The 115343-nt window shown below is 35.7% G+C and carries 109 protein-coding genes and 3 pseudogenes (2 of these 112 running past the window's edge); 54 read left to right on the top strand and 58 right to left on the bottom strand.

Features of this window, described 5'->3' with window-relative positions:
- The 6 genes from BZK16_RS01450 to hemL all read right to left on the bottom strand — a co-directional run.
- Positions 1-511, bottom strand: partial view of a methionine ABC transporter ATP-binding protein gene (locus BZK16_RS01450; protein WP_077927122.1) — the 5' portion only. 506 nt of this gene lie to the left of the window's left edge; the window shows 511 of its 1017 coding nt (coding positions 1-511); the start codon lies at positions 509-511; its stop codon lies beyond the left edge, outside the window.
- A gap of 139 nt (positions 512-650) precedes the next feature.
- Entirely contained in the window at positions 651-818 is a 168-nt protein-coding gene (gene rpmG / locus BZK16_RS01445; RefSeq protein WP_008315715.1) for a 50S ribosomal protein L33, read from the bottom strand.
- An 11-nt stretch (positions 819-829) separates the two neighbouring features.
- Positions 830-1066 carry a 50S ribosomal protein L28 gene (rpmB, locus tag BZK16_RS01440; protein ID WP_077927121.1) on the bottom strand — a complete coding sequence of 79 codons (237 nt, stop codon included), beginning with the start codon at positions 1064-1066 and terminating at the stop codon, positions 830-832.
- Positions 1067-1176: 110 nt separating this feature from the next.
- The gene (locus BZK16_RS01435; RefSeq protein ID WP_077927120.1) at positions 1177-2214 is read right to left on the bottom strand and encodes a type IV pilus twitching motility protein PilT; all 1038 of its coding nucleotides are present in this window, start codon (positions 2212-2214) and stop codon (positions 1177-1179) included.
- Positions 2215-2276: 62 nt separating this feature from the next.
- Positions 2277-2948 carry a ribulose-phosphate 3-epimerase gene (rpe, locus tag BZK16_RS01430; protein WP_077927119.1) on the bottom strand — a complete coding sequence of 224 codons (672 nt, stop codon included), beginning with the start codon at positions 2946-2948 and terminating at the stop codon, positions 2277-2279.
- A gap of 4 nt (positions 2949-2952) precedes the next feature.
- Positions 2953-4236 carry a glutamate-1-semialdehyde 2,1-aminomutase gene (gene hemL, locus BZK16_RS01425; protein WP_077927118.1) on the bottom strand — a complete coding sequence of 428 codons (1284 nt, stop codon included), beginning with the start codon at positions 4234-4236 and terminating at the stop codon, positions 2953-2955.
- 130 nt (positions 4237-4366) lie between these two features.
- On the opposite strand from hemL, the gene rsfS reads away from it, so the two are divergent.
- Positions 4367-4681: a ribosome silencing factor gene (gene rsfS / locus BZK16_RS01420; RefSeq protein WP_077927117.1), complete on the top strand. Its 315-nt coding sequence runs from the start codon at positions 4367-4369 to the stop codon at positions 4679-4681.
- 1 nt (position 4682) lies between these two features.
- On the top strand, positions 4683-5153 hold the full coding sequence (gene rlmH / locus BZK16_RS01415) for a 23S rRNA (pseudouridine(1915)-N(3))-methyltransferase RlmH (RefSeq protein WP_077927116.1): 471 nt from the start codon (positions 4683-4685) through the stop codon (positions 5151-5153).
- Here the strand turns inward: rlmH and BZK16_RS01410 are convergent.
- The 7 genes from BZK16_RS01410 to gpt all read right to left on the bottom strand — a co-directional run bounded on the left by BZK16_RS01410 (position 5138) and on the right by gpt (position 11198).
- Entirely contained in the window at positions 5138-5749 is a 612-nt protein-coding gene (locus BZK16_RS01410; protein WP_077927115.1) for a protein-methionine-sulfoxide reductase heme-binding subunit MsrQ, read from the bottom strand. The two genes, rlmH and BZK16_RS01410, sit on opposite strands and share 16 nt — an antisense overlap.
- A 2-nt stretch (positions 5750-5751) precedes the next feature.
- A complete protein-coding gene (gene msrP, locus BZK16_RS01405) occupies positions 5752-6753 on the bottom strand; it encodes a protein-methionine-sulfoxide reductase catalytic subunit MsrP (protein WP_077927114.1) in 1002 nt (333 codons plus the stop codon).
- 251 nt (positions 6754-7004) lie between these two features.
- Complete coding sequence (fabB, locus tag BZK16_RS01400; protein WP_077927113.1) at positions 7005-8225, bottom strand: beta-ketoacyl-ACP synthase I; 1221 nt, start codon at positions 8223-8225, stop codon at positions 7005-7007.
- 17 nt (positions 8226-8242) lie between these two features.
- Positions 8243-8758 carry a 3-hydroxyacyl-[acyl-carrier-protein] dehydratase FabA gene (gene fabA / locus BZK16_RS01395; RefSeq protein WP_077927112.1) on the bottom strand — a complete coding sequence of 172 codons (516 nt, stop codon included), beginning with the start codon at positions 8756-8758 and terminating at the stop codon, positions 8243-8245.
- Between the two features lie 46 nt (positions 8759-8804).
- Positions 8805-9824: a glycosyltransferase family 9 protein gene (locus tag BZK16_RS01390; protein WP_077927111.1), complete on the bottom strand. Its 1020-nt coding sequence runs from the start codon at positions 9822-9824 to the stop codon at positions 8805-8807.
- Entirely contained in the window at positions 9817-10719 is a 903-nt protein-coding gene (gene lpxL / locus BZK16_RS01385) for an LpxL/LpxP family Kdo(2)-lipid IV(A) lauroyl/palmitoleoyl acyltransferase (RefSeq protein ID WP_077927110.1), read from the bottom strand. Before lpxL ends, BZK16_RS01390 begins: the two co-directional genes overlap by 8 nt.
- Positions 10720-10721: 2 nt before the next feature.
- Positions 10722-11198, bottom strand: coding sequence for a xanthine phosphoribosyltransferase (gene gpt, locus BZK16_RS01380; RefSeq protein ID WP_077927109.1), 477 nt, complete (start codon positions 11196-11198; stop codon positions 10722-10724).
- A gap of 122 nt (positions 11199-11320) precedes the next feature.
- On the opposite strand from gpt, the gene rimO reads away from it, so the two are divergent.
- Genes rimO through nagZ form a run of 6 tightly spaced genes read left to right on the top strand, consistent with a single transcriptional unit; the run spans position 11321 to position 17705 of the window.
- Complete coding sequence (gene rimO / locus BZK16_RS01375) at positions 11321-12637, top strand: 30S ribosomal protein S12 methylthiotransferase RimO (RefSeq protein ID WP_077927108.1); 1317 nt, start codon at positions 11321-11323, stop codon at positions 12635-12637.
- Positions 12638-12697: 60 nt separating this feature from the next.
- The gene (locus tag BZK16_RS01370) at positions 12698-14788 is read left to right on the top strand and encodes an EAL domain-containing protein (RefSeq protein WP_077927107.1); all 2091 of its coding nucleotides are present in this window, start codon (positions 12698-12700) and stop codon (positions 14786-14788) included.
- A 6-nt stretch (positions 14789-14794) separates the two neighbouring features.
- Entirely contained in the window at positions 14795-15310 is a 516-nt protein-coding gene (locus BZK16_RS01365) for an LPS-assembly lipoprotein LptE (protein WP_077927106.1), read from the top strand.
- On the top strand, positions 15307-15744 hold the full coding sequence (gene dtd / locus BZK16_RS01360) for a D-aminoacyl-tRNA deacylase (protein WP_077927105.1): 438 nt from the start codon (positions 15307-15309) through the stop codon (positions 15742-15744). Before BZK16_RS01365 ends, dtd begins: the two co-directional genes overlap by 4 nt.
- Positions 15745-16755 carry a Holliday junction branch migration DNA helicase RuvB gene (ruvB, locus tag BZK16_RS01355; RefSeq protein WP_077927104.1) on the top strand — a complete coding sequence of 337 codons (1011 nt, stop codon included), beginning with the start codon at positions 15745-15747 and terminating at the stop codon, positions 16753-16755. It abuts the gene before it with no gap.
- Entirely contained in the window at positions 16752-17705 is a 954-nt protein-coding gene (gene nagZ / locus BZK16_RS01350) for a beta-N-acetylhexosaminidase (protein WP_077927103.1), read from the top strand. Before ruvB ends, nagZ begins: the two co-directional genes overlap by 4 nt.
- Here nagZ and BZK16_RS01345 read toward each other — a convergent pair.
- Positions 17692-18417: a hypothetical protein gene (locus BZK16_RS01345; RefSeq protein ID WP_077927102.1), complete on the bottom strand. Its 726-nt coding sequence runs from the start codon at positions 18415-18417 to the stop codon at positions 17692-17694. The genes nagZ and BZK16_RS01345 overlap by 14 nt on opposite strands.
- A 233-nt stretch (positions 18418-18650) precedes the next feature.
- On the opposite strand from BZK16_RS01345, the gene nfo reads away from it, so the two are divergent.
- The 3 genes from nfo to BZK16_RS01330 are packed head-to-tail and all read left to right on the top strand — an operon-like array spanning position 18651 to position 20946.
- Positions 18651-19499, top strand: coding sequence for a deoxyribonuclease IV (gene nfo / locus BZK16_RS01340; RefSeq protein ID WP_077927101.1), 849 nt, complete (start codon positions 18651-18653; stop codon positions 19497-19499).
- A gap of 1 nt (position 19500) precedes the next feature.
- Positions 19501-20247, top strand: a complete 747-nt coding sequence (locus BZK16_RS01335) for a class I SAM-dependent methyltransferase (RefSeq protein ID WP_077927100.1) — start codon at positions 19501-19503, stop codon at positions 20245-20247.
- Between the two features lie 21 nt (positions 20248-20268).
- Complete coding sequence (locus BZK16_RS01330; RefSeq protein ID WP_077927099.1) at positions 20269-20946, top strand: HAD family hydrolase; 678 nt, start codon at positions 20269-20271, stop codon at positions 20944-20946.
- Between the two features lie 4 nt (positions 20947-20950).
- Here BZK16_RS01330 and BZK16_RS01325 read toward each other — a convergent pair whose 3' ends face one another.
- From BZK16_RS01325 to BZK16_RS01275, 11 genes are all read right to left on the bottom strand, one after another.
- The gene (locus tag BZK16_RS01325) at positions 20951-21481 is read right to left on the bottom strand and encodes a YqgE/AlgH family protein (protein WP_233145145.1); all 531 of its coding nucleotides are present in this window, start codon (positions 21479-21481) and stop codon (positions 20951-20953) included.
- Entirely contained in the window at positions 21471-22439 is a 969-nt protein-coding gene (gene gshB, locus BZK16_RS01320) for a glutathione synthase (protein ID WP_077927098.1), read from the bottom strand. The genes BZK16_RS01325 and gshB overlap by 11 nt, the downstream gene beginning before the upstream one ends.
- 77 nt (positions 22440-22516) lie before the next feature.
- Positions 22517-23257 carry a 16S rRNA (uracil(1498)-N(3))-methyltransferase gene (locus BZK16_RS01315; protein WP_077927097.1) on the bottom strand — a complete coding sequence of 247 codons (741 nt, stop codon included), beginning with the start codon at positions 23255-23257 and terminating at the stop codon, positions 22517-22519.
- 3 nt (positions 23258-23260) lie between these two features.
- Positions 23261-24169, bottom strand: coding sequence for a lysophospholipid acyltransferase family protein (locus BZK16_RS01310; RefSeq protein ID WP_077927096.1), 909 nt, complete (start codon positions 24167-24169; stop codon positions 23261-23263).
- A 133-nt stretch (positions 24170-24302) separates the two neighbouring features.
- On the bottom strand, positions 24303-24599 hold the full coding sequence (locus BZK16_RS01305; RefSeq protein WP_077927095.1) for an LpxL/LpxP family acyltransferase: 297 nt from the start codon (positions 24597-24599) through the stop codon (positions 24303-24305).
- A 6-nt stretch (positions 24600-24605) separates the two neighbouring features.
- Complete coding sequence (locus BZK16_RS01300; protein WP_077927094.1) at positions 24606-25358, bottom strand: MlaA family lipoprotein; 753 nt, start codon at positions 25356-25358, stop codon at positions 24606-24608.
- A gap of 36 nt (positions 25359-25394) precedes the next feature.
- Positions 25395-26171 carry an ABC transporter permease gene (locus BZK16_RS01295; protein ID WP_077927093.1) on the bottom strand — a complete coding sequence of 259 codons (777 nt, stop codon included), beginning with the start codon at positions 26169-26171 and terminating at the stop codon, positions 25395-25397.
- 2 nt (positions 26172-26173) lie between these two features.
- Positions 26174-27109: an ABC transporter ATP-binding protein gene (locus BZK16_RS01290; protein ID WP_077927092.1), complete on the bottom strand. Its 936-nt coding sequence runs from the start codon at positions 27107-27109 to the stop codon at positions 26174-26176.
- Complete coding sequence (rluB, locus tag BZK16_RS01285) at positions 27096-28151, bottom strand: 23S rRNA pseudouridine(2605) synthase RluB (protein ID WP_077927091.1); 1056 nt, start codon at positions 28149-28151, stop codon at positions 27096-27098. Before rluB ends, BZK16_RS01290 begins: the two co-directional genes overlap by 14 nt.
- Before the next feature lie 71 nt (positions 28152-28222).
- Positions 28223-29593 carry a sensor histidine kinase gene (locus tag BZK16_RS01280; protein ID WP_233145144.1) on the bottom strand — a complete coding sequence of 457 codons (1371 nt, stop codon included), beginning with the start codon at positions 29591-29593 and terminating at the stop codon, positions 28223-28225.
- Positions 29594-29610: 17 nt separating this feature from the next.
- Positions 29611-30291, bottom strand: a complete 681-nt coding sequence (locus BZK16_RS01275; RefSeq protein ID WP_077927089.1) for a response regulator transcription factor — start codon at positions 30289-30291, stop codon at positions 29611-29613.
- A 138-nt stretch (positions 30292-30429) separates the two neighbouring features.
- On the opposite strand from BZK16_RS01275, the gene rpoN reads away from it, so the two are divergent.
- The gene (rpoN, locus tag BZK16_RS01270; protein WP_077927088.1) at positions 30430-31917 is read left to right on the top strand and encodes an RNA polymerase factor sigma-54; all 1488 of its coding nucleotides are present in this window, start codon (positions 30430-30432) and stop codon (positions 31915-31917) included.
- A 6-nt stretch (positions 31918-31923) separates the two neighbouring features.
- Here the strand turns inward: rpoN and BZK16_RS01265 are convergent, their stop codons facing one another.
- The 4 genes from BZK16_RS01265 to BZK16_RS01250 all read right to left on the bottom strand — a co-directional run bounded on the left by BZK16_RS01265 (position 31924) and on the right by BZK16_RS01250 (position 35559).
- The gene (locus BZK16_RS01265) at positions 31924-32682 is read right to left on the bottom strand and encodes an undecaprenyl-diphosphate phosphatase (protein WP_077927087.1); all 759 of its coding nucleotides are present in this window, start codon (positions 32680-32682) and stop codon (positions 31924-31926) included.
- Positions 32654-32857: an undecaprenyl-diphosphate phosphatase gene (locus BZK16_RS01260; RefSeq protein WP_077927086.1), complete on the bottom strand. Its 204-nt coding sequence runs from the start codon at positions 32855-32857 to the stop codon at positions 32654-32656. The genes BZK16_RS01265 and BZK16_RS01260 overlap by 29 nt, the downstream gene beginning before the upstream one ends.
- 121 nt (positions 32858-32978) lie before the next feature.
- Entirely contained in the window at positions 32979-33593 is a 615-nt protein-coding gene (gene plsY / locus BZK16_RS01255; protein ID WP_077927085.1) for a glycerol-3-phosphate 1-O-acyltransferase PlsY, read from the bottom strand.
- Between the two features lie 25 nt (positions 33594-33618).
- Complete coding sequence (locus tag BZK16_RS01250) at positions 33619-35559, bottom strand: ATP-dependent DNA helicase (protein ID WP_077927084.1); 1941 nt, start codon at positions 35557-35559, stop codon at positions 33619-33621.
- Positions 35560-35689: 130 nt separating this feature from the next.
- Here BZK16_RS01250 and mazG point away from each other — a divergent pair, with 130 nt between their 5' ends.
- The gene (gene mazG, locus BZK16_RS01245; protein ID WP_233145142.1) at positions 35690-36451 is read left to right on the top strand and encodes a nucleoside triphosphate pyrophosphohydrolase; all 762 of its coding nucleotides are present in this window, start codon (positions 35690-35692) and stop codon (positions 36449-36451) included.
- A gap of 2 nt (positions 36452-36453) precedes the next feature.
- A complete protein-coding gene (gene xseA, locus BZK16_RS01240; protein WP_233145141.1) occupies positions 36454-37809 on the top strand; it encodes an exodeoxyribonuclease VII large subunit in 1356 nt (451 codons plus the stop codon).
- Positions 37810-37884: 75 nt separating this feature from the next.
- Here xseA and BZK16_RS01235 read toward each other — a convergent pair whose 3' ends face one another.
- Both BZK16_RS01235 and BZK16_RS01230 read right to left on the bottom strand, forming a co-directional pair.
- Complete coding sequence (locus BZK16_RS01235; protein WP_077927083.1) at positions 37885-38265, bottom strand: YgiW/YdeI family stress tolerance OB fold protein; 381 nt, start codon at positions 38263-38265, stop codon at positions 37885-37887.
- Between the two features lie 129 nt (positions 38266-38394).
- Positions 38395-38775 (bottom strand): YgiW/YdeI family stress tolerance OB fold protein, encoded by a 381-nt coding sequence (locus tag BZK16_RS01230; protein ID WP_077927082.1) that lies wholly within the window; start codon positions 38773-38775, stop codon positions 38395-38397.
- Between the two features lie 143 nt (positions 38776-38918).
- Between BZK16_RS01230 and BZK16_RS01225 the strand changes: the two are divergent.
- Positions 38919-39305, top strand: a pseudogene (locus tag BZK16_RS01225) (pyrimidine dimer DNA glycosylase/endonuclease V).
- Between the two features lie 50 nt (positions 39306-39355).
- Here BZK16_RS01225 and BZK16_RS01220 read toward each other — a convergent pair.
- The 4 genes from BZK16_RS01220 to uvrD form a co-directional block, all read right to left on the bottom strand.
- A complete protein-coding gene (locus tag BZK16_RS01220; RefSeq protein WP_077927081.1) occupies positions 39356-40273 on the bottom strand; it encodes a DUF808 domain-containing protein in 918 nt (305 codons plus the stop codon).
- Between the two features lie 98 nt (positions 40274-40371).
- Positions 40372-41562, bottom strand: a complete 1191-nt coding sequence (locus BZK16_RS01215; protein WP_077927080.1) for an MFS transporter — start codon at positions 41560-41562, stop codon at positions 40372-40374.
- Positions 41563-41670: 108 nt separating this feature from the next.
- Positions 41671-42105: a DUF1090 family protein gene (locus BZK16_RS01210; protein ID WP_077927079.1), complete on the bottom strand. Its 435-nt coding sequence runs from the start codon at positions 42103-42105 to the stop codon at positions 41671-41673.
- A 185-nt stretch (positions 42106-42290) separates the two neighbouring features.
- On the bottom strand, positions 42291-44474 hold the full coding sequence (gene uvrD, locus BZK16_RS01205; protein WP_077927078.1) for a DNA helicase II: 2184 nt from the start codon (positions 44472-44474) through the stop codon (positions 42291-42293).
- Positions 44475-44715: 241 nt separating this feature from the next.
- On the opposite strand from uvrD, the gene ndk reads away from it, so the two are divergent.
- The 14 genes from ndk (at position 44716) to BZK16_RS01135 (ending at position 62372) form a co-directional block, all read left to right on the top strand.
- Complete coding sequence (gene ndk / locus BZK16_RS01200) at positions 44716-45156, top strand: nucleoside-diphosphate kinase (protein ID WP_077927077.1); 441 nt, start codon at positions 44716-44718, stop codon at positions 45154-45156.
- Positions 45157-45181: 25 nt separating this feature from the next.
- Positions 45182-46285 (top strand): 23S rRNA (adenine(2503)-C(2))-methyltransferase RlmN, encoded by a 1104-nt coding sequence (gene rlmN, locus BZK16_RS01195; protein ID WP_077927076.1) that lies wholly within the window; start codon positions 45182-45184, stop codon positions 46283-46285.
- Between the two features lie 48 nt (positions 46286-46333).
- Entirely contained in the window at positions 46334-47065 is a 732-nt protein-coding gene (locus BZK16_RS01190; RefSeq protein ID WP_077927075.1) for a tetratricopeptide repeat protein, read from the top strand.
- Positions 47066-47086: 21 nt separating this feature from the next.
- Positions 47087-48085: a RodZ domain-containing protein gene (locus BZK16_RS01185; protein WP_077927074.1), complete on the top strand. Its 999-nt coding sequence runs from the start codon at positions 47087-47089 to the stop codon at positions 48083-48085.
- 3 nt (positions 48086-48088) lie between these two features.
- Entirely contained in the window at positions 48089-49363 is a 1275-nt protein-coding gene (hisS, locus tag BZK16_RS01180; protein WP_077927073.1) for a histidine--tRNA ligase, read from the top strand.
- An 11-nt stretch (positions 49364-49374) separates the two neighbouring features.
- Positions 49375-49995, top strand: a complete 621-nt coding sequence (locus tag BZK16_RS01175; protein WP_077927072.1) for a YfgM family protein — start codon at positions 49375-49377, stop codon at positions 49993-49995.
- A gap of 37 nt (positions 49996-50032) precedes the next feature.
- On the top strand, positions 50033-51178 hold the full coding sequence (bamB, locus tag BZK16_RS01170; protein WP_077927071.1) for an outer membrane protein assembly factor BamB: 1146 nt from the start codon (positions 50033-50035) through the stop codon (positions 51176-51178).
- A 3-nt stretch (positions 51179-51181) separates the two neighbouring features.
- Complete coding sequence (der, locus tag BZK16_RS01165; protein ID WP_077927070.1) at positions 51182-52651, top strand: ribosome biogenesis GTPase Der; 1470 nt, start codon at positions 51182-51184, stop codon at positions 52649-52651.
- Positions 52652-52718: 67 nt separating this feature from the next.
- Positions 52719-54509 (top strand): glutamine--fructose-6-phosphate transaminase (isomerizing), encoded by a 1791-nt coding sequence (gene glmS / locus BZK16_RS01160; RefSeq protein ID WP_077927069.1) that lies wholly within the window; start codon positions 52719-52721, stop codon positions 54507-54509.
- Positions 54510-54686: 177 nt separating this feature from the next.
- Entirely contained in the window at positions 54687-55487 is an 801-nt protein-coding gene (locus tag BZK16_RS01155) for a TnsA endonuclease N-terminal domain-containing protein (protein WP_077927068.1), read from the top strand.
- Positions 55474-57621, top strand: coding sequence for a Mu transposase C-terminal domain-containing protein (locus tag BZK16_RS01150; RefSeq protein WP_077927067.1), 2148 nt, complete (start codon positions 55474-55476; stop codon positions 57619-57621). The genes BZK16_RS01155 and BZK16_RS01150 overlap by 14 nt, the downstream gene beginning before the upstream one ends.
- 5 nt (positions 57622-57626) lie before the next feature.
- Complete coding sequence (locus tag BZK16_RS01145) at positions 57627-59312, top strand: AAA family ATPase (protein WP_077927066.1); 1686 nt, start codon at positions 57627-57629, stop codon at positions 59310-59312.
- A gap of 4 nt (positions 59313-59316) precedes the next feature.
- Complete coding sequence (locus tag BZK16_RS01140) at positions 59317-60840, top strand: TnsD family Tn7-like transposition protein (protein ID WP_077927065.1); 1524 nt, start codon at positions 59317-59319, stop codon at positions 60838-60840.
- A complete protein-coding gene (locus tag BZK16_RS01135; RefSeq protein ID WP_077927064.1) occupies positions 60840-62372 on the top strand; it encodes a Tn7-like element transposition protein TnsE in 1533 nt (510 codons plus the stop codon). The genes BZK16_RS01140 and BZK16_RS01135 overlap by 1 nt, the downstream gene beginning before the upstream one ends.
- 27 nt (positions 62373-62399) lie before the next feature.
- Here the strand turns inward: BZK16_RS01135 and BZK16_RS01130 are convergent, their stop codons facing one another.
- The 9 genes from BZK16_RS01130 to BZK16_RS01090 all read right to left on the bottom strand — a co-directional run bounded on the left by BZK16_RS01130 (position 62400) and on the right by BZK16_RS01090 (position 72907).
- Positions 62400-63725, bottom strand: coding sequence for an MATE family efflux transporter (locus BZK16_RS01130; protein ID WP_077927063.1), 1326 nt, complete (start codon positions 63723-63725; stop codon positions 62400-62402).
- 14 nt (positions 63726-63739) lie between these two features.
- A complete protein-coding gene (locus BZK16_RS01125) occupies positions 63740-64180 on the bottom strand; it encodes a pseudoazurin (RefSeq protein WP_408645555.1) in 441 nt (146 codons plus the stop codon).
- A gap of 11 nt (positions 64181-64191) precedes the next feature.
- Positions 64192-64956: an ABC transporter ATP-binding protein gene (locus BZK16_RS01120; protein ID WP_077927061.1), complete on the bottom strand. Its 765-nt coding sequence runs from the start codon at positions 64954-64956 to the stop codon at positions 64192-64194.
- Positions 64957-64958: 2 nt separating this feature from the next.
- Positions 64959-65975, bottom strand: coding sequence for a FecCD family ABC transporter permease (locus BZK16_RS01115; protein WP_077927060.1), 1017 nt, complete (start codon positions 65973-65975; stop codon positions 64959-64961).
- A 5-nt stretch (positions 65976-65980) separates the two neighbouring features.
- On the bottom strand, positions 65981-66997 hold the full coding sequence (locus BZK16_RS01110) for an ABC transporter substrate-binding protein (RefSeq protein WP_077927059.1): 1017 nt from the start codon (positions 66995-66997) through the stop codon (positions 65981-65983).
- 157 nt (positions 66998-67154) lie between these two features.
- Positions 67155-67751 (bottom strand): condensin complex protein MksE, encoded by a 597-nt coding sequence (locus BZK16_RS01105; RefSeq protein WP_077927058.1) that lies wholly within the window; start codon positions 67749-67751, stop codon positions 67155-67157.
- 2 nt (positions 67752-67753) lie between these two features.
- The gene (locus BZK16_RS01100; protein WP_077927057.1) at positions 67754-69151 is read right to left on the bottom strand and encodes a hypothetical protein; all 1398 of its coding nucleotides are present in this window, start codon (positions 69149-69151) and stop codon (positions 67754-67756) included.
- An 8-nt stretch (positions 69152-69159) separates the two neighbouring features.
- Positions 69160-72117: an ATP-binding protein gene (locus BZK16_RS01095; protein WP_077927056.1), complete on the bottom strand. Its 2958-nt coding sequence runs from the start codon at positions 72115-72117 to the stop codon at positions 69160-69162.
- A complete protein-coding gene (locus BZK16_RS01090) occupies positions 72110-72907 on the bottom strand; it encodes a hypothetical protein (RefSeq protein ID WP_077927055.1) in 798 nt (265 codons plus the stop codon). Before BZK16_RS01090 ends, BZK16_RS01095 begins: the two co-directional genes overlap by 8 nt.
- A gap of 163 nt (positions 72908-73070) precedes the next feature.
- Between BZK16_RS01090 and BZK16_RS01085 the strand changes: the two genes are divergently transcribed.
- From BZK16_RS01085 to BZK16_RS01050, 7 genes and pseudogenes are all read left to right on the top strand, one after another.
- On the top strand, positions 73071-73970 hold the full coding sequence (locus BZK16_RS01085) for a WYL domain-containing protein (RefSeq protein ID WP_077927054.1): 900 nt from the start codon (positions 73071-73073) through the stop codon (positions 73968-73970).
- 412 nt (positions 73971-74382) lie between these two features.
- Entirely contained in the window at positions 74383-74847 is a 465-nt protein-coding gene (locus BZK16_RS01080) for a DUF4231 domain-containing protein (protein ID WP_077927053.1), read from the top strand.
- Entirely contained in the window at positions 74840-78322 is a 3483-nt protein-coding gene (locus BZK16_RS01075) for a hypothetical protein (RefSeq protein WP_143691117.1), read from the top strand. Before BZK16_RS01080 ends, BZK16_RS01075 begins: the two co-directional genes overlap by 8 nt.
- The gene (locus tag BZK16_RS01070; RefSeq protein ID WP_077927051.1) at positions 78319-78792 is read left to right on the top strand and encodes a response regulator; all 474 of its coding nucleotides are present in this window, start codon (positions 78319-78321) and stop codon (positions 78790-78792) included. The genes BZK16_RS01075 and BZK16_RS01070 overlap by 4 nt, the downstream gene beginning before the upstream one ends.
- Positions 78779-79978, top strand: a complete 1200-nt coding sequence (locus BZK16_RS01065) for a phosphorylase family protein (RefSeq protein WP_077927050.1) — start codon at positions 78779-78781, stop codon at positions 79976-79978. The genes BZK16_RS01070 and BZK16_RS01065 overlap by 14 nt, the downstream gene beginning before the upstream one ends.
- A 251-nt stretch (positions 79979-80229) precedes the next feature.
- Positions 80230-82130, top strand: a pseudogene (locus BZK16_RS14825) (AAA family ATPase).
- A gap of 63 nt (positions 82131-82193) precedes the next feature.
- Positions 82194-83330 (top strand): annotated as a pseudogene (locus BZK16_RS01050) (DEAD/DEAH box helicase); the annotation flags it as partial.
- Between the two features lie 51 nt (positions 83331-83381).
- Here BZK16_RS01050 and rluF read toward each other — a convergent pair.
- The 9 genes from rluF to accD all read right to left on the bottom strand — a co-directional run bounded on the left by rluF (position 83382) and on the right by accD (position 92158).
- Complete coding sequence (rluF, locus tag BZK16_RS01045; protein ID WP_077927046.1) at positions 83382-84110, bottom strand: 23S rRNA pseudouridine(2604) synthase RluF; 729 nt, start codon at positions 84108-84110, stop codon at positions 83382-83384.
- A gap of 177 nt (positions 84111-84287) precedes the next feature.
- Entirely contained in the window at positions 84288-85601 is a 1314-nt protein-coding gene (locus BZK16_RS01040; protein WP_077927045.1) for a M16 family metallopeptidase, read from the bottom strand.
- 2 nt (positions 85602-85603) lie between these two features.
- On the bottom strand, positions 85604-86998 hold the full coding sequence (locus BZK16_RS01035) for a M16 family metallopeptidase (RefSeq protein WP_077927044.1): 1395 nt from the start codon (positions 86996-86998) through the stop codon (positions 85604-85606).
- A 60-nt stretch (positions 86999-87058) separates the two neighbouring features.
- The gene (locus BZK16_RS01030; protein ID WP_077927043.1) at positions 87059-87784 is read right to left on the bottom strand and encodes an SDR family NAD(P)-dependent oxidoreductase; all 726 of its coding nucleotides are present in this window, start codon (positions 87782-87784) and stop codon (positions 87059-87061) included.
- Entirely contained in the window at positions 87784-88500 is a 717-nt protein-coding gene (ubiG, locus tag BZK16_RS01025) for a bifunctional 2-polyprenyl-6-hydroxyphenol methylase/3-demethylubiquinol 3-O-methyltransferase UbiG (protein ID WP_077927042.1), read from the bottom strand. The genes BZK16_RS01030 and ubiG overlap by 1 nt, the downstream gene beginning before the upstream one ends.
- 22 nt (positions 88501-88522) lie before the next feature.
- Positions 88523-89176 (bottom strand): CvpA family protein, encoded by a 654-nt coding sequence (locus BZK16_RS01020; RefSeq protein ID WP_077927041.1) that lies wholly within the window; start codon positions 89174-89176, stop codon positions 88523-88525.
- 16 nt (positions 89177-89192) lie between these two features.
- Positions 89193-89975: an SPOR domain-containing protein gene (locus BZK16_RS01015; protein ID WP_077927040.1), complete on the bottom strand. Its 783-nt coding sequence runs from the start codon at positions 89973-89975 to the stop codon at positions 89193-89195.
- Positions 89976-89979: 4 nt separating this feature from the next.
- Positions 89980-91254 carry a bifunctional tetrahydrofolate synthase/dihydrofolate synthase gene (gene folC, locus BZK16_RS01010; protein ID WP_077927039.1) on the bottom strand — a complete coding sequence of 425 codons (1275 nt, stop codon included), beginning with the start codon at positions 91252-91254 and terminating at the stop codon, positions 89980-89982.
- A gap of 1 nt (position 91255) precedes the next feature.
- Entirely contained in the window at positions 91256-92158 is a 903-nt protein-coding gene (gene accD / locus BZK16_RS01005) for an acetyl-CoA carboxylase, carboxyltransferase subunit beta (RefSeq protein WP_077927038.1), read from the bottom strand.
- A gap of 156 nt (positions 92159-92314) precedes the next feature.
- Between accD and sufU the strand changes: the two genes are divergently transcribed.
- The 3 genes from sufU (at position 92315) to BZK16_RS00990 (ending at position 95653) form a co-directional block, all read left to right on the top strand.
- Complete coding sequence (gene sufU, locus BZK16_RS01000) at positions 92315-92770, top strand: Fe-S cluster assembly sulfur transfer protein SufU (RefSeq protein ID WP_198932420.1); 456 nt, start codon at positions 92315-92317, stop codon at positions 92768-92770.
- Between the two features lie 15 nt (positions 92771-92785).
- Complete coding sequence (locus BZK16_RS00995) at positions 92786-93175, top strand: iron-sulfur cluster assembly protein (RefSeq protein ID WP_077927037.1); 390 nt, start codon at positions 92786-92788, stop codon at positions 93173-93175.
- A 168-nt stretch (positions 93176-93343) separates the two neighbouring features.
- Positions 93344-95653, top strand: coding sequence for a TonB-dependent hemoglobin/transferrin/lactoferrin family receptor (locus BZK16_RS00990; RefSeq protein ID WP_077927036.1), 2310 nt, complete (start codon positions 93344-93346; stop codon positions 95651-95653).
- 143 nt (positions 95654-95796) lie between these two features.
- On the opposite strand, the gene accC is transcribed toward BZK16_RS00990, so the two are convergent.
- The 4 genes from accC to BZK16_RS00970 all read right to left on the bottom strand — a co-directional run bounded on the left by accC (position 95797) and on the right by BZK16_RS00970 (position 98597).
- On the bottom strand, positions 95797-97143 hold the full coding sequence (gene accC / locus BZK16_RS00985) for an acetyl-CoA carboxylase biotin carboxylase subunit (protein WP_077927035.1): 1347 nt from the start codon (positions 97141-97143) through the stop codon (positions 95797-95799).
- 15 nt (positions 97144-97158) lie between these two features.
- On the bottom strand, positions 97159-97629 hold the full coding sequence (gene accB / locus BZK16_RS00980) for an acetyl-CoA carboxylase biotin carboxyl carrier protein (protein ID WP_077927034.1): 471 nt from the start codon (positions 97627-97629) through the stop codon (positions 97159-97161).
- Positions 97630-97661: 32 nt separating this feature from the next.
- Positions 97662-98120, bottom strand: a complete 459-nt coding sequence (aroQ, locus tag BZK16_RS00975; protein ID WP_077927033.1) for a type II 3-dehydroquinate dehydratase — start codon at positions 98118-98120, stop codon at positions 97662-97664.
- A 129-nt stretch (positions 98121-98249) separates the two neighbouring features.
- The gene (locus tag BZK16_RS00970; protein WP_077927032.1) at positions 98250-98597 is read right to left on the bottom strand and encodes a type II 3-dehydroquinate dehydratase; all 348 of its coding nucleotides are present in this window, start codon (positions 98595-98597) and stop codon (positions 98250-98252) included.
- Between the two features lie 431 nt (positions 98598-99028).
- Here BZK16_RS00970 and BZK16_RS00965 point away from each other — a divergent pair, with 431 nt between their 5' ends.
- The 6 genes from BZK16_RS00965 to rluA all read left to right on the top strand — a co-directional run bounded on the left by BZK16_RS00965 (position 99029) and on the right by rluA (position 105710).
- Entirely contained in the window at positions 99029-100012 is a 984-nt protein-coding gene (locus tag BZK16_RS00965; RefSeq protein WP_077927031.1) for a transglycosylase SLT domain-containing protein, read from the top strand.
- Positions 100013-100091: 79 nt separating this feature from the next.
- On the top strand, positions 100092-101333 hold the full coding sequence (locus BZK16_RS00960) for an aromatic amino acid transport family protein (RefSeq protein WP_077927030.1): 1242 nt from the start codon (positions 100092-100094) through the stop codon (positions 101331-101333).
- Positions 101334-101370: 37 nt separating this feature from the next.
- Entirely contained in the window at positions 101371-102261 is an 891-nt protein-coding gene (locus tag BZK16_RS00955; protein ID WP_077927029.1) for a hypothetical protein, read from the top strand.
- Positions 102262-102437: 176 nt separating this feature from the next.
- Positions 102438-104105: a Na+/H+ antiporter gene (locus BZK16_RS00950; RefSeq protein ID WP_077927028.1), complete on the top strand. Its 1668-nt coding sequence runs from the start codon at positions 102438-102440 to the stop codon at positions 104103-104105.
- Positions 104106-104129: 24 nt separating this feature from the next.
- Entirely contained in the window at positions 104130-105044 is a 915-nt protein-coding gene (rarD, locus tag BZK16_RS00945) for an EamA family transporter RarD (RefSeq protein ID WP_269845018.1), read from the top strand.
- Positions 105045-105050: 6 nt separating this feature from the next.
- Complete coding sequence (gene rluA, locus BZK16_RS00940; RefSeq protein ID WP_077927027.1) at positions 105051-105710, top strand: bifunctional tRNA pseudouridine(32) synthase/23S rRNA pseudouridine(746) synthase RluA; 660 nt, start codon at positions 105051-105053, stop codon at positions 105708-105710.
- A 64-nt stretch (positions 105711-105774) separates the two neighbouring features.
- On the opposite strand, the gene BZK16_RS00935 is transcribed toward rluA, so the two are convergent.
- Complete coding sequence (locus BZK16_RS00935) at positions 105775-106998, bottom strand: toxin-antitoxin system YwqK family antitoxin (protein WP_077927026.1); 1224 nt, start codon at positions 106996-106998, stop codon at positions 105775-105777.
- Between the two features lie 235 nt (positions 106999-107233).
- On the opposite strand from BZK16_RS00935, the gene fabG reads away from it, so the two are divergent.
- The 9 genes from fabG to BZK16_RS00885 all read left to right on the top strand — a co-directional run.
- Positions 107234-107989, top strand: a complete 756-nt coding sequence (gene fabG, locus BZK16_RS00930; protein WP_077927025.1) for a 3-oxoacyl-ACP reductase FabG — start codon at positions 107234-107236, stop codon at positions 107987-107989.
- Between the two features lie 242 nt (positions 107990-108231).
- A complete protein-coding gene (locus tag BZK16_RS00925) occupies positions 108232-109815 on the top strand; it encodes an AbgT family transporter (protein WP_077927024.1) in 1584 nt (527 codons plus the stop codon).
- Between the two features lie 15 nt (positions 109816-109830).
- Positions 109831-111069: a peptidase T gene (pepT, locus tag BZK16_RS00920; protein ID WP_077927023.1), complete on the top strand. Its 1239-nt coding sequence runs from the start codon at positions 109831-109833 to the stop codon at positions 111067-111069.
- A 68-nt stretch (positions 111070-111137) separates the two neighbouring features.
- Complete coding sequence (locus BZK16_RS00915; RefSeq protein WP_077927022.1) at positions 111138-111518, top strand: hypothetical protein; 381 nt, start codon at positions 111138-111140, stop codon at positions 111516-111518.
- Positions 111519-111587: 69 nt separating this feature from the next.
- On the top strand, positions 111588-112133 hold the full coding sequence (locus BZK16_RS00910; protein WP_077927021.1) for a cysteine hydrolase family protein: 546 nt from the start codon (positions 111588-111590) through the stop codon (positions 112131-112133).
- 209 nt (positions 112134-112342) lie between these two features.
- Positions 112343-112687 (top strand): hypothetical protein, encoded by a 345-nt coding sequence (locus BZK16_RS00905; protein WP_158076779.1) that lies wholly within the window; start codon positions 112343-112345, stop codon positions 112685-112687.
- A gap of 55 nt (positions 112688-112742) precedes the next feature.
- Positions 112743-113960 (top strand): P-loop NTPase family protein, encoded by a 1218-nt coding sequence (locus tag BZK16_RS00900; protein ID WP_233145140.1) that lies wholly within the window; start codon positions 112743-112745, stop codon positions 113958-113960.
- Between the two features lie 922 nt (positions 113961-114882).
- The gene (locus BZK16_RS00890) at positions 114883-115206 is read left to right on the top strand and encodes a hypothetical protein (RefSeq protein WP_077927018.1); all 324 of its coding nucleotides are present in this window, start codon (positions 114883-114885) and stop codon (positions 115204-115206) included.
- Between the two features lie 12 nt (positions 115207-115218).
- Positions 115219-115343, top strand: partial view of a hypothetical protein gene (locus BZK16_RS00885; RefSeq protein WP_077927017.1) — the 5' end (the start) only. The gene runs 328 nt beyond the window's last position; 125 of the gene's 453 nt are visible here — the first part of the coding sequence; it begins with the start codon at positions 115219-115221; its stop codon lies beyond the right edge, outside the window.

Here is a 115343-nt window from a genome sequence, read left to right as displayed (position 1 = left end):
ATGCTGAAGTTGCTTCATCGCACAATAGGACTTTTGGTCGATTGGCTAATGCTCGCGCGATGCCAACGCGTTGTTTTTGCCCACCTGATAATTGTGCAGGATATTTATTGGCATGTTCCGTTAAACCTACTAATTCCAATAATTCATCAACGCGCTTTTTAACATCAGCTTTGGATAATTTCTCCAAGCGTAATGGAAAGGCGATATTGTTAAAAATGGTCTGACTATCAAACAAATTGAAATGTTGGAAAATCATGCCGATTTTTCTGCGTTCATGCATTAATTCATTTTTGCTGAGTTTTGTTAAATTAATATTATCTAGAATGACTTCACCTGATGTTGGTTTTTCTAGAAGATTTAAACAGCGAATTAATGTGCTTTTCCCTGCACCAGAATGGCCAATGATGCCAAAAATTTCACCTGCTTCTATAGTGAGTGAAATATTATTGAGCGCAGTAACAGGGCCTTTGGATGAAGGGTAAGATTTTGATATATTTTCTAATTTGATCACGATAGATAGCGATTAAGTGAATAAAAGATAGTGCACAATCTAGCACAATAGTACTTGAAATTGAAGTTTATGCTTTTGATTCATAGCAGAAACTAAAAAAGCAACCTTTCGGTTGCTTTTAGAAGAAACTTAAACTGTATTATTTAATACGAGCTTCTTTATATAAAACGTGTTTACGAACAACGGGATCATATTTCATGAACTCTAATTTTTCTGGAGTTGTTCTTTTGTTTTTTGTAGTAGTGTAGAAATGACCTGTTTCAGCCGTTGACACTAACTTGATTTTTTCTCTGATACCTTTTGCCATGATAAAGCTCCTTAGATTTTCTCACCACGTGCACGAATATCTTTAAGAACAGCATCGATACCTTTCTTATCGATAGTTCTTAAACCAGCAGACGTTACGCGTAATGTTACAAAGCGCTGTTCGCTTTCTACCCAAATACGATGTGAGTGAAGATTTGGTAAAAAACGACGGCGAGTTTTATTGTTTGCGTGAGAAACATTGTTCCCAACAGCAGGTGCTTTACCAGTGACTTGACAAACTTTACTCATAATTAAAATAACCTATTTCAATAAAATAAATTCTTTGAGGAACGCAAAAACCGTTCCTTAAAAACAGACACGTCATTATACTTATTTGAAAAAAATATGCAATATAATGACTAACTAAAATCAGATGGAACTTTTGCTTTACTTGCAGCAACTTCTTTATCAATCATGCCAGCCTTAACAAGCTGTTGCAAATGCTGATCAAGGGTTTGCATGCCGAATGATTGTCCTGTTTGGATTGCAGAATACATTTGTGGAATCTTATCTTCACGGATAAGATTTCGAATAGCATTTGTACCCATCATGATTTCCCATGCTGCAACACGACCACCACCTTTTTTCTTTAGAAGCGTTTGAGAAACAACAGCTTGTAAAGATTCAGATAACATTGAACGAACCAATGGTTTTTCGCCTTCTGGGAAAACGTCGATGATACGGTCAATGGTTTTAGATGCGGATGTAGTATGGAGTGTGCCGAAGACCAAGTGACCAGTTTCCGCCGCAGTTAATGCTAAGCGAATAGTTTCTAAGTCACGAAGCTCACCCACCAAGATAACATCAGGATCTTCACGAAGTGCAGAACGAAGTGCATTGTTAAATGACAATGTATCTCTATGAACTTCACGTTGGTTGATCAACGATTTTCTTGGCATGTGAACGAATTCGATTGGATCTTCAACCGTTAGAATATGGTAAGGGTGATGCTTATTTAAGTAGTCAATCATTGCAGCTAACGTTGTTGACTTACCCGAACCAGTTGGCCCTGTTACCAAAACTAAACCACGAGGAACGGAAACCATCTGTCTGAAGATTGCTGGCATACCTAATTCATCCATAGATTTGATGTTATTAGGAATTGTTCTGAAAACTGCGCCAACGCCTCGATTCTGATGGAATGCGTTTACCCTGAAACGAGAAAGACCAGGAACATCTACAGAAAAGTCAGCTTCTAATTCAGCATCGAAAGTTCTACGTTGCGTATCGTTCATGATTCCATAAATTAAATCATAAACCGCATCATTATCCATTGCAGGTGCATTGATGCGCGTTACATCGCCATCAATACGCAAGAGTGGAGGCAATCCTGCTGATAAGTGTAAGTCCGATGCACCAGACTTTACAACAAAGGTTAATAGATCTGTGATGTTCATATCCGTTCTCGTTTAGTTTTTTGTAATAAAATAATCTTAACATTTTAAACGACAAAAGCGTATCAGTCTAATTTCGCATTTGATTTAAGTCTATTAATGATCTCTTTGTAATTATTTTGAGTGAAAATAGCACTGCCAGCAACAAATATATCTGCACCAGCTTTAGAAATTTCAGCAATATTATCTGCATTGACACCACCATCAATTTCTAAGCGAATTTCTCTGCCACTATCATCAATCATTTTTCTTAATTTTGCTAGTTTATCTAGCGCAGATGGAATGAATTTTTGTCCACCAAAGCCTGGGTTTACGCTCATCACTAGGATCATATCTAAATAATCCCAAACATGTTCCAAGATATGTACTGGTGTTGCAGGGTTTAAAGCTAAGCCTGCTTTGCAACCATGAGATTTAATTAATTGTAATGAACGATCCACATGCAATGATGCTTCTGGGTGGAATGTGATGTAGCTTGCACCTGCTTTGGCAAAAGACTCAATCATGCGATCCACTGGTGAAACCATTAAATGCACATCGATTGGTGCAGTTACGCCATAATCACGTAATGCTTTGCAGATCATTGGGCCAAATGTTAAGTTTTCAACATAATGATTATCCATTACATCAAAGTGAATAATATCAGCGCCAGCATCCAATACATTATTAACTTCTTCACCCAAACGAGCGAAATCAGCGGATAAAATAGATGGTGCGATCCATGGAGTTTGTTTCATGTGATTAACCTTTAATCTTTGTTAATGTTTCATCGATGGCTTGAATTGTAGTATCTAAATCATCATATGTGTGCGCGCTTGATAAGAAACCTGCTTCAAAAGCACTTGGTGCTAAGTAAATACCACGATCTAATAAGCCATGGTAGAATTTTTTGAAGAATTCTACATCGCTTGTCATCACATCTTTATATGTATGAACAGCACGATCTGTGAAGAATAAGCCAAACATGCCGCAAACATGATTAATATGTAATGGTTGATTGTGTTTTGCAAAAACCTTTTGAATACCTTCCATTAGGTAATCTGTTTTAGCTTTTAAATCTTCGTAGAATCCATCTTCAGAAATTAATTCTAATGTTGCGATACCAGCCGCCATTGCAACAGGATTGCCTGATAATGTACCAGCTTGATAAACTGCACCATTGGGTGACATATGAGCCATGATTTCTGCTTTACCGCCAAATGCGCCAACTGGCATGCCGCCACCGATGACTTTACCAAATGTTGATAAATCAGGTGTGATGTCATACAAGCCTTGCGCTGAATGTTTATGTACACGGAATCCTGTCATTACTTCATCCATGATGAATACAGAATCTGCAGCTGTACAGCAATCGCGGATTGTTTGTAAGAATTCTTTAGATGGTGGAATACAGTTCATGTTGCCCGCGATTGGTTCAACGATTACACAAGCAATTTCATCACCATATTTTGCAAAAGCTTCTTTTAACTCTTCAGGATTATTGTATTCCAATACGATTGTATGCTGTGTTAAATCAGCAGGAACGCCTGGTGAAGAAGGTTCTGCAAATGTTAATAAGCCTGATCCTGCTTTTACTAATAATGAATCTGAATGGCCATGATAGCAGCCTTCAAACTTAATAATTTTGTTACGATTTGTATAGCCACGTGCCAAACGGATTGCACTCATAGTTGCTTCTGTACCTGAGCTTACCATGCGCACGCTATCCATGGATGGAATGATTTCCAATACTTTTTTAGCCAAAACAGTTTCTGAAACAGTTGGTGCACCGAAAGATAAACCATTTTTAGCTGTTTTAATGACAGCTTCGATTACTTTAGGGTGAGCGTGACCAACAATCATTGGGCCCCATGAACCAACGTAATCGATATATTTTTTACCATTTTCGTCGTAAATGTAAGCACCTTCACCTTTTTTGAAAAAAACAGGTGCGCCACCGACTTGTTTAAAAGCTCTCACTGGAGAGTTAACACCGCCTGGAATGTATTTTTGTGCTTCTTCATAAAGTGCTTCAAAACTGACCATTTCTCAACCTTCAAAACTAAATGATAAAAGTATTATTCTATCAAACTTAATTAAGTTTTAATTGTTAAATTAAAATGAAGTACAATATAGGGCACTATTGTATTAATTTTAAATGAACTGGATGAAATTTATGTCAGAAGCGATGAAGAATATTGTTGAAACTACCTTGGATGATATGAAAGGTGTGGATATTAAAGTATTCGATGTAAGCAAAATTGTTAAGTATGCAGATTGGGTTGTAATCGTGACAGGTACATCATCAACGCATTTGAAAGCAATGGCAGGCAAATTAGAAGTGGCAATGAAAGGTCAAGGTCACTTAGCGATCGGCACGGAAGGTGTAGATAGCGGTAACTGGGTATTGCAAGATTATGGTGATGTTGTTGTTCACATCATGACTAAAGATGCGCGTGAATTCTATCAATTAGAGAAATTGTTCATCTAGTATGATTGTTCACTTAATCGCCATTGGCAATAATATGCCAAATTGGGTTAAAGACGGCTTTGACGAATATCAAAGCCGTTTGCGTAATGAAGTTCAGTTAAAAATGGTTGAAATTCCCGCACAAGCCCGAAAGAAAAATGCAGATATCAGTAAGATCTTGAAAGAAGAAGGGCAGAAGATGCTCGCTGCTGTGCCAAAAGGCGCGCGCATTGTTGGATTGGATGTGATTGGTAAAGCTGTCACAACGCCTGAGTTAAGCCAAATGATGGCTGACTGGTTGCAAGGTGGAACCGATATCGCTTTATTAATTGGTGGTCCAGAAGGCTTTTCTGATGAAGTGAAGCAAAGCTTTCAGCAAAGCATTTCACTATCAAAATTAACATTACCGCATCCGATGGTAAGAATTTTGGTGGCTGAGCAATTATTCCGTGGTTGGAGTATTTTACATAACCATCCTTACCATCGAGAGTAATGCTGTTTTCGTTTTTGATAAGCGCGAAAAAGATGATTAGCCCACAAAGCTATAAAAACGATTAAGTAATAGATTGCGATAGGATCTTTGACTTTTAATGCAATGTAGTAATGAAATGAAGAGAATATTGCAATGGGATAGACTAAATTGTGCAACCTTTTCCAGTTTTTTTTCAGTTGTTTAATTGAGTATTGATTTGAAGTGATCGCCAGAGCGAGTAATCCGATCAATGCGATACTGCCTAATATCAAATATAATCTACTAGTGATTTCATTAAAAAATAGTGCTATATCACCTGCGAGTTCAAATAATAAATAGCTGAAAACATGAGCGATTGCCCAAAAAAATGTGGTTAATCCTATGGTTCTTTTTAATCGATTGAGAATATTCCAGTGTGATATTTTTACCATAGGAGATATTAAAAGGGTCGCCATTAAGAAATTAATAGTTGTGGTTCCTGTGAAATGTTGGATATCTTTGGCAGGATCTGCACCAAGCTGATTCGTTAATGTTAAATATACTAGCCATAAGAATGGAATGATGCCTGTGCTGATAACTAGTATTTTTAATGGAATGATAGGATTAATTATTTTCATGACTAGTAATATTTATGAAGATTCATGTTTTTATAAAGTTCAGCAACTTCAGGATAGCCGTTAAATAGCAATGTATCTTGTCGTTTTGCACCAAATAATCCCTCTGAACCTATGATTCTTTCAGATGCTTGAGACCAGCGAGGATGCGATACATTTGGATTCACATTAGCATAAAAACCATATTCATTCGGAGCACTAATGTTCCAAGTGGTTGGTGGTTCGTTTTCTGTTAAGCGAATATTTACAATCGATTTTATACTCTTAAATCCATATTTCCATGGAACGACTAAGCGAATAGGCGCACCATTTTGTGGAAGTAGTTTATTGCCATATAGACCAACAGCTACAAAAGTTAGTGGGTGCATTGCTTCATCAATTCTTAATCCTTCAATATAAGGAAATGAGAAATTTCCTGAGAATTTTTTCCCTTGATTAGGAAATTGCTCAGGATCATACAAAGTTTGGAAGGCAACATACTTGGCATTGTTGGTTGGATCAACCATTTTTAATAATGCAGAGAGGGGGAAGCCTATCCAAGGAATGACCATAGACCATGCTTCAACACAGCGGAAACGATATATTCGTTCTTCTAGATCAAATTTATTAAAAATATCGTCTAAATCTAGTGTCATGGCTTGATTGATTTCACCATCTATTTCTACTTTCCATGGATCAGATTTAAAGTTTTGACTTAATCTAGCAGGATCTGCTTTGTCCCATCCAAATTCATAAAAATTATTATATCCTGTGACTTTATTTTCAGGTGTTAATTCTAAATTGGGGCTATATATTGTCGAGTTGAAAAACTTAAGAGAGGTGGGTGCATGTAAATTTGATGGCATTTTAGGTTGTTGTTCAAACCAGCTTTGTGCGCGGCTAATGGCGATGCCAGATGCAACGCTTGAAGCTGTAAATAAACCAAGTCCTTTGAGTATTCTTCGGCGATTGATAAAAATTTTTTCATCAGTTACATTATTTTCTTTAATATTTGAGCGAAATTTCATAATAAGCCTTGTATTTATTTAATTCGCCATGACATTGGCAGTCATATTATTTTATTGAAGTGAAAAGAAAAGAATAGTTTATTAATTAAATAATAAGAATAAGAGTTGTTTATGATGGCTATTATGTCGTATATTCTTTTAATCATACAGCTTTTATTGAATTAATCTATAGTAGTTAGCTTATAAGAAAAGCCTAATCATTAATGATTAGGCTTTATTTGTAATACTGTAATCAGGTAATGAAATGAGTGTTAGTTTTTATAACGGCTCAATACAACAGTTGCATTGGTGCCACCGAAGCCAAAGCTATTGCTCATGATATTGTTGATTTCGATATCTTCAATTTTTTCACGAACGATAGGGAAGCCTTCTAATTTAGGATCAACATTGTCGATGTGTTGGCTAGCTTGAATAAAGTTATTTTCCATCATTAATAATGAATAGATCACTTCGTTTACGCCAGCTGCACCTAATGCATGACCAGTTTGTGATTTTGTAGACGTGATGTAAGGGAATTTATCGCCAAATACACGTTGTACAGCCATAATTTCAGGAATATCACCTGCTGGTGTTGATGTGCCATGTGCATTGATGTAATCAATTGGGCCTTCAACTGTTGATAATGCTTGACGCATACAGCGCTCAGCACCTTCGCCACTTGGGGCAACCATGTCATAACCATCAGATGTCGCGCCGTAGCCGGTGATTTCAGCATAGATTTTAGCCCCACGTTTTAAAGCGTGTTCTAATTCTTCGACAACAACAATACCGCCGCCACCAGAGATAACAAAGCCATCACGGTCCGCATCATAAGGACGAGAAGCAACTGAAGGATTGTCATTATATTTAGTAGACAATGCGCCCATTGCATCAAACATTGCACTCATGAATGGATGCAATTCTTCACCACCACCTGCAAAAATGACATCTTGTTTACCCAATTGGATTTGTTCTGCTGCGTTACCAATACAATGTGCAGATGTAGAGCATGCTGAGCTAATAGAATAGTTAACACCTTTGATTTTGAAAGGTGTTGCTAAACATGCTGATACTGTGGAACCCATTGTACGAGTTACCATGTAAGGACCCATTTTTTTTGTCGCGCCAGTATTACGCATGCTGTCAATTGCTTCAATTTGGTTACGAGTGGAAGCGCCACCAGAACCAACGATCAAACCTGTACGTTCGTTAGAAACCATTTCAGGTGGAAGTTTAGAGTCTTCAATCGCTTGTTCCATAGCTAAGTAAGCGTAAGCCGCAGCATCAGCCATAAAGCGGAAAGCTTTACGATCAATATGTTCAGCAGGGTTGATGCGAATAGCACCATGAACATGGGATCTGAAACCTAAATCAGCCATTTCTTGTGAAAATTCAATCCCTGATTTGCCTGATTTGAGAGAATCTAATACTTCTTCTTTGTTGTTTCCGATACTAGAAATAATCCCAAGACCTGTGATAACAACACGTCTCATAATGTTTCTCCTAAACGTTAAAAATTATCTGTTGAGGTAAAAAGACCAACTTTAAGGTCTGAACCAGTGTAGATGATTTTATCATCCACAGATAAAGTTGCATCTGCAATACCCATTGTTAATTTGCGCAAAATAACACGTTTCATGTGAATATGGTAGGTTACTTTTTTAGCGGTTGGCAATACTTGACCTGAAAATTTTACTTCGCCTGAGCCTAGAGCGCGGCCGCGACCAATACCACCTTTCCAGCCTAAATAGAAGCCAACGAGTTGCCACATTGCATCTAAGCCTAAGCAACCTGGCATGACGCTGTCGCCAATAAAGTGACATGGGAAAAACCATAAATCTGGATTGATATCCAATTCTGCAACGATCAAGCCTTTGTTGTAGTTACCGCCATCATCTGTGATTTGCGTGATGCGATCAAACATCAGCATAGGAGGTACTGGTAATTGAGCATTACCTTCGCCAAATAGTTCGCCTCTGCCACACATTAGCAGTTCTTCTTTGGTATAGCTTGATTGTTTTGTCACATCAATTCCTTTGAAAATATTAATATTCAATTATAAAATCCGACGATTATACTGTTTTATCCGGCGGATTGAAAATATTTTGATAGGTAGTTAATACATCATTTGCAGTGATTTGGTCAATTTTATTGTCATTTCCAAAATTTTGTGCCTGCAATGCGATGACTTTTGAGCCGTATGGTCGTGATTGCATAGGATCGGTTGGACCAAATAGAGTGATTAATGGTGCATTGCTGCTTGCGGCCATATGTGAAGTTCCTGTGTCGTTACCAACAATTAATGATGCACCTTTGAGCCATTCAGGTATTTCTAATAATGATGTTTTGGAGCAAAGATTAATAAATCTTGAATCGCTTTGTGTGATTTTTTCACAAATATTAGCTTCGCTTTGTGCGCCAATGATTAGGATATGCTGAATGTTATTTTTGAATAAAATTTGCCCTAATTGAATGAATGACTCTGTTGGCCAGCGTTTTTGTGGATGTTGCGGGCTGCAACCAGGTACAAAAACTGCAAAATTTTTATTTTGAATGATGTCAGTTTTTTGATCTTGAACACTTTGAATGATTTCATCAGAGGCAATAATTTTAGGATGTTTCGATTGTTGTTGGATGCCAATAGATTTCAAAGCAGCATAATAACGATCAACCACATGATTGTTTGTGATTTCTTGTTCGGCAATATTATTGTCGTAGCACCAGTGTTTGCTTCTGCCAATAATGGTTGCTTTGGTAAATTTAAAAATTTTCGCAATGGATAGCATTAATCGAGATCGATCACTGTTTTGAAAATCAATGATAAGGTCGTAGTTTTCTCGCTTTAAAAGATTGAGCCATTGTTTAGTTGCTTTAAAACCTTGTTTACGGATTTTAAAGCTAATGAGTTGATGGAAGCGATGATCATGAATAAATAATTGATCCCAAGGCGGTAAAGTATTGAGGTCAATTTTTGCATCAGGAAAATATTGTTTAATATCATCAAATGTTGTGCTAGCTAAAACACAATCACCCATTGCACTCCATTGAATGATTAAAATACGCTGATAATTTTTAATCAATGTTTTACTCATATAAATCTTTCTCACCTTCAGGACGAGTTTTGAATCGACGATGTGCCCATAGATATTGATCAGGCGCTTCTGATATCCAAGATTCAAATAACGTATTTAAACGTTCACAGTCTTTAGTAGTTGAATCAGATGGGAAATTTTCTAGTGCAGGTAATATTTTGATTCTATATTGATTGCCTTTGCGGATGCAATAATAGGGTAATATTTTTGCTCTTCCAAGCTTGGCCATTTCGAATGTTGCAGTAATTGTTAATGCTTTCACACCAAAAAAATTCACAAATACATGATTGCTGCCACCATAATTTTGATCTGGTGCATACCAAAGTAACTTACCCTGACGGAGTAGTTTGATGGTTTTGCGAATTTCATTACGGTTTACTGGTTCATTTTGAGACTGCTTTGCCCGCATTTTGAATTGTTCTTCTTCAAAATAACGATTTTTATGCATACGATACATTGCTACAAAAGGTGTTTGCAATGTCATGGCTCTTGCACCTAACTCTAAATTACAAAAATGAATTGTCAGTAAAAGGGCTCCTTGGCCTGATTCTTTAACTGCTGCAAGATGCTCTAAGCCTTCATAGGTAAAAATTTCTTCTATTTGTTGTTTGGGTTTGAACCATGCTGCTAATGTTTCAAATATGCCCATGCCTAATGAATCAAAATTATCTTTAACGAGTTGAGTTTTTTCCTCTTGAGATAAGTTTGGGAAGCATAATTGAATGTTGCGCTCAATGATATGACGGCGCTTTTTAGCAACATGATATGAAATGCGGCCTATACCTTTTCCTAAGAATAGTAGAAAAGGCATAGGTAGTCGTGCAATGTATTTGCCAACCCAAAAACCTAAGGCAATTGCATTGTCTTTAATCCAGTTGGGTTTATGATATTGCATGATTATTGTTTGTTTTGATCACAAATTGGTGGAATAAAATGTACAGCTGTGTCCCAAGGTTGTTCAATCCAAGTATCTTGTGGTACATCAAGGACACTGAAATCCACTAATGGTTTGCCTTGTGGCTTTGCAAAAATCGTTACAAAGTAAGCTTTTGGATACAATTTACGGATGAGTTTAGCAGTATTGCCTGAGTCCACCAAATCATCAATGATCACAAAGCCTTCGCCTTCATTGGGTAGATTGCACTCTTTGATTAATTGCATGTCTGTTTGATTTTGATAATCATGATAGCTCGCAATACATAATGTATCTACATAGCGAATATTTAATTCGCGCGCCACGATAGCAGCAGGCACTAATCCACCGCGACTAACGGCAATAAGACCTTTCCACTCTTGACGTTCGATTAAATGTTGAGATAAAGCTTTCCCGTGAACTTGGAGCATATCCCAAGTAACTAAATATTTTTTCGACATTTTGGTTTCCAGTAGATAGGGTTCTGATATAAAATGGTGGGTTATTATAGTTTTTTTTCTTTGATTACACCAGTCAAAACATTATCGGATTTGACTGGTTATCTTTTTTTGAAGGTTGAATTGTGACTACTCCTAAGATTGGCTTCGTATCCCTTGGTTGTCCTAAAGCATTGGTGGACTCTGAATATATTTTGACGCAATTGCGCACAGAAGGTTATGAAATTGTACCGAAATATGATGATGCAGATCTTGTAGTTGTCAACACATGTGGCTTTATTGATTCTGCTGTTCAAGAGAGTTTGGATGCGATTGGCGAAGCTTTAGATGAAAATGGTAAAGTGATTGTGACAGGTTGTTTGGGCGCAAAAGCTGATACGATTTTGGAAAAATATCCAAATGTATTGAGTGTGACTGGTCCTCATGCTTTCCAAGAAGTGATGGCATCTGTGCATCATCATTTACCAAAAACACATGATCCATTCATGGATTTAGTGCCACAAGCTGGCATTAAATTAACGCCAAAGCATTATGCGTATTTGAAAATTGCAGAAGGCTGTAATCACAGTTGCACATTCTGCATCATTCCAACAATGCGTGGTAAGCATCAATCTTATCCAGTTGAAAATGTATTAAGCCAAGCTAAAAAATTAGCACAATCTGGTGTAAAAGAATTGTTGGTTGTTGCGCAAGATACAAGTGCTTATGGTGTTGATGTTAAATATAAATTGGGCATTGCAGATGGTAAGCCAGTTAAAACACATATTCAAAACTTATGTGAAGAATTAGCAAAATTAGATGTTTGGGTGCGTTTGCACTATATTTATCCATATCCTCATGTGGATAACTTAATTCCATTGATGGCAGAAGGTAAAATCTTGCCTTACATCGATGTACCAATGCAACATGCTTCACCGCGCATTTTGAAAGAAATGAAACGCCCTGCAAACAGTGAAAATATGTTGAATCGTATTAAAAAATGGCGTGAGATTTGTCCCGAAATTACAATTCGTTCAACATTCATCGTAGGTTTTCCTGGTGAAACTGAAGACGAGTTCCAAATGTTATTAGACTTCATTGAGGAAGCTCGTTTGGATCGTGTAGGTGCATTTATCTATTCTCCAGTTGAAGGTGCACCAGCGAATGATATTGCAGAATTTATTCCTGTGGAAATTCAAGAAGAGCGTTTAGCACGTTTTATGGAGCTTCAAGCAAAGATTTCGGAAGAGAAATTACATGCTAAAGTAGGTAAAGTATTGGATGTATTGATCGATGAATTTGATGCTGAAGAAGGTGTGGCAATTGGCCGCACAATGGCAGATGCACCAGAAATTGATGGTTTGGTATATATTGAAGATGCAAACAGCTCTATTGTGGGACAGATTGTTAAAGTTCAGATTGAAGAAGCTGATGTATATGATTTGTATGGCCGATTAATCTAGTGTGATTTTCATTGATATAGGCTAGAATGTTGTAGTTAGAACTAAGGGAAGCAAATAATAATGGGCAATGAGATCTACAAAATACTCTATGTTGAAAATAATGCTGAAAAAGTAACGCAGCTTCGACAGTTAATTCGGGCGAATACTGTTGATGGTAAAATCACATTTGATGTTACAACGACAGATTCCGTGGATGGTATTAATGTTGCTGTGAATAAAGATCATTGTGATCTTGTCATTTTGCAAGATTCTCCAAAAGTTCCTGTGTTAAAAGAAGTGAATGATGCAATAGGCATCAAAGCAACGCCAGTTCTAGTCTTAGTCAATGAAGAGCAGTTTTTAGAAAAGCGCCAAATTATGATTCAAGAAGGTGCAATCGATGTTGGAATATTGCAGCAAGGCGATGTTCTATTTAAACAGATGGTTCGCGCGATTTTTGAGTTGAAAACTCAATTGGGTTATCGAGATACATTAGAGAAAAATGCACGTTTAACTGAAATTACAGAACAATTTGCCTCAACATCAGAGGATCTGATTGCATATTTTGGTGCTGAAGATGGAATTTTCTTGTATGCCAATGATGCATTCTTGCAATATTTTGGTTTTAAACAATTCATCGATTTAGCAGCAACAACTGTGCTTGAATATGTGACAGGTGATGAATCTGCACAGTTCAAAAAAATGATGAAAATCGTTGGTAAAACAGGTAAAGAGCAGTCTGAAAAATTATCATTAAAGCATCCAAATGGCGACTTAGTTGCTGAGGAAGTTGTATTGAAACAAGGCATGTTTGAAGAAAAATCATGCATTGAATTATTTGTGTCACGAGGCTCTTCGGAAAATGCTGTTGTTGCTGCATCTAATACTGAAGTACAGCCATTGTCTGAACAAGCAAAATTTTATGATAGGTTGTCATTCATTAATAACTTATCCAACTTTGTGGGTAGTTCTTCATGGTTAGTGAGTTTAGTTTTACAGGATTACTTTGATTTCCGTAAAAAATTTGGCGTAGAAGCTTTAGAGTCATATTTCTTAAATCTATCAAAACATTTGGGCGCACAAATTGATAATTTGCATTACGCGCGTTATTCCGATGAAAGCATTGTTTTGCTATTAACAAACAGTGATATGACGAAAGTTGATCGCTTGGGAATGGCAATTGTTTCAAGCTCAGAAGGTTTTATATATAAAGATAATGATATCGTAATTCAGGGTAAATTCACTTTTGCTTATACAAATCTTGGTGATTCTGTTGCAACCATTTCTGATGCTTGTAATCGCTTAGATGAATTGGCTGGATTATTTGATACTCGTGTTGTATTTACCGATGATGAAGCAGAAGCTAATGAACATGCAGAAGCAACTGCTGATGCTATCGAACATGGTGGCGAAACTGTTGATGAAGAGTTCATGCCATTATTCTTGAGCTTGAAAAAACAGCAGATTAAACAATCATATATTCCTGTTGTAGATTTCTCGATGAAAGGTCAAGAAAACTACATTGCTTCTTTTAATCTATACGATGACGCAGGTGAATTATCTGTTTGGAATAAAAGTTTTACATATACATCCAACATCAATTTGATGAGCCAATTAGATCAATTCATGATGTCGAGCGCTATTGCTAACTTAAAAGCTGTAGGTGCTGATAATAAACGATTGATTTTGCCATTATCCATGTACTATTTAGATAAAGTAGATGAATTGGTCGAATGGATTAAAAAACATGGGCACGATATTTTCTCAGCGAAACAAATTGTGATTGGTTTGGCAGAAGAAGTAGTGAACGATCACTTTGAAGCTGCTAAAAAATTCTATCAAGCGCTAGGTAATGCAGGTTATGCAGGTATGGTGCATGATATTGTTGATATTACATCAACACAAGTGACTGAGTTGGATATTGCATTGATTGCATTATCTGAGAACTGTATTGGGCGAATGAGTCGTAATATTTCCAGTGAAGAGATGATGAAGTTCCCAAAACTATTGGAAACAATGGCACAAAAAAGTGCGAGCGTGTTAGCAATGGGTGTTAACTCGCCAACAAGTATGACATTAGTGTGGGAATATAATATTCCTTACGCTTGTGGCAATATGATTGGTTCTGCAAGATTGGCACTTGATTTCGATTTCTCACAAATGATGATGTAATGCACTATGATTCGTAAATTTATATTAGTTTTTTCATTAATGGTGATTGCAGGTTGCGGCTTTAAGTTGCGTGGCACAATTCCATGGCCAACTGATTATCAAAATGTATATATGGAAGGTTATAATCCTTCTCAGCGTGATTCATTCTATGCTTCTGTTAAGCGATTCTTTCCTGAGCATGTGAAAGTTGTGAATAATCAGAAAGATGCAGATGTCATTATTCAGGTTTTATCTGAAAGCCAAACTGCACGTACAGTTTCAGGTTTAGCAGCTAATCGTGATACAGAAGAAGTTGTCACATTGAATGTTACGGTTCAAGTGTTAGATGATCAAGGCAATGAAATTATGCCTGCAACAACTTTAACACGCGAACGAGATTTTACTTATGATGAATCTAACTTGTTAGGAAAATCTACAGATCTACAAAATGTATCGCGCATATTGCGCCAAGAAACAGCATCTATGTTTATGCGCCGTTTAGAAGCAGCTATGAAAAATATTGATGAGATCAAAGCACAATGATTGCTTTGATACAACGTGTAAACTGGGCAGAAGTTAAAGTTGATGGGCAATCTGTCGGAAAAATTGATCAAGGTATCTTAGCTTTGGTGGCAGTTGAAAAAGGTGATACTGAAGCATCTGCTAATAAAATGATGGAAAAAATTGCTCAATACCGTATTTTTTCAGATGATAATGGCAAAATGAATTTGTCACTATTGGATACTCAAGGTGAGCTTTTGTTGGTATCGCAATTTACGCTCTTAGCCAATACAGATAAAGGTCGCCGTCCATCATTCAGTGATAGCCCAGATCCATCTATGAGTGAAGCATTATTTGAATATAGTGTTGGCTATGCCAAAACTTTAGTGAATAACGTAGAGCAAGGTAAATTTGCAGCAGATATGAAAGTTTCTTTAGAAAATGATGGTCCTGTGACATTTTGGTTGAAAGTATAGATGATTGAATCTGACAGAATTTTAATTAGTGGTGAGAAACAACGCGAAGAAGTAGTTGTTGATCGTGCCATTCGTCCTAAATATTTAAATGATTACACAGGGCAAGAAGCGTTGCGTAATCAACTGGATATTTTTATCCAAGCTGCAAAAAATCGTAGCGAAGCTTTGGATCATGTTTTGTTATTTGGCCCGCCAGGATTAGGCAAAACAACTTTAGCACATATCATTGCCAATGAATTGGATGTGGGTTTAAAACAAACCTCAGGCCCAGTTTTAGAAAGAGCAGGGGATTTGGCTGCTTTATTAACAAATCTCGAACCCAATGATGTGTTGTTCATTGATGAAATCCATCGTTTAAGCCCAATGATTGAAGAGGTTTTGTATCCTGCATTAGAAGATTATCAGTTGGATATTATGATTGGCGAAGGTCCTGCCGCGCGTTCTATTAAGATTGATTTGCCACCATTTACATTGGTGGGTGCGACAACTCGTGCTGGGTTATTGACATCTCCTTTGCGTGATCGCTTTGGTATTATGTCGCGTTTGCAGTTCTACTCTAATACTGAATTAACATCGATCGTATTACGTTCTGCCAATTTATTGAATGTTGAATTAACGCAAGAAGGCGCTGAAGAAATTGGTAAGCGTTCTCGTGGCACACCACGAATTGCGAATCGTTTATTAAGACGAGTTCGAGATGTTGCAGAAGTTCGCTCTAATGGCATTATTGATGTTGCTATTGCACAAGAAGCACTGAATATGTTGGAAATTGATGCATATGGGTTGGATGAACACGATCGCCGATTACTTCAATTGATTGTAGAAAAATTCTCAGGTGGACCTGTAGGATTAGATACAATTGCATCAGCATTGGGTGAAGATCGTGGTACACTGGAAGATGTGATAGAGCCTTATTTAATTCAAGAAGGTTTTTTAATGCGCACACCGAAAGGTCGTGTTGCAACATCTAAATGTTGGCAGTACTTTGGCATAGCACAAGAGGAATCATGAATCGAATCGGCGGTTTGATCATCGGGTTACAAGGTTATGAATTAACACAAATAGAACAGCAATGGTTGCAACATCCATTGGTTGCGGGTGTAATTCTATTCACGCGCAATTATAAAGATAAAGATCAGCTCATTGCTTTAACGCAAGGTATTCGTCAGATTAATTCTGACTTGCTCATTTCTGTGGATCATGAAGGCGGACGCGTTCAGCGTTTTCGTGAAGGCTTTACAAAATTGCCTGCCATGAATACATTGGAAGAAACTTATCATAATGATCCAAAAGCTGCATTAAGAACATCATATTCATATGGCAAAACCATTGCAACAGAGCTTGCTTCAGTGGGTGTTGATTTTACGTATGCGCCTGTGTGTGATATTAATTATGGCCATAACGATGTGATTGGTGATCGTGCATTTCATAGTGATCCTGTGACAACAAGCTTATTGGTTCAAGCTTTCTATTTAGGTTTAAGATCTCGTAATAGCATTGGTGTTGCTAAACATTTTCCAGGTCATGGCTATGTGGAAATTGATACGCATTTGGGTGTGGCTGTAGATGATCGCCCATTATTGGAAATTATCCAAAATGATCTTCTGCCTTTCAAAACCTTGATCGAAGAAGGGATTGAAGCAATCATGCCAGCACATATTATTTATAAGAACTTTGATGCTGAGCATACAGCAGTTTCATCGCCTAAATGGATGAATTATTTGCGTGATGATTTAGGTTTTGACGGTTTAATCATCAGTGATGATTTGGATATGAAAGGTGCTGAGCATCTAGGTTCAGTAGTAGATAAAGCACAAAAATGCTTCAATGCAGGTGTAGATATTTTGCTGTGTTGTAATGACTTTGCTGCCATTGAAACATTGTTGAATGCATTACAAGATGAAACCATTGCAGAAGATACTCAACAACGATTAGATTTTGTTCATACTAAGCTTGCTTAGCTTTTTGTAATTGGTCAATCGGGCATCGATTACCAATTTCATAAGCCAATGTGCCATCAGCATGACGATAAGCATAAGCGTAATGATCATCATAATAATGCCAAACATAAATCTGGCTAGGTTGTGATGATGTATCTAATCGCAATAATTTAATGAGTTTAGCATTGAGCGTATATTGCCCTAAATACGTTAAATCATGGGCTTTTAATCCATCTTCGTCCACTAATAAGTCACCATATTCATAGCGAACATATTTAGGTAGCATTCGTTCTTCTGAATCTGTTAAGCCTGTTGTGCCAAACCAATCGGCAACTTCTTCAGTATGCTCTTCGGCATAGTCATTGCGAATAAAGATATCATCAGTGATTGTACTGTCTTTCAGTGCATAGAAAAATTCAGATTTACAATGACCTGAATAAATAAGGCTAGGATTTGGATTAGGCAAAGGAATCAATACATTTTGCATGCTATCAATGAAATTAGGTGAATTAGCATCAGATAGCCATAAAAATTGAGTCACAGTAATATGAACCGCAGAATCAATGTCATACAATTGTTGAGTAACTTCAATGGTTGTGTGTTCAGAAATTTCATCAACCACCAATTGCTCGCGTTCGGGCAATGCACGCAAGTCTTGATAAGATTTCTCTTTTAATTTTTGAACAATTGATTCAAAAACTTGATTATCACTTTGATGTATTTGTAGTAACACAATTACCTCCCCATTTATGCCAATGGTATTAGTTTACGCATAACATAGAAAAATACTTTGACCTACGATCATCTTTTTGTTTTTACAGGTAATATAAACTTTGAGAATTATCATATTTTTGAATAAATGTGATAAAAGATATCAAAATATGGTGGGAGATTATTCTCTGAAAGGGATGCTTCTTTTTAGTATGATACAGGCTAATTATTATTAGGAGGCATTAGGGAAATTATATGACTTATTTTGTCGGTGCGCATGTCAGCGCTGCGGGCGGTGTGGATCAAGCGCCTCTTCGTGCGAAAGAGATTGGTGCAAATGCTTTTGCATTGTTCACAAAAAATCAGCGTCAATGGAAGGCTAAGCCATTAGAAGCTAAAGTGATTACTGATTTTAAAAGAAAATGTGCAGCATTAGGTTTTACAGACCAACAAATTTTACCGCATGATAGTTATTTGATTAACTTAGGTCATCCTGAAGCTGAAGGCTTGGAAAAATCCCGTGAAGCATTTTTAGATGAGATGCAACGTTGTGAGCAATTAGGAATTAAGCTTTTAAACTTTCATCCAGGCAGCCATTTAAATAAAATTTCTACATCTGAGTGTTTAGCTAAGATTGCTGAATCCATTAATATCACTTTGGATCAAACTAAAGAAGTTGTAGCTGTGATTGAAAATACAGCAGGGCAAGGCTCAAACTTAGGTTTTGAATTTGAGCAATTGGCTGAAATTATTGATCAAGTGGAAGATAAAAGCCGCGTAGGTGTTTGTATTGATACATGCCATACATTTGTGGCTGGTTATGATTTACGCACACAAGAAGATTGTGAGCGTACATTCAAACAGTTTGAAGAAACTGTGGGTTATCAATATCTTCGTGCAATGCATTTGAACGATGCTAAAACAGATTTTGGTAGCAAAGTGGATCGTCATGATAGTTTAGGGCAAGGCAAAATAGGCATAGAGCCTTTCAAATTCATCATGCAGAATCCTCAGTTTGAGAATATTCCGTTGATTTTAGAAACCACAAATCCTGAGATTTGGGATCAAGAGATTGGTTTGTTGCGTAGCTTTATTCAGGAATAATATGAATTCATCTCCACTCATTATTAAAAGCGATATTCAGCCTGATTTTTTCAATGAATATGAAATTCAATCTGAACCATATCAATTGCCATCTTTTGTGTGGGATGGCGAAGAGCTTTATTGGCAAGATGAAGCAAAGCAGAAATTGCATGTAGACTTTGCATCACCAAAGCAATTGTGGCGTTTTTCCAAATTGAATAAAGCTCAAGAGCCGATTTTACGTGCTTTTAAATGGAAAAATAATGAGCCGCAATCTGTGTGGGATTTAACCGCAGGATTAGGACGAGATGGTGGAATGTTGGCGTATTCAGGTTTCAATGTGACTTTCTTTGAACGCAATCCAACATTGCAGGTTTTATTATCTGAGTCGATTCATTCATTACACAATGAAATGCCAGATATGGCTAATCGTATTCAATTGAATCGAATGAATTCTATCGAATATCTCAAGCAAGCGATTGAAGATATAAGTATCGAGCTGCCCAATAATTGCTATATGGATCCGATGTATCCACATCGTAAAAAATCTGCTTTGGTGAAATTGGATCTTCGCATGGTGCGTGATTTAGTGGGGGATGATCCTGATAGTTCTGAGCTATTATCAACAGCATTAACTTTGTTAAAAAGCGGTCGTGGCATGCAACGCATTGTGGTTAAACGTCCTGCAAAATCAGAATATTTGGGTGATTTTAAGCCAAGCTATAGTGTTGAAGCGCCAAATACTCGACTGGATGTTTATATCCCGTAATTTGTTAAATTAGGAGTTAAAATGAGAGAAATTCGCGGGGCGATATTTGATGTGGATGGTCTGTTATTCAATACAGAGCAGTTATATTGCGATATCTGTATGGAATTAGCACCGAAATACGGCATTGAAAATTATGATAGAGAATATTATAAAAAATATGTTGGTACATCGAATAAAGCACTGTATGAAATTTATCAAAATGATTTTCCATTCTTAAGCATGGAAGATGTAGATCACTTTATTAAAGCAGTTCAAACAATTGCTGAATCTCATCTAGAAGTGGGTGATGTGGAAATCAAAGCAGGTGCTAAAGAGATTTTAGAATTTTTGAGTGGTAATGATATTCCATGTGTGATTGCCTCTAATAATCAAACGAAATTCATCGAATCCATGTTGAATCATCATGATATTCATTTGCACTTTCAGAAAATCTATTCGTTTGATGATGTTGTGAACCCAAAACCACATCCTGAAATTGTGAACAAAGCGTCTGAATTTTTAGGAATGGATAAGCAAACATTGGTGATGTTTGAAGATTCTTGTCACGGTGCAACTGCTGCGATTTCTGCAAATGTGCCTGTGATTATTGTGCCGGATATGTTGCCTGTATCAGAAGAGATTCGAGCACACTTATTGCAAGAGTGTGAATCTCTTCATCATGCGAAGGATTTTTTAAGCGCTACCCATCTGTTCAGATAAATTATTAATATTTACCCCCAGAGCTTGCAAATAGCTCATTCCATAGCAATGTCTTATCATCTCTTGAGGATAAAAATTGCTTGTCGAATGGAATGGGCATCCAAATATTGTTTCTCAACTCTTGATTGAATTGTGGTGTATCCCAAACTGAATAACTCTCCACAAGAGAATGGGAAATTTCAGGATACGAATCACTAATATTGGTTAAGACATCAATGGACTCTGTGAATTCAATATTGGGTAAAACTTCAGCATTTTTTGTCCATTGTTGAATCTGTTCATGAAGAACGGGCAATACTTTTGAAGCTTTAGGTTTTTCAGAAATAAAATCTAATTGATCAACATCTTTTAACACAACATCTAAAGCCAAAGGTTTTTCTGGTTCATGTTGTGATAGAAGAAGCTCTTGATCAATGATGATGCCCAAAACAAACTGCTCTGTGTGTTCAGCAATGAAAATCACAGAGCGATGGAATACATCATCATGAATATGTGGCATGCTAATTAAAAATTGGCCACGATAGTTAACTGCCATTGCGCTTATCTTTCCATTCTTCAATCAATACAGCGATGAGGTCTTGCCCGACAGGAATGCCAGTTGAATTTTCAATTTGGCGAATGCCAGTAGGGCTCGTGACATTAATTTCTGTTAAATAGTCACCGATTACATCTAAACCCACAAAATATAAACCACGTTTTTTCAATTCTGGTGCAACTTTGGCACAGATTTCAAAATCATGCTCAGATAACGGTTCTACAATTGCCGTACCGCCAACTGCTAAATTGGCACGAGTTTCGCCTTCAGCTGGGATGCGCGTCATAGAATAGGGAACAGGTTCACCGTTGATGAGCAAAATGCGCTTATCACCTTTTTTGATTTCAGGAATATAGCGCTGAATCATCACAGGTGTTTTTTGATGTTCAGTTAATGTTTCCATGATCACGTTAAGATTTGGATCTGTTTCTTGGATTCTAAAAATCGCACTGCCACCCATGCCATCTAAAGGTTTGATGATGGTATCGTGATGTTTTGCGACAAAATCTTTTAAATACTTATATTGGCTAGTGATCAATGTTGGTGGGCACAGTTCAGGGAACCAAGCTGTATAAAGTTTTTCATTACAATCGCGCAATGATCTTGGGCTATTACATACTAAAGCCCCTTGTTTTTCAGCCAATTCTAAAAGATATGTCACATAAATATAGTGCATATCAAATGGCGGATCTTTGCGCTGTAGGAGAATATCATTTTCTGAGAAAGTAATGACTTCAGCTTCTTTCAGTTGATACCATTCTTCTTGTGATAAATCGATGCGAACAGCTTGTACTGTAGCTTTCGCTAAAGTTTCATCCACAAAAATAGCAGAAGGCTCAACATAGTAGCATTTATCCGCAAGATCTTGAGCAGCCATCATCATTGATAATGTGCTGTCTTTATGGATATTTAAGCTATGAAGCGGATCCATGATGAAGAATATGCGAGGAAGTTTCATGACAGTTTCCTAAAATTGATAGTGTTAAAAGTAATGATGACACTAACAATGGTGACTGTACAGATGAAAAACAAGGGCTATGCCCAATCTCCTAAGCGAGAATGTAAACTGCTTAATACAGATAATGCCGCTGTTTCTGTGCGTAAGATTCTGTTTCCTAATGAAACAGGATGGCAATTAGGATGGTTAGATAAGAGTGATAATTCTGAATCACTGAATCCACCTTCAGGGCCAATAATGATGCCAAAATCAGTCTGTTCTAAGGATTCGCTATTGAGCCATTGTCCTAATGACTTTTCTGCTGTTGGTGATAAAATTAAATAAGGGCGATCATCTAAAATTTCTTGAATATTTTTTAAGGAGGCAAAGTCTGTCAATTTTGGCACAATATTTAAGCCACATTGCTCACACGCACTTTCTAAAATACCTTGCCAATGGGATAATTTTTTATCTTGTTTATTGCCCGCGCTCAGTTTAAAACTACTGTGTTCACTTGTGAATGGTGTTAACTTGGCAATACCCAGCTCAGTAGCTTTTTGAAACACAAAATCCATCTTATCAAATTTAGCAAAGCTTTGAATTAAATGAATATTTAAACGAGAAGAGCGATTGGCTTCATTAAACTTAATAAGTTTAATCAATAAAGAGCGCTTATTAATGGCTGTAATCTCTGCTTGATATTCTCCGCCTTCACCATTGAATAAGATTAATTCATCACCTTCTTTTTTACGCATCACACGTACAATGTGATTGAATTGAGGGTCTGTTAATTCAACTGTGGCATTAATAGCCAGCGGCAAAGCAATATAAATACGCATAGATTAATGATATCGGTTAGGCTCGCCTTTTGGCGCGGTTTTAAAACGTTTATATGTCCATAGATATTGTTCAGGGGATTTTCTGATTTCTATTTCTATGGCTTGATTTAATGCTGTAATGGAGTCTAAAGTATCATCACTTTGTAATTGATTATCAATTTTAATGAGTTCAATTGTGAAAGTTCCTGATGTAAGATCACGTTTAGAAGCTACGATGTACGCAGGAATTTTAAAGCGATTAGCTAGTTTAGAAACGAGCGTCATTGTACTTGCATCTAATCCGAAGAAAGGTGCAAACATACCATCTTTGGCGCCTGGATCTTGATCAGGCAAAATGCCAACGCTTCGACCATTTTTCATCGCTTTCATCATGTCGCGAATACCTTGAGCTGTGGTTGAAACTAAAGTTGCACCATTTTTACCACGGCCTTCAATGATTAAAGGATCAATGTATAAGCGGCTAGGGCGGTACAAGGTTGCTAAAGGATATAAAGATGATGCATATAAACCGCTTAATTCCCATGAGCCAAAATGTGGAGTGATGAAAATCATTTGTTCAAAGTTCTTTTGATCTTCTGCAAACTCTGGTGGCAATGTAATTTTTGTCACAGATTTTAAGATTCTTTCATAAGAATTGAGCCACATGAAGCTTAATTCAAACATGGTTGCTGTATTGTGGCGTAAAGTTTGATGTAGCAATTGTTTTTGTTCATCTGCTGATAATTCAGGAAATGCTAATGCAATGTTTTGTCGAGCAATCTCTTTCGTTTGGTTAGGGAATGTAATCAACAATGATGCAATAGCATTAGAGAATCGATACAGAGTCTTTAAAGAAAAACAGGCAAAGAACTTTAATAAAACAGTGATGGCTTTTGCACGAATTCGGCGACGTAACGGTATCGATTTATCCATAATTAACTATTGAGCATTTTGTCGAGCAATATCAGAAATTGAAAATTCATCATCATCTTCATCATTGTAAGATTGATCTGGCACATCAATGCCTGATTTTCTCAATTGATTATTGCGGTGTTGTAAAACAGATTCACNTTCTTTCATAAGAATTGAGCCACATGAAGCTTAATTCAAACATGGTTGCTGTATTGTGGCGTAAAGTTTGATGTAGCAATTGTTTTTGTTCATCTGCTGATAATTCAGGAAATGCTAATGCAATGTTTTGTCGAGCAATCTCTTTCGTTTGGTTAGGGAATGTAATCAACAATGATGCAATAGCATTAGAGAATCGATACAGAGTCTTTAAAGAAAAACAGGCAAAGAACTTTAATAAAACAGTGATGGCTTTTGCACGAATTCGGCGACGTAACGGTATCGATTTATCCATAATTAACTATTGAGCATTTTGTCGAGCAATATCAGAAATTGAAAATTCATCATCATCTTCATCATTGTAAGATTGATCTGGCACATCAATGCCTGATTTTCTCAATTGATTATTGCGGTGTTGTAAAACAGATTCACGTTGGAACACATAGTTATCTAAAGAAATTTTCTTAGAGAGTTTATCTGCTTCTAATAGATTAGAGCGCGCATTCACATTATCCACAACAGCTACGATCACTTCACCTTTAACGTCCATTACATAAACGCGAGGATCAGTAATGAATACATCTACGCCCAATCCCACTTGATCACGGAATGTACGTGGTGGCAAGAAAGGTAATAGGAAGTAGCTAGACTCTTCCCAACCGTAGTAAGCCAAAGTCATACCAAAATCGGAAGCTTTATATTCAGGTAATTTGAATGTGCTTGTTAAATCAACTAAACCGCCTAAACCAAATGTACTATTGAATACAAAACGATGTGTGGATTCTAAGAATGCAGTGATTCGACCTTGTAACAAGTTATTCACCATGTTGCGAGGCTCAGTTAGGTTGTCAATAGCATTACCAATACCATCACGTACAAGATTAGGCGTGACAGCACGATAGCCAGTTGCAACAGGCTTTAATAAGACCTCATCCAATGTTGTGTTAAACGCATACACTTTGCGGTTATATTTTTCATAAGGATCGGCGGGGTTGTTGCCTGCACAACCTGCTAATAAAAGAACGCCAAGAATAAGTGAAGAAAGCTTGATCATGGTGGAAACTCTAAAAGTAGTAATTATAAGAATGAACTAGTATTTTAGCCCAATTCCTTTGTTCATTAAATATGTTGCAACGAAACACAATGTTGCAAATAAAAGGCATAAAATTGTTAACGTCCAACCAATGCTGATATCAGAAATACCTAACATGCTGTAACGGAAACCATTCACCATATAAAGGATAGGATTAAAATAGGATAACTTCTCCCAGAAACCAGGTAAAAGGCTAACTGAATAGAAAATTCCTCCTAAATATGTCAAAGGCGTCAAAACAAATGTCGGAATAATGGAGATATCATCAAAAGATTTAGCAAAAATTGCATTGATGAAGCCAGCTAAAGCGAATACAGCAGCAGTTAACAAAAATATTACAATGGTTAATGGGAAGTTATGGATAGAAATTGGCGTAAAAAATAACGTCACAATTGTTACGATAACACCGACAACTAAGCCACGTGCAATTCCACCTGCAACATAGCCTGCAATGATGAGTAGGTTGGAGATTGGAGAAACTTGTAATTCTTCCACATAGTGTTGGAATTTAGCACCAAAGAATGATGAAACAACATTCGAATAACTATTATTGATTACAGTGAGCATGATTAAGCCAGGCGCGATGTATTCAGAATAACTAAAACCACCCATTTCACCAATGCGCGAGCCAATGATCTGACCAAAAATAATAAAGTATAATGCAGTCGTAATCGCTGGTGGCAACAATGTTTGTGGCCAAATTCGAATAAATCGTAAAATTTCTTTGACTAAAATCGTCTGGAAGGCGATCCAATTTACATTTTGACGACTCACGATTATGCTTCCTTATTGCTAGTTAACTTAATGAATAACTCTTCTAAGCGGTTAGCTTTGTTGCGAAGTGTATCCACATTAATGCGATGATCTCTCAGGATATCAAATACTGTTGTGACAGAATGAGGCTTTTCAATTTCCACTTCCAACGTCATAGGATTAATCACTGTAAAGGTTAATCCCTCGGTGCTATCAGGTACAGTATTCAATGGCTCATTTAAACTGAGTACAAAAGATTCTGACTGTAATTGTCTTAATAAGCTATCCATAGAGCAGTGCTGAACGATTTCACCATGATTGATGATGGCAATATTTTTACAAAGGAGCTCAGCTTCTTCCAAATAATGGGTTGTTAAAATAATTGTTGTGCCTGTTGCATTGATTCTTTGTAATAAATCCCAAGTTTGGCGTCTGATTTCGATATCAACACCAGCTGTTGGCTCATCTAGAATCAATAGTTTTGGTTCGTGCATTAAAGCACGTGCAATCAATAAACGGCGCTTCATCCCACCTGACAAATTACGCGCGGTTACTTTAGCTTTATCTGTTAGGTGTAGTAAATCTAAATATTTTGCAGCGCGCTCTTTGGCAATTTTACGTGGTACACCAAAGTAACCTGCTTGGTTGATTAAAATCTCTTCACACAATTCAAACTGATTGAAGTTGAAATCTTGTGGCACTAAGCCAACCAATGATTTTGCATTACGCATATCGGATTTATGGTCATGCCCAAAAATTTCAACATGACCATGTGTTGCATCTAATAAACCAGTAATGATGCTAATGGTTGTGGATTTACCCGCACCATTAGGACCAAGCAGAGCAAAAAAGTCGCCTTGCTCAACGGTTAAGTTGATGCCTTTGAGTGCTTCTTTACCATTATGATACGTTTTTGCGAGATCAGTAATGGCAAGTGCAGGAATTTTAGTCTCTGTCATATCTACGATTATTTGGTTTAGATGATCTTGTTGGGCGCTCAGCTGAAGTTCTGCCAGCAGGCCTACTTGCTGCGCGTGCAGTACGGTCAGTTCGCTCTGTACGAGTATTACGATCCGTACGTTCAGATGATCTAGATGGTGCTTTTCTTGATTCAGATGAACCAAACTCTGCTCTCATTTTTCTAGATGTATCTGTTGAAGATGCACGTGGCTTTTCTGATACAGAGCTATTTGCAAAACGTTTACTAGGCTTTGCTTTATACTGAGACTTTCTGTTTTCTGGTGGTGCATAGAAGTTTTCAATGCGAAATTGCATGCCAGCATCTTCTAAAATTGCTTTAGTTGCATCAATATCTAAATCAATTGAGTGACCTTGGCGCAGTGCTTTTGGCATTGTGTAACTGCCATAACGTACACGCATTAAGCGCGATACTGTTAAACCTTGTGATTCCCACAAGCGGCGAACTTCGCGGTTTTTTCCACCTTTTAGAATAACGTGATACCAAATGTTTGCGCCTTCTCCACCGGAATAAAGGATTTCATCAAATTTAGAAATACCATCTTCAAATTCAACACCTGTTTTCATGGCTGTCACCATTTCTTCTGTCAACGTGCCTAAAACGCGCACAGCATATTCGCGCTCTACTTCGCTAGAAGGGTGCATCATTTTATTGGCAAATTCACCATCGTTAGTGAGTAGCAATAAACCTTGTGTATTAATATCTAAACGGCCAATTGAAATCCAACGACCATTTTTGATGGGCGGTAAGCTATCAAAAATTGTTTTTCTACCTTCAGGATCGTGGCGTGTTGTCACTTCACCGATAGGTTTGTGATATGCAATAATCCTACGCACTAAAGGAGAATCATCCACTTGAACTGGTTTGCCATCGACTAGAATTTTTTCTGAGCCATCAACCGTTGTACCTAAGATGGCAACTTTCCCATTAACTGAAACTCTGCCTTCGCGAATCCAATCTTCCATTGCGCGACGAGAGCCTAAGCCCAAATTAGCCAATACTTTTTGTAAACGTTCGCTCATACATTAACCTAATCAAACTTGATATAAAGGGATACTATTCTACTCGAAAATGAGCGTGAAGCCTATCCTATTTATGAATTGTCTGAGATTAATGGTAATTTGATGAGAACGATTAAACCTTCATCTTCAGCATTTTTGAAGATCAGAGAACCGTTGTGGTAGGTAATAATGGCATGCGTGATGGTTAATCCTAAACCATAACCGCCATCTCTTTTATTTCGAGCACTATCCACACGATAAAAAGGTTTCGTTAAGAAAGGAATATTTTCTTCAGGCACACCACAACCATGATCTCGTACAGAGATAACTGCTTCTTTGGTTGCTTCATCACGGCTCAACGTGACTTGGATTTTGGTAAAAGGTTTGGTATGGAATAGGGCATTGCGTACGATATTTTCAACTGCACGTTCTAATTTTAAGTATTCACCTAAAACCACTAAATCTTGATCAACATCCACTTGGATTTCAACGCCTTTATTCTGCTTAGAAAATTCAAATGCAGCATCATCCAAAATTGATTCTAGCAAGGATGTTAAATAGATTGGATCAGCATTTTTACATAATGATTGTTGATTTTGTAATGGACGTAGATAGTTTAGAATCTCATCAATGAGTTCATTCAAACGAAGCCCTTCATTCTCGATGCGATCCAATAATTCTTTATAATCAAACTTATGAAATTGTCGTTCTTTCAATAAGTTGATGGCTAATTTTTGGCGTGCTAATGGTGAACGTAGTTCGTGGGCAATATCAGAAATCATCTCTTGTTGGCTTTTTTGAAGCTTAGTGAGATTTTGCACCATGATATTGAAAGTTTGCGTTAGCTCTTTAATTTCTGGTGTAGAATTTTGTGTTGCTTCAGGTGGAATGAGCTGCAAATTGCCTTTACCAACCTGTTGGGCACTTTTAATGAGGGCTTCAATGGGCACAAGGAAGCGTCTAGCCCAAAAGAATGTGAAAAATAGGATTAAGCCAAAAATCGGAATGCTGCGGAGGATAAAACCTTCCGTTGAAAGACTAAAATATAATACTGAATGACTTGGATTTTTAATTTCAATTAAATATAGATTTTTATTTTTATCAGTAAAATATATTAATTGATTTTGTTTAATATTACTCATTTCAAAAAGTTCTGAATGAGCCTTTAAAACATTCTGATTAGAAGTGATCGCACCTAAATAATAGATTGATAAATATTCAGAGTATTTTTCTGCTAATTCTTCAATGATAGAGATAGGGTTGCTGATATCTGCACCATTACCTGCAATGACGATGTTGGAAAGCACAGGAATCACTTCTTCGTGATAAATTTCTTTCCAATCATCATTATAATCATCTGCGATATAAACATACGCCAATTGTACGGATAGCACGATAATGCTGTACGCCAATACAACGGACAACCATGCCCTAAATAGAAAACTTTTAGAAAATTCTTTCAATTTAAGGCGCATAATATCTATACACTCAACTGATAGCCGCGGCCACGAACGCTTTTAATTTCTACATCTTCATCCATAATTTTCTTACGAATGTTGGAGATGTGAACATCTAAGCTACGATTAAATGGTGGTAATTTCTTGTGCATTGCTTGCATAGAGATCGTATCTTTAGGTACAACAGCACCAGGATTCTCTGCCAATACAACTAAGATTTCGTATTCAATACCAGTTAAATCAATTGGTTTTTGATTGATATAGAAAATACGCTTTTGTTTATCCCAATGGATTTTATCTTTTTCAAAACTTTCTACAACAGGTGTTGTTGTTTGGCTTGCTCGGCGCAAAATTGCTTTGATTCTTGCCAATAATTCACGTGGCTCAGGTGGTTTTGCGATGTAGTCATCTGCACCTAATTCTAAGCCTAAAATACGATCAATGGGTTCAGATTTAGCAGTTAACATAATGACTGGTAAATTAGGATGTGTTTGACGTAATTGTTTTAATGTTTCTATACCATCTAATTTAGGCATCATCACATCTAATAAACAAACATCAAATACAGATGTTTGTGCAATGGCTACAGCCTCATTTCCATCGTGAGCTACAACGATTTCTAAACCTTCACCCGCTAGGTAAGTGGATAAAAGTTCTGAGAACTCAATGTCATCATCAACAAGTAATAATTTTTTATTATTCACACTGCAATCCTATAAATTACAAAAAAGTTGGAGAAAAAATCTGATCATCTGTACTTAACCATGTATAACTATACAATATTATTGTGAAGAATTTCACATAAAGTTGCTCTTATTAATTCTGTGATACACTGCCGAGACATGAAAATTAATTCTAGTATAATACAAAAACAGTCGCAAACTATGGTATTGACGCAGTCAATGCAGAATGCGCTGAAGATTTTGCAGTGTTCTCAGTTAGAATTGGAGAATGAAGTTTCTGCATTTCTTGAAGAAAATATGATGATAGAACAGGATGTTAATAATGAGAATGATTTCGATTTATCATCCTATGAGCTAGAAACGGGTAGTTTAAAAAATGATCAGAATAATGATGGGGTGATTGAAAATGACAATTCATCTCTTGATCTAGATCAAGAAACTCCTTTTGAAGTGATAGAAGATTGGGGTAGTTATGAGGATAGTGGTTCATTAGATCATTTAAGTTTTAAAAGTAATGGTGATGAAATTGATAACTTTGACACCAATACTTATGACATTTCATTAGAAGAGCATTTATTAAATCAGTTAATATTATTAAAATTATCACAAAAAGATTTAATCATCGGTACATTTCTCATTGATTCATTGGATGATAACGGATATTTCACGCAACCAGCATCTGATATGGTGGATGCACTATCTGAACAATATCCTGATTTAGACATTGATGAAGATGAAGTAATGATGGTGCTTCGTCATATTCAGCAGTTTGATCCTCCTGGGATTGGCGCAACATCTTTAGAAGAATCCTTAATACAGCAGATTAGACAATTAGATCCCAAACCATATTGGCAAGATGAAGCGATGGATTTATTGCGCTATCACTCTAAGTGGTTACTGCAACATGATCTTAAACGTATTGAGCGTAATTATCATTTCTTAGAAGAAGAAGTGATTGAAATGCTTGAAGGCTTTAAAAGTTTAAATCCTTATCCTGCGATTAATTATCGTGGCAATAAAGTGGAAGTAGTGAAGCCAGATGTGATTGTTTTACAAAAAGGTGACAAATTAACAGTAACTTTGAATGAAGAAATTTTGCCAAAGCTCCGCATTAATCGCAAATATGCCAAATTAGCACAGCGTGCAAAAATGGAAGGGCGTGATTTAATGCGTTCTCAATTAACGGAAGCGCGCTTCTTTTTAAAGAGCATTGAAGATCGGTTTGATACTTTATTGAAGGTTGCGACAGCAATTGTGGATGCACAGCAAGCTTTCTTTTTACATGGCAAAAAAGCAATGAAAGGGCTTCGTTTACAAGATATCGCAGAAGCAGTTTCATTGAATGAATCAACAATTTCTCGCGCAGTGGCAGGAAAATATATGATTTGCTCGCAAGGCACATTGCCACTCAATTTCTTTTTTACAAATCAGGTTTCAAGTGGTGGAGATGAAGATGCTTCTGGCGTTGCTATTCGTGCAGTTTTACAAGAAATTATCAATGAAGAAGATAAAAGAAAGCCTCTGAGTGACCAAAAGTTACAAGAAGCATTGGAAGCTAAAGGCCATGAATTATCTCGTAGAACAGTTGCTAAGTATCGTGAAACTCTGGAAATTCCAAGTTCAGCTCAGCGTAAACGTTTAGTTTAGGATGTTTTAGAACATCACTAAAATTAAAATGCCAAATAGAATTCTATAAATACCAAATGCTACGAATGTGAATTTCTCTAAGAATTTTAAAAATAGTTTAATCACGCCTAAAGCCACCAAGAAAGAAACCACGAACCCCACAGCTAAGTTGAGTAAATTGCCTTCTTGAAAGATTTCATTGTGATGCTTATATAGGTCATAAGCTGTGGTTGCACACATGACAGGCACGGCTAACAAGAATGAAAACTCCGCACTCGCTTTACGATTCAAGCCAACCAACATTGCACCCACAATGCTTGCACCAGCTCTTGATGTCCCTGGGATTAATGCGAAAACTTGAGCAATCCCAATGTATAAAGCTTGCTTGAAGCTAACATCTTCAACATCTGTGATATGTGTTTTTTGTTCACTATAGAATTTTTCCACAATCAAGAAAACAATCCCGCCAATGATGAACATCCAAGCCACAATATCAATGCTGAACATAGCTTTAACTTGTTTGGAGAAGATGAAACCAATGATGGCAATAGGTAAAAATGCTAAGGCAATTTTTAACCATAATTTTGTATGTTTGAATGTGAATTTTGATGGGTAAACAAAGACTAAAGCAAGAATTGCTGCAAACTGAATGATGATTTCAAATGCTTTATTGACATTATTTTGCTCAACACCTAAAAACTGGCTTAATACAATTAAATGCCCAGTGGATGATACTGGAATAAATTCAGTGATTCCTTCAATAATGCCNTTTTGATGGGTAAACAAAGACTAAAGCAAGAATTGCTGCAAACTGAATGATGATTTCAAATGCTTTATTGACATTATTTTGCTCAACACCTAAAAACTGGCTTAATACAATTAAATGCCCAGTGGATGATACTGGAATAAATTCAGTGATTCCTTCAATAATGCCTAAATAGATTGCATCTAAAATCGTCATGCTTCTGCCTTTGTTATGAAGTTATAGTGAAATCGCTCTAGTTGTATTCAAATAATTTAAACTTTTATTCTTCTCATCTGTGGTGAGAAGGTTTCAGATATAGTTTAAACTGGATATATGACTATTTTTTGAAAGTCATCTTTTTTTCTTCACCTTTCAAAATGCGCTGAATATTCTCTTTATGACGGATGATCAATAAAATATCCATAATCACAATAGCGATGACAACTGAAATCGAAGCATCAAATAGCCAGAGAAAGATAGGTGCAACAACCGCAGCTGTTAATGCGGATAATGAAGATATTCTAGTAGGCAAGAAAATAGCTAACCAAACACCAAATGCGCATAATGCAACCCAAAGATTTAAGCCGATGATGCAGCCCAAAGCAGTTGCAACGCCTTTGCCACCTTTGAATTGGAAAAATACAGGAAACAAGTGCCCTAAAAATGCAGCTAAAGCGGTTAATGCGATTAATAAAGGCTCTGTTGGAAATACAAATTTAACAATCATAACGGGAATTAATCCCTTTAATAAGTCACCTATTAAAGTAAAGATCGCAGCTTTTTTGCCACCAATACGTAGAACATTTGTTGCGCCAGGGTTATTAGAACCTGTTGTTCTTGGATCAGGCAATCCCATTATTTTACATGTGATGATGGCAGCAGAGAGCGAACCAATTAAATAAGCTAAAACTACAACGATTGGGTAGATAAATATTTGTAACGTCGATGACATAAAAAGTCCTTCAATAAAATTTGGCTTATTCTAAGCGTTTTTTCTCAACATATTCAAAAAACTTCTGAACGCGTTCTAATTTTTGTGTTTTCGCCATTTCAGGTAAGCTACTTAAAAATTGTTTGCCATAAGCTTTAGTCACTAATCTTGGATCAGCAATCACTAATAAACCGTAATCGTTAGGATCACGAATCAATCGGCCAATGCCTTGTTTTAAAGTAATGATAGATTTGGGTAATTGATAGTTGATGAAAGCATTCAATCCTTTTTTGTTAATTAGATCAATTTTGGCTTGTTCAATGGGGTCACCAGGTGATGCAAATGGCAGTTTTTCAATGATCACACAAGATAATGCTTCACCACGAACATCTACACCTTCCCAAAAGCTTGTTGTGCCCAATAAAACACCATTACCAGCTTCTCTGAATTGATCAATTAATGTGATTTTAGGTGCATCACCTTGGATGAACAAAGGATAGCTTAGTGATTTTTTAAGAATCTCCGCAGCTTCATTCAAGGCGCGATAACTTGTGAATAGAATGAATGTTCGACCTTTGGCTTCTGTAATCACAGGTAACATCGCACGAATAAATTTCTGGATATATGTTGGGTGATTAGGTTCAGGTAATTCAGGTGGATGATAAAAGAGCGCATTGCTTTTATAGTTGAATGGGCTTTTTAAGCACAAAGTATTCTCATCAGATAAACCCAATGGTGCGCAGAAATAAGCAAATTTATCATTTACAGCAAGTGTTGCAGATGTGAAAACCCAGCCTGCTTTTAAGCCTTTGCTATTTTTTTGGAAAATCTCAGAAATATCTAAAGGCGTTGCACAAATCATTAAATGGTGAACATAGGTTTCTAGCCAAACCACTGTATTATCATCAGGATTTTCCTGTGATGTGACTGTGATTTTTGTCCATGATTCTTGTAGTTCTTGTAATCTCTCAACGATTTGCGCCAATGTTTTAGAACGAATGATTAAAGGTTTCGTTAACACAACCAATTCTAATAATTGATCTGCAATGTGCGCCAGTTGATCGGCAACTTTTGGATCTTGATAGAATTCAGATAATGCATAACGTTTATTGCCTTCAGGTAATAATTTACGCAGTTCAATCATACCTTCAATGATACTGGATGCTACAGAATCATGGCTTGAGAAATCTTTAGCTTCTAAGGCTAAAAGGCGATTGAAATCCTCTAGCCAATCAGAGAACATTTTTGTGCCAATCTGTTCGCTGAAGAATAAACCCGCGGTTTCGGCTAATTGATGCGCTTCATCAATGATTATGCTATCAGCTTCTGGCAATAATTCGCCAAAGCCTTCTTGTTTTAAAGATAAATCCGCACAGAATAAATGATGGTTAATGACAATAATATCTGCATCCATCGCTTTTTTACGCGCTTTGAAAATGAAACATTCTTCATAATCAGGACATTCTGTGTGTAAGCAGTTTTCTGTGGTGGATGTGACGTGACTGGCCAATGTGGAATCTTGGAAGTTTTCTAGCTTGGTAATATCACCCGTTTCATCTTGACCAGCGTATCGCTCGATTTTGTAGAAGTCATCCACTTGTTTTTTATTTTCAAATCGACCGCGTTGGCGCAATGTTTTGATGCGATATAAACAAAGATAATTACTTCGACCTTTCAGTAAAGCAGTTGTGACAGGTTTATATTTGAAGATTTTCTTGAGTAACGGCAAGTCTTTATCATACAGCTGATCTTGAAGATGCTTTGTCCCTGTTGAAACAATGACTTTCTTTCCTGATAACAATGCAGGAATTAAGTAAGCAAATGTTTTACCCGTTCCTGTACCTGCTTCAATGATGACAGTTTCATGATCTTCAATGGCACGTTGAACAGCCTCGGCCATATCAATTTGCGCATCGCGAGGAGAATAGTGAGGCAAGGCTTGGCAGAGTTCGCCACCTTCTGAAAATATGCTGTGAATATCTGTCATTATTTTAGAGTTTTGGAATAACCATCTTTGCGAAAATGATTCATTATACGAGCTTTATCAGGAATTTCGAGGTCAATATTTATAAGGATATCGTATAATGATTTTTTGCCATTGCACCATAAGATTATCCATGATGAATGAATTTTTGAAAACCGTTGCTACTTTGAGATCGCCAGAAGGTTGCCCATGGGATCGTAAACAAACGCATGAAAGTTTGATTCCTTTTTTAAATGAAGAGAGCGCAGAAGTTGTTGAAGCAATCGTTCAAAAAGATAGCGATGGATTGCGAGATGAATTGGGCGATTTATTGTTGCAAATTGTGCTTCATTCACAAATTGCGAGAGAAGAAGGGCGATTTGATTTCAATGATGTCGTGAAAAGCGTGAATGATAAAATGTTGCGCCGTCATCCTCATGTATTTGAAGGTGTTGTTTATGCCGATGAGGCAGAGCAAAAAGCAGCATGGCATGCAATCAAAGCAGAAGAGAAAAAAGCTAAAGGTGAGGCACCAAGCTATTTGGATGGTGTTAAAGCTTCCTTGTCAGGTTTAACGGTTGCCAATAATTTACAAGCAAAAGCTGCCAAAGTCGGTTTTGATTGGGGTGAACCTGAACCAATTTTAGATAAAATTGAAGAGGAATTAGAAGAAGTTAAAACGGAATTAGCCAATCAGCATAAGGAAAAATTACAAAAAGAGATTGGTGATTTATTGTTTGCTGTGGTGAATTTAGCAAGGCATTGCGAGATTGACCCTGAAACTGCCATCACAGAAACCAATGTGAAATTCAAAAAACGTTTTCAATATATTGAAAAGCATCTCGATAAACCCATGTTGGATGCAACATTGGAAGAAATGGATCATTTGTGGGAAATGGCGAAGAAGGAAGATTAATTGTGTTTCAAGAAATGAAATATATCACTGTTAGCGAGCTCAATCATCAAATCAAGTTTCAATTGGAAGATTCATTCTTTCATTGTTTAGTGGAAGGTGAAATTTCCAATGTGATCCGCGCTCAATCAGGGCATATTTACTTTAATTTGAAAGATGCAAATTCCATGATTAAATGTGTTGCTTGGCGCAGCAATTCTATGAGTTTTAATGATTTCATAGAAAATGGTGCAAAGGTAGAAATTCAAGGAAAACTGTCTTTGTATGTTCCAAGGGGCGATTATCAAATTGTTGTGAATCGCTTAGCGCCATTGGGGCGCGGAAATTTGTATTTAGCTTTTGAGCAATTGAGAGAAAAATTACAAAAAGAAGGACTATTTAATCCTGAGCATAAAAAACTGATTCCTCAGTATCCTAAGAAAATCGGAATTGTGACATCGCCCAATGCTGCGGCGCTTCAGGATGTATTAAAAGTATTGAAAGATCATCGCCCTGACATTCCTTATGAGGTTTATCCGACTTTAGTGCAAGGTGATGAAGCTGCACCACAAATTGTAAAAGCCATTGAAAGAGCTAATCATGAAGCCAGTTGTGATGTACTTTTAGTGGTTCGTGGTGGTGGAAGCATTGAAGATTTATGGTGCTTCAATGATGAACGAGTTGTAAGAGCAATTTTTGCATCAGCCATTCCTGTGATTACGGGTGTTGGACATGAAGTGGATACAACATTGTCTGATTTTGTTGCTGATTTACGTGCACCAACGCCAACAGCAGCTGCCAAGTTATCAAGTATTTCTCAGCAAGAGATTATGCAAACATTGGATCGCTATGAATATCAATTCACGCAGTTGATGCAAAATATGATTGCATTGCAAGAGAAATCGCTGAAAGAACGAATAATGAAATTATCGTATCTTCATCCAATGCAAAAGATCAAAGAGAAGCAAGTAAGTTTAGATGCTAAATCTGAAAGATTACAATTATTGATGCAGAGTATTCGTCAAAATTATGTTTTAAAATTTGAGAGTTTAGAAAAACGTTTGCAGGTTGGTTTATTGCAACGTCAACAGATTCAATTAACAGAGCAATTGGCTCGCTCAACAATTTTATTGAATAAAACAATGCAAGGGCAATATCAGCAATTAGAGAAAGGCTTGCAACAGAAAGCATTGTTATTAGATAGTTTAAGTCCATTGAAAGTTTTAGCGCGTGGTTATTCTGTGACGCAGAAGAATGAAAAGGGCGATTTAAAAGCGATTCAATCAGTCGAGCAATTGAATATTGGCGATGAACTTGTCACAAAATTATCAGGTGGAATGGTTCATTCCACGGTGACAGCAGTTCAAAAATCTGAAAAATAGATAGAAAAAATCCGTGCTCACTTTCGGGGAGGGATGAGCACGGACTAAAAAGTTATCGAGAGAGAGTTTATTGCGTTATTGCACTTTTGTGATGTAATCCACATCAATTTCTACAGAGTTCCAATCTTTGTCCACTTCGCCAACGATTTCAACTAAGTCATCAGCATCTACAGACAAACCACGCCATTTTTCTTTATCAATTTCAATCGTGATATCGCCTGTACCATCGCTGAAAATGTACTTATCTTTGTGAGAATGTTTAACGATTTTACCGCGCATTTTTACATAAGCATCATCACGCAATGTCATTGCTTCTTTCACAGTTGTGATGGATTGGCTCAAAGAAGGACCTTTATATCCACCAGGAATGTTTTGATCATCCTGCGGACCTAAATATTGTGCTGAGGCAGTTGAGATACTCAAAATCATAAAAGTTGCAATCGCAAGCTTTTTCATGTGTGGCTCCTAGTTTCAATTCAGTAATAATTTGTGAGACTAAATATAACACTCTTGTTTTAGAATGGATAATGGCTTTTCTAAGTTTTACGGCTCATTTACAATCTTTGACATCTAAAATTTGATCAATTATTGAACTTTAGCGATATAATCCACGTCCATTTCAATCGTGTTCCAATCTTTATCAATTTCACCACCAATTTCAACAATGTCATCAGCATTGATATTCAGCCCATTCCATTCATCACGGTCGATTTCAACAGTTACTTCACCTGTGCCATCGCTGAAAATGTATTTATCTTTGTGAGAATGTTTTACAATTTTGCCACGCATTTTAATGTGAACATCATCGCGTAATGTTTTTGCTTCACGTACTGTGGTGATGGATTGGCTCAATGTTGGACCATTGTACCTGCCATTTGTATTAGCATCTCCTTGTGGGCCTGTGTATTGCGCTGATGCTAATGATAATGTTGCTGCCATTAAAGTGATGAAGGCTAATTTTTTCATGTTCGCTCCTAAGCGATATATGTGTTTGAGAAAGTGTGAGAAATATATCATTATCTTTTTTTAGCGAATATTAACTTTTCTGACTTTTACTTGTTGTTGACAATGTTTGACAGAATTATATTTAACTTTGACAGTTGGCGATTATGACTAGGATTAATGTTGTTGCAGTAACAGAATTATGTGATCAGCATTTGCTTGCTGAACATCGTGAATTAACGCGAATCCCCAATGATATTGTGAAAAGAGAAGGGCAAGTACCATTGAGTTCAGTGAAAGCTTATTTATTGGGTGCTGGGCATGTCACATTCTTTCGAAATAAGCTCAAGTTTTTGAAACAGCGATATGATGCATTGCATCAAGAGTGTTTAGATCGTGGATTCAATGTGGTTTATAAATGACCCGAGAGCGTCAGTGAATATACTGAGTTATGGCAGGATTATGTTGTAACAGAAGCAGATATTTTGCTGAATCAAAAAAGGATTCAAGAGCGAATGCCCGAGAATCCTAGATTCACACAATTTATAACTTAATCATACCCCAATAGGAGCATGATTAAGTTTTGAATGTATTATGGTAATAATCAGTGTGCTTTATTGAATAATTTTACGTAGATTGCATGACCAGCTAATACGATATAGCCAACAATGAAACCTAAAATGAAGCTATAAATAATGCCCACAAAATGCTTAAAGAAATATTCATTGAGCATTGTGATCCAGTTATTTTGTAATGCGATTAATTGTGGTACTTCACCAATGATGATGCCACCGCCCACTAAGAACATTGCAACTGTACCGATGAATCCTAAAATTTTCATCAAATAAGGTGCTGCATTGATGAGCATTAAACCTGTTTTGGCTTTCAAGCTTGCTGCTTTTGCATTCTTCATCATCCAGTAACCTAAATCATCCATTTTGATGATACCAGCAACTAATCCATAAACACCCATAGTGATTAAAATAGCGATGCTCAACAATGTCATAATTTGAATGGTTAATGAGTAATTAGCCACAGTGTGCAATGTAATCACAATAATTTCAGCTGATAAGATAAAGTCTGTACGAATTGCGCCTTTGATTTTATCTTTTTCCATTTTTTGGATCATTTCATCAGTGATTACTTCACCTGTTTCATTCAGTAAAACTTTCTGTTTATCACTATTTTTATGAAATAAAGTGTGATGAATCTTTTCAGCACCCTCAAAGCATAAATAAGCGCCACCAATGATCAATAACACAACCATTAACCAAGGTGCAAAGGCATTGATTAACAATGCTGCGGGAATGATCAAAAGTTTATTGATGAACGAACCTTTAGCCACAGACCAAACCACAGGGATTTCTCGGCTTGCTTGCACGCCAACTACTTGTTGGGCATTTACAGCGAGATCATCTGTCAATACGCCAGCTGTTTTCTTTGTGGCGAGTTTTGTCATGGATGCAACATCATCCAGCACAGCAGTAATGTCATCTAATAATGCTAATAAACTTGGGCTCATATAATTTCCACAGTATAAAAATTAGGCGATTATAAAGAGCATTCTTAAATATTTATAGTTAATTTTTGCAATTGAACCAATAAATTCAGCCAAATCTGTTATTGATCATCCATGAGTTTTAAAGCAATGGCGTATGAAATGGGTAATGCAGAAGCAATGCCAACAACGGCATACCAGCCGAAAACGTGCCAAATGGGGGCAAATAATGTACTACCAATTGCTACACCAATGTAATAAGCCACAAAGTATAAACTTGATGCCGTGCCTTTATAGCTTTCAGCATGCAGGTTAATTAACGCTGCAGCTAGTGAATGTGCAGCAAACATTGCGAAGCTTAATAAGGCAAGCCCAATTGTAATGAGTAACAGATTATTAAAAATGGTTAATAAAGTGCCTAATCCGAGTAGTATCAACATACTGATCAATACAAAGCTTAATTTGAATCGATTGGTTAATAAGCTAACAATTGGGGCGCTTGGAATGCCTAACATGAGTGCAAGGAAAAATGAGCTGATCGCGCCAGTGGATAGGAAAAATGGTGCACCGCTTAAGTGAAATGGCAAATATGTCCAAATGCCAGTATAGGCCAATTGAATGATTAATCCGATAAGAAAATATCGTCTCAATACAGGATTTTTTAGATGAAAACCAATCCCTGAAAATGTTGAGAGAATAGAGCCTTTATTCGGTGAAAAATTATTAGATTTTGGCAGTAGAAAGAGCATGATGGTTGCTGTGATTAATCCTAATGCACCAAAGATATAAAGTGCAGTGTGCCAAGAGTAATAGTGAGTAATCACACCAGACATTACGCGACCCAAGGATCCGCCAACGGCATTGGCTGCAATATAAAATGCAATGGCAAACTTTTGATCTTGTTTATCAATTTCTTCGTTTAAATATGCGAGAGCTGATGCAGGCAATGCTCCAGTAACCATGCCTTGAAAAAATCGTAAGACTAAAATGAAAGGTAGGGAATTTGTACTGGCAATGAGTACAAGTAATAAAGAAGAGAGAAAGAGAGACAAAAGAATGAAGTTTTTACGACCGAGCCGATCGCTTAATGAACCAAAAATGTTTAATCCAATGATCATCCCAATAATTGAAAAAGAAAAAGTTAGGCTGATGTAAGTGCTGGAAACATTAAATTCTTTTGCTAAAACAGGCAGGATCGGCTGAAAAGAATAGAGATTGGCAAAAATAAAAACTGAGGTTGCACCCAGTAAAATTACAATTTTCCAAAATGCAGTTTCTTTTATTGTATAACCGATGGGCTGTGGTGCGATCATGGCGAATGTCAATGAGTAATAATTGGATTAACATTGAGCATAGGCTAGTTTAATGTTTTAAACAAGAAGCCAAAGTGATTTATCTTCCTTCTTGTTTAGAATAGATATTTACTGATCTAACAAGCTTTTGAGTTCTTGTTGATAATCTTCAAGTTTTTGTTGGCGTTCTTGGACTTTTTCAGTTTTTTCACGAATTTTCTTAGGCTTTCCTGAAATTTTTGCTTTTTCTAATTCAGCTTCCGCTTCCGCAATTTTGGATTGTTGTTTAGCGATCTTTTCAGTGAGATTTTGTCGATAAACTTCATCATTTAATTTGAGATCTTGATCTTCAATATAATTTTTTTTGCCACAATATTCGCGGACATTTAAAATAGCGCGTTTGAGATTTTCGGCACGTTGAACATTGCCATGTTGCTCTGCATATCTGAGTTGAATTTGTAGATTATTCTCTTTCTTTTTACAGCCATAATCCGATTGCGCAAAGCTGATATTTGATAAGCTAAATAGTGTACTGAATAACACAACGATGAAACGTTTTTTCAAAACATATTCCTTTTTAAATTTGAATCATCCTTGAATTATAATATAACTATAGTGGTTTTTAATTAATCTTTACAATTGTTTAATAATATTATGTCTAAATAATTTCGAATTTCTGCTTTCTCGCCATAGGCGAGAAAGTTTATAAGTAAATACTTAACAAATTTTGAAAGATGATGAGTATAGAATTAAATAATTGTCAGTTTTGCATAAGCTAAAACTAATGTTTTAGAGCCTGCTTGTTTGAAATTAACGGTCACACGAGCATGATCACCGACACCTTCAAAATTTGTAATCACACCTTCATTGAATACAGGATGAGAAACCAATTGACCCAATGCAAAACCATTCATAGATTGATCTTGAGTTGATGCGCCATAACTATTACCACGAGCTGTCATTGGTTTAGAGATCGAAACTTTCTGACCTTGAGCTTTGATTAAGTGCAATGGAATATCTCTGATGAAGCAAGAAGGTGAAAGATAAACTGTTTTACCATGAATCATGCGAGAAGCTGCTGTGGTCAATGTCAGTAACTGTTTGGCGCGTGTAATGCCAACATAAGCCAATCTGCGTTCTTCTTCTAAGCGTGCTGGATCATTGATGGAGCTTTCACTAGGGAATAAGCCATCATCCATGCCAACTAAATAGACATGATCAAACTCCAAGCCTTTGGAGCTATGCAATGTCATCAATTGGATTTTATCATCATTATCAGTGTCTGCATTGACAGCTGAATCTAATGTGATTTGCCCTAAAAACTCTGATAAATAACCATGTGAAGTTAAAGGTGGGGAGTCAGGTTCATTGTTGTAGTCTTCGACAAATTGACGGCTTGCTGAAATGAATTCGTTTAGGTTCTCAATGCGATCTTCACCGCGCCCCATTGGTTCTTTTTTGTAATGTGCTTCTAATTCCACTTTTGTGATCACATCTTGGATGAATTGATCCAAAGTCACATCATCCAATGTATCATGTAATTCAGTAATTAATAATCTAAAGCCCATCAAAGCATTTTGTGCGCGTTTGGCTAAGCTTTGGCTTTCTAAGATATTATCCATTGCATCCCATAGTGAAACTTCGGCTTGCATGGCTTCTAAACGAATTTTCTCAATAGTTGCAGCGCCAACGCCTTTTGCAGGTGTTGTGATGGCGCGCTCAAAAGAAATATCATCATTATTGTTGACAATCAAACGCAAATAGCTCGTGATGTCTTTAATTTCAGCACGATCGAAGAATCGTAAACCACCGTAAATTCGATAAGGAATATTGGCACGTAATAGAACTTCTTCAAAAATACGAGATTGTGCGTTTGAGCGATATAAAATTGCTTGTTTTTTGCGGGCAACACCATTGTCAGTAGCCTCTTTGATTTTCCCTACAACGAATTGTGCCTCTTCATAAGCATCCATTGCGCTGTATTGTGTGATTTGTGAATCATCGCTATTGTCTGTCCAAAGTTTTTTCGGTAAACGTTCATTGTTTTTTTCAATCACACTATTGGCAGCATCCAAAATTGTAGAAGTGGAGCGGTAATTTTGTTCTAAACGAACAGTTGTACTGTTTGGAAAATCTTGATCAAAATTTAGAATGTTTTCAACACGTGCACCGCGCCAGCCATAAATCGATTGATCGTCATCGCCCACAACAAAAATTTGTTGATGTTTGCCGCTTAGCATTCTTAGCCAAGCATATTGAATGCTATTGGTATCTTGGAATTCGTCCACTAAAACGAATTGGAAGCGTTCCTGGTAATGTTTTAAAAGAGCATCATTGTCACGAAGCATTTCTAGAGTGCGTAAAAGAATTTCAGAGAAATCTACTAAGCTTGATTGGTCACAAATGGCTTGATATTGAGCATATAGTTCAATCATTGTGTTATGGGCTTGATTGGGGCGTCTTTCAATGTGGCTTGCTCTTCTGCCTTCATCTTTATTGTTGCCAATGAATCCTTGCAATGCTTTTGGGTTCACAATTTTTTCATCAATACCACGTTCACGGAGTAATCTTTTGCATAAACGCAATTGATCATCACTGTCCATGATTTGGAAGTTTTGATCCAATTTTGCTTCTACGTGATGTAAACGTAATAGGCGATGGCATAATGAATGGAATGTACCTAGCCATAAATTACGTAAGGGGCGCTTGAGGGAAGATTCCAAGCGAGTACGCATTTCCAATGCTGCTTTATTGGTGAATGTTACAGCTAAAATGCCATGTGGTGTTGTTTGTTCTGTTTCCAACAACCATGCAATGCGCGCAACCAATACGCGAGTTTTACCAGAACCCGCACCAGCAAGTACACGAACAGGACCTAAAGGAGCGGTAACAGCATCATATTGCGCTGCATTTAATGTGGATAGCATAGACATTCTCAAAGCAGTTGGATAATAAAACGATCTACCATCATATCATGAGCCTGATATAAAATAAAAAATCGTCCAATTGCAGTGGTGAATAGGGAAAAACTTAATCTATAGAAAATATAGTCATAAAAAATTTACAGGATTATTAAGAGATAATGCTTTTTTATGTTAGAATTCCACGGTTTTTATCATGAAAACATAAATCAATTTATTTGTTTAGCTATCGTGAAGCTTTAAGGAGTATTTAATGGCTATTGAACGTACTTTCTCTATCATCAAACCAGACGCAGTTGCAAAAAATGTAATCGGCGAAATCTATACACGTTTTGAAAAAGCAGGTTTCAAAATCGTTGCTGCTAAAATGGTTCATTTAACTCAAGCAGAAGCTGAAGGTTTCTACGCTGTACATAAAGAGCGTCCTTTCTTTAATGATTTAGTACAGTTCATGGTTTCTGGTCCAGTAATGATGCAAGTATTGGAAGGCGAAAACGCAATCGCTAAGCACCGTGAAATCATGGGTGCAACAAACCCTAAAGAAGCAGCACCAGGTACAATCCGTGCTGATTTCGCAGATAGCATCGATGCAAACGCTGTTCATGGTTCAGATGCTGCAGAAACAGCCGCTGTAGAAATCGAATATTTCTTCGGCGCAAATGCAGTTGCACCAGTAAAAGTTTGTAACCGTTAATTTTAAGTAAAAAGTGAATCAAGTCGTGAGTAATGTAGTGGAAAAGAATTTGTATGGTTTAACTTATCAAGCAATGCTCGAACTCTGTGAAGAGATTGGCGAAAAGCCTTATCGTGCCATGCAGATTATGAAATGGGTCTATCATAAAGGCGCTGAGTCTATTGATGATATGACTGATATTTCAAAACAAACACGTGAAAAATTAAAGTCACGACTTGTTTTTGATTTACCTAAAGTTTTGTTGGATCAGCCATCGAGTGATGGTACTCATAAATGGCTGATTCAATTAGAGTCAGGCAATGCGATCGAAATGGTATTCATTCCAGAAGATGATCGTGGAACCTTGTGTGTTTCGTCACAAGTGGGTTGTGCATTAGAATGTACTTTCTGCTCAACTGCACGCCAAGGTTTTAACCGAAATTTAAGCACAGCAGAAATCGTAGGGCAGGTGATGCTTGCTAAAAAGCTGTTGGGCGAATATGAGAATGACACTCAGCAAAGTCAAAATCGTCGTGTGACGAATGTGGTGCTCATGGGAATGGGTGAGCCATTGTTGAATTTTACAAATGTGACGCAAGCCATTGATGTGATGCTGAATGATTATGGTTTTGGCTTATCTAAGCGCCGTGTAACATTGAGTACATCAGGTGTTGTGCCTGCACTTTATCGTTTGAAAGAAGTTTCAGATGTATCATTGGCAATTTCATTACATGCACCTTACGATACATTGCGTGATGAGATTGTGCCAATCAATAAGAAATATCCATTAGCGCAATTATTAGAAGCATGTAAAAACTACATCACTGATTCATCAGCATATCGCAAAATTACTTGGGAATATGTTATGTTAAAGGATGTGAATGATAAAGAAGAAGATGCTTTTGCATTAGCGAAACTAATTAAAGACATTCCTGGTAAAGTGAATTTGATTCCATTTAATCCATTTCCGAATTCAGGCTATGAATGTTCATCCATGAATCGTATCAATCGCTTCAAAGAAATCTTGCAAAGACAAGGCGTTGTCACGACGATTCGTAAGACAAGAGGTGAAGATATCGATGCGGCATGTGGTCAGTTAGCTGGGCGCGTGAAAGATCGAACTAAGCGCACAAAAACAGAAAATTCTTGATACAATCACAAAGCATCGGATTAATTAAAGATATAGAAGAGGTAGATTATGCGGTATTTAGCAGTGTTATTGCTTTCATCTACGTTGTTAGCATGTACAACAACTCAAGGTACAAGTACTTCCATAAAGTCATCAGGTATGACAATTGAAAGTTTACCAGAAACAGATAAATTAACTTATCAAATGGGTGTTGGTTATATTGGTAGCGGTGAATACCAAGTAGCAAATGAAAAACTGATGTCTTTAGTGAAAAAATACCCTGATTTTTCTGAGCTCTATGTAATGTTAGGTGTGTCTCAAGAACGCCAAGGAAAAAAAAGTGACGCTATTGCATTCTACTCTAAAGCGATTGCAATAAACCCAATGGATCGAATGGCAGTAAAACATTATGCGATGATCCAATGTGGCCCATATGATGCTTCCGCAACAGAGACTATGGCTAGAATTGCAGACAATGCGCCATCGGAATTGAAAGCTGGTATGTATAGCGCTGCAGCTGCTTGCTATTTAGTCCATAAAAATCCTGTAAAAGGTAATGAGTATGCAGATCGTGCCATTGCAGCTAATCCAAATTATGCAGATACCTATTACTTTAAGGCAATTGCATTGAATGAGTTGAACCGTCAGAATGAAGTTTTTCCTGCTTTAGATCGTTATCATGATGCATATGGTTATGAGCCTAATAGTGTTTATCTAGGTTTGGAAGCTGCAAAAAAGGCACGCGATCAAGCTGAAATTAGCAAGTATGAGAATGTTATTGCTATGAATCAAGGCCAATAATTCTAATAACAAAGAGACAATATGATTAAAGATGAATTAGCTCAACAATTGAAAGATGCAAGAGAAAATCGTCAAGCTTCATTGCAGGATGCCTCTAGAGTTTTATCAATACGAGCTCAAGTATTACAAGATTTAGAAGATGGTCGCTATGAGCGACTAGGTTCGCTTTTGTATATTAGAAACTATGTGAAGAAATATGCAGATTATTTAAAAATTGATCGTGTGGAAATTGATGCGTTACTCATACAATTAGAAGATCCTTTTAAAGAAGAAAAAACGGAAAGCCTGATTCGTGCTCAGTTGAACGAAGATAAACGTATGGTTCATCGTTCATTTTTTAAATGGTATTCTGTGATTTTAGTCGCATTATTGGGTGCTGGCATTGCAATTTACTTTATTTATGGCGATAAAGTGACTGATATTTTTAATATTAAGCCAACACCAGAGAAGATTATTCGTGATACTGCAAGTGCACTTTCAGATGAGGAGCAAGCATTGATTGAAGAAGAAATACAGCAGCCTATACAGTTAGCATCAACTACTCAATCAATTTCTACGCCATCTATCATGATGAATGATAGTAATGTTAATTCAGTGATTGCTAATGTTGCGCCTAATATGGATGAAAAATCTGCCTTATCAGCGTTTGAAGTTGAACAAATCATTCGCGATGGTTCTTTAACATTGGCTTCTGTCAATTCTGATCAATCTGCTGATGTGACAATGCAAGAAAAAGTTCAGTTACCTGTGGGTATTTCTTCATTATCACTGACCTTAAATAATGCGGAATGCTGGGTGCAAATCCGTGATAAAAATAAAAAAGTATTAATGAACGAAGTTTTGCCTGCTAATGCAACATATCATTTGGAAGGTGAAGCACCTTTTTCATTGCACATTGGTAATGCGCAAAGTATTGATAAATTAATGTTCAATGGTGATGTGGTGGATGAAAAAGTTTATCGCCCGACTGCTAGAACAACTGTTTCAAAAATTAAATTAGAGCCTAAGGAAGAGAATTAAGTCATGAGTCAAAAGATTCAATCTGTGAAAGGAATGCACGATGCTTTACCTACCCAAACTGCTAAATGGCAATATATTGAAGGTACATTCCGTCAATTATTTGCACAGTATGGTTATCGTGAAATTCGCACCCCGATCGTAGAAGAAACGAGATTATTTACACGTTCTTTGGGTGAAGTGACAGATATTGTTGAAAAAGAGATGTATGTTTTTTCTGACAGTGATGAAAAAACAAGTTTGGCATTGCGCCCTGAATTAACAGCAGGTATTGTTCGCTCAGGGATTCAGCATGGATTGTTCTACAATCAAGTGCAAAAAGTATGGCAAATTGGCTCAGTTTTCCGTTATGACAAACCACAACACGGTCGTTATCGCCAATTTAACCAAGCTGATATTGAAGTGTTTGGCATCGAATCACCAGATGTGGATGCAGAAATTTTAGCAATGATCAGTCGTTTGTGGGAAAAATTAGGTGTTTCTGAGTACGTAACTTTAGAACTCAACTCAATGGGTACAGAAGAGTGTCGTAAACGTTATCGTGACGTGATTGTAAAATATTTTGAAGATAATATTGAGTTGTTGGATGAAGATAGCTTGCGACGTTTGAAAACAAATCCTTTGCGTATTTTGGATTCTAAAAATCCTGCTATGCAAGATTTATTGAATAAAGCACCAACATTGTTGGATCATTTGACTGAAGAATCAGCAGAACACTTTAAGAAATTATGTGAATACTTAGATGCATTGGGCATTAAGTATGTCATCAATCATCGTATTGTTCGTGGTATGGATTACTATACTCGTACAGTATTTGAATGGACAACAGACAAATTAGGCGCGCAGGCAACAGTTTGTGGCGGTGGTCGTTATGATCGTATGGTTGAAGAGTTAGGTGGTCATAAAACTCCAGCGATTGGTTTTGGTTTAGGTATGGAGCGTTTGTATTTGCTGTGTGAAGAAGTACAACAAATCGAAGAAACTCAACAAACTGATTTAGTTGCTGTGTTATTAGGTAACGATGCTAAAAAAGCTGGTTTATCTCTGATGGAACAAATTCGTACAGCTTATCCTGATTACTTAGTATCAACAGTATTGGGCGAATCAGGCATGAAATCTCAAATGAAAAAAGCGGATCAAAGTGGTGCAAGATTTGCCATGATTTTGGGCGAAAATGAATTAGCTAACAATATTGCCATCATTAAAAATTTAAGAGAAATCGGTGAGCAACAAGAGATCGCATTATCTGAATTGGTTGATTGGTTAAAAAATATTAAATAAAAGGTAATAAGATGAGTTTAAACCAGTTTGAAACAGATGATCAACGTGCAGAAGCACTCGTTGATTGGTTAAAAGCAAATGGTGCTTGGATCTTTTTTGCGATCATTGTTGTGATTGGTAGCATCATTGGATGGGATTATTATAAAAGCCATAAAAGTGACCGTTTATCAACACAAGCAACGAACTATTATGTATTTGAGCAAGCTTTAGAATCAGGTAAATTAGATGATAAAGCGATTGCTGCTGTAATGAATGATGCTAAAGCTGAAGGTTTTAAAGATTTAGCGATGCTACAAAAAGCAGCATTTCAAGCAAATGATAATGATTTGAAAGGTGCAATTGCAGATTTGCAATCACAATTGGCTGCAACAAAAGATCCAGTGATGAAGGATTTATTCCGTTATCGTTTGGCTGTAGCTTTGTATGAAAATAGTGATTACACAGCATCTATGGCTGAATTGAATCAAATCACAACTAAAAGCTTTACAGGTTTAGTGAAATCATTACAGGGTGATGTCTATGTTAAAGAAGGCCGTATTGATAATGCAAAAACTGTTTATGCAGAAGCTTTCGATATCTTACAGTCACCAGTGATTCAAAGAAAAATTAACCAGTTATCAACCGGCGCTTAATGCTGAGCATTCCAAGATTCGAATTGAAGGATAGAGTATGAATAAATTAAAAATTTCAGCTGTATTGGTTGCAACTTTAGCAGTGACTGGTTGTTCAGGTTTCTTTGTAGGTAAAACAAATGCACCAACGCCAACACCAATTTCAGAAAACACAAATAAAAATTTAGTGAGAACTTCTTGGTCAGTTTCAGGCTTAGGTAATTCTGATGAAACAAGCTTGAGATTTAATGTAGCACACAGTGGTAATACACTTTATGTTGCCAATGCTAATGGCTCTGTATCTTCGGTGGATGCAACATCAGGTAAGAAAGGTTGGGCAACAAAAGTTGATGAACTTTATACTGGTACAGCAACCAATGGCAACTTAGTATTTGTGGGCACAAAAACTGGTGAGTTAGTTGCATTGTCTTCGGCGAATGGCTCAAAAGTTTGGAGTACCAAGCTTTATGGTGCACCAACAACAACGCCTGTCATTGCAGGATCTCGTGTCATTATCCGTACTATGGGTGGTGCAGTTGAAACATTTGATGCTCAAACAGGTGAAAAATCTTGGGCATATATGGTTCAAGTGCCAGAAGTTAGTTTGCGTGGCGGTGCCGCACCAGTTGTTGTGGGACAAAACTTATTAGTGCCAACAGATTTAGGTCTAATCGGCTATTTAAATGCTGAAACTGGTGCTGTGATTTGGGGACAAAAAGTTAGTAATCCTCGTGGTGGCACAGAAATGGCTCGTTTAGCAGATATTGATGCTGAACCAGTGATTGATAATAATGTTGCTTATGTGCCTGTTGCGCGTACAGGTGTAGCGGCAGTATCTCTACAGAATGCACGTAAACTTTGGGAAACCAAATCAGGCGTTTATTCTGGTCTAACAGTAGATGCATCTCGACTATATGTTGCTTATGATAATGGCAATATTGGTGCATTATCAAAACGTGATGGGAAAGTTGAATGGGAGAGCAATGCATTATTCGCTCGTCATTTAACGCGTCCTGTATTGATTAATGAACGCATTGTCGTGGGTGATAATGAAGGATATGTTCATGTTCTAGATAAGAACAGTGGACAATTACTTGGTTCAACTAAAGTAGGTAAATCAGGATTCATGCCTGATGTTTTGACTTTGGCTGGCAGTGCGGTTTTCCAGGATCACTCTGGAAATGTTTATCGTATTAGTATCTAATTTATGAAAGATTTACCGATTATCGCTTTGGTAGGGCGCCCAAATGTTGGGAAATCTACCTTATATAACGCATTAACTCGTACTCGTGATGCTTTGGTTGCCGATCAGCCAGGGCTGACACGCGATCGCCGTTATGGCATGGGTAAAGTTGGTGCAGAACAAACACCTTACATTATTTTGGACACAGGTGGTTTATCTGGTGATGATAGTAATCACATGGATAACCTAATCGCAGGACAAGTTTGGAAAGCTGTTGAAGATGCTGATTTGATCTACTTTATCGTAGATGGTCGCAATGATTTAACAGGTTATGATGAAGAAATCGCAGAGATGGTTCGTCGTACAAATAAGCCCGTGATCGTTGTTGTGAATAAAGCAGAAGGTAAAGAAGATGATATGGCGATTGCGCCATTCTATGCTTTAGGTATGGGCGATCCTATCGCTGTGTCTGCTGCTCACAATCGTGGTATTTTAGATTTAGTCATCTCGACATTTGCTCGTTTCCCTGAATTAGAATTCGAGGAAGAAGAGTTTGAAGATTATGATGAAGAATCTGAAGACGAAGAAGATGATATCGTTGTGGATGATGGTCCAATTCGTTTAGCAGTATTGGGACGTCCTAATGCTGGTAAATCAACGTTGATCAACCGTATCATTGGTGAAGAACGTGTATTGGCAAGTGATGTTGCGGGTACAACACGTGACTCTGTAGAGATTCCATTCTCTAAAGAAGATCGTGACTTTATCTTGATTGATACAGCAGGTATTCGTCGTCGTAGCCGTGTGGATGATAAGATCGAAAAATTCAGCGTGATTAAAAGTATCGAAGCGATGCAGAAATCTAACGTTGTTGTATTCGTATTTGATGCGCACGAAGGCTTATCAGACCAAGATGCAGGCTTATTGGGTAACGTATTAGATTCAGGTCGTGCGTTAGTATTGGCTGTGAATAAATGGGATCATTTGCCTGATCACGAAAGAGAGTGGATTAAAACTGAATTCACGCGTAAGTTTGCTTTCATTGACTTCACACAACCAATCTTCATTTCTGCCTTACATGGCACGAATGTGGATAAAGTGTTGAAAATGGCAATTCAAGCTTATGACAATGCAATGCGTAAATTCACAACGAATGAGTTGTCTAATATCTTAGAAGCTGCGGTTCATAGACATCATCCGCCTGTATCACAAGGTTTAGCGCCTAAATTACGTTATGCGCACCAAGGTGGTAAAAATCCACCGCGTATCGTGATTCATGGTTCTCGTGTGAGTCATGTGAAACCTGATTATATTCGTTATTTGATGAATACTTATCGTGAGCAATTGAAATTAGTTGGTACGCCAGTGCGTTTGGATTTCCGTTCAGGTGAAAACCCTTATGCAGTTGAAAAGCCAAAAACTAAAGTTCAGGCAGATAAGTTGATCTTAGCGAATGCTAAAGGTAAGCACTTAAAAATTCGTAAGAGTCGTTAATTAAAGTATGTAAATATCACTCCTGCGGGAGTGATATTCATTTCATAGCAAGTAAAAAGGAATGTAGATGTGTGGAATAGTTGGAGCAATTGCAGAGCGTAACGTTAGCCCTATTTTATTATCAGGATTGAAACGCTTAGAGTACAGAGGATACGATTCAGCAGGTATTGCTGTCATCAATGAACACGAACTATTTCGAGAACGAAGCCAGGGGAAAGTCGCTGCTTTAGAAACTAAAGTTATAGCTGCTGATTTAAAAGGCCCACTTGGTATCGCACATACACGTTGGGCAACACATGGTGTACCACATGAGCGTAATGCACATCCACATGTAAGTGGTACAATTGCTGTTGTTCACAATGGCATTATTGAAAATTATCAAGAATTGAAAGATGAATTGTCAGGTCGTTATACTTTTGCATCTGAAACAGATACAGAAGTGATCGCGCATTTAATTCATTCTATGCGCAATGATGTTGATACTTTATTTGCAACAGTGCAAAAAGCATTAACGCATTTAGAAGGTGCTTTCAGTATTGCTGTGATTGATTCAACATTACCTGATGAATTAGTGGCAGCTCGTAAAGGCACGCCATTAGTTATTGGTGTTGGTTTGGGTGAAAACTTCATTGCATCTGATCCATTTGCATTATTGCCAGTTACTAATCAGTTCATTTATTTAGAGGATTTTGACTGCATTCGCTTAACACGTGAAACGATTGAAATCTTGGATAAAGCAGGTAATACTGCTAAACGTCCATCTAAAAATCTTTATGCGACAGATGATGCTGCCGATAAAGGCTTATATAAGCATTACATGCAAAAAGAGATTTTTGAACAACCAAAAGCATTGAGTGAAACCTTGCAAGGTCGTTTGAAAGCTGATCTAGCAACTTTGATTGGTTGTGATGCTGAAGTTGCGGGTAAAATTGAAGCAGTACAGATCAATGCATGTGGTACAAGTTATCACGCAGGCTTAGTTGCAAAATATTGGTTTGAATCCATTGGTATTGCGTGCCATGTAGAAGTGGCAAGTGAATATCGTTACCGTGAAAGTGTGACACCCAAAAATACATTGTTCATCTCTATTTCACAGTCAGGTGAAACATTAGATACGATCGAAGCTTTGAAATTGGCGAAGCAAAAGCCATTTTTAGGCTACTTAGCAATCACAAATAGCCCAGATAGCGCGATTACGCGTGAATCTAATTGGACGATCTTAACTCATGCTGGTCGTGAAATTGGTGTGGCTTCAACAAAAGCATTCACAACACAATTGACTGTATTGTTAACATTGGCGGATGCTTTATCTAAACATAGCAATTCTGCAATGAGCGATGCATTAACATCTTTGCCATTTTATTCAGAAGCAATGCTTGCAATGGATGAAACGATTCAGAAGATGAGTGAAGAGTTTGCGGAATCTACAAGTGCTTTATTCGTTGCGCGTGGTGTTTTATATCCAATCGCGATGGAAGGTGCTTTGAAGTTAAAAGAGATCTCTTACATTCATGCAGAAAGCTATCCTGCGGGTGAATTGAAGCATGGTCCATTGGCTTTGGTGGATAAGAATATGCCAGTGATTGCAGTTGTGACTGAGAATGCAATTACGGACAAAATGATTGCAAACTTAGAAGAAATCAACGCACGTAATGGTCGTTTATATATCTTCAAAGAGCGTAGAGTTCAGCAGAAAATTGGCTTTGGACATGAAATTGAATTGCCTGATATGCCAGAAATGACAGCGCCGATTTTAGTATCAATCGCATTGCAGTTATTCTCATATCATGTTGCATGCGTGAAAGGCACAGATGTGGATCAGCCGAGAAATCTTGCAAAATCGGTTACAGTCGAATAATTCTTAAAGAATATTGAGTTTTTAATGTAAGCGAACAATAAAGTATCATACTGGACAATAAAGTTTGGAACTAGACAATAAAGTATCATACTGAACAATAAAGTTTGGAACTAAATTTGTTGTTCAGTTTAAAGGCACCTGTTATTCTGTTAGAAATGAGAATAATGGGTGTTTTTTATGGCTAGTGAAAAGCAACAAGAGAAATGGATTGAAGAAGGTAGAGGATCAGGTGAAGGTTCATTGTATAAACCGTGGATAACGGTGAGAGATATTCCTTCAAGTGGCCGTTCGCATCGAGTATATGGATATAAATCTAAACGAACTCATCATTTATTATCTGACTTAGAATTAGCCATATTTCTACTATTTGAGTGGAATGAAAGGACCTCGGATATTCGTGAGCAATTTCCTCTACGTTTAGAAGATACAAAAATAATAGCCAATGAAGCTCAAATTAAGCACCCATCTATGCAAGGTGTTGATCAGGTTATGAGTAGTGACTTTTATATTTTAACCTCCGATTATCCTCAACAACGATTTGCTATTCAGGCTAAGTATCATTCTGATCTAGATAAAACTCGTGTGATAGAAAAATTAGAGATAGAACGTCGTTATTGGCAGCAAAAAGATGTTCCGTGGAAGATTATTACCGAATTAGATATATCAAAGGTTGTTTTTCAAAATATTCAGTGGCTATATCCTCGAATAGAAGATGAGCAGTTAAAATTATTAGAAAAGATTGAATTCTACACATCGCAACTAGTGAAATACCAAGATTTATCGTTGATGGATTTTACAAAAAAAATAGATACAGCATATGATCTAGAGTTAGGAACATCTTTGGGAGAATTACGATCTTTGATTGCTCAGCGATTTTTTAAATTTGATCTGAGAACATCATATAAGAAACTCAATGTGCAAGATATACATTTAGGTACGGAAGCTTTATGGGAGGATATCTACAATGTTGCGGGTTAATGATGTTTATAGTTCAGGTGATATTAGTTATAGGATACTTAAAATTTATCCTTATCAATTAGTCGTTATTCAACTACACGATGATACGGTATTTCCTAAAGTTTTAAATCGTGATGAATTTGTGGCTCAGATCGAAGATTTTGAATTGTCATTGATCGCAGATCCTTATTTTGATGTTGAGTTTATTGAGCCAGAGAAAGGATCTGTCTATCAAATTAAACGAGATGAAAATTATGCTTTGATTGCTGACTTGGTGCAGCATACACATTTTTATGTTCCTAAGATTAGAGCTGTATTGATTAAAGATATTCAGCAAAAATTTGGTACGAGTAAACAGACTATATATAGATTACTTAGACGCTATTGGCAGGAAGGGCAAACACCTAATGCTTTGCTACCGAAATATTATAATTCTGGTGCTAAAGGGCAAAAAAGAGTTGCTAAAGATAATAAATTAGGGCGAAAAAGAGAGTTTTCTACAGGTGAAGGTGCAATTATTACTCATGAAATAGAAGAAATGTTTCATAAGGCAATTATTAAATTTATGCTAACAGAAAAAACTCACACTCAAAGATATGCTTATAGGAAATTTCAATCTCAATATCGATCACTGTATCCGAATGTAGAAGAAACTGAAATCCCAAGTTTCAGGCAGTTTCAGTATTTTTATAAAAGAGAATATGATCAAGCAACCCAAGTTAAAGCTCGTACAAGATCTATAGAATACAATAAAGATATTAAAGCATTACGATCAACGGTTAATACAAATGTATTAGGGCCAGGTGCACGTTACGAAATAGATGCGACTATTGCTGATATTTACTTGGTATCTAATACAGATCGATATATGATTATTGGTCGGCCAACCATTTACTTTGTTATAGATGTTTTTAGCCGAATGATCACAGGTTTTTATGTTGGATTGGAAAATGCTTCATATGTTACAAGTATGCGTGCTTTATACATGGCATTTACAGATAAAATAGAATTTTGTAATCAATTTGGTATATCTATTAATTCTGGGGATTGGCCAAGTGTTGGTTTGCCTGATGCAATTTTAGCTGATAGAGGTGAATTATTAGGGCATCAGATTGAAAATTTAGAAAAAAGCTTTGCCATACGTATTGAAAATACTCCGCCCTTTAGAGGGGATTTAAAGCCTGTTGTTGAAAGTCGTTTTAAATTGATTCAGGCACAGTTTAAGCCGTTTGCCGAAGGTATCGTGCTGAGTGTTAAAGAGAGAAAAAAAGGTGGAAAAGATTCAAGATTAGATGCAACTTTAAATTTGCAAGAATTTCAGAAAATTATTTTGCTTTCTGTGCTGCAATATAACAGAACGCACCATTTGACAACATATGATAGAGAGCCTGATATGCCTGTTAATTTGCCACTAGTTCCATTGGATTTATGGAACTGGGGAATACAAAATAGGACAGGAAAACTTAGGTCAGCACCAGATATATCTTTATATATCGCACTATTACCACGAAAAAAAGCAACTCTATCTGATAAAGGGATTAAGTTATTTAGATTGATTTATACCTGTGCTGAATTTTTTACTGCTAGTTGGCTGCATCGAAAAGGAAGTGTTAACAGACCTAAAGCATTAGAAGTAGCTTATGATCCTAGTGATGCGAATAAGATCTATGTCTTTTATGAGGGTAATAGTTTAAAGTTTTGGGAAGCAAAACTATCTGATCATTCTAGAGAATTCCAAGATCATAGTTTTTGGGAGGTTTGGCAGAAAACAAAAGAATTAAGTAAGACAGCCAAAGAGCAAGATCTAAGGAGCAATATTGCGAAGTCAGACTTAGAAGATGCTATAGAAGCTATTATTAAACAGGCATCTTTAGAAAAAACAAAAGATACCAGAACGATAAAGGAGAAAGTCAGCAATATTAAGGCTAATCGTGAGCACTCTCAGAAAAAAGAGAGACGAAAATATAGTAATAATCTCGCTCAACAGTTTTATGAAAAAGAGAAGCCCAGTATTTCTCCTGTTAAACACAATATTATTCCCATGCCTTCAGATAAGGCTCAATCACATGATGAAACATTGGATGATTTGAAACTAAAATATCCTCATTATGATGAGCTCTCATTGTATGACGATAATGATGATAGTGAGGAGTAGGCTAGATGAAATTACCAACTAAGGCAATTATTGCTAAATATGGTGAAACTATTGGTCATTACCAAGGTAATCCATTTATAGAGGCGTTACCGCCTATTAGAGAAAAAAAGGATGTTATTAACTTATTACGTGGTCGTGTAGAGTTTAAAATTTCTGATCGACAGTTGCCAGCGTCTTCCAGAATTCATTTGATATCACAATTACTGAATAATTTTTTTCATCCCATTGCTAGGCATATTGATTTAGAAACAAAAATTTCTATTCTGATTCGTGAAGGGTATGTCGGTCGTAATATTTCTACTGGAGATCTAAATCAGCATATTCAAAATAGTTATGAAAGAACTATTACTAAGGACATCTCGGCTTTACGCTTTGATACAGCAAAATCCACAGCACAAAGCTTATCATTTATAGGATGCTCAGGTAGTGGTAAAACGACAACAACGAATCGTATCTTGTCTGGATATCCACAGGTTTTATATCATCCTGAACATAATTTTTTACAGATAGTCTATTTGAAAATTGATTGCCCACATGACGGTTCTTTAAAAAGCCTTTGTTTACATTTTTTTAGAGCGATAGATGTTGCATTGGATACCGATTATGAAGAAAAATATGCATCTAAAAGACATGGTATCGAAACGTTATTACATTTGATGAGACATATAGCTAATCTTCATGCAATAGGTTTACTACTAATAGATGAAATTCAGCATTTAAGTATTAATAAGTCAGGTGGTGCTGACAAAATGTTAAGTTTCTTTGTCACATTGGTTAATGTTGTTGGTTTACCTGTGATTATGGTGGGTACACCAAAAGCTAGATTTATTTTTGAGAATGACTTGCGATCAGCAAGAAGAGGTGCGGGATTAGGTTCCATTCTATGGGAGCCTATGTTGAATGAGCCAGATGAAATCATAAATACTGATATTATTATTCGATCCGAGTGGAATATGTTTACGGATGCTTTATGGAAATATCAATGGTTAAATAAGGCAGATGTTACGCTGTCACAAGAGATTAGAGATTGTTGGTATGAATTAAGCCAAGGTATTTTAGATATTGCCATTAAGCTATTTGTATTGGCTCAAATTAAAGCAATTTCTTCTAAAGTTGAAAGAATCACTGTTAAATTATTAAGACAAACTTATCAAGATGAATTAAAGACTATTCATCCAATTATTGAGGCATTGCGGTCAGGAGATCCAAATAGAATAGCAAGATATTCAGATTTAACTATTCCAAGTATTGATAAAAAGTTATTAGATTTAACATCTATGATTGATAAAAGTTTGGGGTACAGAGATGATATTAGTAAGTATCATGGGCATGAAACTGCAACTAGGCTTCATTGTATGTTATTGGAATTGGGGTATGATTCCGAATTATTAGTGCCATGTGTGAAACGAATTTGTGCGCAGTATCCAACTGATAACATGCAAACGTTGATGCCGATCATTATGCAAGAATTAAGTATTGCACAAAAAACAAATGATACGCCTAAACAAAAATCCATGAATAAGATATCAAAGGTAGCGACGATTAAACCAAAAGAGTGGAATACTTTACTAAGTAATGATTTACGGTTTATGTTTTCTCAGAAAGAGCATACAAATGATTTTTATCATCACTTAAAAGCTAGTAGCGATATGATCTTTGATATTGAATCATATTTGATTGAAATGGCTTAGAAGCATGCTAGGCTTTCCTTTACCTTACCAGGATGAACTTGTTTATAGCATCATTGCTCGTGCTAAAGTACGTTTAGCATTGGAAAGCCCAAAACAGCTATTAGATCTAATATTTAATAATAGGAAAGTTATTGCAACGGTTGATTTACCTTGTCATTTAAGTGTTATTTCTGATTTATATTTAGGGCAGCAATTATCAGTACTGGATCTGATATATCAACATACGTTATTCCCCATATACGCACCATTCATGCCTGAAAATAGACGACAAAAGTGTATTCAATTAATGTCTTCTGAATCTCAAGGAGTGGTGCACTTAGCGACAGGCATGAATGCCTCTCGAATCCCTATTGTAAGTTCAATACGTTATTGCCCTCAATGCATTAAGGATCAATTGGATTTGTATAAGGAAGCATACTGGAAAAGAGAATGGCAAGTAGGTGGTACTTGCTGTGTATCTCATGGCGCATTAAGAAATACAGAAATTGGTTTTCGTTCTAATCATAGACATGAGTTCGTTGCAGTGAATGATATACAATTAGAGTCATCTGAATCACGACCATTGAAGTATCAATGTGAAGTTATTGTTACTCATAAGGTTCGAGAGCTTTTAGATTTAGGTGGAAAAATTTCACCTTCTTTTGCACAATGGACACAGTTTTATCAGTTACTAGCGGCTCGGAATGATTGTTTGCGAGGTAATTGCCATATTGATCACGAGAAAATCATAGAGCGGGTTCATCAAAAATGGTCATCAAAATTTTTGTTGAATTATGGTTTGAGTGATTTAGAGTCAGATACAAGCTGGCTTAAAGCTATTTTTAGAAAACATAGAAAATCTTTTAGTTACTTAGAGCATATTGTTGTGTTAGAAGCTTTTAATGATAGTAATTGGCTATTTTCCGATATATTTCAGGCTATCAGTGCAATGCCACTAGAAATGGAGAAACAAGCATCTAACAATATGTCTACAGATTATATTGATAATCATACGTTAAAGAATCGTCAGCAATGGCAGGGTTTATTGGATCAATATTCAGTGAAGTCATCAAGGCTGCTAAATGGGGCATTGTATGCATGGCTATATAGGCATGATAAAGATTGGCTGTTAGAAATTAATAAAAAATATCATGTACCCAAAGTACAAGGTAATAGAGGCATTGATTGGGCTAAACGAGATCTAGTACATACGAAAAGATTGTTAGGTCTACAAAAAAAGGTAGTACTAGATATGCAAGGCCCTCTCAGATCAAAGCAGTGGTGGTTAAATCAATTAGGATTGCATCATACTTACACAAAAAAGAAAGCAGTACTGCCTTTAATGAATTTATTTTTAGAGCGTTATCATGAAACTATCAGTGATTATCAGATTAGGAGAATTAGTAAAGTGATAGTAGGTCTGCTAGTCAATAATGAAAAACTTCCGAGATGGCAAATTTTACGTTTATCAGGTTTAAGTGATGAACGAATGACAGAAGAAACAAAAGATTTTTTAGATATGGTTTTACAGCAACAGAGTGATAAATAATGACGATGAAAGGAATACCAAGTAATTCTAAAGTTAAATCATTGGGGATGTTTAAAAGGCAAAATGGTTTAAAAAAATGGAAAATTTCTGTAGGTTTAGAGCATGATGGTCAGCTTCAGGATACTTTATTGGATGTATCTAATTTGCCTTCATTGGTTGTGAATAGTGTTTTGAATAATGAAAGTTCTAATGTGAGGCCAAAAGGATATCTAAAAACTTTTTGTATATCTTTAAAAGAGTTAACAAGTTGTAAAATCATAGATAATAAAACGACAAAATTTCGCTATGTAGATTCTTCTACGCGTGAAGAAATTCTAATCCCTCAAATTGAACTTGCACGAGCCTTGTTTTTTCGTAATGCTTATTTGGCTCGAAATTGTGTTGACTCGGGTATTTTATCCAGAGAGTTTGATGTCGGCATTGAAGATGATAAGGGTATTATTTTTGTATTGCCACATTGCTCATTTCCATTATCAGCGCTTAAGGATGAAGCTACTAGAAAACATTTAGCATGGGTATTAACAAATCCAATTGTTCGAAAATCATATGAAAGTATTGCTGATTATTTTGTGAGGGAAAAGGTGGCTCTTGATAATGTAACATGTTGGAACTTTCATTTTGACCCACCTGATCTGGAGAATGTCGTCATTCGGGCTGCAGGTTGGTTTAAGAAAGAAGAGAATTTTTATTTAGTTAATGAAATAGTCGGTATTTCAGGATTACCGATAGATACTTGCCATGAGGTGGATTTCAAGAGTGATAGATTTAGAACTCGTCAAAAAGGATCAGGAGTCGTGAAAGAAGGCGGGCGGAGTATTGGTATAGAAGATATCATTGTAGATGATGATAGGGAAGCTACAGAGTCAGAAGATATTGTTAATATTGAAGTTCCTATGGCATTGTTGCAATTTAATGGTGAATTAATTACGAAGAAGGTCTTAGATGAATCTAAACATACAGCAAGCGTTATTATAGAATCTGACACAGAAAAGATTTTTGATGAAGTTGCTGTTAATACAGGAGAAGCAACCTCGAATGGCAATGCGTTCAAAGGCGAATATTTGGGTATTAATAATGAAGAGCAACAAGCCATATTAAGTAGATTTGAATTATTTAAATCTATGATAGCTGAGTTGGCCAAACAATGTGGTTTTGAATACCAAGAATATTTACATCAATTACCAAGTGTTGGTAAATCTAAGCTTCACAGAATGTCCGATGGACGGCCTAGGTATGTGATGGAAGTACAATTTCAATTGAATGGAGTTTTCTATTCAATTTTAGAAGTAGATATCAGTGATGGCGTTAAATCAATATCTACACTAATTGTGAAAAAGAACAATCCTAAGGACTGGGATGAGAATTTTCAAGAAATTATAAAAAAAATTGTAGTAGGCTCATTAAATTGGCCTAGGAAATTATTAATGCAAAAACACCTAGTTAGTTTCGTTAATCATCCAAGTATCTTAACTCACCATAATGAGTATATTAAGACATGGCAAGATCGTATTTTAAATAGTCTAATGGGCTAGGTGGTTGTTACTTTGGCTCTACAAAAATTAATCTCTAAAAAAGAATTTTTTTGATAAATTTAGCCAAAAAACAAGTAATGATCGTGCTAAACAAAATAGTAAGAACGAGATCCATATACCATCATTACCAAAATTTGGTATTAAGAGAAAAGATGAGATTAGCCAAATAATGACAGCTATAATCATTGAGTTGCGGATAGAAGACGTATAATTAATACCACAAAATACGCCATAAATCATTAGGCCCATTGAAACAACGATAGGGAATATTGCCATCCATATACTATATTCTATAGCTAGTGCTAGAATATTCGCTTGATTTGTAAATAAACCAAGTATATTTTGATCAAATGTGACCCAAACTAAGCTTAAGAATAATGAAATACCACACCCTGAAACAATGGCATATTTAATCGTTTGATTATATAAATGAATATCTTTTTTACCTTTAGCTTGACCACTCAATATACTGGCTGCATTGGCAAAACCATCATAAATATATGCCATTAAGTATTGAATTTGAAATAGTATGCTATTTGCTGCGAGAATTTCTGTACCCAATGCGGTGCTATTTGAAATAAATAAATTAATAACTGTTAATAAACAAACTGTTCTTATCATTAAATCGCTATTAATCAGTATAATTTCTTTCAGTGATGCCCATGAAAAATATTCTTTTAGGTCATCTATGCTGATATCAAACATCCCCATTCTATAGACTAAAATGGTAGCGATTATCATTGTGCTAATTTGAGCCAGCAAGGTTGAAAGGGCTACACCTTTAACATCCATATTAAAATACCAAACAAATAATATAGATAATATAATATTAACAATATTAATAAATACTTGTAGATAAAGCACTAATTTTACATATGACCGCCCCATTAAAAATCCAATGAGTACATAATTGATTAAAGTAAAGGGTGCACCAAAAATTAGAATATCGAAGTATTCTTTTGCATAAAAATAAACTTCTGCGCTAGGATTGGAAAATTTAATAAAAACATCAAAAATTAATGATTTTCCTATGATAAATAATGTGCCTAACAATAATGCAATGAATAAAGGCCGAAGAAATGCACTTTTTAAATGGCTTAGATTATCCAAAGCCTGTGCTGTAAAGCTAGTAGTACTGATTCTTAAAAAACCAAATAGCCAATAAAGCGTGTTAAAAATGATTGTGCTAATTGTAACACCAGCAATAAAACTTGGGTTAGGCAAATGCCCAACCAATGCAGTGTCTATTGCGCCTAATATAGGAACAGTAATTGTTGATAACGTTAAAGGTACAACAAGCAATAAATAATTTCGAAAAGTTATTTGTTGCTTGTTATTTGAGGCATGAGTCATAAACTAATTAGTCGTTATAGATTGTGATTAGTGATGATATTTTGTAAACGCTCATGTGACTTCCCTGGTGCTTTATACGTTCTAAAAGCATTAGGCAATACTTCATCATCACCAACTTTGATGACCATAATCATGCCCATTGAAAAATGAGGTGTACATTGGATGCCATAAAAACCACTCGTATCAAATTTAACTTCTAATTCTTCGTTAATTTTCCCTTTAAATGCAGGTGTGTTTTCTGGCATTAATTCAATAATAGAAGCTGCATTATGGCTCTTATGAGTCGCTATAAATTTGACAGAATCACCTGGTTGAATTGCTAAATAATCTGGTTCAAAAACCATTGACCCAGTTTCACCTCTGTTCAACATTTTAACTTCATGGACTTCTGCTTGTGCATTGCCTAAAAATAACACACTACTCAAAACCATAACTAATACATGACGCATTTTAATTCTCCGTATTTTTAACAAGATTGGATAAAACGAATAAAAGGTTGACCTTCGGAATCTTCATAGCATTCCACCTCAACTTTAAATATTTCCTTAATAAACTCTTTAGTTAATACTTCTTTAGGCGTACCGACAGCCGCAATCTTTCCACCTTGTATAACAATGAGTCGATCACAATACATTGCAGCGTGATTAAGATCATGCAACACAGCAATGGTCGTTAGCTTTAGCTGTTTAACTAGATTAAGTAAATTTAATTGATGATGGACATCTAGATTATTAGTAGGCTCATCTAAAATAATCATTTTAGGTTTTTGTACTAACCCTCGTGCTATGTGAAGACGCTGCCTTTCACCTCCTGATAAGGTTGGCCACAATTGTTTTGATTTTTCCATCATATCCACAATTGATAATGCCTCTTCTACTATCTCATCATCATGTTTTGACCAAGGGGATAATAGGCTTAAATAAGGTGTACGCCCCAGCTCAACAGATTGTTTTGCAGTAATGTGATCATCTGTATCAATATGTTGCTTAACAAATGCCAATTGTTGCGCAATTAAACGAGGCGGTAATTTATTTAACGGCTGTCCAAATAAAGTAATATGTCCACTCGTTGGCTTTTTAATGCCTGATAATAAAGAAACTAGCGAGCTTTTCCCAGAGCCATTAGGTCCGACAATACCAACAAACTCATTAGGTTTTACTGATAGAGAAACACCATTAATGATATGTTTATTCCCACTTTTCCAGTATAAATTTTCTGCAGATATTGCCATAATTAACGAGCTCTCCGGCTTAATATTAATGCAAATACAGGCGCTCCCACCAATGCAGTAATTACACCTATAGGCAATACTTGACCTTTAATAATTGTACGAGAAACAATGTCTGCAGCCACTAAAAAGATTGCACCAACAATGGCGACCGTTGGCAAAAGCCTATGGTGTTTTAATCCTATAATTGCACGTGTTGCATGTGGAATTACTAACCCTACAAAACCAATAGCACCCACAATACTAACCATCGTTGCTGTCATTAATGTTGCACATACAATTAAAACAATATAAGTGCGTTTTACAGGGATACCTAAAGAAGCTGCTGAGTCTGCGCCAAAGGTAAAAGCATCTAATGATCTTGCATACCATAAGCATACTAACAATCCTGATACTGTCACTGGAAAAGCTAATGATACATCAGGCCATCTAACACCAGATAAACTGCCTAATAGCCAAAACATAATGCCTCGTGTTTGTTCTGCACTTGCCGAATGGGTAATAATAAATGAGGTGATTGCGTTAAATAATTGTGATCCTGCAATACCTGCCAAAATAACACCGCCATTCCCCTTACCTGTTCTGAATGCTAAAAGTGCAACTAATATAAACGCTGTAATCGCACCAAAAAAAGCACCAAATGAAACAGAAAGAGCACCCGCCCCAATTCCCAAAACAACCACAGCAACAGCCCCCGTAGAAGCACCCGCAGAAATTCCTAATAAATATGGGTCTGCCAACATATTTCTAAGTAGTGCTTGTAATATAGTCCCCGAAAGAGCGAGAGCCATACCACACAATGCGGCAATGACAGTTCTACTTAAACGATAGTTCCAAACAATACCTTCATCTATTCTATCCAAAGGATAGCCTGCATCCCATAGCTTATTAGCAATAGTTTTCAATACAACATCAAAAGGGATATATATTTCCCCAATTGATGTACCAATTAAAATAGTAACGCCTAGGAGAAGTATTACAAATACTATCAATCCTAAGCGTTTAGATATATATAAAGCCATAAATTTTATTGTAAATTCATCTTAGAAATTGCATCAGCAACTTTTTCTAGCCCTTCGATGGTTCTTAAAGTAGGATTCATTGATTGAGCACCAATTACCACAATTCGCTGATTCTCTACTGCTGGAATTAATTTTAGTACTGGGTCATTATTTAAATATTCTAATTTTACTTTCACATCATCCAAAGCAAAACGACGTCTACTCATGTCTCCAACAACAATCATTGTTGGGCTTTCTCTTACGATAGTTTCCCAGCTCACAGACGGCCACTCTTCAGCAGTATCAACAATATTTTTCAATCCTAACGTTGACATAATGTAACCTGGAGCACCTTTTGAACCTGCAACATATGGGTCAGATTCTGCATCAGCGCTTGAGAACCAGAATAAAGCAGAAGTATTATTCGGTAAACCTTGAACTTTTGCTTTAGCTAAATTTTCTCTATTTTTTAAATCACTGATCAATTTATTACCTCGATCTTCAACATTAAAGATTTTAGCTAATTCTGAAATTTCTTGATAAATTACATCCATAGTAAATGCATTTGCACGAACACCATCGCCACCGTCACTATTATCTTTAGCAACACAGTCTGCAGGTGATGTATATACAGGAATACCTAATTCATCAAATTGTTCAACGCTAGCGACAATACCAACTGGGCCAATTTGCCATTGAAATTGATTAGTAATTAAATCTGGTTTTCTTGCAATAATGCTTTCAAAACTTACATCATTGTCTGCCAATACATCAATCTTAGCATTAACTTCTTTAAATTCCTCCATCACTGGTTCAACCCATAATGCAGTCCCTGCAACTTTATCAGCGAGTCCTAAAGAATATAAAATTTCAACTGTGCCTTGGCCAATACCAACAACTTTTTCAGGTGCTTTATCAAATGTTAATACATGGCCACAACTTTCAATCTTCACAGGATAATGATTATTGTCAGCAAAAGAGAGAGATGTAAATAATGGTATGCTTGCTAATAAAGGAAATGCTTTTTTGAATATTTTTTTCATATTTTTTACCTATCGATTAAATTAAATAAAGGACACTATTGAAAAAATTTATCAAAAAATACTACATTAAATACGATTGATTGTCATTAGTATTTAATATTTATTATTATCTTTATATTATGAGGTGCTATATTTACTCGCTGTACATGTAGAGTTTTTAAAGGCTAAGCTGCATATCTGTTTCCAACAACAGTCGATACATAAAACTACCAGCATTAGATAAAACATATCTATCAGCTGAGGTTTTATGCATTAAAGCTCGGTCAACCATTATGCTTTCAATAGATTTAACTAATGGAGTAGCTATATCGCAAGCCTTTAAGATTCTTTCTGTTTCTTCTTCTGACCCAATGTCATTGATAATTTGAGCATTGATTCCACCTTTAGGATCTTTAAGTATTTCTGGTGAAATTCCACGAGTTGCTAGCCCGCGACATAATACGATTAGGATAACTTGAATATTCGCGCCAATTTCATTTAAGGAGTCTCTTTCTGGTCGAGCAATATAATAGGAATCATCACCAATAGCGATAAGTTCAAAGCCGAGCAGGTCATATAACTTTTTATAAATATCGATGTGTTTGATTAATTCAGAGAATTTAGCAGATAGAATGAATTCATTATTACTCATATCGTATTTATTGATAACTTTTCCACTAATGAAATCTTTATAAATTTCTTTAGTAGCTATTGGATCTAGTTGTTCAATATTTACGATGTGATTATTCATAGTATTGTCAGATTGCATTTCCATGTTTATTTTTTCTCCACAAGCTTTTTAATAGGGTAACTAAGTTCTTGTTGGTTATATGTGATAGTGCCACGTTGTAATGTGGTAATAACTGCATATTTCTCAGATAAAAAAGCCCTAGCATCATAAATATCTTTGAGAGAATATTGCTCGAGCTTATCCGATAAATAGTGATGGATTTCAAAATAAAGATCATCACAATCTACGGCATGAAATGAGCGCATTAAGCGTTTAATTCTTTCTACTCGTTTACGTTTGAGAATATGTTCTTTGACATCTCTAACTTTGTTAGTTGGAATATGCTTTTTACTGTTGAATGCCTCTACATTATCTAATTTACTTCTAATATATTCATATGCTTCTTGTGTATTGAAATTATTAGGTAGCTCAATTAATGGTTTAGTTAAATTGGTACGAGACCAACTGGTTAATTGATTGAAAATTTTTGCAGGATGAAAGAATTCATGTTGATGAGAAAGGGTTTTTCCTGTTAATTTACTATCTAGTAGGTTAATGACTAAAGAGTTTAATTCATTGTAATGTTGTTCGACAGCGTTATAGAGCGCGCGTTGTTTTTGATTCATCTCAATATATCTATGAAGTTTACGACGAATATCAGAAATGACTTCGATAAATGATAATAAACGTATTTCTATAATTGATATGGTGCTGGCTTCCTCATAGAAGGTTGTTTGGTTGAGTTTTTCTCTTATTTTTCTGATCAGATAAATTGCTGATGAATCTTTGGCCATAGCTTTTTCATTAAGAAAATTTAGAGTTGGCAATATATTGCGTTGATAAATACGTGTAATTTCCTCAAAAGCTTTTTCTACTTGCTCTGTTGGTGTGTGTTTTTCGAAGTTGTGACTATCTACAATTTCAGATAAGCGTTTAGCACTGCCTTCTAATGCTCTAACATTATGTTCTATCTTGGAAAAGACATCTTGCAGAATATCCATTAAAGCATCTATATGTTCCATAAATCCTGGATTATGATGGCTATAATTTTCTTGCTGTTGAGTAAAATAGTCATATTGAGTTCTAATTTGGGCATAAATAGCATCTAAATCTGGCTGCCCGAGCTCTCTTAGTCTTGTGGAATCTATGTTTTTGATAACAGAAAGAAGATCGTTTTGAATACGAAAAATACCTTTTGCATCATGAATGTATGCTAATAATTTACATTGGTTTAAGTTATGCAGAGATAATGCGGATGCAATCCTTTTTTGGTCATTAGTATCTGATATTCTCTGTTGAATATAATTTTGTAAAACATGCTCATATACAGATATATGAAATCCTGAAATATTTTTAGATTCTGAATTATAGTAGTCAATAATATTGAAAAATATATCAATATGTTGGAATAAGATAGCAAGTGTATTTTGCGCATTGGTTTTCATAATGATGATTATAATTCTAAATTAATTAAACGTTCTTCCATACCTTGGAAGTAGATTGTCTTAGCTTTATCATAAACTGTAACATCTATTGCTTGGAAACATGACAAGTCATGGTATAGGTCTAATACACTGGCGATAATACCTGTTGGGTCGGGTGTTGCAACAAATAGAATGAGGTTTTGTTCAGTAACAATTTTATAAATTTCATTTAAATTATCTTCATCTAGTTTGCCAACTTCATCAAATACTACAGGTAGTTGAAGTTTTAAATCTTCAGGAATCATACTTTTAAATAAGATCGCAAGTAAAATTGCATTGACCATAGAGTTCGTGCCATTGGATTGTGGAATATCTTCTTTTTTTTCATTTCTAGAGAATGAATAGCTAATTTTTTCAATAATTTTAGCAATATCAATCTTTTTAGAGGATTTAACATAAAATGTAGCTTGAAATGCTTGGAGATGGTCATACATTTCTTGAGGATATGTATTATTGTGTATTTGAGAAATTTTACTCATAGCCTTAATAGCAGCTGTATATTGAGGATGATATGTGGTGTCAATTGTGACATTATCTAGATTGGATATTTGATAGCCCGATAATTGTCGATTGAGTCCATCAATATAATCATCAATAATTCCTTTTATTTTATTGATAATGCTAATGGATGTATCGACAGTATTATTATGTGCCTGTAGACGATTATAAAAACTATTTTTTTGTATATCTAATGTTTCAAATGTTTTTTTGAGTGATTCATAAAAAGTATTAAACGAGCTATTTGCGAGGCTAACATTATGTTTTTCTTCAGGGGACATTTCAATAAAGTTATATTCTGAAAAAGTTCGTAAAGATTGAAGGATGGTATTATTTAACTCATTGATAGAGGAAATATTGTTTTTAATATTTTGGGTTGATGAGTTTATATATTGCGGATCGTAATCATTGATTGGCTTTAATGTGATAATGGTGTTAGTTGGTGGAGTATTATCAAGAAAACCTCTATTAGAAAAAGCTAATGTATTTAGAGTATTGTTAACATCTTGTATAGACTTTAATTTTTCTGCATTTTTATCATATGCTGATTTTGAAAGATGAAATTGATTTTTAAAATAAGTAATTTGATCTTGTAAAGAATTTTGTGATTCTTTTAGTAGTACAAGATCATCATTATTTAAATCTAATTTCTTTTGGTTATCTATAAGGTTTTTGCGTAAATTCGTTTCTCCCATTAAATTATCCAATTGAGATTGGATGATTTCATTGTCTTTTTCAAATTTTGATATGTTCTGTTGGCGCTCTTGTGGGGAAGCTTTGCTGTATTGATGTAAAGATAAACGATCGTTTTCTAACTTAGTAATATGGGCTTGCAGCTCTTCAATTATTTTCGTTAGATTTAAAGAAGCATCTTTATCGGAATATTTTTTAAATGTGATTTTAGAGAACGCATGATTACTTAAAGAGAGTTGCCCATTCTGATCCTTAAATAAATTAGTAAATTCTGTGATGATCTGTTTTTCATCAGTTGAAGTAGTTGTAGTTAGGCTAGTAAAATCTTCATTCAAGCTAAAGAGCACAGAGCTTGTATGTTCTGAGAACTGGTCTAAAAAGCTACTTTTATTTTGAATATTTTTCAATGAGGATTGTAATGCATTTAATCGGCTCTGCTTCTGTTTAATTTCCCTGGTAAGCTCTGTTAATCTTTTTTCTGTTTCCTGATCATTTTGTAAGGCTAATACATTCTGACTAATCGATATTTCTCGTTGTTTAAGATCACTAATAATTTCCTCAATAAAATGGATATTTTTCTCTGCATAATGCGCCTTTAATGTCTCTATTTCATTCAATGCATCATTAATTTTTTGAATATTTTCTTGTGCATCTTCAATGCGAGTAGAAAGGGCAGTTATAGTCTCTTGGATTTTATGCAGTTTTTGATTTTCAATATTTAATGTTTTCTCATGTTGATCAGTTTGTTCTTTTAAAGACTTGGATTCTTGAGTGAATAAACTAGATGCTTCATTTACATAATGAGAAACTTGTCCAAAAAGCACTTTTGTATCTGATTTTTTTGCTATGTAAGTATTAAGGTTTTCTTCAAATCGATGCCATTGAGGAGTTTGTTCTTCTACCTGAGAGAGAAATTTTTGTTGTTTTTGTAATGTTTGCCATTCGTCTAATTTACTTTCTAGATCAAGAAAAATACCATCGTTTTCAACAACACTTAATCCCTTGCTATCGATAATAGACCCAATGGCTATTGGAAGTGATTTTGTTGAAGCATTACTTAGGTCAAAAGCCATATCTAATAGAGATCGTACAGTTTTGACGCTATCAGGAGATGATTTTTGAACCATTGGGAGAAGGCAAAATCTTGTGTGATCGTCTTGCGATGTTGTTCTCGAATAGCTGGCTTCACTGATCATTTTTTTGTCTGTAATTAACTTTCCACCATACTGTTTTGATAAAAGTTTATCTTTGATTGTTTTGATGGATATATCTTCATGCAAGGCACCAATCTCTTCATTATTAATGGATGAGGAATTCCAGAATAAATGCTCAATATAATTATATGAGTGTGGTACAGCTATTCTATCGTAGTGGTAATCAGTACTTTTGAAAAGTACCCAACAAAATCCATTAGGATGACTTGGATTTTCTGCTTCACAGATAATGTATGATTCAGGGCTTGGAAAATAGTATTGAAATGATGCAATATCAGAGAAAGGTGTGCCACCTGATGAGAAATTAAATTTATTAGCGCTCCCCTTAAAATTTACCTCGGGCAAGAGGAATAATTTAAGAGCGGAGAGAGAAGATGTCTTACCCTCATTATTCCCAGCAAATAGTGCGGCAGATTTGTTGATAGGGAGGCGAACATAGTAATTTGAACCTGAATTAATGAAGATTAGCTCATTAATAGAATACTGGCTTTGCAAATTTAAGGATAATGAATCGCTATGCACGGTAACTCTCCTGTTCTATAGTTGTTTGGTAATAATGCATCAGCCCAATTAATTGATCAATTTGATTAGAAATTTTTAAAAAATTGTTTAATTTATTGAGTTCGGACTTTAAGGCCTTTCTTCTAGATATTTTTAATCTTTGTACAATATCATTTGGGATAACAAAGTGCGTGTTATCTACTGATAGTCCATTATTGAGCAGATTTTTGTAAATTTGTAACCCACCTATATCAATATCTAATAAGCAGAAAATATCCCCTTTAAATTCTTTTAAATAAGGAATGATATTCTGATTAGAGATGCTATTGCCTGCAGCATAGATAAATTCAATATCATCAATGTCATGTGATATTTCACATAATTGACTCATAAATAGATAGCTATCTTTGTAATGCAAGAAACATTCGAGGTTTTCTATGATGACTGCATGTTGTTTTTTGGGATATGGCAATGGATAACTTTGCGTGAAAGCATGAACATATGGTGCTTCCGATTGCTCCGTAACAGCTACGAGCAAAGCACCGTTAACATTTATTTGATGTGTATTACCAGCAATACTTGCAGCTGCTCTACTATTTTTATTGATAGGCTGCGCAAGTTGGATAATTTTTTCAAAAGCATCATGATCAATAATATCAATACCATAAACTTTCTTACTGTATTGTTTGATGGTAATTGCTTGGTAAATTAACTGATCATCAATTTTTAAGCGAGATAGCTTCTTATAAAGAGTTGGCCAGTTAACCCCTTTTCCTTGCTTAATATTGTCTAATTCTTGGATTGTTTTCATTTTCATATCATTTGATATTAAAGTTAATGGATTATGATCATAATATAGTCACTTGTCAATCTTGTATATTATGTTTTTATAGTTTTTACTATTAAATTAAGATGGCAATAGTTTTTTCTTTAAGTATAATTTATATATCAAATGATACTATAGTTGGTGTGTTATGGATGTAGCTTTACAGGGAAAATATCAGTTTATAGAGTTCTTATTATTATTTAAGGGAGTTTTAACTAGAAGTGAGTTGGTGGCTCGGTTTTCTATTGGTGAGGCTACAGCTAGTCGGCTGATTGCTAGCTATCTAGAGGAGTCCCCTGGTCAAATGATTTTTATGGGGGCTCGTAATGGGTATGTGATCTCGAAAAGTTTTAAGGCATGTTATGAGCATTCAGTAGAAGGGGCTTTGCAATATATCGCTTATGGAACAATATCTAATAAATTTGCTGTGGAGCAATATGGCAGCGAGTATTTAAAGAGTTTTACGAATTTAAATACAATGATTGTTTCTGAAATTACACGAGCAATTGTGAATAATGAATGGCTGAAAATAGAGTATTTTTCAACTTCTTCAGGGCGTACTACCAAGACTATTCGACCACATAGTTTATTTAAGGCCGGGAATTCTTGGTATTTCAGAGCATTTGAAATACCTGAGATGATTGATACGGATAACTTTCCGTTGAGTCGCGACGTTATACAAAAGTGTTATAAAACGTTCAAATTTAGTCGAGTGTTAGCTGTTGATAAAAATGCTATGCCTTTAGCCGGGCACGGAATAAGTAAAGATATGGATGATGACTGGAACCGTTATCGAAATGTTCAATTAATTCCACATCCTAAAGCTTTACACCCTGAAAGCCAAATGTTGGATTTGGGCATGCAAGATTTAGGTATCAGAGAAATTGTTGTGTCAGAAGCATTGCTTGGTTTTAGTTTAATCGATTTAAGAGTCGATTGTTCTAGAGATGCTGAATTAAACCCTTATGAATATCCATTACGTTTAAATAACCTAAAAGAATTACGGAATATTTCATCCATGAAAATAGCACCAGGATTTTCACAATAAATGATATAAAGGAAAAGATGCTCCATGCTGTCAAATATAAATATTTTAACTTAAGATATTTTCAGTATGTAGCATTGCGCTTATAATATAAGCTTACAAGTCGTATTGACGAGATTAGGCTTAATCCTTTTGAATCCTAATTTGATTGTACTCAAGCTCAAAATATTTAGCACTACTAGGCTTATCTTCATTACTAGCTTTGTAATTTTTGTGATATACCGTTCATTCTTTAAAAGAGGTCAAAAAGCTTTCGATAGTGGGTAATAATTACCTTATTGAAATACACTCTATAATTAAGAAAGTTATAGAGTGTGGAGGATTGTAACTTATATTTAATAATCCTTCTTTATACTAAGATAGTCTATATTATAATTTTTATATTTTGCTGTAATGTAATTCTAAGGTTTTATTTATGATAGAAAATAATGCTGTAAATTTAGTTAAGACAAAAATTTTAGACATGAAAAAAAAAGCCAACCATAATAAATTGGAGGCTTTATGGGGAGTAAGAATTATTATTTTATTTGGTATGAGTGCCCCAATATTTATTGCTTTTGGTTCAGGGCTTGTATATGGAAAGATTATACCCTCGGTATTATCATTGATTGCAGCGATCTTAACTGCTTGGCTTCAAATTAGAAAACCGCAGAATTTATGGTACATTTATCGTACAGCTCAAAGAAAATTTGAAGTTGAAATAGAATTATATCAATTCGATATTGGTTTTTATAATGTAAAAACTGAAGAAAAAGATAAGATTTTAATTAGACAGGTAACAGATATTTATTTAGATACTCATAATAAATGGAGTGAGATAGTTCCCTCAATGAAGAATATAGAAAAATTAGATGGAGCCATGGGTGGAAATTATGAGTAGGGCTAAAAATAAGAAAAAAGTTAATAATTTAAGTCGATATGTTTTAAGTGTTAAGAACAAATCATCTTGGGTCCAACGTTATCATAAATGTCTAAATTATGATGAGATAGAGCGTTTAATTGGACGAGTTTCTATTTTTCCTGAGTTTTCTGAACAAATAAATTTGAGTTTAAACTCTAATTTCTCACTCTTCTATAATGTTAATCTACCTTTATCAGATTTGAGAGTAAATTTAGCATGGTGTGTCGGGGTAGTTACCCATCATGAGAAGAGAATAAAGAAGTTTAGGAAATTAGAAGAAAAATTAGAGGAACAAATTCTCATAGAGAATTATGAAGCATCGATAGAAATTCTAGATGAAATTGATAGAGAGTGCGGTTTATCAACTTGGTCTATTGGTATTCGGGGATCTATTCTTAAAATTTCAGGGGAAGAGGTAAAATATTTTAAATTGATTTCAGATTTAAATAACAATAAAGGCTATAGTGATTTTTTTAAAGTATTATTAAAATATATTGTTGATCGTTATGATGAAAATAATATTCATACAAGCTTAGCTGATACGTTTCGAAAGCAAATTATGAGATTTCCTGATGATGAGTTTAAAAGTTTTTTACTATATAAAATAACTCCTAAAGATTATTTGCTGGATTTTGAGATTAATTATAATGGAGTTTTGAAATATGAAAAACAAAGTTCTATTATAGATATATATAAAGCTCTAATTTCATATATAGAAAGCTCCACTAAGAATCATGCTTTTGATGCTAATTTACCATACCATATTAAAAATGTAATCATTAAATTAAATAAAATTTGTTATCACCCTATCGTTAATAATTGCTTAAATTTTTATAGCTTAAACCCAGAAAAGCCAAGTTTTAATTTTGAATTACCTGTTCTTGATTTATATACACAGGGTAAATATGAAGAAATTGCTCGCTCAATTTATGTTAATAAACCTTTGAAGTATATTGAATTTGAAATATTAAGTAAATCCATATCAAGATTACCTTCAAACTTTCCATTTGTATTTGATGAGGGGATTTTAGGAAAAATACTTAGATATATGACATCAATATTATTAAAAAAAGAAGATTATTCATCTGCCTTTTCATCTTTGCTTACTTATTGTTATGCTTTTGATGGGATTAGTTGGTTTCAAGAGCTTTTATTATTCGTTTCTCGCGAATCTAAATTTATTGGAAGGAATAAATTTAAGAGTTTATCTAAGATAGCAGCTTTAAAATCTAAAGATGATACACCTCAAAAATTACTTTATTTACATGGAAAAAACAAAGAATATTTTGTTAAGTATTTGCAACAAAATTGTATTAAATCAACCACAGCTAATTTTTTTTTAGACTTATATGAATATAAGAACACGAATCATAATAGCTTACTAGTAACTGTTGATAAACACAGGTTAAAGAAGCATGAAGCGATAATTTATTTTAGTCAAGGTAACCAAGATCAAGCAATTCAAATATTAAAAGAATCTATTAAAGATTCTAAGGGACTTGATTTTTATGATATTTTGAAGTTGTTAGTTGATATGAACTTTGAAGCAGGGTATATAGAACAAGCTATTACTATTGTTGTAGAATACGTGCTTAAAGATAAAAATAATATATTAATATTTGATATTGACAAAGTTGCCTATCATGCAAGAGATTTAGTATCTAGTAGTAATAGTATAAATATTCCTATCAGCTTATCACTATATTGTAAATACAGTGATGATAGATATAGACCTGCATTAAGAGCTAGTTTTGATAATTTTATCACTAAAAACAATTTAAAAAGTCCTATTGAGTTATTAGAAAATAATCTTGGTTATTCAGATGAAAAAATTGATTATTTTTTAGAATATGTTTGTACGATAAATAACATGAAGCTATCAATGTTATTTGAAGATAAACAAGAAATAGATCTATGTCGAATTAAAATTTGTAATGAATTGATAGAAAAGGGTATATCTCGAGATTCTTTAGTAGAAGAAATTAAACATATTACGAAAGAAGAAGTATTTAGAAAGGCAGCAGCGCAAGTTGATCAGAGTAGAATATATGTGGATATTACTTTATTTAAAGATACTGTCTTCAAAAATTTTAAAGATTTATTTGTTAGATTTACAGATTTAAAAAAACAGAATTATACTGGTTTTAATGATGAGTTTATATTAACGTTTATTAATTCATTAGTAAAAGATAAGGAGACACAGGAAGTTTTTGAATTATCCCAAAAAATTACACTTTTAACTTTTGGAAATAGCATAGTGCTTAATGAAAAAAATAAAATTTTTTATAATTTAATTAAAACGTTAAGGGATGAATTTACATTTGGCGATAAAGGGCTGAATAGTTATTTAAGTACGCGTATTAGACATGGTGTTCTTCCTACAGCTCTAAGAAAACCTGTACAAAATGAATCATTGTGGGCAACTAGTGACCTTCATACAGGAGAAATTAAAGAAAATAAACTATGGGTTTCTAAACTTAAATCTATCACTGATACTAGTGAGTTATCTAAGCATTTATATAATTTCACAATTGAATATGAAAAAATAATTAATGAGATTAATGACAGTTGGCTTCAAATAAGATGTTTGGAAAGAGCAATTAGTTCTATTCAGGTCGATAGTGACGAAAATAAGGTATTATTTGATTATTCTTTATCAGAGTATGAATCCTTGTATATTCAAGCATTAGTAGGAGATAGGGATTACAATCATTTAATTGATATCACATTAGAATGGTTATGGTATAAAACAGATATTAATTTATCTAATGTTAGAGAAGCTATAGAAAATAAGTCATTAAATAAGTTTGATGAACTATTTACTCAGTTGGATAAAAATGTTGCTTTAATCTGTACAAATCAAGATGAAGCATCATTGTTTTCAAGTTCCGTTAGAAAATCGAGAGAAAGTCTGAATACTCAATTAACTAATATATCTTCTTGGTTTAAACGGTCTCTTGTAAACCATGTAGATGAATTTGAGATTAACACTGCTATTGAAATTGCTAAGCGTGCAACGAATGTCAATATTAGTTTAAAACAAACAGGAAATCATAAGTTTAAATCACGCTATTTATCTAGCTTTGTGGATATATTTTATATTATTTTTGAAAATGCACTTAGTAAAAGCAAACTTTCTACAAATCAGTTATTAATAAAAGTTGAAATATCTTCTCAAAATGATGATTTAATTTTATCTTTTATAAATAATAGCTTGAGTGTAGATTATATTGCTAAAAATCAAGAACTAGATAAGTATAGAGTGGCCTATAATAATCCTGAATTGATGGTTGCTGCATCTCAAAAAGAAGGTGGGACAGGAATATTTAAAATTTGTAATATTATAGAGAAAGAATTTAAGATAGAGCATATTAATACATTCGGGTACAAGGATAATGAAACTTATCATAATGAGATTATTCTTAAAGAGGTTTTAAAGGTGATTTCAATATGAATATATTAATTGTTGAAGATCAGCCAGATAAAAAAGAGAATATAGAATTATTTCTGCATAATTACTACACTTGTAGTAGTCATCTTAATATTTCTACTGTTGGCTCATTAAGAGGGGCTTTAAGAGCATTACTCTTATGTGATACATATGATTTAATCTTATTAGATATGAGTATGCCTGCTTTTGATACATCTAGTTCATATTTTGATGGTTCTCCTGAAAGTTATGCTGGGCATGAGCTTTTAGAACAAATGAAATTAAGAGGAATCTCTGTCCCTGTTATTGTTGTTACTCAATATTCATCATTTGAAGGTGGGGCTGTTACTCTCGAGGATTTATCTCAAAATTTTTATGAAGAATACAGTAAATTTTACTTTGGGCATGTTTATTATAATTCTGGGAATGATAACTGGAAATTAGATTTAGAACAAAAAATTTTAGGGTTAAAAGTGCAAAATGAGCCATCCTAAAATACTTATTGTAGATGATGAGAGTAAAAAAATATTAGGTATTGTGGGGGCTCTTCAGGAGAAACTAACTTTTGAATATGAAACTGCACTTACATCCAGATGTGCTATGAAAAAGATGCAAAAAATTAAGTTTGACTTATTGATTATAGACTTGCAATTACCTGAAGACCTCAAAGAAGAAGTCAGCATTGATGGTGGTGTTAATCTTTTAAAAACTATTCATTGTAGTACTCTTATAAACAAACCAAAAAATATTATAGGTATTACATCACACGATGATTCGTATCAAAGTTGTAAATATGAATTTGAGAAAAATGGATGGGTGCTGTATTTGGATACAGGTGAATACGACGTTATATCTGAAGCTATAAGTAATCAGTTAGAGTATGCTAAGACAGAACAAATCTATAGTGATATTGTCATTATCACTGCTCTAGAACATACAGAGTTACAAGCTGTACTTTCTTTAAGTGAATGGATAAAATTTAGCGTCTTAGATGATTATAATACTTATTATAAAACTACGATAGTGAATAAAGATGGTCAAAATTTGATATTAATAGCAACAAGCTGCCACGATATGGGAATGGCTAATGCTTCGGCAATTACTATGAAAGCTTGCTTAAAATTTTCACCAAAATACGTATTAATGCTGGGTATAGCAGCAGGTATTGAAGGTAAAGTTGCATTAGGAGATATATTGATAGCTGATACATGTTGGGATTGGGGAAATGGAAAGCAAACAATTACGGATGGTAAACCTGAATTTTTAGCATCTCCAAAACAGATGTTGCTTGATGAGTCTTTAAAAATGAAGTTACGTTCATTAGTAGTAAATAAAAATTATCTGGAGGAAATCTATCAGGGGTATTTAAGTGATCTAAAACCATCAGAAGCTCCTAATATTTATATGGGACCAATAGCTTCTGGTGCTGTTGTTCTAGAAAATCCTGATATAGTAGCTGCTATCAAAAAAGCTAATAGAGAAACTATAGGTATAGAAATGGAAGCATATGGTGTAATGATCGCAACCAAATTATCAGGTAGTTCTCCACCTATTTCTTTAATCATTAAGTCAGTATGTGATTTTGCAGACCCATCTAAAGATGATATTTTTCAAGGGTATGCAGCATATACAAGTGCAAAATATGCATTTAAACTTATAGAGAATGAGTTGGAATTTTGAGGAATAATCTATGTGTATAACACTAATGGAATTAGATTAATAAACATATATCTGAGTTGTTAATGCTAGGTCTGTGTAGTACATGGAAATCAAATATCTAGTCAATATATGTGAATTTTATTTCAGTATGATACTTTATTGTCTGATTTTTAAGTATACAGAAAAGATACGAGTTTTAGTATGAGACTTTTTTGTTTGCTAAAAATACTAGATCATATAGTTACATGATCTAGAGTTCCAAACTATATTGTTTGTTCACATTTAATGTAATATTACAAAATAGATCAACAAGTGACAAAGATTCCATTCGTAATTCTCCTGAAAAATATGGCGACCAAAACTATACCGTTAAAAAATTAAAAGAGACAGATATTCCAAGGGTTTTAAAGCCAACTTATCAACCTTTAGAGGGCGATACTAGAAATAAATATGAGCTTTTAATTGATCTAAAAAGCAAGAGTGTACCAAATGAGCTACGTGCTCCTAATATCAATTTTGAAGGAATGAGTAAATCGGTAGAGGAGATCTTGCAAACTGAAGTCGGGCAGTCAGAAAAAATCAATGAGCTGGTCAATAATGGTTCTTTGAATAAATGGGGTGAAGACGGACTGAAATACCATGAGGAACGTACTATATGTGCATTTTGTGCTAGTGATATCAGTCAAGAAAGATTGCAAGCTTTACGTCAGCACTTTGATGAAGAATTCAGGAAGTTAAATGATAGGATTGTGAAAGGTATAGCTATTTTAGAATCTTCTAAATCAAAATTAAATATTAGTATTAAGTTAGATGAGTTTTATGATGTTTTGCATGATGATTTACGAAAAAAGTATGATAGCCTTACTGAACTATTTAAAGAACAAGAAAGCTCTATTAATAGTTTGATTAAGTTACTTGAAGATAAGAAACAATCTTTATTTAATAAGATTTCATTTCAAGCCCCAATAGATTACACGGAAAATATAAAAAATATATTTGCAGAAATTGAATTAATTCGACAAAAACATATTAATCAAACAGAAACTTTAGAAAAAGATAAAAAAATGCTCAAAATGCACTGCGTTTAGATCATGTGTATTCTTTTGTGCAACAAATTAATTATGTAGCATCGCGCGAAGGAATAATGGTATTAGAACAAAAAATAAAGCCATTAGATGATATTTTGTTGGAGAAAAAAAGAAAAGAACAAGAAATATTGGATTCTATTAAATCAGAAGAAGATAAATTGCAGTCAGAAAGTGAAGCATGCACTCGTATTAATGGAATTTTGAATCATGATTTTGGTCATCCTTTTCTGAAGTTAGAGGCAAAAGAAATTGATGGTTTTCAAGGAAAGTCTATCGTTTTTGAAGTGCAGAGAAATGGAAAGAAAGCGCATAATTTAAGTGAAGGAGAGTGTAGCTTAATTTCATTTTGTTATTTTTTAGTAAAAATTCAAGAAGACCTTGAGCAAGGCAAACAGCCTATCATTTGGATTGATAATCCTATTAGTAGCTTAGATAGTAATCACATATTTTTTATTTATTCTATGATTAATAGTCATTTATGTAAGGATAAAAAGTTTTCTCAGTTATTTATTTCAACTCATAATTTAGAATTTTTGAAATATTTAAAGCGTTTGGATACCAAATATCTAAATATTAATGGTGTAGAAAAAAAATTGAAGGTGAGCAAATATTTGTTGCAACGAATAGATGATAATTCGACAATTGTTCAAATGCCTAAATATATGAGCGAATATGCTACTGAATTTAACTGTTTATTTAAACATATATATGAATGTGCAATAGCAGAATCTGTAACTGATCAAAATCATACATATTTTTATAATTTTGGAAATAATGCACGCAAGTTTATAGAAATATATTCATATTATAAATTACCAAATAACATGAATGATGATGACAGAATACAAAGTTTTTGGGGAAATGATTTGCAACGTTTTTTTGTTAGCCGAGTGACAAATGAATTCTCTCACTGTTCTGGAGTATTAGAGAGAGGAATGTCTGTTATTGACGAACCTGAAATGAAGAGAACAGCTAAAGCAATTATTTCTAAAATACAAGAAGATATTAATCAATATGATGCTTTATTAGAGAGTATAGGGAGAAATAAAGAAAGTGATTCATTATATCCATTAAATGCTGAGTGATTTTTTCTAAATTCCTGTACCATATGCACTTTATTTTATACAGGCAGTGGAGTTTTAATTTTGATGTCCTTTAATGATTTAGGTTTATGCAAGGAATTACTGACAGCGTTGAATGATGTGGGTTATGCAGAGCCCACACCGATTCAAAGAGAGGCGATTCCGGTTGTATTAAAAGGGCGAGATGTGATGGCTTGTGCGCAAACGGGCACAGGAAAAACAGCCAGTTTCACATTGCCCATTTTGCAAAAATTACACCAACAATCATTGAAACAAGAGACAAAAAAACGACTTGTACGAGCTTTGATTTTATCACCAACACGTGAATTGGCTGCGCAAATCGGTGAGAATATTGAGGCTTACAGCAAGTATTTAAAATTGCGTTCATTGACAGTATTTGGCGGTGTGAGCATCAATCCACAAATGATGAAACTTCGTGGTGGTGTGGATGTATTGATCGCAACGCCAGGGCGATTATTGGATTTAGAGCAAAAGAATGCCGTAGATTTATCTAATGTAGAATATTTAGTATTGGATGAAGCAGATCGCATGCTCGATATGGGCTTTATTCACGACATTAAGCGTATTTTGGCGAAATTACCAAAAAGACGACAAAATCTATTATTCTCAGCAACTTTTTCTAAAGAGATTAAAAAGCTCGCGGAAGGCTTGTTGTTTAAGCCTGAAATTATTGAAATTGAAAGCTATAAACCAACGCCAGATCAAATCACACAGCATATTCATATGGTGGATAAGAGTCGTAAACGTGAGTTATTGGCGCATTTGATTACAGAAAATAATTGGTCACAAGTGTTAGTATTTTGCCGCACAAAGCATGGTACAAATCGTTTAACAGAGCATTTGAATAAAAAAGGCATTGTGACCTTGGCAATTCATGGTAATAAAAGCCAAGGTGCGAGAACGCGCGCATTGTCAGAATTTAAAGCAGGGAATATTCGTGTGCTATTGGCAACGGATATTGTGGCGCGTGGGTTAGATATCGCAGAGTTACCTTATGTTGTGAATTATGATCTGCCTGATCAAGCAGAAGATTATGTGCATCGTATTGGTAGAACAGGACGTGCGGATGCTAAAGGTGAAGCAATCTCTTTATGTGGTGCTGAAGAATTGGAATTATTGAAGGATATTGAAAAACTTTTGGGTAAGCCTATTCCAAGAATGAGTATTAAAGGCTTTGAGCCAACTGAGCATTAATTGTGCACAAAATAAAAGCCCCAAATCGGGACTTTTATTTTATGGTGTCCACTTTGTAGTTTGTACTCCGTAACCAAGATCTTCAAACAACTCATCTTGCTCTTTGCCTGTTAAATAGCGCCATTCGCCCACAGGTAATTTGCCCAGTTCAATATTCATGATGCGCAATCTTTTCAAGCTTGTCACATTATAACCGAGGGTTTCACACATTCTACGAATCTGGCGATTCAAACCTTGCATGAGGATGATATTGAATTCATTACTAGATAATTGCGTCACTTTACATGGCAATGTTTTAGTGCCTAAAATTTTCACGCCCGCAGACATTTTTTGCACAAACTCATCATTGATTGGGCGATCCACAGAAACGATATACTCTTTCTCATGTTTGTTTTCAGAGCGCAAGATCTCATTGACGATATCACCATCATCCGTCATGAGGATTAAACCTTCTGAATCTTTATCCAAACGGCCAATATGGAAAATACGCGTTGGATAATTCATGAAATCAACGATATTGCTTTTCACATTTTTCTCAGTGGTACTTGTGATGCCAACAGGTTTATTCAATGCGATATAAACAAAGCTTTGTGGACTTGCTATTTCTTCGATCAAAGCACCATCCACAAGCACTTTGTCTCCAGGATTCACTTGGTCGCCAATTTTGGCTTTCTTGCCATTGATTTTGACACGGCCTTCTTCAATTAATTTATCCGCGCCACGTCTAGATGTTTTACCAGATTCACTGATAAATTTGTTTAAACGCATATTTTTTCCTTCATGTTTAACCGTTATTTGATATTTCACCTAATGGGGAAATATTAAGAAATATATGGCAGGGAAGTTATCAAATTTAATGTGATAAGAGAAGCAATACTTATTTTATTCATGCTTTAATAAACAAAAGCTCCTAATAGGAGCTTTTATTATTGATTTTATAAAAAATTATGGTGCTTCGCCGCCCACAATCACAGTCACAAAATCATCAGGATGAACATGCTTTTGGAATGCTTTCTGAATCTCTTCTTTCGTAATTGCACGAATGGTTTCAGGATATGTATCGTAATAATCTAAAGGTAGATCATATTGAGCTATTATGAGTAATGCGCCAGCTAAACCGCTATTGCTACTTAAACTTAAAATAGAGCTACCAATTAAGTTATTTTTTGCACGATCTAAATCTGTATCATTAGGACCATTTTTGATGAAATCTTTAGTACCTTCAATCGTTGCTTTGATGGCATGATCAACGCTTTCATTTTTGGTGGATAAACCAATTGTGAATGGGCCATGTAGGAATGAAGGTGCAAAGTAGCTGTAAATACCGTACGTTAAACCTTGTTTTTCACGGATATCCATCATCAATAATGATGTCAAACCGCTGCCACCTAAAACATGATTACCTAACAATAATGGCCAATAATCAGGGCTGAAACGATCAATACTCACATGACCCATAACAATGCGGCTTTGTGGGCTATTGAAATATTTACGCACCGTTTGTGGCTTAACTTTTTCCACTTTCTCTTCAATTTTAGGTAATGTTTTACCTTTGCCTAAAACTTCACTAATGCCAGTACTGATTTTTTCTGCTGAATCACGATCTAAAGCACCTACGATGATGATGTTTGCACCTGTTGCATGATAATAATCATCACGGAACTGTTTCAGCTCTTCAATCTTCATCTTTTTCAATGATGCTTGAAGCATTTCACTTGTCACACCTTGAATTTGATTAGGGTAGAGCAGTGTGCTGAATGTTTCGCTCGCAATCGCATCAGGGCTATCTAAACGTGCTTTTTGTGCATCGATGGATTGAGTGCGTTCACGATTGAAAATTTCAGCATCTAAGCGTGGTTCTTGAACCATTTCACGCCACAATGATAATGTACTATTCAATACAGTATCATCTGTTAATGAACGTACTTTAATCGCTGTATTTGTTACGCCAGATGAAATAGAGATTGCACTGCCTAAATTTTCCAAAGCTTCAGAAAATTCATTTTCATCTTTATCTTTGGTGCCAAGTGTCATCATTTGTGATGTCATACTTGCTAAACCGTAATTTTTACCTTCACGAAAGCTGCCTGCATCCATAGAAATGATTAAATCCACCATCGGGATTTCTGGTGCTTCAATGAAAAGTACACGCGCACCTTCATCTGTTTTCCATTCTTGAATTCGAGATTTCATGTCAGCTGCCATAACCATAGAAGAGATACTGACACCAATGATGATTGCAAAGGTTCTTTTTAACATGATTATTCTCCTTCATTGATAGCTTCTACAGGCGCAGCATGTGCACGAAGGCGACCGACAGTTAAGTTGCCATCATTCAAGTATTTTTGCGCCACTTGCTGAATATCTTCAGGTGTCACTTTTTCAAGATATGACACAAGATTTTCACGGTTTCTCCAACCTTCGCCAGTTGTTTCCGCAGAGCCAATAGACATTGCTTGGGAATAGATAGAATCTTTCGCGAAGATTTGGCTTGTACGATATGCCGTTAAAATCTTATTCAATTCTTCTTTTGTGACCAACGTTGTTTGAAGATTTTTGATTTCAGCTTTAAGCTCAGCTTCTAATGTTTCTAATTCAACACCATCAGCAGGTACAGCGCTTAGCATAAATGTTGTATCGTAGCGCGCACCTTCATTGTAATAGCTAGAAGCATCCAATGAATTTTGTGATTCACGCACCATTTTTTTAGGTAAACGCGCAGTATTACTACCACTTAAAATTTCAGCCGCTAACAATAAAGCATAAGCTTCTTGTTTGTTGTCTGTACTATTAATACTTGGCACTTTGTAAGCCATGAATAATACAGGCAAGTTCGCGGGTGTTGCCATTTCGATATATTTCGTGTCATTTTGTGGCACTTCAAAGTTAATTTCACGCACGATCTCTTCACCACGTGGAATTTTTCCGAAATATTGATTCACTAATTCATGGGTTTTTTTAGCATCCACATCGCCAACAATTACAACTGTTGCATTATTTGGGCGATAGAATTGATTGTACCAAGATTGTAAATCAGCCAATGTCCAACTTTGGATTTCTGGCATCCAACCAATGATTGGATTGCGATAAGCATTCGTTGTCCATACTGTTGCATTGAATGCTTCATAGAACAATGATTGTGGATTGCTATCTGTGCGTTGGCGGCGCTCTTCTGCAACCACTTGGCGTTCAGGTGCAAAATCTTCTTCTGTTAATACTAAATTTGCCATGCGATCAGATTCTAAACGCAAACTCGTTTCTAATTCCCAGCTTGGCAAAATTTCAAAGTAAGCAGTGTAATCATACGAGGTGAAAGCGTTATCTTTACCGCCTAAGTTTGCAATGATTGTGGAATGTTCATTAGGCTTTAAAGTCGGTGTACCTTTAAACATCATATGTTCTAACATATGAGATAAACCACCTTTACCACGTGGTTCATCCACTGAGCCAACTTTGTACCAAACCATTGTCACAGCCACAGGCGCACGATGATCTTCACGAATAATGAGTTTTAAGCCATTATCTAAAGTGAATTCATGAGTGTTGTTAGTGGTGATATCTTGGCCTGCCATTGCTGTTGTTGCCAATACAGAGAGTGTTGTTGCAGCTAAAATCTGCTTGAGTCCTTTTCTACTTTGAATCGTTGGCAATGCCATATAGATCTCCTGAGTTAGAAAGTGAGTTTGATTGTGAGTCAAATAAATGAAAATTTGAGTTTACAGAGTAAAAGTATGCCCAGTTGTGAATGGTTGCTCACTATCATTTAAATCTATGATAATTTTTGTTACATCATTGATGTTTTTTGAATCACGGCTACCTGATGGTGAAACGCTGTAACGCATTGCTGAATTTAAACGTACAGGATCAACGCTGTTGAATTGCAATTTGCCTTGTACTTCGAATTCTGTTGCAAATAGTTTCATCAACGTTTTTAAGCCTGCTTTTGCAACGGCATAACTACCCCAATAAGCTTCATCACCGCCAGCAACTTCAGCATGATCAAAGAAGATCACAGAGCCAAATTTATCTGCTTTATTCAATAAAGGTAATAATGCTTGTGTTAAGTAAAATGGCGTATTCAATGTGGTATTGATGCTGAGTAACCATTTTTCAGGATTAGTATGTGCCAATGGCGTTAAGTTACCCAAGTTTGCAGCAGTATGAATAATGCCATCCAACTTACCGAACTCTGTTTCTAATGTTTCATACAATGCATAGAAATCTTCGTTAGTACATTTTGCAAAATCCATATATAGGATCGCAGGCTCTGCACCGCCTTCAGCAACGATTTGATCATACAAATCATCAATGAGTTTTTTCTTTTTTTCACGGCCTAAAAGAACAATCGTTGCTCCTTCTTTTGCTAATGCTAAAGCACTGTTTCTACCAACCATGCCTGTAACGCCAGTGATTAAAATTATTTTGCCTTGTAAGCGACTCATTATTTTACCTCTGTTGAATGATCTGTAAGTGGTTTCTCTGCATATAAAAGATAGTTCATGGAGAGATCCTTAATTAAATACGCCACGCGATTGAATGGATTAAAAGACATGCCGCGCGTTTCTTTCACTGTTAAGCCTGCTGTTTCGCAGTAATGACACAATTCAAATGGCGTGATGAATTTATCATAATCATGTGTACCTTTAGGTACAACTTTTAAGATATTTTCTGCTGCAAAAATTACCAATTGCTTTGCTTTGAATGTGCGGTTGATCGTCGATAAAAAGATCTTGCCACCTGGTTTTAAAAGTTTTGCACAAGCTCTTACAATGGATTGTGGATCTGGCACATGCTCAAGCATTTCTAAGCAAGTGATCACATCATAAGTTTCTGGTTGTAAATCTGCCAATGCTTCCACAGTGGATAGTTGATAATCAATGTTTAAACCTGTTTCATTAGCATGTTGACGTGCAACTTCTAATGCACCAATGGCTAAATCTACACCTGTAGAATCCGCACCACGATGCGCCAATCCTTCCGTGATGATTCCGCCACCGCAACCAACATCTAAAGCTTTAATACCATCTAATTGCGCAAATTCTGTAATGAATTCAAAACGAGTGGGATTGATATCATGCAAAGTTTGGAAGCTACCATTTGGTAACCACCAATCTTGCTGGTCAAATTTGTTGATCTCATCTTGAGAGACATTCTGCATAACTTCTTCTCCTAGCTATGAGCTATTGTTCTACTGGTTGAGGTGCAACCTGAGCTGGTTGTTGAGTCGGTGCACTTTGAGGCTGAGCTTGAGGTGTTTGCAAGTCTGATTGCAATAATTTAGAAAGCTCACTGATATTGATTTGTTGTAAAAACTTCGTTGGCAATAATTTAGAAATCATGTTTGCACTTGTTTCTACAAATGGTGCTAACTGTGCTTTTTGCCACATTGGAATACTATTTAAGCCTGCATTCATTGCGAATAAACCTAAAAATGCTATTACTAACCAGCCACGCAATAAGCCAAAGAACATGCCTAAGAAGCGATCAATGAATGAGATTTTTAAGAAGCGAATCATCAATGAAATGGCAAGATTCACTAAACCTGCTAAGAATAAAATGCCTAAGAATGTGATGGCATAACTTAAAATAGAAACGAGCAATTCTTCTGTTGAGCCTTCAGTGGCTACAAGATCAATTTTACCGCCACTGAGCGAATTCAATTGGCTAGGTAACATGGATGCTACATCTTGCGAAAAGTAGGCTGCCCCCCAAAAAGCAATAATCCATACAAGCAAAGAGAGGGCTTCTGTAATTAGCCCTCTGAAAAATGCGATGATGGTTGATAACCCAATAATGCCAATGATGGCAATGTCGATGTAGTTTAAATTGCTCATAATATCCCGTTATGAATTATTGAATTTGAATGATGTAGCTATTTTGCCCTTGGCGTTTTAAATCTGCTTGCACGTTTTTCGCATTGTCTTGTGTTTTCAATGGTCCGATACGTACTTTATATTGTCCTGATAAATAAGCAACTTCAGAAGAGTAACCACGTTTTCTATATTCCATCATTGCTTTATTGGCATTTTCTTTACTGGAATAAGAGCCCACTTGAACATACCATGTAAATTTAGGTTGTGCAGTAGCTTGAGCTTGGTTGTTAGCGCTAGATTTTGATTGCGTTGTTCCAATCAATTCAATTTTTGGCAATTGGTTAGTAGGTGCTTTTGCTTGATTGTTGTTTGTATTGTTTGGCTTGCTAGCAGTGTTATTGGGTCTGTTTTGAGCAGGGATTGCAGGCGCTTGTTGATTCGCTTCTGCTAATAATTGTTCTGCAATAGAAACATTAGGATCACGTTGTAGTTGAACAGGCATCATTGGTGCGGTGTTTGTATTTTGCTGATGAGTGACATTATTCCAAGTACTTTCTGAAATTGGGTCTGCATTGTTAGCTGTTTGACCGTTGTTAGGTAGCGTTGGAATTGGGTCGACAGAAATTGTTGGTGATTGAAAATCATCAAAGTTATTGCTCGGCATTGTTGTTGGCGTAGATGTCTGAGCATTGTTTTGTTGATTTGCAGGCGGTGTTGGGACTTTATATTCGTTGGACGAGAATAGGTGTGGCAAAATTAAGATCAATAATGCCAAAACAGCGATAGAGCCGACGATGCGTTGTTGTAATTTTTTATTCATAGTTTTATCTCTGATTAATCCAGTCTAATCCTTCACTTACTGTATGGAATGATCCAAACACTAAGATTATATCATCATTTTGTTTTAGGCTGAGCGCCTTTTGGCATGCGCTTGCGACAGAATTTTCTGTTAAAACAATATGATTATGATTTAAAAATGGTTCAATGCGTTCTTTCAGATGTTCTGCGGTTTGCCCACGATCGCCTTCTAAGGATGCTAAAACCCAACCATCGATATCATTTTTTAGCGCAGAAGCTAAGTTGGCGGCATCTTTATCTTTGAGCATACCTAAAACTGCAATGATTTTTTGGCCTTTTGCACGATAAGGTTTTAAAAGATTATGTAGGATCGCAGCACCTTGCGGATTATGGGTAACATCAAAGTAAAATTCACAGTGATTGTGAATGACTTTTTCAAATCGGCCTTTGAGCTGTGTATTCAATAAGCCATGAGCAATGATGGATTCAGTCAATTGATCTTTCATTGGGCTATTGAATAGGGCTGTGATTGCAGCGGCTGCATTTTGTAATTGATGATCACCTTGTAATTTCGGCATTGGGAAAGTAAAAGTATGATCTTGATAGTGATACTGCCAAGATGATTCATCCACTTTGTGATATTGAAAATCTTTGCCAGCATGCAAAAGCGATGCATGATTTTTTTGCGCTTGTTCAATGATAGAAATATTGGGCGCATTTTCTGCGGAAATCGCTAAAGCGTTGGGCTTAATGATGCCCGCTTTTTCAAATGCAATTTCAGTAATTGTATTGCCCAATAGATTGGTATGATCTAAATCTATCGGTGTAATGACAGAAAGATCAGCATCCACAATATTTGTAGCATCTAATCTGCCGCCTAAACCAACTTCCAATACAGCAATATCTATTTTATGTTTGTGAAATAGATAAAATGCTGCAAGTGTTGCGAATTCAAAATAAGTGAGTGTAATTTCACCGCGTGCAATTTGAATTGCTTCAAATGCTTCAATGATCTCTTCATCACTAGCTTCGATGCCATTGATTTGAATGCGCTCATTGAAACGATGCATATGTGGCGATGTATATAATCCAACGGAAACACTAGCAGATTGGCAAATGGATGCAATCGTATTGGTGGTAGAACCTTTACCATTAGTGCCCGCAACCGTAATGACAAATGGTGCGATGGGTAAAACATTCAATTGTTGGAAAACTTTTTGGATACGCTCTAACTTAAAATCCATCGCAAGTGGATGGATTTTTTCAAGTTCTGCTAACCATTGATTTAGGTCTTTACGCATTTTATTCTGCTGTTTCTTCCGCTTGTTGAAAAGAAGTTTCTGAGAAAGGTTCTGGCAATTGGTAAAGCTTAGATAAGATTGATGTAATTTCATTACGCATTTCACGGCGATCAATGATCATATCGATAGCACCTTTTTCCAATAAGAATTCACTTTGTTGGAAGCCTTCAGGTAATTTTTCACGAACAGTTTGTTCGATAACACGAGGGCCTGCAAAACCGATGAAAGCTTTGGGTTCAGCGATGATGATATCACCTAGCATCGCGAAACTTGCAGAAACACCACCATAAGTAGGGTGCGTTAATACAGAAATGAACGGGATTTTTTCATCATTCATTTTACCGATGATTGCAGATGTTTTCGCCATTTGCATTAAAGATGTTAAACCTTCTTGCATACGTGCGCCGCCACTAGCTGCGAACACGATTAATGGTCTACGTTCTGCAAATGCTAAATCTGCTGCACGCTTGAAACGCTCACCCACAACAGAACCCATGGATGCGCCCATGAAGTCAAATTCAAATGCACATGCAACCACAGGGATATTTTTTAACATACCTGACATTGCGATCATCGAATCTTTTTCGCCTGTTGCTTTTTGTGCTTTACTGATGCGATTTTTATAAGGCTCAACATCTTTAAAACCTAAGAAATCGATTGGCTCTAAATGGCCTGCAATTTCTTCAGTTGAACCTGTATCCAAGAAGTTTAATAGACGACTTCTTGCAGAAATTTTCATGTGGTGATCACATTTTGGGCAAACATTTAAGTTTTGCTCTAATTCTTGCTGATAAAGAATAGCATCACAGCTTTTACAGTTTTTCCAAATGCCTTCAGGTACTTTTTTATTAGGACTAGTACTTTTGATACGCATTGGGTTAAGACGGTCGAACCATGAACTCATTGATACACCTTTAACTAAGTTGAAGTGGATTAGCAATGATAAATTATTCCGGATAAATACTCAATAGAGTAGAATTTAATGGCATTCTTAATGCGGTCAATTTAAAAAGAGCGTATAATTGTGAACTCTTTTAGTCCTATATGATGAGCAAGACAAATGATGGATTCAGATTTACAGGCGTTGTATCAAGAAGTTATTCTTGATCACAATAAAAAACCTCGTAATTTTCGTGTGATTGATCCTGCAACGCATTCTGCCCGTGGGCATAATCCATTGTGTGGTGATCAAATTAAAGTATTTTTGACCGTTGATGACAATGGCGTGATTCAAGATGTGGCATTTAAAGGTGAAGGCTGTGCGATTTCAACAGCATCTAGTTCTTTAATGACAGAAGCTGTGAAAGGCAAAACGATTGAAGAAGCAGAAGCGCTTTATCATCTTTTCCATGATGCAGTGACATCTGATGATGACGTCGATAGCAGCGGTTTAGGTCGTTTAGCAATTTTGACTGGCGTTAAGAAATATCCTGCGCGCGTTAAATGTGCAACATTATCATGGCATGCGCTTCATGCAGCATTGACTGAAAATAACGAACCCGTTAAAACAGAATAACCTAAGGAATGATGAATGAGTGATGTAGAAAGATCACCGCATGAAGCGGTTATTTACTATGCTGAAGGTGTTGAAAAGACAGAAGCAAGTGAAGCGTTAGTTGAAGATATCATTGCGAACATTAAGCGCGTATATGACCCTGAAATTCCAGTGGATATTTACGAATTGGGCTTGGTTTATGTAATCGAATTTTTGGATACAACAGAAGACAATTTCAAAATCAAAGTAGATATGACATTGACAGCGCCAGGTTGCCCAGTGGCAGGTTCTATGCCTGAGTGGGTGCAAAACGCAGTGATGGCTTCACCTGAAATTACAGAATGTGTTGTGGATTTAGTTTGGGAACCCTTCTGGACGCCAGAGCGTATGTCTTTACGTGCTAAATTAGAACTCAACATGCTTTAAGTATAGATTGCTGAAAGCATTGTTAGAAACCTCACTGATGTGAGGTTTTTTATTATCAAAATATTATTAATAATAGATCGTGATTATTAGAAATAAAATATATAAATAATTATTGATTGCAAATGATAATCATTATCATTAATATATGCGCTTTTTCATGAGGAAATCATGTTAGGCGTTGAGATAAAGCAGTATCAGATTAAGCCATTGGCAATTATTGTGGCATGTTTATTAACAGGACAAATGGTTTATGCCGAAGATGATCCACTGAAGAAAAAAGAAGAGAGTATTGATGAGCAATCAGCGATTAATTTATCGCAAGTAGTGGTGCAAGTCACATCACAAAGCATCATTGGAATTGATCAAGGATTAGGTGCTAGCGAAGTAGGGAAAAGCACATTAAACCAAACGCAGTTGGATATTATTCAAGGTAGTAATATGGCTTCTGTCTTGGATAAGATGCCTGGTGTGACAATGGGCGGAAGCCCAAGGCCTGGTGGGCAGGTTTTGAATATTTGGGGGATGAGTGATACGCAATCTGTACCCATTATGGTGGATGGTGCACTGAAAACTTTTGGTAAATATCGTCAAGGGACATTATTCGTTGATCCTGATTTGATCAAGCAAGTGACAGTCAACAAAGGGGCTTTCAGTCCTGATGTTGGTAATGGTGGTTTTGGTGGTAATGTTCAATTGACGACAAAAGATGCTAAAGATTTCTTAAGAGAGAATCAAAATTTAGGTGCTTTTATCAAATATGGCCATCACACTAATAATGACCAAGATAATTATACTGCGGCAATTTATGGGCAATCTAAAAATCAGATCATTAATGGTTTGATTTATTACACCAATAGCCAATCGAATGATGTCCGCTTAGCCAATCATGAAAAATATCGTGGTTCATCTATGGATCAGTATAGCTATTTGGCTAAAAGTAATATTTATTTAGGCGAAGAGGCAAAATTAACGTTATCGGCTTCTAATACACAATATAAAGGTTGGATGCCCTTTGCTGCAATGGGCGGTAATACGATTACAACTGAGCCTAATAATGGCTATGATTGGAAGCGTCGAATTTTTTATCGTGATCAACATGATAAAAATTACAGTGCGAATTTTGAATATTTGCCATCAGAGAATCCTTTCATTAATTTTAAAGCTGATGTTGCATATTCTGAAACTAAACAGCATGATCAAAAAATTTCACCTGTGCCTGGGCAAAAACCACCATCAATTTTATTATCAACTTTTGGTAAAGAGAATTGGACAACCTATAAAAATACCAACATTCATTTAAGAAATAGCAGTGTTTTTAATACAGGTGAGATTCAGCATAATGTCACTGTGGGTTTGCAATATTTACGTAAGCAGCAAACAGCAACGATGTTTTATGATAGCGGTAAATATGGCAAGCAAGAATTCAATTATGGTTACTTTACGCCACCATTTTTGCCGGCAGGTCGTCAAACGATCACAAGTGCTTACATTGCAGATGAAATTAAATGGGGCGATTTTACAGTGACGCCATCGTTACGTTATGATCATGTAAAAAACCAGAGCTTTGGCAATATTGCGGGTTATGCTTCTACAAACCCTAGAGATGGTCATGATTATCGCTCTGTAAAATATGAAGGATTCTCACCGAGATTATCTGTTTATTGGCAACCCACTAATACATGGGCATTGTTTACAGATTATTCACATAGCTGGCAATCACCTAATATTCATGATCAATATACAGTGCAAACAGCAGGCACAAGTGGGCCTAATGGCACAAGCCGTGATTTAGGGAAAGAGAAATTACGTGCATTACGTTTGGGCGGTATGTTGAATTTACAAAATGTGATTGCTTCAGATGATCGTTTAACATTCCAAGTGACAGGCTTCCACAATAAGGTTAAAAATGAGGTCATTCGTAAAATTGGCGCAATTTACTGTGAAGAGCATCATCTAACAGGAAGTAATAAAGCTTGTGGTAAACCGATGAGTTCATATCATAATGGCCCAGGTTATACGATTAAGGGACTAGAGTTAGATTTTAAATATGACAGTGAATATGTTTTTGGTGGATTAGCTGCAACTATTATTAAGGGGAAGCGTAAGGGCTCACCACGTAATATTTGGCAAGAAAATGGTACTTGGTTGCGAGATATTCCACCAAGAGAATTGACGGCAACCATTGGTTTTAATATTCCTCAATATAATTTTAGTTTAGGTTGGCAAAGTAAAATGGTACGTAAACAAACAAGATCACCTGTCACACTAGATCCTAAAGCAGGTGCATTAAGCTATCCATTAACACCAGGTTATTCAGTACACAATATCTTCATGGTTTATCAACCTTATGGTGATAAAGGCCCAAAGGTTAACTTAACTGTAGATAACCTCTTTAATAAGAATTATTCGCCGTATTTAAGCGAAAAAGTACCTGCACCAGGACGAGATATCCGCTTGAGTGTTTTATATCAATTTTAGTATGATTTAAGCGGTATTTGAATGAAAGCCGCAATTGAAGGATTGTGGCTTTTTTATTATTATTAATTGATAAAATTATATAGGTAATAAAAAAGCTCTGATTGCTCAGAGCTTTTAATAATGACTTAGAAATTAACTGATGATTAATCAGATTCTTTCAACATTTTTTCCAAGTAATGGATATCCGTGCCACCTTTGATGAAGTTAGGATCGTTTAAGATCTTCAAGTGCAATGAGATATTTGTTTTGATGCCTTCGATCACAGTTTCTTGCAATGCGTTACGTAAACGAGCGATTGCAATATCACGTGTATGACCATGAGCAATAATTTTACCGATCATTGAGTCATAGTAAGGTGGAACTTTGTAACCAGCATAGATATGAGTATCTACACGGATGCCAGGGCCACCAGGTGGGACGAATGTTGTGATTGTTCCTGGTGAAGGTAAGAATGATTTTGGATCTTCGGCATTGATACGGCATTCGATCGCATGGCCAGAGAACTTGATATCTTCTTGTGTGAATTTTAATGGCTTACCATTTGCGATATCAATTTGTGCACGGATTAAGTCGATGCCTGTCACTAATTCAGAAACAGGATGCTCAACTTGAATACGTGTATTCATTTCGATGAAGTAGAATTCGCCGTTTTCATACAAGAATTCAAATGTACCAGCACCACGATAACCAATGCGCTTACATGCATTAACACAAGCTTCACCAATGCGAGCACGTTCTTCTTCTGTGATGCCTGGAGCCAATGCTTCTTCTAATACTTTTTGGTGACGGCGTTGCATAGAACAATCGCGTTCACCTAAGAATACAGCATTGCCATGTTCATCAGACAATACTTGAATTTCTACATGGCGAGGTTTTTCTAAGAATTTTTCCATGTAAACCATTGGATTGCCAAATGCAGCACTTGCTTCTGCTTTTGTTAATTCAATAGAAGACAATAATTCTTTAGCATCATGAACAACACGCATACCACGACCACCGCCGCCGCCTGAAGCTTTGATGATGACAGGATAGCCGATTTCAGCTGCTAATTTTAAGTTTGCATTGCCATCTTCAGTTAATGCACCTGGCGAACCTGGAACGCAAGGAACACCAGCTTCAATCATTGCTTTTTTCGCAGAAACTTTATCACCCATTAGACGTATTGTTTCAGCGCGTGGGCCGATGAAGATGAATCCTGATTCTTCAACACGCTCAGCAAAGTCAGCATTTTCAGCCAAGAAACCATAACCAGGATGGATTGCATCTGCATCAGTTAATTCTGCTGCTGCAATCAATTGTGGCATGTTCAAGTAGCTTGAAAAAGATTGTGGTGGTCCGATACAAATAGAATCATCTGCTAAAAGCACATGTTTTAAGTCTCTATCTGCTGTGGAGTAAACCGCAACAGTTTCAATGTTCATTTCTTTACAAGCTCGCAAAATGCGTAGTGCAATTTCACCACGATTCGCGATTAGTATTTTTTTAATCATGGAATTGTCCTTATCTTATTCAAGAATGAAGAGCGGTTGATCGAATTCCACTGGCTCACCATTTTGAACAAGGATCGATACAACTTTTCCTGAGATTTCCGCTTCGATCTGATTAAACATTTTCATTGCTTCTACGATACAAACAGTGTCACCAATGTTAACTGTTTCGCCAACGCCTGTGAATGCTTTAGATGTTGGAGATGCTGCTGTGTAGAAAGTACCAACCATTGGTGAACGAATCACTTTACCTTCTGGTAATGCTGGTGTTGCAGGCGCTGCCACTTGAGGAGCTGCGGGTGCTGCCGTTGTTGCAACGATTTGTTGCATTGGGTTGAATGCAGGTACAGCTGGTGCAACGTGTGCTACTGCTGCGCCTTGTGTATTACGGCTAATACGGATTGAACCTTCGCCTTCAATGATTTCGATTTCAGAAATTGTTGATTCATCAACTAGGTCAATCAAATTTTTAATTTTACGAATATCCATGAGTTTGTATTCTCCTACGACAAAGTTATTAATTATCTTGATGAGATGATATTTTGGGCGCGATAGAGCGCAAGCTCGTAGCCAAAAAGACCATGTCCCACCAGAATTCCTGAAGCAACATCTGATAAATATGAGTGATGTCTAAAATGTTCACGAGCATACACGTTTGAAATATGGATTTCTATAAAAGGAATCTGTACGCTTAAAAAAGCATCACGAATTCCAATACTTGTGTGTGTATATGCGCCTGGATTTATGATGATCACATCAACGTTATTAGCTTTTGCTTGTTGAATCTGCGTGATGATTTCGCCTTCAATGTTAGATTGAAAGCAGGTAAGAGCGAACTCTAGTTGTTTTGCTTTTTCTGTCAGCTGTTCTTCTAGTTGTATGAGTGTGGTTGAACCATAGATATGCGGCTCCCTAGTTCCAATCATATTAAGGTTGGGACCATTGATTAACAATACCTTAGGAGAGTCTGTTATAGACATGTTGCCTCATAGTAGTGACATAAAATAGGGTAATTATACGTATATCACTTCAAAGTTTCAAAATTTTAGTGAAATTCGTTGAAAATTATCAGTTGAAGGATGCTAGCAGATATTGTTGAATATATAAAACTAAAAATTCAAAAGTGAATGAAAAGNAATATGGATTTCTATAAAAGGAATCTGTACGCTTAAAAAAGCATCACGAATTCCAATACTTGTGTGTGTATATGCGCCTGGATTTATGATGATCACATCAACGTTATTAGCTTTTGCTTGTTGAATCTGCGTGATGATTTCGCCTTCAATGTTAGATTGAAAGCAGGTAAGAGCGAACTCTAGTTGTTTTGCTTTTTCTGTCAGCTGTTCTTCTAGTTGTATGAGTGTGGTTGAACCATAGATATGCGGCTCCCTAGTTCCAATCATATTAAGGTTGGGACCATTGATTAACAATACCTTAGGAGAGTCTGTTATAGACATGTTGCCTCATAGTAGTGACATAAAATAGGGTAATTATACGTATATCACTTCAAAGTTTCAAAATTTTAGTGAAATTCGTTGAAAATTATCAGTTGAAGGATGCTAGCAGATATTGTTGAATATATAAAACTAAAAATTCAAAAGTGAATGAAAAGTTTAAAATAATATATTGATGACTAAAAGAAGATTAAAAACGGTATAAAAATTCAATTTTTAATCCCTATATTATAAAAATTTTTAACATAAAATATTTTTAGCTGATTACAAAGTACATTGTTTAATTAATGTATTTATCTATCTTTTTTGATTTTAATAAAAATTTTATTCAATTTTTATTAATGTGCCTTTTAAAGTTTTGATGTGGTTTTTGGTGAGATTATTTTTCATTGTGCTAAAATTACGCACTTTAAATTGATTGGACATTGATATAGATGTTTGAATTAAATGGAAAAGAAACCAAAAATTACTTTTATTTAATCTTTATTTTTATCGCCGCTGTATTAGTATCAGCGTGCGCTAGTGCAAACACAACGCCAAGCTCTACGTCTAAAACAGGCACAAATAATAGCCGTACTGAAAAGCTATTGATTGATGATTTTGCTAAACATAGACAATTAGCAAAAGAAGTGAATCATAAAGAAGTACAGAAGCACATCAAGAATTTTATGAAAGATCCTCGTATTTTTGATCACCTTGATTCAGAACGTTTGGTGATTATGAGCTATATCTTAACTGAGATTAAAAAGCGTGATATGCCAGCTGAGTTGGCGATGATTCCTTTAATTGAGAGTAGTTATAAGCCTGCGGCTTCTAACAATGGTCAATACATTGGATTGTGGCAATTTGGTAAGCAAACTGCGAAAAATTTCGGTATTGATGTGCACAATAATTATGATGGTCGTTATAGCCCAGCTGCTTCCACGAAGGCTGCTTTGGATTACCTTGAGTATTTGAACAAAATGTTTGATGGCGATTGGCTATTAACAATGGCTGCTTATAATGCGGGCGAAGGTCGTGTTTTAAGAAGCATGAAAACCAATCGTAAAAAAGGTAAGGGCACGGATTATTGGAGTATTGAGCTACCTCAAATCACGAGAGCTTATATTCCTAAAGTGTTAGCTTTGTCTGAAGTGATTTCTGAGCGTGACAAACTTGCAAGCATTGATCAGAATGATATTCCGAAATTAGTGCGTGTTAGAACAGATAGCCCTGAGCAATTGAAGAAAATCATTAAAGCTTCAGATGTTCCTCAGAAAGTAATTGAGTTCTATAACCCTAATATCGCGAAACGTAATAGCGTGAAAGGTATTATGTTGCCAGAAACTGAAATTAAGCACCTTAAAGGCGTGCCTAAAAAAGAGTTAGATAAATACATTATTTATGGCTCTTCTTCGAAGAAAACAATGAAATCATAATTCAATTTGGATATTGTCTTATCATTTTTCATGCGTACAATAATCGTTTGCTTAGAATCTAGAACGAGACATTAAACTTATGAAAACAAGACAACCATCCGTATTGGGCGGTGCGATGATTGCCGCCGGCACAATGATCGGTGCTGGCATGTTAACATTGCCAATCGTATCAGCAGGTATGTGGTTTACATGGACAATTTTTATCATGTTGCTCACCACATTCTTTATGCAAAATTCAGCAGAAGAAATTCTAGAAGTAAACTTGAACTATCCAGAAGGTTCAAGTTTTCATACTTTAGTGCAAGATAACTTAGGGCACTTTGCATCCATCATTAATGGTTTATCGGTGGCATTTGTTCTCTATATTCTTTTATATGCTTATGTGGATGGTTCTGGTTCTGTGATTCAAAATGCGCTTCAAGTGAATTTTGATATTGCGATGCCAAAAGCAATGGCAGGTTTGATCTTTGCTGTTATATTCTCAATTTTAGTTTGGTGGGGCGCTAAAGCCGTTGATCGCATCTCTACCATTTTAATGTTCGTAATGTTCATTACGCTATTTGCAGCATTGACGGGTTTATTGAAATCTATCTCCATCCCAAATTTATTTGAACCATCAGGTGAATCTAGCTTTGCAATTTATGCATTTGCAAGTTTGCCATTTTTCTTAACATCATTCTGCTTCCATGCAAGCGTACCAAGCTTTGTGAAATATTATGGTCGTGATGGTGGTAAAAAAATTCGTTTAGCCATAGCGATTGGTATGATTTTAACGTTGATTTTCTATGGCGTTTGGATGCTTGGCATTATGGGTAATATTCCACGTGTTCAATTCTTAGAAGTTGCACAAGCTAAAGATGGCTTGGTGTGGTTATTGAATACTGTGAATTTATCTGAAATGTTCAGAACAATTTTGAAATTCTTCATGTTCTTTGCAGTTGTGACATCATTCTTGGGTGCTGGCTTAGGTTTGTTCGATTATATTGCAGACTTGTGTAAATTTGATGATTCAGCATTAGGCCGTGCAAAAACAGCTGTGATTACATTCATTCCACCAACAATTTTGGGCATGAGCTTGCCAGGTGGATTCATCGTGGCTATTGGTTTTGCAGGTCTGTTTGCGGCAATTTGGTCTGTGATTATTCCGGGTATGATGGTGATTGCACATCGTAAGAAAGCAGGCAATGAAAAGTCTGTATTCAGAGCAATGGGTGGAAAATGGATGCCATACATCGTGATCATTTACGGTGTGATCGCAGCAGTATCACATTTGTTAGTTGAAGTTTTCCATTGGAACGCGCTAAACTTCCTCGCACCATAATTGTTGCTTTGCATTGATGAATTTAAAGGAGCCATCCATGAATACTACTCAACCTGAATTAATGTACTTAGATTTTGCTGTAATGATGCAATTATCAGAGTTGAGCTCAGGCTTACAAACATATTTGGATAAAGAGACAGCTGAAGAAATGAGCCGTAAAGTGACAGCATCACTTCAGCAATTATACCCAGCGTTATCTGATGCGGGCGTTGTATTCGTGGGTGCAGGCTACCAAGTGGCGCAGATCATGCGCCCGAAATTCCCGATCTACCATGAGATGACAGAAGTGTCTAAAATTAACTTTAGACCGAATAACTTTGAACCATCCATTGTGACAATCACTGCAAAAGATGGTGAGTTTTCTGTGAATGCATTCAATAAAGATACTCAATCACCTGATCCTTTATATATTTTCCCAGCATTGTTGGTGTTGCCAAAAAATGAAGCGAATCAAGCATTGGCGGATAATATTGAGCAAACAATTTCTCAAGAAGGAATTGTGACTGAAGTCCTAAGCCCAATGATCGAAAGTGCATTGCAATGCAAAATTGCCCACATGCACATGATCACCTTGAGCGATATCAGCAGTTTCTACGCAACGCAGTTAATTCAAATTAACTTAGAACCTTTATGGGAAGTGATGAAGCATATTATTTTTGATATGGGTTCAACATTCCAAGTATTGGGCAGTGGTCATTTGGTATTGTGGAATGGGCAGGAAGTGGTATTCATTGTGCCAGCGAAAGATATCTATACAGAAATCTTTGGTGGCGGTGAAAATGATTATGTTTTCTATAAGCAAACATTAAAGCGTTTAAAATTATTGTTAACAGATCATGGCATTCAATTCTCAGAATTTGTTTCTCACGATGCAAAATTTTTCTTAACCACACAAACTTTAGAAAGTTCACTTAACTATATAAAATAGTTTAATAAATTTGAACTGAGCTTTGTGCTTTGAGCGAATAACATTGATTCAAATAATAATTTGTTGACATAATTTGCTCATAAATTTCGCATATATCTTATAATTGGAAGGATTTATGAAATAGTATTCATAAATCCTTTGTTTTTACTACGATCACTCGGACATAAAACGGCCCAATGAAGACCTTCTATATAATATTAATCTTAATCACAATGGTGTCTCTATCAGATGTAATTAGACGCTTATTGCCTTTCAAAGTACCTTTACCACTCTTACAAATTATTCTTGGCGCAGCCATTGCATTTCCATCATTTGGATTGCATGTGGAATTTGATCCTGATCTTTTCCTATTTTTATTCATCCCACCATTATTATTCGCAGATGGTCGCAGAATGCCATTTCATGAATTTATGGGATCTCGTTGGGAAATCATTAGCCTTGCGCTATTTTTAGTTTTTGCAACGGTTGTGGGGTTGGGTTTATTCATTCCAACATTGATGCCAGACATTCCATTAGCGGTTGCCTTTGCATTGGCAGCAGTTTTATCGCCAACGGATGCTGTGGCATTGTCAGGCATTGTAGGCAAAGGTCGATTGCCTAAAAAAATGAGTAAAGTTTTAGAAGGGGAAGCATTGCTGAATGATGCTTCAGCCTTAGTTTCATTAAAATACGCAGTTGCCATTATCATGGGCACAATGGTATTTAAAACCAGTAAAGATTACGCTGAAATGGGCGTGAACTTTGTATTGATGGCAGGTGGCGGCGTTTTAATTGGCTTTGGCGTGACATGGTTTTATGTACGTTTAGTTCGTATCTTAACGAAATTGAAAGGTGATGAAACTGCCATTCAGATGATCTTCTTACTGCTATTGCCATTCTTGGTTTATGTCGTGGCTGAACATTTAGGAGCATCAGGCATTTTAGCAGCTGTAGTTGCTGGGATGACTGTCACTTACAGTAATACAATGAGCACAGTTTCCATTTCAATGCGCTTTCAGGCGAATAGTATTTGGACGGTTTTAGAATATCTATTGAACGGCATAGTGTTCTTAATGTTAGGTTTACAAATTCCGGGCATCATTGAATATTCAATTGAGCGTGTTGCCAGTGATAATGGCATAGATTTATTCAGTTTAGTTTCTGATATTTTCATCATTTATGGCATGTTGATGTTTGTGCGATTCTTATGGTTAGTTGCCATGAAGCATTTGCGCAAAATATTGCATCTAAAAAAAGGCTTAGTTTTTGAACATTTCAGCACAAAAGAACTAGTAGTGATGACATTTGCGGGTGTTCGTGGTGCTGTAACATTGGCTGCTGCTTTATCTATTCCGTTATACATTAGTACATCACCGACATTTGTTTCTGTGCCTGCGCGTTATCAAGTAATCTTCATTGCCATCGGTGTAATCATTCTTTCTTTGTTGGTGGCGGTGTTTATTTTGCCATTGTTGTTGAAAGGTTTTACCTTAGATAATGATGAAATTGAGCAGGAGATTAAAGTTGCGAAAGCTGCGATGCAACAAGTGGCTTTATCTAGCATGCAAATTTTGGAAACACGCTTAGTCAGCAACAATGAATTGAAGCTTGATCCGCAACATATTACAGATATTCATAATCATGTGGCGCGTGGTATTCGTCAATCTTTAGGGATTTCTGATGCTGAAACTGAGTATTATGATTTATTAGAATTACGCTTCCGTTTGGCAGCGATTCGAGCTGAGCGCGCTGAATTGATGAGATTAAAATCAACACGACAAATTAGTGAAGAAACTGCTAATAAATTGCGATATGATCTCGATCTTCTAGAGACGATCTTAGCGGGTCGTGAAAAACAGAGTTAAAATTTAACAATTAGGTTGGTCAATGTGAATCAAAGTGAATATAAAAAAGGTATTTTTTATACCTTAGCGTGTTATCTCATGTGGGGAAATTTTCCACTGTATTGGTATTCACTGAAAATGTTAGGTTCCACACAGCTAATGTCACAGCGTATTTTATGGTCTGTGGTTTTTGTTGTGCTAGTCTTAACTTTATTAAGGGAATGGAAATCCATTCTTGCCGTATTGAAGCAACGTAAAACAGTTTTAGTGTTGTTCATTACTTCGCAATTACTGTTCTTTAACTGGTTAACATATTTGTGGGCGATTACAGCAAATCGCGTTGTAGATGCAAGTTTGGGGTATTTTATTACGCCATTATTTAGTATTTTCTTAGGGCGATTGATTTTAAAAGAGCGATTATCTTATTCTCAATCTTTGGCTGTGGGCATTGCGATTATTGGCATTGTTTGGCTCACGATTGTGGGTAAAACCATTCCTTATGTGGCATTGGGATTAGCTGTAACATTCTCATTTTATGGATTGTTGAAAAAAGCTTATCCTGTGAAAACATTGCCAAGCATCGCGTTTGAAACCTTTTTTATGTTGCCATTTGCCAGCATTTATTTAATGTATGAATTCAGCCAAGGCACATTAGTATTTACAGAATTGCCAACATTGCCATTGGTATTGCTATTATTATCGGGCGCTGTGACCACGATTCCATTATTACTATTTTCAGAAGGTGCGAAAAAGATTCCATTATCCTTAATTGGCATTGTGCAGTTTGTCTCGCCAACATTACAGATGATCAATGGTGTGATTTTCTTCAATGATCATGTGGACTTTATGCGATTGATGGGCTTTGTGATTGTATGGATTGCCGTTGTGATTTTCATTATCTCTGAATATCGTAAATATCAAACTCAAGTGCGTTTGTTATCGATGCAAGCTAAAGATTAGAAGATTATGGATTACTACTACGATCCAGCCATTTCACCTTGGTTGGATGTTCTATATCAAGATAAAGACATTATGGTGGTGAATAAGCCACATGATTTATTGTCTGTGCCTGGCAAGCCCGCTGAATTGTGGGATAGTATTTTAACGCGTGTGCAATGGGAATTTCCCGATGCAGAAACCGTTCATCGCTTGGATTTAGCCACAAGTGGATTAATGGTGGTTGTACTGCATATTGAAGCTGAACGTGAATTAAAACGCCAATTTCGTGAGCGTGAAACAGATAAAAAATACATTGCTAAAGTTTTTGGCATTCTAGAGCAAAAAGAGGGAAGTATTGATTTTCCATTAATTTGTGATTGGCCAAATCGACCAAAACAGATGGTTTCGTATGAATATGGGAAAGATGCACTTACGCATTACAAAGTATTAAATGAAGATGATGAAGGTAATACTTTGATTGAACTGATTCCTGTGACAGGTCGATCACACCAATTACGTGTGCATATGATGAGTATTGGTCATCCTATTTTAGGTGATCGATTCTACGCACATGATGAAGCTTTAAAAGGCAAAGATCGTTTATACCTACATGCAGCTGAATTAGCTTTCACGCATCCTATGACAAAAAAAAGGCAGCTGTTTCAACAGCCACCTAATTTTTCATAATCCTGATTAAAGATATTTTTTCTGACTTTATATCACTCCCATTGGGAGTGATATAAATAAACTCTTATAGAGCATTCATAATATTTTTAATGGATTTTAAAAGCTTTTTACCTTCAGTTTCAGGCTCTTGTTCCTGCTCAATAGCAAAATCAACTTCTTCATCTTGTGGAAAAATTACAGTTGCCTTATCACCTGAAGCTTCAGTATCAGTAGCGGCTTCGATCTCCAGTTCATCACCATTTTCATCAATATAGGTTTCATGCTCAGGTATGATGATTTCAATAGGTGCTGTTTCTGTCCCATTTTCTTCTAGTGCAGGTACCGCATCCGTTGCATCATAAGAATATTCATCGAATAAAGCAGGGCATTGTTCTGAATTTAATGCTTCAAATTCATCATTCCAACATTCCATTGAAGCAATGTCATTATTCGCAAGTGATACTTTAATTTTCGGATAACCATTAGCATACCAACGAACGTATAATCCATCTTGCTGGCCATCTGTGAAATGCATTTCATCAAATTTCTGTGCAGGGTAAATGCCATCGTACCAATTGGTCACTGTGCCATTTAATTTGCCATCATTGTATTGTTCAAGAGTAGTTAAATCACCTTCATCGTTATAGTAAGTATAAGTGCCATTACGATATTGGATATCCCAGCTCAATAAATCTTCACGCTTAATAATGACAGGATCCATTTGGCGAGTGCGACTATCTGTGAAGTAGTCAGCCACTAAATATTCACCTGTTTCAGGATCTTGATCTAAGATTGTTCTGAATGTACCACCTGCAACTGGCATTGCTTGGCGATTACCTTCTGAGTCAAAGTAAGATGCAACAACTTCACCGTTGATGAGTTCATAATTGCTCATATTGCCTTGAGCGTCCCAAGTTTTCCAATGACCAGAAGCACCGCCATCTTGTTGGCTGTAGCCTTCTTGCATTTTATTGCCTTGAATGTCCCAGAAAATTAATGGTCCTTGCATGCTTTGTGGGAACCATGATTGCAATTCTGTTGGATCAGTGAAGCAAACAGGATCAGTTTGTTTTTGATCATTGGTGCTATAAAAATCTTGTACCAAATAGCAGCCACTCACGATGTCTTTGAAATAGCGATAATATTCACTGCCATTGCGTGTTGGCAATAACGCACCATCTTCAGAGAAGTAAGCAATGATTGAATTAGGCGCAAATTCAGAAGATGACTGTGATGCTGTTTGGGCTGATGCGAACGTTCCAAGAATTAAGCTTGCTGCAACTGAAAGAGATATTTTCTTGTAGCTCATGATCTTTCCTTAAACGATAGATTAGTTATAAATTAATGCTAAACAGTTTACCGCAAAATGGTGTGTGATTCATAGGAAACTCTTTTGGATTCTGTGCTATGTTGCGATTGCAGTAAATAATCATTATGAAAAATTATATATTTTGATAAAAATAATAAATAATGGATTATTGTAAGAATATTTCTTATAATAATCCGATGTTATTGTTCGCAAGTTATATCCATAAGGAGAATCTATGTTTCAATTGAAAGATCAGATCGCTTTAGTAACAGGTGGCGCAAAAGGAATTGGTAAAGGTATTGCGGAAGCTTTGGCTGAAGCGGGTGCAAAAGTTATCATTGCAGATATTGATCAATCTGCAGGTGAAGCAACTGCAAAATCCATTAATGGTGAATTCATCACAATGGATGTAACAAAGCAATCCTGTGTACAAGCTGGCATTGATGGCATCGTTGCAAAATATGGTCGTTTGGATGTTGTATGTTCCAACACAGGTATTTTTCCACAAGCAACATTGGAAAAAATGACAGAAGCAGATTGGGACTTGATGCAAACGGTGAATGTGAAAGGGATGTTCTTTGTTGTGCAGGCAGCTCTGAAACAGATGCAGAAGCAAAATTATGGTCGCGTTGTGATTACATCATCAATCACAGGCGCAATCACAGGCTTCCCAGGTTGGAGCCATTATGGTGCATCAAAAGCTGCACAATTAGGTTTTATGCGTAGTGCATCATTAGAATACGCACGTTTTGGAATTACAGTGAATGCTGTAATGCCAGGCAATATTTTAACGGAAGGTTTGGCTGCACAAGGTGAAACCTACTTGAATCAAATGAAGGCAACGATCCCAACATATACATTGGGTGAGCCAAAAGATATTGGTTATGCTGCGGCGTTTTTGGCATCAAAAGAAGCGAAATTCATCACGGGACAAACCATTATAGTGGATGGTGGACAAATCCTACCAGAGTCACCTGAAGCATTGTTGTAAAAGTTTCAAACTATTATCCTTCTTGGCTAATTATCAATTTGATAATTAGCCTTTTTTCTTTCTAGAAAGGCTTCAAAAGCATTACAGCTCAATTGTCTTTTAATAAAAATATTCTAATAATTTTAGTGTTTTTGAAATAATTTTTTTAATTGTTGTGAAAAAACATTTTGTGTTGTTCGTTAAGGTATATTATCGTCCCTCAAGTTTGTATGTGATTTGTTATTTTTTATGTAGGGATTTATATGGGAACAACTGCAGCTGAGCCACAGAAGAAAAAAGGCTTTTTAAACGCTGTTGAACGTTTTGGTAATACAATGCCAAGCGTTACAATGCTTTTTGTTTATGCACTCATGATCTGTTGGGTGTTATCTTTCTTACTATCATTTGTTGATTTCAATTACTTCTTACCTGCACAAATTGCAGGTGAAGCACCTAAGAAAATCGAAGTCATTAATATGTTCAACTACAATGAAATTGTGACGTTCATCATTTCATCTGTGAACAACTTCATGAGTTTCCCACCATTAGGCATTACGATTGTTGCAACATTTGGTATTGGTATCGCTGAAAAAAGTGGTTTTGTTAAAACTGCTTTGAAAAAACTATTGGGCTTAATCTCTCCTAAATTTTTAACACCAACAGTTGTCTTGGTTTCTATCATTGCTCACTTAGTATCAGATTCTGCTTATGTGATCTTGATGCCAGTTGCAGCATTGATGTTCTATGCAATGGGCCGTCATCCTTTAGCAGGTGTTGCGACAGCATTTGCAGGTTTAGCAGGTGGTTTCAGTGCAAGTTTCACACCATCAAAAATTGATCCAATCATGCAAGGTTTTACACAAAAAGCTGCGCACATTATGGACCCAAGCTACGTTGTGAACGTATTGTGTAACTACTTCTTAAGCTTAGGTAGTACAATTGGTGTTATCGCAATGTGTTGGTATGTGACAGAGAAAATCGTTGAACCTTGGTTGAATAAAAACTGCCCTGTGGATCAACAATTGTCAGATGATGAAGCGAATGAATTATCAGTAATTCAGCCAATTGAAAATAAAGGCTTCAAATGGGCAGGTTTATCAATTTTAGCTTTGATCGTATTATTGGTAGTGTTATTGATTCCAGAACAATCACCAATGCGTGCGCCAGATGGCAGTATGACAAGTTCACAAGCTGGCATCATGAAAATGATCGTGCCATTGATCTTCATGTTCTTTGCAATTCCAGGGATGATCTATGGTTACATCACAGGTTCATTCAAATCATCTAAAGATGTGATTGGTGCAATGGAAGAGATTACAAAATCGTTGATTCCTTTCATCGTATTTGCATTCTTTGCAGCACAATTCTTATATTCATTTGATCATTCTAATATCGGTAAATTGATTGCATTAGCAGGTGCAGATGCATTGACGACATTGAAAATTCCATCAGAAATGACAATTTTCTTAGTGATCATATTGGTTGGCTTAGTGAATATCTTAATCACATCAGCAACATCTAAATGGGCGATTATGGCACCGGTTTTGGTACCAATGTTGATGGCTGTTGGTATTTCTCCTGAATTAACACAAGCAGCGTTCAGAATCAGTGACTCAGCTGTGAACGTAAGTACACCAATGTTCCCATTCTATCCGTTGATCATTATGTATTGCTGCCGTTACTATAGTAAAACAGGTGTTGGTACATTGTGCTCAATGATGTTGCCATATACAGTTGGCTTATTCATCGTATTAACAGCAACATTGTATATTTTCTGGTGGTTAAATATTCCATTAGGATTTGAAAGCACATATACAATTCCTGTGATTAATTCTGTCGCACCGTAAATTAGGAGTATTGACGTGTCCACTTTAGGTCAACAACTAACAACAAGATTCTTTAGATATTTAGCAGTAGAAAGCCAAAGCTGTGCTGCTTCACCAACTGTACCATCGACACCAAGTCAATGGAATATGGTGAAACTATTGGCTGAAGAATTGAAAGGCTATGGTTTAGCTGACATTCATATTGATGAACATGGTGTTTTGACTGCATTCCGTAAAGGCACAATGTCAAATGCGCCAACGATTGGTTTCATCACGCACGTAGATACAGTGGATGTTGGTTTATCACCAAACATTTTCCCTCAAGTATTGAAGTATGAAGGCAAAGATTTATGCTTAAATAAAGATGCGGATGTTTGGTTTAAGCGTAGTGAACATCCTGAAGCTGAACCTTATATCAATGAAGATATTATTTTCAGTGATGGCACAAGCGTTTTAGGTGCAGATAACAAAGCAGCTGTAACATGTGTGATGGAGTTGATGGATAAACTTCAATCTAATGAAATCGCTTGTGGCGATATCTATGTGGCATTTGTACCTGATGAAGAAATTGGTTTACGTGGTGCAAAAGTGATGGATTTGGATCGCTTTAAAGTTGATTTTGCTTACACAATCGATTGCTGTGCTGAAGGCGAAGTGGTTTATGAAACATTCAATGCAGCTTCTGTTGAAATCAAAATCCAAGGCGTAACAGCGCATCCAATGTCTGCAAAAAATGTATTGGTGAACCCATTGCGTGTTGCACAAGATTTGATGGGCTGCTTTGATCGCTTAGATGCGCCAGAGCACACAGAAAATCGTGAAGGCTATTTCTGGATCAATGCAATTAATGGCACACAAAACGATGCAACGATGAAAATCAACATCCGTGATTTCGATAAGCAAAGCTATGAAGCACGTAAGAAATACATTGGTGAAGCTGTAGCATTGATTCAAGCACGTCATCCTCGTGCGAAAATCAGCTATACAGTGACAGATGTTTATAGCAACATTGCTGATTCATTGGGTGAAGATCGCACTGCATTGGATTTATTGTTTGCATCATTTACTGAATTATCGATTGAGCCAAATGTGATTCCTATGCGTGGTGGTACAGATGGCTCTGCATTATCTACTCGTGGAATTTTCACGCCAAACTATTTCACAGGTGCTTTGAACTTCCATTCTCGCTTTGAGTTTTTACCAATCTCGGCATTTGAAAAGAGCTTTAATGTAACAGTGAAAATCTGTGAATTAGCAGGTAAACATCAAAAGTAAATAAATCTTGTTTTACTGAAACATGATATAAACCCAGTCTATCGGCTGGGTTTTATTTTGAGGAAATTATGCGTAAACAATATCATTTTAGGCAAAAAGGTGAGGATACTTATATTTGGGATGTTCATAAGCTAGTTGAGCTTTCTCAAAATTTAGCTGTGAAAGAAGTTCACTTATCTGATATTAAAGAGTTGAATGAAGCTTATTGGTATCCCAATCAACAGCCTACAACGCAGGATTTGATTGATCATTTTATTTTGATTCAAGAAGCTGATTTGAGTTATCCAGTCATTTTATGTTCCGAAGGCAGAATGATGGATGGCATGCACAGAGTTGCGAAAGCGAAAATGCTTGGGCAAGACACCATTCAAACTCTGCAATTTATTGTTGATCCTGAACCTGATTTCATCAATGTTCATGAAGATGATTTAGAATACGATGATAAATGAATCAAACATCTTTTTTCTTAAATTAATTTAGAGTATTGTAATAAATCCATTAACACAGAGGGTTTATTTATGTCGGAGCTGAATAAGAAACAAGCACTTCTTATCATTGATATGCAAAATGGTTTATTTCATTCAAATCAAACACCCTATTTGAAAGAAACCATTTTGACCAATATCCAAACGACCATGAATAAAGCTCGAACACAAAATATTCCAATCATCTTTTTTAGACATGTTGGACCAGAAGGTTCTCCGATTGCGCCTGATAGTGCATTAACTCAGATTATTCCTGAATTAGAGATTAATCGTGATAAAGACATTGTTTTGGAAAAGACTAAACCAAGCTGTTTTTATCAAACAAGATTATTAGATGTATTGGCTGAGTTAAATGTTACTGAATTAGTGATCACTGGTATGAAAACTGATTTCTGTATTGATACAACTTGTCGTGTTGCTTTTGAAAAGGGTATTCAAACAACATTGATTGCAGATGCACATACAACTGTAGATGGTAATGGATTAACTGCTGAATCTATTATTCAGCATCATAATCATGTGCTAGGTGCTGCGTTTTCACAAGTTGTGACAACAGATGATTTTAACTTTGCTCAATAGATTATTGAGTTGATGAAACCCAGCATTGCTGGGTTTTTTTATGGATGAATATCAGGTAGTGTATTGCGCTAATAATGAATAAATAAGGAGAGTAGTTTGAGTGAATCAAATGGTAAAGCGGTAAAAACCAGCCAAGGTTATTGCATCAGCATCATCGTTATTCTTTTGTTGAGCTTTGGGATAGATATTTGTTTCTAAGATCTAGATTTGTGGGAGAAAAACAGTATTTTTTAGGTTTATGGATTGTATTGATGATTGTTGGTACAGGTGTTACTTATTTAGTGGAAGAAGCATACGCAAAATTGCCATCTTGTGCGGATCAATATGTCATGTGGAACTTAAAAAATATTGTTGAATCGAATGGCTATGAATTTATCGATATGAAAAATATTAAGCAAATTATCGTGGATACAGAACAATATATTAGAATTTGCCAAGGCTCAGTTTCGATTGCTGAAACAGGTACAGAAACCATTCAATATAAGATCAGTTGGATTGAAGCATTGGATAATTGGGATATTGAATGTATTATTAATAATATTAATTTTTTATAAAAAATAATAATATTGATATTAATTAATATTACTAAATAAATGATGGAGAATTGCATTGAGCACAGTTAGTAAGCGTAAAACGACCATGTTATTACATCAGATTGAGGAAGCATTAGGTAGCTTTGTATCAAATAATGGAGATGTAAATACTTTAAATTTAGATTATCTTGAAAATATTCACCAACGAGAAGTAGATAAAGGGAGAATATTTAATAAAAACTCCATTAAAGATGTAGTGGAGGCAACATATTTAGATGAATTATTTGGTTTTGCCTTAGATATTGCTAGAGATAGCAGTTTAATTGATTCAATTAACTATTTATATTCTTTATTTCACCATTTGGATATATATGAGATACGTAATGCTATTTCTCATCCAAATAGACCATTTTGGGATTGTTATTGGTATCGAGTAGCAGCAGTTGCAAGTGATCCTGTAAATGATATTTTAGGGCTACATGAGGTTAAGAATGCATTAGAACTTATTGAGCAAGGTATTATTACCAATCCTCCAGAGGACTGGGTAAGTAAGATAATTTGGCAGATACCTAATAATTTGCCAGATCATTTTGACCATGGATTAACAGGTTTGATTGGTAGATCTAAAGAGTTAACCGATTTAAAAAAATATATTTCAAATCCTAGGATTAATACTATAGCTTTAGTTGCTCCTGGAGGGGCAGGAAAAACAGCACTGGCCTTGGATTTGTTAAATACAATTATTTCGACACCAAGCTTTTCCAAAATACTAGATTCAGTCGTTTTTATTACAATGAAAACAGAAAAATTGACTGCAAATGGTGTTGTAAGCCTTGATTCAATTCAGACAATAGATGAGTTGAGAACTAATATCACAGATTCCCTTAATTTAATATATGACGAAAATTTTACTAATTTTGATGAAGCAGTAGATAAGTTAAAAGATTCAAAAATTTTGTTATGTATAGATAATTTGGAGACATTATTAAGAGAAAAACAAGAAATATTTGAAGAGTTTAATTATTTATTACCACCAGCATGGCAAGTGCTTATTACAAGTAGAATCTCCATTCCTAATGCAACAATTTTAAGTTTAGAAGCACTAAAAGAAAATTCTGCTGTTCATTTAGCCCGATTATATTTAACAAAAAGCGGAATGCCATCATTAGAAGAAGAAAATTATTTGCAGTTAACTAAAGGTTGTTTTTACAATCCTTTGGCAATTCGACTAACTATTGATTTGATTATTACAGGCAAAGATATACCTAGTTCTCTCAATGTAGCCAATAAATAAATAGCTGAGTTTTCTTATAATAACTTGATTAGTGTGCTAAGTGATAATGCAATTGCTATTTTAGAAGCTATTTTTGTAGAAGATATTTCAACAAGGCTTTCTTTATGTGAATTATTGAATAAATCTATAGATGAAATTTCAGGGGCTATAGGAGAGTTATCAAGAACAAGTTTAATTAATAGAATATCCTCTGAGCAAGGTGAATCATATAAGTTAAGTGATTCTGTACGTGACTTATTGCTAGTTTCCCCTAAAAATATAACAGTAAGAAGTGATGTACAAGATTTAATTTTGAAGAGACGTAATTTATCAAATGAGATTGATATCAGACAGATCAATAAAGATTTGCCTGAATGGCACCTAGATTATATATCTAATGATACAAATCATAATTTAAAAATATTGGTTACAGAAGTAAACAGTAATATTAAAAAGAGTGCTAAAAATACTGAAATTGCTGTACGTCTGTTTAGAAAGCTGAAAGATGCAAAGTTTATTTATGAGAATAATGACTTGTATCACAGAGCATTTGGTCGAGTTTTTGAGGTGTTGAAAGACTATAAATCTGCTGAAGAGCAGTATTTACGATCAATAAAATGTAATAAGGATCATCNACAAATCATAATTTAAAAATATTGGTTACAGAAGTAAACAGTAATATTAAAAAGAGTGCTAAAAATACTGAAATTGCTGTACGTCTGTTTAGAAAGCTGAAAGATGCAAAGTTTATTTATGAGAATAATGACTTGTATCACAGAGCATTTGGTCGAGTTTTTGAGGTGTTGAAAGACTATAAATCTGCTGAAGAGCAGTATTTACGATCAATAAAATGTAATAAGGATCATCCTGTTGCTTATTATTTATATACCATTCAACTAATCAATTTGATAAGGCAAAAGATATATATGAACAATTAATAGATATGGGATGGACGAATGAAGATACTAATATAATTCCATTTGGAAAAACTATTTATACGGGCTATTTTTTAGCTTTACTTTATTTAGGAAAATATGATGTTGTCTTGGATAAAACAAAAAAATGGAAAGAAGGGGGTATTTATCGTTCTACTTTAGGAACTTTTCGTGCAGGTGCTTGGAAAAGAAAATCTGAGGGGACTGTAGATGAAAAACCAGAAGAAACAGTAGATGCATTATTAAGTGCTTCTAAGATTCTATCAGATGTGTTTAGAACAGATGGTTACTTTAGGATAGCAAATAAACAGGCAATTAAAATATTTGAATAGATTGAATATTGCTTGTCTAGAGCTATATATTCACAAAAATTCCCAGAACAGTGTCAAGAATTACTACAATTTGCATTTGATCATATTTTTGAAATAGACCAAAGAGATAGAAGAGGGAATGTTTCAGAGTTGTCAGA

Origin of the sequence: Wohlfahrtiimonas populi (genome assembly GCF_002006795.1) — a bacterium.
Lineage (GTDB): Bacteria > Pseudomonadota > Gammaproteobacteria > Cardiobacteriales > Wohlfahrtiimonadaceae > Wohlfahrtiimonas > Wohlfahrtiimonas populi.
Note: the sequence above shows the minus strand (reverse complement) of the source record. Positions and strands in the feature narration are given on the sequence as shown.

Coding starts and splice junctions, on each gene's coding strand:
- rpmG (WP_008315715.1), bottom strand. CDS start 818: ATGGCAAAAGGTATCAGAGAAAAAATCAAGTTAGTGTCAACGGCTGAA.
- rpmB (WP_077927121.1), bottom strand. CDS start 1,066: ATGAGTAAAGTTTGTCAAGTCACTGGTAAAGCACCTGCTGTTGGGAAC.
- BZK16_RS01435 (WP_077927120.1), bottom strand. CDS start 2,214: ATGAACATCACAGATCTATTAACCTTTGTTGTAAAGTCTGGTGCATCG.
- rpe (WP_077927119.1), bottom strand. CDS start 2,948: ATGAAACAAACTCCATGGATCGCACCATCTATTTTATCCGCTGATTTC.
- hemL (WP_077927118.1), bottom strand. CDS start 4,236: ATGGTCAGTTTTGAAGCACTTTATGAAGAAGCACAAAAATACATTCCA.
- rsfS (WP_077927117.1), top strand. CDS start 4,367: ATGTCAGAAGCGATGAAGAATATTGTTGAAACTACCTTGGATGATATG.
- rlmH (WP_077927116.1), top strand. CDS start 4,683: ATGATTGTTCACTTAATCGCCATTGGCAATAATATGCCAAATTGGGTT.
- BZK16_RS01410 (WP_077927115.1), bottom strand. CDS start 5,749: ATGAAAATAATTAATCCTATCATTCCATTAAAAATACTAGTTATCAGC.
- msrP (WP_077927114.1), bottom strand. CDS start 6,753: ATGAAATTTCGCTCAAATATTAAAGAAAATAATGTAACTGATGAAAAA.
- fabB (WP_077927113.1), bottom strand. CDS start 8,225: ATGAGACGTGTTGTTATCACAGGTCTTGGGATTATTTCTAGTATCGGA.
- BZK16_RS01390 (WP_077927111.1), bottom strand. CDS start 9,824: ATGAGTAAAACATTGATTAAAAATTATCAGCGTATTTTAATCATTCAA.
- lpxL (WP_077927110.1), bottom strand. CDS start 10,719: ATGCAATATCATAAACCCAACTGGATTAAAGACAATGCAATTGCCTTA.
- gpt (WP_077927109.1), bottom strand. CDS start 11,198: ATGTCGAAAAAATATTTAGTTACTTGGGATATGCTCCAAGTTCACGGG.
- BZK16_RS01370 (WP_077927107.1), top strand. CDS start 12,698: ATGGGCAATGAGATCTACAAAATACTCTATGTTGAAAATAATGCTGAA.
- BZK16_RS01365 (WP_077927106.1), top strand. CDS start 14,795: ATGATTCGTAAATTTATATTAGTTTTTTCATTAATGGTGATTGCAGGT.
- dtd (WP_077927105.1), top strand. CDS start 15,307: ATGATTGCTTTGATACAACGTGTAAACTGGGCAGAAGTTAAAGTTGAT.
- ruvB (WP_077927104.1), top strand. CDS start 15,745: ATGATTGAATCTGACAGAATTTTAATTAGTGGTGAGAAACAACGCGAA.
- nagZ (WP_077927103.1), top strand. CDS start 16,752: ATGAATCGAATCGGCGGTTTGATCATCGGGTTACAAGGTTATGAATTA.
- nfo (WP_077927101.1), top strand. CDS start 18,651: ATGACTTATTTTGTCGGTGCGCATGTCAGCGCTGCGGGCGGTGTGGAT.
- BZK16_RS01335 (WP_077927100.1), top strand. CDS start 19,501: ATGAATTCATCTCCACTCATTATTAAAAGCGATATTCAGCCTGATTTT.
- BZK16_RS01330 (WP_077927099.1), top strand. CDS start 20,269: ATGAGAGAAATTCGCGGGGCGATATTTGATGTGGATGGTCTGTTATTC.
- BZK16_RS01325 (WP_233145145.1), bottom strand. CDS start 21,481: ATGGCAGTTAACTATCGTGGCCAATTTTTAATTAGCATGCCACATATT.
- gshB (WP_077927098.1), bottom strand. CDS start 22,439: ATGAAACTTCCTCGCATATTCTTCATCATGGATCCGCTTCATAGCTTA.
- BZK16_RS01315 (WP_077927097.1), bottom strand. CDS start 23,257: ATGCGTATTTATATTGCTTTGCCGCTGGCTATTAATGCCACAGTTGAA.
- BZK16_RS01310 (WP_077927096.1), bottom strand. CDS start 24,169: ATGGATAAATCGATACCGTTACGTCGCCGAATTCGTGCAAAAGCCATC.
- BZK16_RS01300 (WP_077927094.1), bottom strand. CDS start 25,358: ATGATCAAGCTTTCTTCACTTATTCTTGGCGTTCTTTTATTAGCAGGT.
- BZK16_RS01290 (WP_077927092.1), bottom strand. CDS start 27,109: ATGACAGAGACTAAAATTCCTGCACTTGCCATTACTGATCTCGCAAAA.
- rluB (WP_077927091.1), bottom strand. CDS start 28,151: ATGAGCGAACGTTTACAAAAAGTATTGGCTAATTTGGGCTTAGGCTCT.
- rpoN (WP_077927088.1), top strand. CDS start 30,430: ATGAAAATTAATTCTAGTATAATACAAAAACAGTCGCAAACTATGGTA.
- plsY (WP_077927085.1), bottom strand. CDS start 33,593: ATGTCATCGACGTTACAAATATTTATCTACCCAATCGTTGTAGTTTTA.
- BZK16_RS01250 (WP_077927084.1), bottom strand. CDS start 35,559: ATGACAGATATTCACAGCATATTTTCAGAAGGTGGCGAACTCTGCCAA.
- mazG (WP_233145142.1), top strand. CDS start 35,690: ATGATGAATGAATTTTTGAAAACCGTTGCTACTTTGAGATCGCCAGAA.
- BZK16_RS01235 (WP_077927083.1), bottom strand. CDS start 38,265: ATGAAAAAGCTTGCGATTGCAACTTTTATGATTTTGAGTATCTCAACT.
- BZK16_RS01230 (WP_077927082.1), bottom strand. CDS start 38,775: ATGAAAAAATTAGCCTTCATCACTTTAATGGCAGCAACATTATCATTA.
- BZK16_RS01220 (WP_077927081.1), bottom strand. CDS start 40,273: ATGAGCCCAAGTTTATTAGCATTATTAGATGACATTACTGCTGTGCTG.
- BZK16_RS01215 (WP_077927080.1), bottom strand. CDS start 41,562: ATGATCGCACCACAGCCCATCGGTTATACAATAAAAGAAACTGCATTT.
- uvrD (WP_077927078.1), bottom strand. CDS start 44,474: ATGTCTATGCTATCCACATTAAATGCAGCGCAATATGATGCTGTTACC.
- ndk (WP_077927077.1), top strand. CDS start 44,716: ATGGCTATTGAACGTACTTTCTCTATCATCAAACCAGACGCAGTTGCA.
- BZK16_RS01190 (WP_077927075.1), top strand. CDS start 46,334: ATGCGGTATTTAGCAGTGTTATTGCTTTCATCTACGTTGTTAGCATGT.
- BZK16_RS01185 (WP_077927074.1), top strand. CDS start 47,087: ATGATTAAAGATGAATTAGCTCAACAATTGAAAGATGCAAGAGAAAAT.
- hisS (WP_077927073.1), top strand. CDS start 48,089: ATGAGTCAAAAGATTCAATCTGTGAAAGGAATGCACGATGCTTTACCT.
- BZK16_RS01175 (WP_077927072.1), top strand. CDS start 49,375: ATGAGTTTAAACCAGTTTGAAACAGATGATCAACGTGCAGAAGCACTC.
- bamB (WP_077927071.1), top strand. CDS start 50,033: ATGAATAAATTAAAAATTTCAGCTGTATTGGTTGCAACTTTAGCAGTG.
- der (WP_077927070.1), top strand. CDS start 51,182: ATGAAAGATTTACCGATTATCGCTTTGGTAGGGCGCCCAAATGTTGGG.
- glmS (WP_077927069.1), top strand. CDS start 52,719: ATGTGTGGAATAGTTGGAGCAATTGCAGAGCGTAACGTTAGCCCTATT.
- BZK16_RS01155 (WP_077927068.1), top strand. CDS start 54,687: ATGGCTAGTGAAAAGCAACAAGAGAAATGGATTGAAGAAGGTAGAGGA.
- BZK16_RS01150 (WP_077927067.1), top strand. CDS start 55,474: ATGTTGCGGGTTAATGATGTTTATAGTTCAGGTGATATTAGTTATAGG.
- BZK16_RS01145 (WP_077927066.1), top strand. CDS start 57,627: ATGAAATTACCAACTAAGGCAATTATTGCTAAATATGGTGAAACTATT.
- BZK16_RS01140 (WP_077927065.1), top strand. CDS start 59,317: ATGCTAGGCTTTCCTTTACCTTACCAGGATGAACTTGTTTATAGCATC.
- BZK16_RS01135 (WP_077927064.1), top strand. CDS start 60,840: ATGACGATGAAAGGAATACCAAGTAATTCTAAAGTTAAATCATTGGGG.
- BZK16_RS01130 (WP_077927063.1), bottom strand. CDS start 63,725: ATGACTCATGCCTCAAATAACAAGCAACAAATAACTTTTCGAAATTAT.
- BZK16_RS01120 (WP_077927061.1), bottom strand. CDS start 64,956: ATGGCAATATCTGCAGAAAATTTATACTGGAAAAGTGGGAATAAACAT.
- BZK16_RS01115 (WP_077927060.1), bottom strand. CDS start 65,975: ATGGCTTTATATATATCTAAACGCTTAGGATTGATAGTATTTGTAATA.
- BZK16_RS01110 (WP_077927059.1), bottom strand. CDS start 66,997: ATGAAAAAAATATTCAAAAAAGCATTTCCTTTATTAGCAAGCATACCA.
- BZK16_RS01105 (WP_077927058.1), bottom strand. CDS start 67,751: ATGGAAATGCAATCTGACAATACTATGAATAATCACATCGTAAATATT.
- BZK16_RS01100 (WP_077927057.1), bottom strand. CDS start 69,151: ATGAAAACCAATGCGCAAAATACACTTGCTATCTTATTCCAACATATT.
- BZK16_RS01090 (WP_077927055.1), bottom strand. CDS start 72,907: ATGAAAACAATCCAAGAATTAGACAATATTAAGCAAGGAAAAGGGGTT.
- BZK16_RS01085 (WP_077927054.1), top strand. CDS start 73,071: ATGGATGTAGCTTTACAGGGAAAATATCAGTTTATAGAGTTCTTATTA.
- BZK16_RS01080 (WP_077927053.1), top strand. CDS start 74,383: ATGATAGAAAATAATGCTGTAAATTTAGTTAAGACAAAAATTTTAGAC.
- BZK16_RS01075 (WP_143691117.1), top strand. CDS start 74,840: ATGAGTAGGGCTAAAAATAAGAAAAAAGTTAATAATTTAAGTCGATAT.
- BZK16_RS01070 (WP_077927051.1), top strand. CDS start 78,319: ATGAATATATTAATTGTTGAAGATCAGCCAGATAAAAAAGAGAATATA.
- BZK16_RS01065 (WP_077927050.1), top strand. CDS start 78,779: ATGAGCCATCCTAAAATACTTATTGTAGATGATGAGAGTAAAAAAATA.
- rluF (WP_077927046.1), bottom strand. CDS start 84,110: ATGCGTTTAAACAAATTTATCAGTGAATCTGGTAAAACATCTAGACGT.
- BZK16_RS01040 (WP_077927045.1), bottom strand. CDS start 85,601: ATGTTAAAAAGAACCTTTGCAATCATCATTGGTGTCAGTATCTCTTCT.
- BZK16_RS01035 (WP_077927044.1), bottom strand. CDS start 86,998: ATGGCATTGCCAACGATTCAAAGTAGAAAAGGACTCAAGCAGATTTTA.
- BZK16_RS01030 (WP_077927043.1), bottom strand. CDS start 87,784: ATGAGTCGCTTACAAGGCAAAATAATTTTAATCACTGGCGTTACAGGC.
- ubiG (WP_077927042.1), bottom strand. CDS start 88,500: ATGCAGAATGTCTCTCAAGATGAGATCAACAAATTTGACCAGCAAGAT.
- BZK16_RS01020 (WP_077927041.1), bottom strand. CDS start 89,176: ATGAGCAATTTAAACTACATCGACATTGCCATCATTGGCATTATTGGG.
- BZK16_RS01015 (WP_077927040.1), bottom strand. CDS start 89,975: ATGAATAAAAAATTACAACAACGCATCGTCGGCTCTATCGCTGTTTTG.
- folC (WP_077927039.1), bottom strand. CDS start 91,254: ATGCGTAAAGACCTAAATCAATGGTTAGCAGAACTTGAAAAAATCCAT.
- accD (WP_077927038.1), bottom strand. CDS start 92,158: ATGAGTTCATGGTTCGACCGTCTTAACCCAATGCGTATCAAAAGTACT.
- sufU (WP_198932420.1), top strand. CDS start 92,315: ATGATGGATTCAGATTTACAGGCGTTGTATCAAGAAGTTATTCTTGAT.
- BZK16_RS00995 (WP_077927037.1), top strand. CDS start 92,786: ATGAGTGATGTAGAAAGATCACCGCATGAAGCGGTTATTTACTATGCT.
- BZK16_RS00990 (WP_077927036.1), top strand. CDS start 93,344: ATGTTAGGCGTTGAGATAAAGCAGTATCAGATTAAGCCATTGGCAATT.
- accC (WP_077927035.1), bottom strand. CDS start 97,143: ATGATTAAAAAAATACTAATCGCGAATCGTGGTGAAATTGCACTACGC.
- accB (WP_077927034.1), bottom strand. CDS start 97,629: ATGGATATTCGTAAAATTAAAAATTTGATTGACCTAGTTGATGAATCA.
- aroQ (WP_077927033.1), bottom strand. CDS start 98,120: ATGTCTATAACAGACTCTCCTAAGGTATTGTTAATCAATGGTCCCAAC.
- BZK16_RS00965 (WP_077927031.1), top strand. CDS start 99,029: ATGTTTGAATTAAATGGAAAAGAAACCAAAAATTACTTTTATTTAATC.
- BZK16_RS00960 (WP_077927030.1), top strand. CDS start 100,092: ATGAAAACAAGACAACCATCCGTATTGGGCGGTGCGATGATTGCCGCC.
- BZK16_RS00955 (WP_077927029.1), top strand. CDS start 101,371: ATGAATACTACTCAACCTGAATTAATGTACTTAGATTTTGCTGTAATG.
- BZK16_RS00950 (WP_077927028.1), top strand. CDS start 102,438: ATGAAGACCTTCTATATAATATTAATCTTAATCACAATGGTGTCTCTA.
- rluA (WP_077927027.1), top strand. CDS start 105,051: ATGGATTACTACTACGATCCAGCCATTTCACCTTGGTTGGATGTTCTA.
- BZK16_RS00935 (WP_077927026.1), bottom strand. CDS start 106,998: ATGAGCTACAAGAAAATATCTCTTTCAGTTGCAGCAAGCTTAATTCTT.
- fabG (WP_077927025.1), top strand. CDS start 107,234: ATGTTTCAATTGAAAGATCAGATCGCTTTAGTAACAGGTGGCGCAAAA.
- BZK16_RS00925 (WP_077927024.1), top strand. CDS start 108,232: ATGGGAACAACTGCAGCTGAGCCACAGAAGAAAAAAGGCTTTTTAAAC.
- BZK16_RS00915 (WP_077927022.1), top strand. CDS start 111,138: ATGCGTAAACAATATCATTTTAGGCAAAAAGGTGAGGATACTTATATT.
- BZK16_RS00910 (WP_077927021.1), top strand. CDS start 111,588: ATGTCGGAGCTGAATAAGAAACAAGCACTTCTTATCATTGATATGCAA.
- BZK16_RS00890 (WP_077927018.1), top strand. CDS start 114,883: ATGGGATGGACGAATGAAGATACTAATATAATTCCATTTGGAAAAACT.